Genomic DNA, 108,988 nt, shown 5'->3' on the forward strand with positions numbered 1-108,988 from the left:
GAAGTCGGTCAGCGTGAGACCGGCGTCGGACGCGACCTTGGCGACGGACAGCTTGTTGTCCTTCGCGTAGTCCTGGTCGAGCAGCGAGACCTGCTTGAAGAACGCGTTGACGCGTCCCTCGACGATCTTCGGCAGGGCGGCCTCGGGCTTGCCCTCGTTGCGCGAGATCTCGGTGACGATCTCGCGCTCCTTCTCGACGTCTGCCTCGGGCACGGCGTCACGGGTGAGGTACGAGGGGTTCGCGAACGAGATGTGCTGCGCGATCGAGCGAGCGGTCTCGGCGTCGTCGCCCGAGTAGGCGAGGACCACGCCGACCTGCGGGGGCAGGTCCTTGCTTGTCTTGTGCAGGTAGACCTCGAACTTGTCGCCCGAGATGGTGCGCACGCGACGGAGCTCGACCTTCTCACCGATGATGGCGGCTTCGTCCGAGATGAGCTGCTCGACGGTCTTGCCGTCGGCGTCGGCGGCCAGGGCGGCCTCGACCGAGTCCGCACCGGCGGCGGCGGCCGCGTCGACGACCTTGTCGGCCAGAGCGATGAAGCGCTCGTTCTTTGCGACGAAGTCGGTCTCGCAGGCGAGTTCGAGCAGGGTCACGGATCCGTCGTTCTCGCGCGCGGCGACGAGGCCCTCGCTGGTCGAACGGTCGGCGCGCTTGGCGTTGCCCTTGGCACCCTTGAGGCGCAGGATCTCGACGGCCTTCTCGACGTCGCCGTCGGCCTCTTCGAGCGCCTTCTTGGTGTCGACCATGCCCGTGCCGAGCTGCTCGCGCAGAGCCTTGATGTCGGCGATCGTGAAGTTTGCCATGGTGTGGCGTCTCCTTGTCGTTTGCGTTCTAGATGTGAGCCCGGCGGGGCCGTGTCGCTCCCCCAAGAGGGAGCCATCACGACCCCGCCGGATCGTAGCCTGTGCGGGTGGCGCACCGATCACGCGAAGGCGAACGGAATGCCTCGCGGCTTACTTGCTGTCGGTGGCCTCGGCGTCAGCAGCCTCGGTCTCGGCGGCCTCGGTCGACTCAGCGGCGGGCGCCTCGGCCGACTCGGCAGCCGGAGCCTCGGTCGACTCGGCGGGCGCCTCGAGGAGCTCGCGCTCCCACTCGGCGAGAGGCTCGGCGGCCTCTTCCTCACCGGCGGGCTGGTGACGCTGGATCAGGCCCTCGGCGGCGGCGTCGGCGATGATGCGCGTGAGCAGGCTCACCGAACGGATCGCGTCGTCGTTGCCGGGGATCGGGTACTGGAACTCGTCGGGGTCGGCGTTCGTGTCGAGGATGCCGATCACGGGGATGCCGAGCTTCTTGGCCTCGTCGACGGCGAGGTGCTCGCGCTTGGCGTCGACGACCCAGATGGCCGACGGGGTCTTCTGCAGGTTGCGGATACCACCGAGCGACTTGTGCAGCTTGTCGAGCTCGCGCTTCTTGAGCAGGAGCTCCTTCTTGGTGAAGCCGCTCTCGGCGGGGTTCTCGTAGTCGAGCTCCTCGAGCTCCTTCATGCGGGCGAGGCGCTTCGACACCGTCTGGAAGTTGGTGAGGAGGCCACCGAGCCAGCGCTGGTTGACGTAGGGCTGGCCCACGCGGGTCGCCTGCTCGGCGAGGACTTCCTGCGCCTGCTTCTTGGTGCCGACGAAGAGGATGGTGCCGCCGTGCGCGACGGTCTCCTTGACGAACTCGTACGCCTTGTCGATGTACCCGAGCGACTGCTGCAGGTCGATGATGTGGATGCCGGAGCGCTCGGTGAGGATGAAGCGCTTCACCTTCGGGTTCCACCGGCGGGTCTGGTGTCCGAAGTGAACGCCGCTGTCGAGCAGCTGGCGGATGGTGACGACGGCCATGGTCGTACTCCTGTTTCTGGGCGCTTTCGCGCCGTGGTTGTGGTTGTTCGCGCCAGACGGTCCGTCTGACGAGCCTGGTGCCCGGCGCACACCCGCCACTCGCCGAAGCGAAGGACCAGGGGGTGTGGATGCCGCGCGGTGCGCTGCCCCGAGAGGCCACGCGGTGCGCTGTGGGCACGCGGAGTCATCCCGACAAGCGAGATGCAAGGTCCAGCATACAGGACCGCTCCTCCCCACCCGCATGCCGGGGTCAACCTCTCCCCGGTTCCGCTCCTTCGCCCGCGGACGAGACGCCCGCGCGCAAGACTTCCCGGATGATCTCGGCATCCCTCCGCTGTGTGAGCCTGATCGCGCTGATCGCGGTGATGCTCGCCGTGACGCGAGCCGACGCCGTGGAAGGCGATCGACTCGCCGATCTCGGATGGGTGTGGCCCGTGACGCCCGTCGAGGTGACACGACCGTTCATCGCGCCCGCGCACGCGTACGGTCCGGGGCACCGGGGCGTCGATCTGCGAGCGGACGCGGTCCGTTCGCCCGCGGACGGACGCGTGGCGTTCGTCGGGATGGTGGCCGGTCGCAGCATCGTCACGATCGACCACGGCGGCGGTCTCGTGACGACGTTGGAGCCCGTCAGCACAGATCTCGCCGCGGGCGACCCGGTCGCCCGCGGTGCGCCGGTCGGCACGGTCTCCGACGAGGGCCACACCGGGCCCGGTACCGTCCACTTCGGCGTGCGGTTACGGGGCGAGTACGTCAACCCGCTGAGGTTGCTGGGCGGCGTGCCACGGGCCGTGCTTCTGCCGTGCTGCTGAGTGGGCTCAACCGATCTGGTTGCCGCGGCCCTCGACGGTCTGCGTCCCGACGCCGCCCGAGGCTCGAACGACGTTGTCCTGCCCGCGGACGGTCACGGAAGACACCGCGCCTTTGGCGTCGACCGTCGAGCGGTCTCCGCTCACGTCGACGCTGCCGATGGCACCCGCGGAACGGACCGAGCCGTCGTTGCCCTGGACGACGAGCGCGTCGATCGCGGCGGCGTCCACACGCGCGCGGTCTCCCGAGATTCGCAGGGTGCCGATGGATGCCGCCGAGGCGTCGACCGTGAGGGCGGAGCCCGAGACCGTGAGTTCGGCACAGGTCCCGACGACTCGGACGGTCTGCTCGGACCCCGACACCGATTGCGTACCGCCGTCACCGCAGGACACGGTGTCACCCGATGCATTCGCGGGGGGACCGCTGGGGGCGCCCGTCAAGACGGGGGCGGGAGAGATGGTCACGACCGACGGGGACGGGACCGCGGCCGAGGACGGAGCGCTCGACGCCGCTCGTTCCGGAGGGAGTCGGGTCTCGACGGGCTCGGGAGTCATGCTGCAGGCGCTGAGCACACCGGCGAGGGCGAGCACGCCGAGAGCGGCAGGCACCGAGCGGTGAAGGTTCACGGCTCCACGCTAGGGCGTCACGCGCAGGTTCGCACGCGTTTCACCGTCGGCACGGCAGGCGGTCATCCGGTCGCGGGGACGCGGGCGCGAAACACCACCCGGCGACCCGTCCGTCAGGCTCTCGGGTGCGCGAGGCGGTAGGCCTCGCGCAGTCGTTCGGCCGAGACGTGCGTGTAGATCTGCGTCGTCCCCAGGCTCGCGTGACCGAGGATCTCCTGGACCGCGCGCAGGTCGGCGCCGCCGTCGAGCAGGTGCGTCGCCGCGGAGTGGCGGAGCGCGTGCGGACCGAGCACCTCCGCGCCGACACTCGGGGCGACGGTCCTCGAGACGAGCTCGTGAACGGCTCGCGGACCGAGCCGGGCTCCTCTCGCGCCGAGGAAGACGGCGCGACCCGCGGCGTCGGTGCGCGCGCGGGCGGCGTGTCGCTCGCCTCGAGCTGGCCCGCTCCCCTCCGAAGGGCTCCCGTTCCTGGCGCTTCCGATCGATACGGTCGCCTCGAGCGCGCGAGCCCGCAATACCGGCCGCGCCCGCACCAGGTACGCCTCCAGCGCCCGCGACGCCGGCAGCCCGAACGGAACGACCCGGTCTTTGTCGCCCTTGCCGCGGAGCAGAAGGGTTCGTCGCTCGTGGTCGACGTCGTCGAGATCCAGACCGCAGATCTCGGAGACGCGCGCGCCCGAACCATAGAGGATCTCGAGCAGGGCGTGATCTCTCACAGCGACCGGATCTCCGCCGTCGGCGCGTTGGGCCGCGGCGGCGAGCACGCCCTCCAATGCTTCCGCAGTCGCCACAGCGGGGAGCGTTCGTCCGCGCTTCGGCGACACCAGTCGCTGCGACGGGTCGGCGACGACGATCTCTTGCTCGACCGCCCATGCGAAGAGTCCTCGCAGCGTCGAGGTTCGACGCGCCGATGTCGCCTTCGACCGACCGGACCGGGCGGCCTGCCACTGCCACTCGCGCAGGTCTTCCACATCGACGTCAGCGAGGGGGCGATCGCCCAGAGCCGAGACGAGGTCGGCGAGATCGGACCGATATGCGCGCACCGTTGCGGCGGACAGCCGACGCACGTCGGCGAGATGGGCGAGGTAGCCCTCCACGGCCTCCGACAGGTGCATTCACCCAGAGTGCCCGCTGATCGCCAACGGAGGCGGGACGACGCGCGACGCCCATGCATTCCCCCGTCACTCTGGTCTCGAATGCATCGCCATCCAGAGACCGTCGTCGTCGCGACGGGCTCTCCCCTCGAGTTCGGCGAACCCGAGGACGGCTCCGGTCTCCGCGACAGACAGGCCGCTCCGGCGTGCGACCTCCGCCGTCGAACGAGGCGACCTCGGGGAAAGGGCATCGCACACCCTCGTCGTGTCGTCTGTGCGATCCGTGAGACGCTCCGGCTCCCGCGCGCCCCTGCCGAGCATCTCGAGGACATCCGCCGCGGAGGTCACGCACGCCCCGCCGTAGTCGCGAAGGATGCGGTGACAGCCCGCGGATGCCGCGCTCGTCACCGGGCCGGGTACTGCCCCGAGCGCTCGGCCGAGGCTCGCGGCATGAGCGGCGGTGTTGAGCGAACCACTGCGCCACCCCGCCTCGACGACCACGACCGCGTCGGCCATCGCGGCGATGAGACGATTACGCGCGAGGAACCTCCATTTGGTGGGCGCCGCGCCGCAGGGCGTCTCGCTCCAGACCGCACCGGTGCTCGCGATCCTCGTGAGCAGGCTCTCGTGCCCGCGGGGGTACGCGCGATCCACACCGCCGGCGAGGAACGCGACCGTCATGCCTCCCGTCGACAGCGCCGCGCGATGAGCCGCCCCGTCGATTCCGTACGCCGCCCCCGAGACGATCACGGCCCCCGACGCCGAGAGATCCGCCGCGAGGTCGGCCGCCACGCCCTCGCCGTAGGCCGTGGACGCCCGCGCGCCCACCAGTGCCACTGTCGGACGATCGCTCGTGACCCCTCCCCCACGTCGCCAGAGAGCTACGGGCGCATGAACGCCGAGATCGTCGAGCCGCTCCGGCCACTGGTCGTCCCCCGGCACGATGAGCGAGGCACTCGCTCGACGCGCGGCGTCGAGCACCGCGTCTATCGCCTCAGGCCGCAGTCGAGGAAGCCAGCGAGCGCGCGCCAGCCGGACCTCCTCGTCCTGAGCCGACGTCGCGACATGCAGGGCCCCGGCCGCCCCGTGCGCGGCGATGAGCTCACCCGCCGCTCCGTCGCCCGGCTCGACGAGAACGCTCCACACCGCCCGGGCATATGCCTCGGCGGCCGCTCCATCGGTCGATCTGAGTCCCTGGAGCGCCCTCCGGGCTTCGTCGCGATCGACGACGAAGCCCGTCATACGCCCGCTCCTCGGCGCAGGTACAGAGCGCGACCGACATCGTCGGAACACAACTCGTCATGCCCGGCGATATCGGCGACCGTCCACGCGACGCGCAGCAACCGGTCGTACCCGCGCAACGTCAGGGCTCCACGACGGAGGGCGGTGTCGAGGGGCCGCACGACCTCGGGGGACGGTGCCGCCGGTCCACGCAGCCAGGTTCCGGGCACGTCGGCGTTTCGGTGCCACGGCGTCGCGGCCCACCTCCGCGTCGCGCGCGCACGCGCCTCGGCGACGATATGCCGTGCCCGTTCCGACGACACCGATCGCGCACCGCCCTCGTGACGCGCTGTCGACACACGCTGCAGCCGCAGATCGATGTCGATGCGATCGAGCAACGGCCCGGACAGGCGTCGCGTATACCGGCGAATCGCCTGCGGAGCGCACTCGCACGAACCGCCCGGTACCCCGTACTGACCGCAGGGACAGGGGTTGGTCGCCACGACGAGCTGGAACCGCGCCGGATACGTCGCCGCGACTCCGGAACGGTGCAGCTGGATGACGCCGTTCTCCAGCGGCTGTCGAAGAGCATCGAGAACGGACGCCGGGAATTCGCCGCCCTCGTCCAGGAACAACACCCCCTCGCTGGCGCGTGCGATGGCACCGGGCCTGACGACGCCGGATCCCCCGCCGATCAGCGCTGCGGCGGTCGCCCCGTGGTGCGGGCTCTCGAACGGAGGCGTACGGGACAGGCGTGTCACGGCCTCGCCCGACAAGGAACGGATAGAGGCGACCGACAATGCCGCCTCGTCATCGAGAGGTGGCAAGATGCCGGGAAGCCGACGGGCCAGCATCGTCTTCCCTGCCCCCGGTGGCCCGCTCATCAAGAGGTGGTGCCCACCCGCTGCTGCCACCACCAACGCGTCGACCGCATCCCCCTGCCCCACGACATCAGCCAGTTCGAGCGGCTCGTCCTCGCCGCCGCCGAGGGCCGGTGCCGCGACCGGCTCGAGGTCTGGAGCATCGCTCGCCCCGCCGTGCCACCGCACCACCTCGGCGAGGCACGAAGCCGCGAACACTTCGATGTCGCCGATGAGCCCCGCCTCCGCGGCGTTCGCTGCCGGGACCACGACGCGCCGATAACCCGCACGCTGGGCCGCGACCACCGCCGGGAGCACTCCGGGCACGGGACGAAGGCGCCCATCGAGCCCCAGCTCGCCGATGTGCACGGTCTGCGCGACGCGGACGGCATCCATCCGTATCGACGTGGCGAGAGCGGCGACGGCGATCGCCACGTCGAAACCCGACCCGCGCTTGGGAAGGCTCGCCGGAGAGAGGTTCACGGTGATCCGCCGCTTCGGCAGGTCGAGCCCGCGGTTGGTGCAAGCGCCGCGTACGCGTCGTCCCGCCTCGCCCAGAGCCTTGTCGGCGAGGCCGATGATCGAGAACTCCGGAGTCTGAGAGGACACATCGGCCTCGACCTCCACCAGGTCGCCGTGGAGGCCCGACAGCGCGACGGCCCAGGTGCGCGCGAGGGTCACAGCGCGTCCTCGAGGTGCTCGAGGCGAGCCCGCGCAGGATCGGGTCCGACCAAACCGATCGCGTCGACGCGAAGCGTTCGCCCGCGCGCCTCGTCAGGGTGGGCTGCGAGCCACGCCATCGCCAGACGCCAGAGCCGCTGCGCCTTGCGCGCGTCGATCGCCTCGAAGGGGTGTCCGTAGTCCTCGCTGCGTCGGGTCTTGACCTCGACCACGACGAGCGTGTCCGCACGGACGGCGACGATGTCGATCTCGCCCTGGGCGCATCGCCAATTACGCGTGAGGATGCGGTAGCCGTCGTCCGTCAGGTACGCGACGGCGCGGTCTTCGCCGGCTCTGCCGAGTTCGTCTTTCGCTGCCATGCCCGAGAGCGTGGCATCCGTCCCACCACGCCCGAGGAACGGAGACCGCTATCCGGGGACAGCGGCGGGAACCGACCGGCTGGGGAGGACCCTCAGTTGTCGAGGGAGAGCTCGTCGGGCAGTTGGAAGTCGTGACGCGAGAGCTCTTCGACGTTGACGTCCTTGAAGGTGAGCACGCGCACGGACTTCACGAACCGGTCGGCGCGATAGATGTCCCACACCCATACGTCGGTCATCGAGATCTCGAAGTAGAAGTCGTGCTCGGTGTCGCGGCGGACGACGTTGACGTCGTTCGCGAGATAGAACCGGCGCTCGGTCTCGATCACGTAGGTGAACTGGCGCACGACATCGCGGTACTCGCGGTACAGGGCCAGCTCGAGTTCGCGGTCGTAGTCCTCGAAGACGTCGTCATCCATGGTTGTTCCATCCTAGGCGCGCGCTGTCGTCCCGGCCGCACGGCAAGACACCTCGGGCGCGTCCGTCCGACTGCGCCCGCGAAAGCTCAGAAAAGGGTCGGTGCGGCCGCGATCGCCCAGGAGTGCCGGTGGTGCACACTCATGCCGTGAGCGCTGATCGCGTCGCGATGGTCGAGGCTCGCGTACCCCTTGTTCCGGGCCCACCCGTAGGCGGGGTGATCGTCGTGCAGACCGGTCATCAGGGTGTCACGAGCCACCTTGGCGATGACGGATGCCGCCGCGGCGCTCGCGCAATCGCGGTCGGCCTTGATGATCGGACGCACGGTCAGCCCGGTCTCCCCCGCGGGGGTGATGTAGTCGTGGTTGCCGTCGAGGATCACGAGTGCCTCTTCCGGCACGACGCCGTGCGCGCGCAGGTCGGCGATGGCGCGGACCGCGGCGAGGCCCAGCGCCCGGATGATGCCGATCTCGTCGACTTCGACCGAGCTGGCCCACCCGACGGCGCTGTGCTGCACGAAGGCGGCCGCTCGCGCGGCGACCTCGGGTCGACGCGCCTCGGGGACCAGCTTGGAGTCCCGGAGCCCCTGGGGCACCCGCTTGCGCGAGCGCGCCGGGTCGATCACCGCCGCACCCACCGCGACCGGACCCGCCAGTGCTCCGCGTCCGACCTCGTCGCACGCGATGACGATCGCGTGCTCTTTCAGCAGGCGACGCTCGAGGGTGAGGGTGGGTTCGATCACTTCGCCGCCGGCGCGGGAACCCCCGCGAACACCTCGTGGTGGAAGTCGATCATCCCGAAGCGCGTGAACGGCCAGGTGATGAGGAAGGCACGACCCACGACGTTGTCGACGGGAACGAAACCCTGCCCCGGCTGATCCTGGTTGAAGCGCGAGTCGCGCGAGCTGTTGCGGTTGTCGCCGAGCACCCACAGCGAGCCGTCGGGCACGGTGATGTCGTACGGGACGGGTTCTGGCGCGGTGGCGCCGGGGGCGAGGCGGACGTAGCTCTCGTCGAGCGGCACGCCGTTGACGGTCGTCTGTCCCAGAGCGTTGCAACAGACGACATGATCGCCCGCCGTGCCGATGACTCGCTTGATCAGGTGGTCGTCGCTGTCGGGCGCCGACAGGCCGAAGAGCGAGAGCACCCAGTCCGCGCCCTCGACGATGGGTGACCGCTGCTCAGAGGGGCTGGGGGGAAGCCACCCACCCGGGTCGCGGAACACGACGACGTCACCGCGCGAGTACTGTCCGAACTTCGGAGTCAATTCGTCGACGAGGATCCGATCCTTGATCATCAACGTGTTCTCCATCGATGCGGACGGAATGTAGAACGACCGGACGACGAACGTCTTCACCACGAACGACACCACGAGCGCGATCAGCACGATCACGAGGAGGTCGCGGAAGAACGCCCCCCATCCGCGTCGACGCCGTCCGGCGGAGCGGGATGCCACGGCATCCGAGGTCGAGGCGGTCTGATCGCTCATATGTTCCTTCACCGGGTTCGACGCACACCGACCGAACCGCACGAACCAGGGTCGCACATCGCGGAGCCGCCCCGTGACCGACCTCGCCGTGAGAACGCCGAACGCCCCGCGGGTGTGACCCACGGGGCGTTCGAGAGAGCGGACTCAGCGGTCGCGCTTCTCCTTGATCTTGGCCTTCTTGCCGCGGAGGCTGCGCAGGTAGTACAGCTTGGCGCGACGCACATCACCGCGGGTGACGACCTCGATGTGGTCGATCACGGGGCTGTGGACCGGGAAGGTGCGCTCGACGCCGACCTGGAAGCTGACCTTGCGGACGCAGAAGGTCTCGCGGACACCGTCGCCCGAGCGGCCGATGACGACGCCCTGGAACACCTGGATACGCGAGCGGTTGCCTTCGGTGATGTTGACGTGCACCTTGACGGTGTCGCCGGGGCCGAAGGCGGGGATGTCGGAGCGGAGCGAAGCCGCGTCGACGGAGTCGAGGATCTGCATGATCATCACTTCCTGCGACCGCCACAGGTCGATCGCACGATAAGAGGGAAAAAGGTGAGGCGTGCCCGCGGCCGCGGATGCGGCATGACTCCCCTGAGGCAGAGCCGGTCAGGGCACAATCGTCTATTCTGCCACGCCCGCACCGACGGGCCAAAACGGTACCGTCGGCGGTATCCGCCCGCGCGGCGTCATCGGGGGCGGGGGGACTCCGAGACGACGATGACCTCGGCATCTACCGGCTGCGTCGGCCGCTCACGGACCGGCGGGATGTAGGCCGTTCCGTCGGTCGCGTGCAGCACGGTCACCGCACCGCGCGCCTCGTTCCAGAGCTGAGCGAGCGTCGACCAGAAAAGGACGAGCGCGCCCGCGATCGACAGCACGAGCAGGGGGAAGAAAACCCGCGAATCGAACAGGCCGAGTACGACGATCACCAGGTGCCAGGCACCGAGACCGAGCAGATCGCGCCAGGACACCGCGCGGTTCTCGCGCACGCTCCCGCGCGCGCGGATGAGCAACGACAGCACGAGCTGGGAGACGAACACGGCGGGCACGGCGACGAAGAGCCACAACAGACCCCAGGCGCTGCCTCCCGAGAACACGATCCACCCGACGAACAACCACAGCGGAAGAACGAAAGCGGCCGGGAACAGCCAGTGGAGGAACAGTCTTCGCAGCGCCATGACCCGATGCTACGGCTCGACCATGTGCTCCGCCTCTGAGAAAGCTATGGCGCCGTTCGGTCGGGCGGTCGCACCGCGGATCGGGGAGAATGGGGGTTCGACGCGAGAGGAACCACCCATGATCGAACTGCGCACCCCGGCCGAGATCGACGCGATGCGCCCCGCCGGACGCTTCGTCGCGGAGGTGCTGGCCACGCTGCGCGCCGAGACGAAGGTGGGGACGAACCTGCTGCAGCTGGACCGACGCGCGCACGAGATGATCCGCTCGGCCGGCGCGGAGTCGTGCTACATCGACTACCACCCCTCGTTCGGTGCGAGCCCGTTCGGCAAGGTGCTCTGCACCTCGATCAACGACGCCGTGCTGCACGGACTCCCCCACGATTACGTGCTGCGCGACGGCGACCTCGTCTCGCTGGACTTCGCGGCATCCGTCGACGGCTGGGTGGCCGACTCAGCCGTCTCGTTCGTCGTCGGCACCCCCCGCGACGAAGATCTCGCGCTCATCGACACGACCCAGCGCGCCCTGGCCGCAGCGATCGAGGCGGCGACCGTCGGCCACAAGATCGGCGACATCTCCGCCGCGATCGCGTCCATCGCCCGCGCGGACGGCCTCCGCATCAACCTCGACTTCGGCGGTCACGGGGTGGGCCGCACCATGCACGGCGACCCGCACGTCGCGAACGACGGCAAGGCCGGGCGCGGCTACCCCCTGCGCGCAGGCCTCGTGCTGGCTCTCGAGCCGTGGTTCCTGCAGACCACCGACGAGCTCGTCACCGACCCCGACGGCTGGACACTCCGCAGCGCCGACGGCTCGCGCGGCGCGCACTCCGAGCACACGGTGGCCATCACCGCCGACGGGCCCATCATTCTGACCGACCGCTCGTTCCTCGGCGTCGACTGAAGACCGGTTCCGGATGCCGCGGCCTCGAGGTCGCGGCATCCTTATGCCGCCGCTCGGTGAGGTGCTCGCCGAACGGGAGGAGGTTTCGCGACGGGAGGACCGCCAGGGGTTCCGGCATCCTCCGCTCCTGGAATCTCCTCCCCGCAGCACGACTTCCCGGCGGCCCGCCTTCGTCGTGAGGCACCGAGGTACCCCCGCCTGCCGAACGCCGGATGCCGTGCGTCAGTCGGCGAGCAGGTCGGGCCGACGCTGGCGCGTACGCTCGAGCTGTTGCTCTCGCCGCCAGGTCGCCACGGCTCCGTGGTTGCCGCTGAGCAGCACGGGCGGGACCTCTCGCTCCCGCCACACCGCGGGCTTGGTGAACGAGGGGTACTCGAGGAGGCCGTCTTCGTGAGACTCCTCGACGAGGCTCTCGGGATTGCCGACCACACCGGGGATCAGGCGGCCGATCGCCTCCACCATCGCCATGACGGCGACTTCGCCGCCGTTCAAGACGTAGTCACCCAGGGAGATCAGGCGCACGTCGCCGAGCTCGGCGGCGTAGTCGAAGACGCGCTCGTCGATGCCCTCGTACCGGCCGCAGCCGAACACGAGGTGCGGGGCGGTGGCGAGCTCGCGGGCCGTCGCCTGCGTGAACCGCTCGCCCGCGGGCGACGGGAAGATGATGACAGGCCGGCTCGCGGCGTCACGCGTGACGTCGTCAAGCGCCTCGCCCCAGGGCTCGGGCTTCATCACCATGCCGGCGCCGCCACCGTAGGGGGTGTCGTCGACCGTGCGGTGACGATCGTGCGTGTAGTCGCGCAGGTCGCGGATGCGAACGTCGAGAAGGCCGCTCTGTCGAGCCCTGCCCAGCAGAGACAACTCGAGAGCGTCGAAGATCGCCGGGAAGATCGAGACGACGTCGATGCGCACGTCAGTCCTCGGGGGCGTCAGTGGTCTCGTCGTCGGAGTCGTCCGACGACGAGGCGGGCTCGGGCTCGTCGTCGGCCTCGGCCGGGAGCTCCTCGAACAGTCCCGCGGGGGGCGTGACGACGACGCGGCCACCGTCGATATCGACCTCGGGCACGATCGCACCCACGAAGGGCACGAGCACCTCGCGGTCCTCACCCGCCATACGCACGATCAGCAGGTCTTGAGCGGGGAAGTGGTCGACGCGGGCGACGCGGCCGATCACTGCTCCGTCGCGCACGACATCCAGGCCCACCAGCTGGTGGTCGTACCAGGCGTCGTCCTCGGCCGGGGCGGCCTCGGAGTCCTGGTCGATCCAGAGGATCGCCTTGACGAGCTCCTCGGCCGCATTACGGTCGTCGACACCCTCGAAGAACGCGACCGGGTGAGAGTTCATCCACCGGAATTCGCGGACCTTCAGCTCGCGGCCGTGCCAGGGAGAGGACTCCGGCACCTGCAGGGTGAAGGTGCTCCCCGGCGTGAAACGCCCGTCGGGATCGTCGGTGTACAGCTCGAGCTTGAACGCGCCCTTCAGGCCGTGGGCCTTGACGAGTCGTCCCACGCGGAGCTGGGTCTTGGCGGGCTGAGCACCCGCGATGTCGCCGTTCGCCATCAGTCGTCGGCGACGTCGACGCGCACGCGGCGGCCGTCGGCCAGAGCCGACACGAGCGTGCGCAGTGCTTTGGCGGTGCGTCCGCCGCGCCCGATCACGCGACCCCGGTCATCGGGGTGCACGCGAACCTCCAACACGTCGCCGCGAGGCGAGGAGCTGGAACGGATGGTCACGGCGCCGGGGTGATCGACGATCCCCTTGACGACGTGTTCGAGCGCGGCAGACAGCACGGGAATTACTCGGCCGAGGTCTCGGCGGCGTCCTCAGCGGGCGCCTCGGCGGGAGCTTCGGCCTTCTTCTCGGCCTTCGGCTTGACGACGGACTTCTTCGAAGCGTCGGCCTCGAACGCGGCCTTGGGCTCGCGGACCTTGACGGTGGAGACGGCGTTCTTGTCGCCCTTGAACTTGCCCCAGTCGCCCGTCAGCTTGAGGATGGCGGCAACCTGCTCGGTGGGCTGGGCGCCCACGGAGAGCCAGTACTGCGCGCGCTCCGAGTCGACCTCGATGAACGAGGGCTCCTCGGTCGGGTGGTACTTGCCGATCTCCTCGATGACACGACCGTCGCGCTTGGTGCGCGAGTCGGCGACGACGATGCGGTAGTAGGGCGCGCGGATCTTTCCGAGGCGCTTGAGACGGATCTTGACAGCCACGATGACTCCAAATGATGAAAATTAACGAACCGAACGCCTGGAGAGTGGGGTGCACACCCGGCGGAAGCTCAAAAGGGTGGACCGACACTGGATAGAGGGTCGAGTGGCGGGTCCAGCCCTCTATTCTGCCAGATACTCAGGCCCCACGCTGACACGCGACGCACCGCGACACGCGGTGTCTCGGAGGGTAGCGGAGGATCCCGGCATCCGACCCCCGTGTCAGACTGAGCCGCATGAGGCTGCCGTTCGCTGCATCGACGCGTTCGTCCGTGGGTCTGGAGTGGGAGCTCATGCTCGCCGACCGCGAGACGGGCGACCTGGTCCCCCGCGCACCGGAGATCCTCGACCAGCTCGAGGAGAAGACGGCTCTCGAGCGCTTCACCGTCACCGGCGAGCTTCTCACCAACACCGTCGAGGTGACCAGCGGCGTGGGTCACACGGTCGCCGAAGCCGTCGACGACATCGCCGACGCCATCTGCGCCCTCCGGGACGAGACCGAGCCGCGCGGCGTGGAGATCCTCTGCGCCGGCAGCCACCCCTTCGCGCAGTGGTTCGACCAGGAGGTCACCGACAAGACGCGATACCACTCGCTCATCGAGCGCACGCAGTGGTGGGGGCGAAACATGATGATCTGGGGCATCCACGTGCACATCGGCGTCGACGACGTCGAGAAGGTCGTGCCGATCGTCAATGCGCTGAACGTGTATCTCCCGCATCTGCAGGCATTGTCGGCATCCAGTCCCTTCTGGGCGGGCGAGCGCACCGGTTACGCCTCCAACCGTGCTCTCGTCTTCCAGCAGCTGCCGACCGCGGGGCTCCCCTGGCAGCTCGACTCCTGGGGCGACTTCGAGAGCTACCTCGACGACATGGTTCGGACGGGGGTGATGGCGGATGCCAGCGAGGTGCGCTGGGACATCCGTCCGGCGCCCAAGTGGGGCACGGTCGAGATCCGCGCCTGCGATGGGATGTCGACCCTCCCGGAGCTGGCCGCCGTCGCCTCCCTCGCGCAGACGCTCGTCGAGCATTTCTCGCGCCTGCTCGACGAGGGGCGCGAGCTTCCCGGCATCCCGGCGTGGTACGCCCGCGAGAACAAGTGGCGCGCCGCGCGCTACGGCCTCGACGCCCGTGTGATCGTCGACCGCGAGGGTACGCAGCGCCCGGTGGTCGATCACCTGCGCGAGACGATGGAAGAGCTCGCCGACGTCGCACTCGAGCTCAAGTGCGCGAAGGAGTTCGCGAGCCTCGAGACGATTCTGGCCACGGGCGGCAGCTCGGCACGTCAGATCGCGGTGGCCGAGGCCGCAGACGGGGATCTGCGCGAGGTCGTTCAGCATCTCATTCGCGAGTTCCGCGGAGGCCCCACGTTGAAAGAGCATCTCGCGGCGCTCCGCGTCTAGGGGTCGAGCTCGGCGCTCGTTCATAGGTGCGCGATCTTAGGATCGCGTCATGACGTTCGGACGCCGTATCAGGGGGGCCTCGATGGTCGCGCTCTCCGCGGGCGTCATCGCGATGGTCGCCGGGTGCGCGTCCGATCCCTCACCGCCCGCAACCGTGCCCACCTTCGCGGCTCCCGTTCTCGAGGCCACACCGTCGCCTTCACCCAGCCCTGGGACACCGCTGCGCGTGGTGACCCTCGGAGACTCGCTCATGTCCGGCTTCGGCCTGGAGCCGCAGCAGGCGTGGCCGACGCTGCTCGCTGGACGTGCGCACCTCTGGCTGACGAACCTCGCCTGTCCGGGCATGGGCTTCGTCGTCCAAGGAGATTGCGGCACGACCTACGCCGGGCTCGTTCCCGCGGTCGCGGCCCTGCAACCTCAGCTGCTCATCGTGGAGTCGTCGAGTAACGACTTCTGGGAGGACGAGGACGAGATCCGCGCCGACACCGAGGACACGGTGGACCAGTTGCGCTCAGCCGCCCCCGACGCGCGGATCATCGGCCTGAGCACCATTTGGAACGACGACCCCGATGTTCCCGGCGACACCAAAGTCACCTCCGACGCGCTGAAGAACGCCGTCGAGAAAGTCGGAGGGTCGTTCATCGACGTCGGTCAGCCGCTCGCGGGCCATCCCGAGTGGATGCAGGAAGACGACGTCCACCCCACTCCGCGGGGTCAGCGCGCGATCGAACAGACGGTCATGTCGGCTCTGCAGGACGCCGACGTCCTGCCCTGACATCGCAACCGGTGCACCCCGGAAGACGGGTCAGCCGCGACCGAGCATCTTCTGCAGTTCGGCGAGGTCGGCCTCGCTCGGCGCCGCCTGACCGCCCAGGCCGAAGCCCGAACCCGTGGCCGGAGCGGAAGCCGCGATGCCGGCGTTCTCGGCCGCCCGCTTGGCCGGGTTGCCCGAGCGCGAGCCCTTCGCCTTCTGCTGCTTGCCGCGCTTCGACGACGCACCGGGCTTGCCACCGACGGGCCCCATGCCGGGGATGTTGGGCACACCTCCGCGAGCGACGGTCTTCATCATCTTCGCGGCCTGCTCGAAGCGCTGCACGAGCTGGTTGACGTCGGTGACGGTCATGCCCGAACCGCGCGCGATACGCAGACGACGGGAGCCGTTCAGCAGCTTGGGGTTCCGACGCTCGGCGACCGTCATCGAGCGGATGATGGCCTCGGTGCGGTCGATCTCGCGCTCGTCGAAGTTCTCGAGCTGTTGCTTCATGTTTCCCATGCCCGGGAGCATCCCGAGCATCTTCTTCATGGAGCCCATCTTCTTCATCTGCTGCATCTGCTCGAGGAAGTCCTCAAGAGTGAAGGTCTCCGTCGCGAGCTTCTCGGCGACCTTCATCGCCTCGGCCTCGTCGAAAGCCGACTGCGCCTGCTCGATCAGGGTCAGGATGTCGCCGAGGTCGAGAATGCGGGATGCCATGCGGTCGGGGTAGAAGGGCTCGACGTCGTCGAGGCCTTCACCTGTCGAGGCGAAGATGATGGGGCGTCCGGTCACCGAGGCGACCGAGAGCGCCGCACCTCCGCGGGCATCGCCGTCGAGCTTCGACAGCACCACGCCGGTGAAATCGACACCGTCCTGGAACGCCTTGGCCGTGTTCACGGCATCCTGACCGATCATCGCGTCGATGACGAACAGCACCTCGTCGGGGTTCGTCGCGTGACGGATGTCGGCGGCCTGCTTCATCAGCTCGGCGTCGACACCCAGACGGCCGGCGGTGTCGATGATGACGATGTCGTGCTGCTGACGCGTGGCGTACGCGACGCCGTCACGGGCGACCTTGACCGGGTCGCCGACGCCATTGCCCGGCTCCGGCGCGTAGATGGTGGCACCGGCGCGCTCGGCGACGACCTGGAGCTGGTTGACGGCGTTCGGGCGCTGGAGGTCGCACGCGACCAGGAGCGGCGTGTGTCCGTCCTTCTCGAGCATCTTGGCGAGCTTGCCGGCGAAAGTGGTCTTACCCGACCCCTGGAGGCCGGCGAGCATGATGACCGTCGGCGGGTTCTTCGCGAACTCCAGACGACGCTGCTGTCCGCCCAGGATTCCGATGAGCTCGTCGTTGACGATCTGCACGACCTGCTGCGCCGGGTTGAGCGCACGGTTGACCTCGTCGCCGAGCGCACGCTCGCGCACGGCAGCCGTGAACTCCTTGACCACGGGCAGGGCGACGTCGGCGTCGAGAAGGGCACGGCGGATCTCGCGCACCGTCCCGTCGACGTCGGCGGGCGTGAGCTGGCCCTTCTTCCGGAGATTGCGGAAGGTCTCTGTGAGCCGGTCGGAGAGGGTGCCGAAAGTCGCCATGATGAATCGAGTTTACGCGGGGCGGGGGTCGTTCGCCGCCCTCGTCGTCGGTGCACGGCCACCCGGCGCGCGCGCGACCTCCGTGATCCGCGTGATCTTCGCCGGAATCGACCGGATGCCAGGTCGCTCGCACCCATCAGGAGGCGAGACGACCCGCCCCACCTGCGTCACGCCAGGGCGAGCGCGGCTTCGAGCACCTCAGCGAGCGGGCGCCCCGTCGCGGTGCGGTCGGCCCATGCCCAGACCGCGGCCAGCACCGCGGCCGAGAGGGCGCCCGCACGGACCTGAGCCACCAGCTCCGGTTCGCCGTCGCGCCCGAACCGCAACGCCAGATCCCGCTGGAGACGGAACTGGCGAACCGCACGATCGCGATCCAGCTCGGCCGCGATACCCATCGCCTCCGCGTTCGTGATCGCCAGAGCGAGAGCGTCGGGGGCGAGACCCGCACCGATGCCCGCGAGGCACTCATCGACGGCCTGTCCCTCGCGCAGCCGCGCGACCGCGGCATCCGCCTGCTCGTCGAACCCGGACCACAGGACGTCGCTCTTCGCCGAGAAGTAGTTGAAGAAGCTCGAGCGACTGACACCCGCGCGGCGGGTGATGTCGGACACGCTCGTAGCGTCGTACCCCTGCTCGAGGAAAAGCTCGCACGCTGCTTCCGAGAGCACTTCGCGCGACGAGGCGCGCGGTCGTCCGCTTCGAGATTCGGGGGTCACGGCCCCAGCCTACGGTTCGCCCTCATGTGTATTGTTGGACGCCATCCAACATTGGAGGCGGTCGATGATCGACATCCATCACATGGGCCTGGCCCCGCACTACGTCCCCTACCTCGACGGGTGGGCGCATCAGCGACGCGTGCACGCCGACGTCGTGTCGGGCGCCCGCGCAGACACCCTGCTGCTGCTCGAGCACGAGGCCGTCTACACGGCCGGCAAGCGCACCGAGGCGCACGAGCGCCCCGACGACGGCACACCGGTGGTCGACGTGGATCGCGGCGGCAAGATCACCTGGCACGGGCCCGGTCAACTCGTGGGTTATCCGATCGTGCGCCTTCCCGAACCGCTCGACGTCGTCGCCCACGTTCGCCGCCTCGAAACCCTTCTCATCACCACCCTCGGCACGCTGGGTGTCGACGGCTTCCGCGTCGAAGGACGCAGCGGCGTGTGGGTGCGCCGTCCGCTCGGCGTCGACAAAGTCGCGGCGATCGGGGTCCGCGTCGAAAAAGGAGTGACCATGCACGGCTTCGCCGTCAACTGCGACAACACCCTCGCCGGTTTCCGGCACATCGTCCCCTGCGGGATCACGGATGCCGGGGTGACCACGATCAGCGAGGTGCTCGGCGCCGACATCTCCCCCGCCGACCTCGTCCCGGCAGTCGAGCGCGTGTTCCGCGCCGAGTACGCGGCGGTCGCCGCGTGACCGCCTGCGGGACCGGCAACGCCGGGGCACCGGCATCCACCGCTCCGAACGGTCGGAAGCTCCTGCGACTCGAGGTGCGCAACGCGGAGACGCCGATCGAGCGCAAGCCCGAGTGGATCAAGACCAAGGCCAAGATGGGCCCGGAGTACACCGCCCTGCAGAACCTCGTCAAGACCGAGGAACTCCACACGGTCTGCCAGGAGGCGGGCTGCCCGAACATCTTCGAGTGCTGGGAGGACCGCGAGGCGACCTTCCTCATCGGCGGCTCGCAGTGCACGCGTCGGTGCGACTTCTGCCAGATTGACACCGGCAAGCCCGCCGACTACGACCGCGACGAGCCGCGCCGCGTGGCCGAGAGCGTCACGCGGATGCAGCTGCGCTACGCCACCGTCACGGGCGTCGCACGCGACGACCTGCCCGACGAGGGCGCGTGGCTGCACGCCGAGACCGTGCGCCGCATCCACGCCGACAACCCGGGTACCGGGGTCGAGATCCTCGCGACCGACTTCTCGGGTAACCCGGCACACCTCGAAGAGGTCTTCTCGTCGCGACCCGAGGTCTTCGCGCACAACGTCGAGACCGTCCCCCGCATCTTCAAGCGCATTCGCCCGGCGTTCCGCTACGAACGCTCCCTCGGCGTGCTCACCGCCGCGCGAGAGGCGGGGCTCATCACCAAGTCCAACCTCATCCTCGGCATGGGCGAAGAGCCCGAAGAGGTCGTCCAGGCCCTCGAAGACCTGCACGCTGCGGGCACCGACATCATCACGATCACGCAGTACCTGCGCCCCACCCCGCGCCACCTCCCCGTGCAGCGCTGGGTGAAGCCGGCCGAGTTCGTGGAGTTCAAGGAAGAGGCCGAGCGCATCGGCTTCCTCGGCGTGCTCGCCGGGCCCCTGGTGCGGTCGTCATACCGCGCCGGACGCCTGTGGGCGCAGTCGATGGTGTCCAAGGGCCGCGAGATTCCGCCGCACCTCGCGCACCTCGCGAAGGACATCGCGTCCGCCGACGCGGGCTTCGCGCAGGCGGTGTGAGCGCGCAGAGCGGAGAGTAGACCTCTCCGCTCCCACGGGATAGGGAACACTTCGTTCACCGCCGAGGTCTACCGTGTCGCCGGGCCAACCGACCCGCTTCCGGTATCACTTCTCGATCGGAGTCGCGGTGGATCTCACCGTCCTCGTCCCCGTCCTTCTCGTCGTCGCCCTCTCGATCTTCTTCGACTTCACCAACGGCTTTCACGACACCGCCAACGCCATGGCGACGTCAGTGGCCACGGGCGCGCTGAAACCCAAAGTCGCGGTGCTCATCTCCGCGATCCTCAACCTCGTCGGCGCGTTCCTGTCGACCGCGGTGGCCAAGACGGTGTCGGAGGGGATTCTCGCCCAGAACGACCAGGGGCTTCCGCAGATCACCGCGCCGATGATCTTCGCGGGGCTCATGGGCGCCGTGGTGTGGAACCTGCTGACCTGGTGGCTCGGGCTGCCCTCCAGCTCCACCCACGCGCTTTTCGGCGGACTGATCGGGGCGGCCGTCATCGGCGTCGGCTTTCAGGCCGTCGAGTGGGGAGGGGTGCTGTCGAAGATCGTCCTGCCCGCTCTGCTCTCGCCCTTCATCGCCGGGATCGTGGCCCTCGCCGCGACCTATCTCGTGTACCGCGTGACGAAGATGGCGACCGTCGCCGGATCGTCCACCGCCTTCCGTCACGGCCAGACGGTCTCGGCCTCGCTCGTCTCGCTCGCGCACGGCACCAACGACGCCCAGAAGACGATGGGCGTCATCACGCTGACCCTCATCGTCGCCGGCTTCCAAGAGGCGGGCACCGGCCCGCAGCTGTGGGTCATCCTGTCCGCGGGGCTCGCGATCGCCCTCGGCACCTACCTGGGCGGCTGGCGCATCATGCGCACGGTCGGCAAGCGCATCACCGACGTGAAACCTCCGCAGGGCTTCGCCGCCGAGACCAGCGCCGCCTCGACCATCCTCATCTCGTCGACCCTCGGCTTCCCGCTCTCGACCACGCAGGTGACCTCCGGCGCCGTGATCGGCTCGGGGCTCGGCAAGCGCCTCGCGTCGGTGCACTGGAACGTCGTCACCCGGATCGCCTTCGCGTGGGTCGTCACGCTGCCCGCGGCCGCCGTCGTCGGCGGAGGCGCCGCATGGGCGGCCTCGTCGGGCATCGCCGGCCTCGTGGTCGTGCTGGTGGGCGGCCTGGCCGTCTGCGTGGGCCTGTTCCTGCTCGCCCGCCGCCGCCCGGTGTCGGCCGAGAACGTCAACGATGAGGCGGTGGATGCCGATCGCATCGGCCAGCGCCAGACCGAAGGAGAACGCGCGTGATCACTCCCCTTGAAAGCGCCGGCGCCTCGGGCTGGCTCGGCACCGAAGCAGGGTCGATTCTGCTCGTCTTCGTGGTGGGCCTGGCCGCCACCCTCATCATCGTGGGGCTGTACGCCCTCGGCATCCGATTCTTCGCCGTCGGCGCCCCCGACGTTCGAGTGCCGGATGGAGACGACCCCGAAGGACCGACCGCGGTGGTCGCGCCGCGCGAGACGCCGCGACCGCTGCCCGCCACCATGGCCGGTCTCGTCTGCTTCGCCGGCGTCGCCGCCGCGGTGGTCTACGGGATCTACCTGGTGATCCCGCTTTTCCACGGAAAGTGAATCAGACCGGCCAGACGTACGGCAGGTCGTCGGGGACGTCCCCGAAACGGGGGATGTAGAACTCGGGGTCCTTGCGCACGAGGTTGGAGCGGTGGGCGAGGTGGAACGCCTCGTCTCCGATCCAGGGCGGGAGGTCGAGCTCGTTCTGCGTGAGGCCGTCGACCTCGGGCGCGAAGACGCGGATCTTCTCTCGGACGGTGTCGGCCCGGCCCTGGGCGATCCACTCGTCCGTCACGACGAGGCCGTACGACACGAGCGCCGGCAGATGTCCGTCCCACATCTGCGCCGCCGGATGATGACGCCAGCCATGGTCGGGCACGGTCAACGCGCGCAACAGCTGGAACGTCTCGACGCGCTGCTTGCCCAAGCGCTTGAGGTCGAGAGCGGCGGCGGATGCCGTGAACGAGGGGTACGGCAGAAAGGTTTGCACGCGCTCAGTCGGCGCTAGTGACCGACTGGACGCTGCCGTCCGAGGCGAGGTTCACCAGGAGTACGTCGTCGGTCGCGTCGGGGTCCAGCGCATACTCGAGGACGGCGAAGGGGTCGGCTCCCCCGTGTTCGTCGGCGAGGATCGTCATGCTCATCAGCTGCAGCGCCTTGATGACGTCGATGTGCGTGTCGCCCGAGACATCCGTCAGCAGGTCTTCGAGCTCCTCGCCCAGGGTGGCCTGCTGCTGCAGGATGTACTCGGTCACCTCACTCGTGCGCGAGTCGAGCTCGTTCACCATCGCGTTCCGCGCGGCGAGGTCGATGGCCTCGAGCGACGAGACCATGGATGCCGCCACGTCCAGGGCCTCGGCCGACACGTCGTCCTGGTCGGGAGCCGTCAGATCGACCGTGACGCTCTGATCGCCGAACTCGACGTTCTCACTCCAGAAGATCGACCCGTCGGGGCCCGACTCGAGGAGTCCGAAGAAGTCGTGCTCGATGGCCATGACTCCATGTAAGCATTCCGCCCGGTGTTCGGGAAGACGACCCGCCCGGGTCGATGCGTGCGAGAGAAGTCAATCGACGAGCGAGGCGGCGAACACGTGCGGGGTGAAGCCCGTGAGGTCGTTGATGCCTTCGCCCTGACCGAGGAGCTTCACCGGGATGCCGGTGCGCTCCTGGACCGCCAGCACGAACCCGCCCTTCGCGGAACCGTCGAGCTTCGTGAGCACGAGGCCCGTCACCCCGGCGCTGTCGAGGAACGCCTGCGCCTGCATGAGGCCGTTCTGGCCGGTGGTGGCATCCAGCACGAGGAGGACCTCGGAGATCGGCGCCTGCTTCTCGATGACGCGCTTGATCTTGCCGAGCTCGTCCATGAGCCCGCCCTTGGTATGAAGTCGACCCGCCGTGTCCACGAGCACGATCTCGGTACCGGTCTCTTTCGCGTGGGCGACGGTCTGGAAGGCCACGGATGCCGGATCCTGGCCCTCGTGCTGGGGGCGCACGATCGTCGCTCCCCCACGCTCGGCCCAGGTCGCGAGCTGGTCGACCGCCGCGGCCCGGAAGGTATCGGCCGCCCCGACCGTGACGGTGCGACCGTAGCGCTGCAGGAACTTCGCGAACTTTCCGATGGTCGTGGTCTTGCCCACACCGTTCACCCCGACGACGAGCACGACCGCCGGACGCTCGGTGAGGCGCAGCGTCGTGTCGAACTTGGCGAAGTGCTCCTCGAGGGTTTCTTTGAGCATGCGCTGCAGATCACGCGGGTCGGTCGTACGAAAGCGCTCGACCTTCTCACGGAGTTCGTCGACCAGACGCTCGGTGACGTCGGGACCGAAATCGGCGGTCAACAGGGCCGTCTCGAGGTCGTCCCACGTGGTCTCGTCGATCGTGGGTTTGACGAACAGTCCGCGAAGAGCGCGGCCCAGCGACCAGGAGTTCTCAGCCATTGCTTCAGCTTACGGGGGCGGCCTCGTCGGGGGCCTTCTCGGCCGGCGCTCGCGACGCACGCACCGTCGCTCGATCGCCGACCCTCTGACCCACCACAGCCGACACACCGTCTTGACGCATGGACACTCCATAGAGCGCGTCGGCGATCTCCATCGTGCGCTTCTGGTGTGTGATGACGATGAGCTGACTGCTCGCTCGGAGCTTCTCGAAGACGCCGAGCAGGCGCCCCAGGTTCGCGTCGTCGAGCGCCGCCTCCACCTCGTCGAGGATGTAGAACGGGCTGGGACGGGCCGTGAAGATCGAGGTGAGGAACGCCACCGCCGCCAGCGACCGCTCGCCGCCCGACAGGAGCGACAGTCGCTCGATTTTCTTGCCGACCGGGCGCACCGAGACCTCGATGCCGGTGGTCAGCGGGTTGTCGGGATCCGTGAGCGAGATGCTGCCCGCCCCACCCGGGAAGAGAATCGGGAAGATCTCGGTGAAAGCCGCACGCGTGTCCTCGAAGGCGGCAACGAAGATCGTCTGCATGCGCTCGTCGAGGTCGGCGATGATCGTCTGAAGATCGGCACGCGTCTGCTGCAGATCGGCGAGCTGCTCGGTGAGGAAAGCATGTCGCTGTTCCAGTGCGGCGAACTCCTCGAGGGCCAGCGGGTTCACGCGACCGAGTTGCGACAGCTTGCGCTCGGCATCCTGGAGCCGACGCTTCTGAGCGGCGCGCTCGAAGGGCACGCCCTCCTCCGCGTTCTCGGTGGGGATCGGCTGGTCGGGGCCGTATTCCGAAACGAGAATGTGCTCGTCCAATGCGAGCTCGGACTGAGCACGCTCGAGAAGTCCGGTCACGTGGAGCTTCTTCTCATGCATCTGCAGCTCGAGCCCGTGGACGCTCTCGGTCAACCGTGCCAGACGCTCCCGGACCAGGGACTCGTCGGCTCGAGCACGAGAGAGCTCCTCCGTGATCGCCGTGCGGGCGGACTCCGCGGCCGCCAGCTCGACGCGCGCCTGACTGACCGACCGATCGACCGAGTCGAGCAGGGTCGGGAGCTGGCCCGCGACCTCAGCCGCGATCTCACGCTGTGCGCGGCGAAGCACAGCACGGCGGGCCGCCTCGGCGGCCGCGGTGCGCTCGCGATCCCGCTGCTGCTCGAGTTGCACGACGCGCGCCTCACCCGCACGGACGCGTTCTTTCAGCGTCTCGATGTCGAGGCGGGCGCGCATCTCGGTCTCGCGCGCGGCGTCGACCTCTGCCGCCATTCCTTCGCGCGCTGAGGCGTCGAGGAGCGGGCGTGGCGCGTCGAGGGCCCGGGCCAGCGCGTCGTCGGCCCGACGTGCCGCGTCCTCCGCCTCGGCGACCGCGCTCTCGGTCTGCGCGAGCCCGGCGACAAGCCGGTCGCACTCGGCGACCGCGGCTTCATGGCGTACGGTCACGCGGTTGACCTTCTCCGCGTGGGCGGCCAGGGCTGCGTCATGCGCGCGAAGGGTCGAAAGAGCGTCTTTCGTGCGCTGGCGCGCATCGACCTGCAGACGCTGTTCGTCGGCGAGGGCTTCTCTCAGCGAATCCACGATCACGACGACCTCGTCGAGCCGTTCCACGGCGGCGTCGCGCTCGGCGGCGAGTTCGAGGCGCGACCGGCCCGAGCCCGAGCCGGCGCGAACGGTCCGTGCGGTCACGACCTCGCCCGCGCGAGTGACGACCGTGAGCCCGTCCGACAGACTCGACTGCGCCGATCTCGCGGCGTCGAGGTCGTCGACGATGAGGACGCGAGCCAGGATGCCGAGCACCCCGGGCGAGGCCGTGACGACATCCGCTGCGAGCACCGCACCGTCGAGAGCGGGCGGGGACTCCCCCGGCCCGGGGGCGTCGGCCAGAGCGATCTCGACCAGACCCAGATCGGCCTCGGCGGCCGTGCGGGCCGCGGTGAACGCCGCTTCCGCGTCGTCGACGAGCAACCCTTCCGCGAGGGTGCCGAGCACCGCGGCCACCGCCGCTTCGTATCCGGCCCTGACCTTCAGATCGTCGCCGACGAGACCCCGGATGCCGGAACCCCCGGCCGAGATCAGATCGGCGGCCGCGTTGCGGACGTCCAGCGCGCGGCCGAGAGCCGTGGTCTGCGCGGTGAGCGCGTCGCGCTCGCGCTCGGCGGCGTGCAAGCGTTCGCGCAGGCCAGACACGCGCGCCTCGACGTCGTTGGCGTCGCGTTGAGCTCGCTCGTAGGCGGCCGCGTGCTCGGCCGTCGAGGCCTCGGGGACCACGTCGGGATCCAGCTCGGCGACGGCTTGCTCGGCTTCCGCCCGTCGGATCAGCGCGGCGTCGAGCGCCCGCTGCTGCCGGTCGACACCGGCGCGCACGGCGGCAAGAGCCGAGCTCGCCGCATCCGCCGCTCCCCGCAGACTCGTGATCTTCATGTCGTGTTCCGACACCAGCGCGCTCTGCGCAGCGATGTCGACGTCGAGCGCGTCGAGGTCGGCGCGGGCACGCGCCACCGCTCGGGACGCCTCTGCCGCGGCATCCTGAGCCTCGCCGAGACCCGCGGCGATGTCGTCGATCTCGGCGCGGACGTCGTCGATCATCGACTGTGTCACCGTCGGGGCGAAGCCCGACCCGTCCGTCTCGTCGTCGCCGAGAAGCGTCAGGCGCTGGCCGGCCAGTGTGTAGAGCCCTCGCAGTCGCTCCTGCACCTGCTCGAGCGCGAAGGCGACACCGCGCGCGCGGTCGACGGCGTCCGAGCGCTGATCCTTCTCGAGGCGCTCCACCCGGCCGCGCAGCCCCTCCGACTGCTCCTGCAGGCCCAGCCGCTCGGTGTGGCGCTCACTCTCGGCTCGAGCGGCGTCAACGAGTTCCGCGCGCAGACGGACGAGCTCATCGGCGTAGAGGCGCGCTTTCGCGTCCCGGACCACCGCGGCGATCGTCGCTGCCTCTCGGGCGATCTCGGCCTGCTTGCCCAGCGGCTTGAGCTGCCGGCGCAGTTCGCCGGCGAGATCGCTCAAGCGAGTGAGGTTCGTCTCCATCGCCTCGAGCTTGCGGACGGTCTTCTCTTTGCGTCGGCGATGCTTGAGGATTCCTGCGGCTTCCTCGATGAACCCGCGACGGTCCTCCGCCGATGCCTGGAGCACGGTGTCGAGGCGGCCCTGCCCGATGATCACGTGCATCTCACGCCCGAGGCCCGAATCGCTCAGCAGCTCCTGCACGTCGAGAAGGCGGCACGTCTGCCCATTGATGGCGTACTCGCTCGCGCCGGTGCGGAACAGCGTGCGACTGATCGTCACCTCGCTGTAGTCGATCGGCAGAGCACCATCGGCGTTGTCGATCGTCAGCTGGACCTCGGCGCGCCCCAGGGGTCCCCGCGTCGAGGTGCCGGCGAAGATGACGTCCTCCATCTTGCCGCCGCGAAGGGTCTTCGCCCCCTGCTCCCCCATCACCCAGGCCAGGGCGTCGACGACATTGGACTTGCCCGACCCGTTCGGTCCGACGATGCATGTCACGCCCGGCTCGAGGGCGAAGGTGGTCGACTGCGCGAAGGACTTGAAGCCCTTGAGCGTCACGCTCTTTAGGTGCATGTCACCCGCCCTCCGCTCGATCGACCCGCGTGTTCACGGTATCCGAGAAACCGCAGGATTCCGCGGCGGCGGGCCGGTGGGCGCGGTTCGACGCGCCCGGCACCCGCCCCAATCTGAGCGGGAGCTTGACATTCGCTGACAGCCTTCGCTAGCGTCTGAGGTCGCAACCGACGTCGAAAGGAGGTTACTTCCATGATTCGCACCACGACTGGCTTCACCGCCATTGGCTTCAACGCCGTCCCCGTGCTCTCCGCATACGCCACGGGAGTGACCACCGCCGTCGGCATGCCCCCTCGTCAGGGCTAGTTCGCCGCGTCGAGACGCCTTGTCGTCTCCGCTTCCCGTGAGCCCGTCTCCTCGACGTCGGCCACCCGGACCCTCTGCGTCCGCCCCCGCGTGAGCTATCTGCTCGACGCGATTCCTCCTCGCCAGATCTTCTTTACGGAGCTTCCGCATGAACGCCCTGTTCACGCGCGCGCCGCAGCACTCCTCGGCCGCGCCTTCCACCCCTCCCACTCCCTCCACGGTCACGTTCGACACGACGGCGTACCGACCTCTCGGCCTCTTCGACCGGCTGTCGCTGCGCCTGGGGCTGTGGCTGCTGAACCGCCATGCCAACCGGGCTCGCGCCCTCGACCACCGCGCGGTCGAAGCCCTGCGAGCTCGCGACGCGGCCGCCGAGCGGGACCGCCGCGAGCGGGCCTGGCAGAGCACCGCAGCATTCAGCCGCCCGCCGTTCTGATCCCGGTGGGGTCGGCCTCTCGGCCGGCCCCACCCCTTCCCCGTCTCATCCGACGAAAGACCTTCGAATGACTTCCTTCCCCGCCGGCCTCGAGCTGCGCCCGCTTCACATCCCCGCCCGCATCGACGATCCGGATGCCGCGGACTTCCGCGAGATGGTCCGCCTCCGCAACCTGGTCTACGCCGAGATCTCGGGGCACGACGATTCGTTCATGCCCGCCGACGAGCTCCTCCCCCTGTACCAACCCCAGCCCGAGATGAAGCGGTACGCGTGGATCGCCGTCTTCCACGGCGAGGTCGTCGGGCGGGTGGGCCTCGACTTCCCGCAGGAAGAAGGCGCCCGCACCGGATTCTGGCTCATCGAACTGCGCCGCTCCGCGTGGGGCCACGGCATCGGACGCGCCGCCTATGCGCTCATCGAGAACACGGCGCGCGAGCACGGACGTACCGTCCTGCAGTCGTGGGCCGAGCATCCCGCCGCGGACGGACCGCGCCTCGACGCGCCGACGGGATTCGGCTCGATCCCGCGGGATCACGCGGCGCGGTTCCTCCTGGCATCCGGCTTCTCGCTCGAACAGATCGTGCGCGTCAGCTCGCTCGATCTCGCCGGGGCACGACCACGTCTTGATCAACTCCTCGCGGACGCCGAACAGGCGGCCTCGGGCTACCGGATCGTGCAGTGGACTCTGCCCACGCCCGACGAGTTCGTCGATGCGTTCGCGTGGATGAAGTCGCGTATGGTGACCGACGCCCCCTCGGCGGACCTCGAGTTCGACGAGGAGGTGTGGGATGCCGGTCGGGTGCGCCGCTACGAAGCCGGCTACATCGACGCCGGACGGCACATGCTCGTCACCGCCGCCCAGCACGTCGACACCGGTGAGCTTGCGGCCTTCAATGAACTCGTCATCGGCAAGGACCGCACCGCTGCCACCAGCCAGGAGGACACCCTCGTCGTCGCGGCCCACCGCGGCCACCGGCTCGGCATGCTCGTGAAGTGCGCGGGACTCCTCGCGTGGCACGACGTCGCACCGGAGTCACCCCGCGTGCTGACCTACAACGCCGAAGAGAACCGCCCCATGCTCTCGATCAACGAAGCCATCGGCTTCGCCCCGATCTCGTACGAGGGAGTGTGGAAGAAGGTGCTGTGACCCGAGAGGGGGACGGGTTTAGCGTCCCGTCCCCCTCTCGCGTCATGACCACAGTGCGGTCACATCTGACTCGGTCTGGGTGAGACGGTCACCGGCGTGCTGCGCCGCTCCCGTCGCATCACCCAGCGCGGAATGCAAGCGACCGATGGAGTCCGCCCATTCTCGGTGAGTACGCTCGTACGCCGCCTTCGCGGCACCCGACCACTGCCCACGCAGTACGGTGACCTCCCGATCGAGGCCGTCCAGCTGATCCTGGATGCCAGCGATCACCCGTCGCAAAGCGGCGATCGTCTCCGCGTGCCGCTGGGGATCGAACCTGAGGGTCATGGGGTCGGCGTGGGGCTGGTGAGTTCGAAGATGTCGCCGGGTACGCAGGCGCTGGTGGCCTGGAAGTAGACAGCGCGATCGCTGACGTCCAGCAGATAGTAGCTGCCATCCGGTTCGGTGCCCGTGAGGTAAGGCGGATCAGAAAGAATCCACCGTGGCGGAGTCAGGTTCGTGTCGCGCTCGACCGTCACGTCGTGTCCTCGCTCCTGCCACACTTTCTGCGCGTTTGCTATGAGATCAGCGGCAGCGCTCGGCAATGGCTCGGAGCGGGACGCGGCAAACGACAACTTCACACGCGGTCCCGCGGAGTCGTCGGCGCAAGCTAGCCACGAGGCGTCATCTACTTTCCAGCCCTCAGCCGCGACCGCGGCTGCGCTCGCCTCGTAGAGATCGAGGATCTGCGCCTTGACATCTTCTGGGGTCACGTCGGGTCCCTTCGAGTTCTGGTCGCCACCGGGTGAGCAAGCGGTGAGCAGGACGACGAGCAGCGCGCTGACTGCGATGTAAGTGCGTCTGTTCATAGTCAACGAATGCCGTTCCACCCGACCGGGTACTCATTCGATCCGCTCGAGTGGTGCGGCCCGATGAGGTCTGATTCTGTCAGCGGTTGGTCGACGATGACCTCGACCCCGCGGCCCGTCGTTGCCAACGCCGTGTTGAACTGCGCGGTCGTGTTCGCATCGAAGTAGCTGAATGTCTCCGAGCCATCGCCGAACGGTCCGTGTTTGTCAACCGCGCGCAGCGTCTCGCCGCCGGGGGCGATGCCCGCTTCCGAGGAGAACTCGCGCGCCCCGAACGATGTCGCTGTCGGGTCGACGCGTCCGTCTAGGACGACGTACGAGGTGATCTGCCCGACAGGCGCCCAGCCGTCGTGACGGGCTTGAGATGCGAACACCTGTCCGGGAGGCACATTCAGGTCCGCGACGTTGTCTACTTGATTGTCTACACCGGCCGAGCCGAGCAGGACGACGTGGTCCGCGTGAGCGTCGGTGAGTGCGAGTGCCGCGACATCGGTGCCATAAGAGTGGGCGATGACCGAAACCGAGGCAGGGATGCCCGATGCTTCGTGAACAGCAGCCATCGACGTGAGGTCTTTCGATAAGGCGGGTGCGCCCGCCTCGGCTTTCCCGTTGAATGCCACGTCCACCGGCATATCGTTCGTCGGGGGGTGGTAGCCCAGCCACGCGATAACGGCGTAGTCGCCGAGCTCTCCGCCGCCTGCACGGCGCTGCGCGTACTGGAGTTGCTTCGCAGCATCGACGTAAGTCGCCATGTCACCCGCCACGTTCGAGTTCATCCCCGGCACGATGAACGACACATTCCTCGCGGCATCCAGGTCGCCGACGGCGACCTGCGCGAGCGGAGGTTCGTCAAGCACAACCGACACCAACGTGTGACTCTGGGCCGACTTCTTCAACGCCTCTAGCGCCGCGATCTGCTCCGACTTGTCGAGGGGGCTGCGCTTGGCATCCGCGATCGCTTGGTCGAGCACGATGCGATTGGCCTCATCACGCGCGCGGTAGGCCACTCCGCCGAGGTTGCCGATGGCGGCGGGGGCAGCGTGGACCAGCGCTTCCTGCTGGCCACCGTCGAGACCCGACCACCAGCTCGCGACATCGGCGGGCGACGCCTGCGAGAGAAGAGCGGCAAGGTCGGGACGCGCCGACAGCAGCGACGTGAGGTCGTCGCCGCGCAACGACTTCAGGACCGACAGCGCCGTCGCCGGCGTCACCGGCCCGCTTCCGAGGGCTGCGCTCGCCGACGCCCACACGGATCCGCTGTCGGCTCGGAGCACCGCGGTCGCAGCAGCCACAGCCGCGGTTGCGGTGCGTGCCGCATCGGCTACCCATGTCCGCCCCTCGGCAAGCCAGCTGTCAGCCGTTGCGAACGCCTCCGCACTCGTGCGCGGCGGAGTCGTGTCGGCGCCCCCGGCGAACACGAGGGGCCACGCGCCGGAGAACGGCTCGACGAAGCCCGGCAACTCCGCACCGGCCGTCTGCTCCGTGCGTTGAAGGGACCGCGCATAATCCCAACCCTCGATCGCGGTCGCAGCTCTCGCCTGTGCCCCCGCCAACGCCGAAGCGTATGCGCGCATCGCGGCGCCGACACGGGCCAGCGCCTCGTCCGCGTCGGACCACGCGGTCGCCACCTGGGTCACGCGGGCGGTGTAGGCGTCGGCGGACTGCCCCACCCAATCGTCGATGTTCTTCTTCCTGCCCACCGTCTCGGCGGCCTGCCGTGCGACACGCGAGCGCCGGGCGCACAGCTCGACGATCGCCTGGACGTCTCCGACCGAGCCCGGCACCAAGGAAATCGGATCGGAGGTCTGCCCCAGTTCCGCCATCAGAAATTATCCGCCTGGCGCACGTCACGAACACCTTCTTCATCGGCTGTTTCATACAACGTCGCCGAGGCCGCCAATGTCTGACACACACCCTCGGTCGCGGACACCCGCTGCATCCACCCACCTGTCAGAGCCTGCATGAACGCCGACAAGGCCGCGGCGAGCTCAGCATCGCCGACACGTGCGGTCGCCGCCGTTGCCGTCTCCGGCTCAGTGATCTGTACGGCGTACCGGACGACCGAAGCCGCGAAACGCAGTCCTTCCGGATCCACCGACCACTCGTTCATCGCCAACACTGTACCGATTACGCAACGTTACCGACGAGCACGACGACAGAAATCACCCGACGAATCAGCCGCTCTGGAGCGCGCGGCCCACGGTCCTTTCAGCGCCGCTTCTGGCAGTGCGGGCAGAAGTGGCTCGACCGGTTCATGAACGACACCCGCACGATCGGTCGCCCGCAACGCGGACACGGCTGGCCGGTGCGCCCATAGGCGTTCAGCGAGTGGGCGAAGTAGCCGGCCTGACCGTTGACGTTCACGTACTGCGCGTCGAAGCTCGTCCCGCCCTCAGCGAGGGCCTTTTCGAGCACCGCCTGGATCTCACCGAGCAGACGGTTGACGGCGCGCGTCGAGAGATCGGATGCTGCGGTCTCGGGGTGGATACGCGCGGCCCACAGCGACTCGTCGGCGTAGATGTTGCCGATACCGCTCGCCACTGTCTGATCCAGCAGCACGCGCTTGATCCCCGAGGAGGTCCGCGCCACTCGCGCGCGGAATCGCGCGGCATCGAACGCAGGGTCGAGGGGATCTCGACCGATGTGCGCAACCTGCGTCGGCACGCGGGCGAGCTCCGAGCCGCGACCGCCCGCGGCTCCATCGGGCGTATCGACGAGCCGGTCAACGGCGAGCGAGCCGAAGGTGCGCTGGTCGGCGAAGACGACCGAAAGCGACCCGTGCACCGGATGCTCCAACTCGATGCGGATGCGCTCGTGCCGCTCCTCCGGCGCCCCGGGGGTACGCAGGAGCATCTGGCCGCTCATTCCGAGATGGGTGACGATGGCCTCATCGTCGGCCATCGGCATCCAGAGGAATTTGCCTCGCCGCACGGCGGACGCGATGCGCCGGCCGGTCAGCTCCGCCTCGAAGTGCGCCGCTCCGCCGGTATGCCGGGTCAGCGCTCGGTCGTCGCGCACGTCGACAGAGGCAACGAGTGCACCGGACACGGCGGGCTCGAGCCCGGCGCGGACGACCTCGACCTCGGGAAGCTCAGGCACGTGCGTCGAGCTCGCGCCACGCGGTCAGCGCCGCTGCCATCTCGGCGTGCTTCTTGCTCGAGCCGACGCCCGTGGTGACGACGTCGCCCGTCGTGACGGTGGCGGTGAACCGCCGGTCGTGGTCGGGGCCGGTGGCCTCGACCACGTACGCGGGTGCCGCCAGTCCCAGGCGGGCAGCGATCTCTTGCAGGCTCGTCTTCGGGTCCATCGCCGCGCCGTAGCGCTCCGGGTCAGCGAGAAGCGGTTCGACCAGGCGAAGCACCATCCCGGTCGCCGCATCGGGGCCGGCCGACAAGAACGTCGCCCCGATGAGGGCTTCCATGGTGTCGGCGAGGATCGAATCCTTGTCGCGCCCACCGGTGAGGATCTCGCCCCGACCCAGTCGCACGTGGTCGCCGAGACCGATCGTGCGCGCGACCTCGGCCAACGCCACCGTCGACACGACGCTCGCGCGACGTTTCGCGAGGCTTCCTTCGTCGAGGTCGGGATGCCGTGTGAACAGCCGGACCGTGACGGCCTGGCCGAGCACGGAGTCGCCGAGGAACTCGAGACGCTCGTTGTGCGGGATGCCGCCGTTCTCGTAGGCGAACGAGCGGTGCGTCAAAGCAAGAGAAAGAAGCTCGGGGTCGATCTCGACCCCGAGCTTCTCGGTGAGCGCTGTGCGCTCGACGTTGTTACGCGTCACGAATCGCCGATCAGACGTCGGCGACCTTGCGGCCCTTGTACTCGAGGAAGAGCTCGGTGCCCTGCGAGTCGGTGACGACCTTCGCCTGGTGGGGACGGCTGTAGACGACCTTGCCGTTCTCGATGGTCTTGACCAGCGCGGGGGCTTCAGCCTTCCACTGCGCACGACGCGAGCGGGTGTTCGAGCGGGAGACCTTCCGCTTCGGGGGGTTACCTGCCATGACTAGCTCTTCTCTGTCTTAGGGGCGGCGCGGAGCGCATCGCCGTCGTCTGGGGTGTACTGCTGGAGCGCAGCCCATCGAGGATCGACAGGCTCCTGCTCCGTGGTGCCGGGGCTTTCCGTCAGCCTCTCGCCCGTGTTCGGGTCGAGCCCGGGGCAGTCCGGCTGACACACCGGCTGGAACGGAAGCGACAGGACAATGGCATCCCGGACCAGATTTTCAAGATCCACGTGGTCGTCTTGAACGTCGAAGTCACTCGCTTCGTCCCCAGGATACGCGAAAAGTTCCTGGAACTCGACTTCGACAGGCTCGACGATGTCGATGAGGCAGCGTCCGCACACCCCCGTGGCGCTGGTGTCGACCGTGCCCGACACGAGGATCCCCTCGTGGACGGACTCGAGACGCACATCGAGTTCGAGCATCTCGGCCTCGGGGACGGAGAGCAGGCCCTCCCCCCATTTCTCGGGGGTCGGGATGTCGAGGGTGTGTTCGCGCATCTCGCCCGGGTGGCGCTCGATGTCGCGTACGGGGAGCTGGAAGGGTCCGGGTCGGCGAGTTCTCACGGTGGTCAATGCTACCCGTGCGCCCCTGAGCAAGGGCCGGGCGGACGCGCCGGTGCCGCACTCGCAGAGCCCACATCACGCATAAACGCTCTCAGCGCTCGCAAACGCGAGGAGCGCGCGTTTCCGAGCGCGGATCGCGTTTATGCGTGGGGGGACGGCGCGCGTCAGATGCCGCGGGCGCCGGTATCGAGGAAGCGCGCGACGGCGGGCGGGACGTAGGGCGACACGTCGCCGCCGAGCCCGGCCACCTGACGTACGAGCGAGCTCGAGACGAGCGCGTGCGAGGGGTCGGGCAGCAGGAACACCGTCTCGACGTGCGCGAGGTCGCGGTTCACGATCGCCATCGGCGTCTCGTAGGCCACGTCGACCTGAGAACGGATGCCCTTCACCAGCACCTTCGCCCCCACCTCGGTGCAGTAATCGACGAGCAAGCCCATGCTCCACGCGGCGACGATGACGTCGCCCTCGACGCCGGCCTCGGCGATCGACCGCTCGAGCAGGCTCTGCCGCTGCGCGATCGGGAGCATCGCCTCTTTGCCCGGGTTGTGGACCACGAGCACGTGCAGCTGGTCGAAGAGCCCGGCCGCGCGGCGGATGACGTCGAGGTGGCCGAGGGTGGGCGGGTCGAATGAGCCGGGAACGACGGCGATCCGGGGGTCCATGCGGCCAGCCTACCGATGCGACCCTCGGAACGACCCGACGGTCAGGACTTCGCCAGAGCGGCGCGCTCCTCGACACCCACGCGCCGTTCGAGTGCTGCGGCGAGGCCGGGATGCCGAAGCAGAGCCGGATCGTCGGCGAGAAGCCTCTCACCCTCGGCGCGGGCCTCGGTGATGAGATCGGCGTCGGTGACGACGCGCAACAGACGCAGCGACGAACGGGCCCCCGACTGCGCGCCGCCGAGCACGTCTCCCTCTCCGCGCAGCTCGAGGTCGACCTCGGCGAGGGCGAACCCGTCGAGCGTCGCAGCCACGGCTTCGACGCGAGAGCGCGCCGACGTACCCGGCGCGGCCTCGGTCACCAGCAGGCACAGGCCCGGGAGGCCGCCCCGGCCGACGCGCCCGCGCAGCTGATGCAGCTGCGAGACGCCGAAGCGGTCAGCCTCGAGGATGACCATGGTCGACGCGTTCGGCACATCGACGCCGACCTCGATCACGGTGGTGGCGACCAGCACGTCGATGTCGCCGCGCGCGAAGGCCTGCATGACGGAGTCTTTCTCGTCGGAGGGCATCTTGCCGTGCAGGATCTGCACGCGGATGCCGTCGAACGTGGGCAACCGTGACAGAAGCGCCTCGACCTGAACGACACCCCACCGGGTGCGCGCTCCCTCGGCCGCGGCAGCGGGCACATCGGCGGGTTCGTCGGTCTTCTCGTCGGCGGTGAGCTGGTCGGAGTCGATGGCGGCGCACACGACGAAGGCCTGGCGGCCCAACGCGACCTCTTCGGCGACGCGATCCCACACACGGGCGAACCACGCGGGTTTCTCGGCCAGCGGCGCGACGAAGGACTGGATGCCGGCACGCCCGGCCGGCATGGTGCGAATGGTCGAGACGTCGAGGTCACCGAACACCGTCATCGCCACCGTGCGCGGAATCGGAGTGGCCGTCAGCACGAGCGTGTGCGGGGAGCTTCCCTTGGAGCGCAGCGCCTCGCGCTGGTCGACCCCGAATCGGTGCTGCTCGTCGACGACGACGAAGCCGAGGTCCGCGAAGGTGGTGCTCGCACTCAGCAGCGCGTGGGTCCCCACGACGATCCGCGCCTGACCCGACGCGACGCGCAGAGCCGCCTTGCGTCGTTCGGCGGCGGGCATCTGCCCGGTGAGCAGCGTCGGCATGATCTCGGGCGCGAGCTCGGGGCCGAGCATGCGGGCGATCGAGCGCAAGTGTTGACCGGCCAGCACCTCGGTGGGGGCGATGAGGGCGGACTGCCCGCCGGACTCGGCGACCTGCAGCATCGCGCGAAGCGCCACGAGCGTCTTGCCCGAACCCACCTCACCCTGAACGAGACGGTTCATGGGCCAATCGGCCACGAGGTCGGCCTCGAGCTGAGCTCCCACGCTCTGCTGGTCGGCGGTCAATTCGAACGGAAGGATGGCATCGAACCGCTCGAGCAGACCGCCGGCCTCCGCCGGCCGCTTCGTCGCCGACAGAGCCCGCACGAACTGCCGCTGCTGGAGCAGGGCTGTCTGCAGAACGAAAGCCTCATGCATGCGCAGGGTCGCGACCGCGGGAGGGATGTCGTCGTCGGTCTCGGGGCGATGGATCTGCTCGAGCGCCGCGCGCGCTGGGAGGAGACCGCGGCGGGCTCGCAGGTCGTCGGGCAGAGGGTCTTCGACCTCTCCGAGTCCGTCGAGCACGAGGGAGATGGTCTTCTGCACGAGCGTGCTCGGGATCGAGCTCGTCGCGGGATAGATCGGGATGGGCCGCTTCGCCGTCACCTCGGCCTCGGCACGAGCCTCGGCGATGTCGTCGAACAGCTCATAGTCGGGGTTCGTCAGCTGCGTCTGGCGGCGGTACTCGCCGACCTTGCCCGAGAAGATGCCGCGGCGCCCCGGAGTGAGGTCTTTCAAGCGCCAGGGCTGATTGAAGAAGGTCAGCGACATGCGCCCGTCTCCGTCGCTGATGACGACTTCGAGCAGGGAGCCGCGGCGGTTCTGCATGCGACGCTCGTTCGCGCTGACCACCTCGGCGACGATCGTGACCGGCTCCCCGAGCGGGAGGGAATCGATGGGCGTGAGCTCACCCCGACGGGCATAGCGCCGGGGGTAGTGCTCGAGCAGCTCGCCCACCGTCTTCACGCCGAACGCCTTCTCGAATGCCGTCGCGGTCTTGCCGCCGATGGCGCCGTCCAGGCGCGACGCGAGCGAGAATCCGGGCATGCTCCGAGTCTAGGCAGGCCCTCGGACATCGCCGTTCGCGTGCGCGCACGGGACCGCCGCGCCGGGGACCCTAGGCTGGAGAGGTGACGCGCATCATCTCGGGCCGGGCCGGAGGCACGGTCCTCGACGTCCCACCCAAGGGCACCCGTCCCACGAGCGACCGCGTCCGCGAGTCGCTCTTCGGAGCTCTCGAATCCGCGGGCCTACTCGACGACGCGCGCGTGGCCGATCTCTTCGCGGGCTCCGGCGCCCTGGGGCTCGAGAGCCTCAGTCGCGGCGCCGCCTCTGCGGACCTCGTCGAACTGTCGGCGCCCGCCGCGGCCCTCATCCGCAAGAACGTCGAACGGGTGAAGACGGCCGGCGTCACCGCCCCCGCGCGCGTGCACAAGGCGAACGTCACGACGTTCCTCTCGGCATCCGTCCTCGAATGGGACCTCGTCTTCCTCGATCCGCCCTACGACCTCGCCGACGACGAGCTCACGAAAGCGCTCGTCGCGCTCGCGCCGCGCCTGCACCCCGACGCCACGGTGATCGTCGAGCGGGCGAAACGATCCGCCGCTCCCGAGTGGGCCGCCGCGGGACTCGAGGCCGAGCGCGACCGCGCCTACGGCGACACCACGATGTGGTGGGGACGACCGCAGAGCGTCTGATCCCTCAGCCGCGGCCGGCGTCCCAGTCGCGGTACGGATCCCAACCGCCCCGGCCCGACCAGCGCCGATCGTCGACGGTGACGGCTTCGCTCCTGCGTGCCACGACCGTTCCCACGCGACGGCCCAGCGGGCGCGCCTCGGCGGCGAACGTCACGAGGAACCCGTGGTCCTCTCCCCCGCCGAGCGCCCGGTCGGGGTCGTCGCCGAGGGTCGCGGAGTCGAGGGCGATCGTGACCCCCGAGGCATCGGCCATGCGTGTTGCGTCGAGGACGAGACCATCGGAGATGTCCATCATCGCGGTGGCCCCCGCGTCCGCGGCGCGCAACGCCTCCGCGATCGGCGGTCGCGGCGTGAGCTGGCGAGCCAGCCCGCGCGCGTCGTCGGCACCGAGCGCCGCCCGGGCCTCGGGCGTGATCACGAGGGGAGTGCCGTCGGCATCCCGGAACCGCCCGAACAGCACCTCGAGTCCCCTCGCGGCTTCGCCGAGCTCGCCGATCACGTAGACGCCGTCTCCGACGCGGGCACCGGAGCGACGCACGGGCTCGCGCCCGTCGAGGCTCCCCAGGGCCGTCACGGCGATCGTCAGGGTGTCCGAGACGGTGAGATCGCCGCCCTCGACCGCGCAGTCGGGGGCGAGCTCCGCGCAGGCGGCGGCGAGACCGTCGGCGAACCCGCGGACGAAGGAGATCGGCGTGTCGTCGGGCATCGCGAGCGCGACGAGCAGAGCGATCGGGCGCGCACCCATGGCGGCGACATCGGCGAGGTTCACCGCCGCGGACTTGAAGCCGAGATCGAACGGCGACGACCACGCCAGCCGGAAGTCGGGCCCGTGCACGAGCGTGTCGGTCGTCGCCACGACCCGCCCGTCCGGGACAGACAGCACAGCGGCATCGTCACCGGGCCCGACCGGGGCGGTCGACGGCGGAAGACGGTCCAGGATGCCGCGCAGGATCTGCCCCTCGCTCAGGTCGCCCACAGTGGTTGCACGGGTGGTCTCGGCGTCGGTCACTCCCCCACGCTATTAGCCTGGAGGGGTGCCCCGCTCCTCCCGCCTCCTCGCGCTCCTCGCCGCCGCCACCCTCCTCCCCGGGCTCGCGGCGTGCAGCACCACGGTCGCGATGCAGCCGGCCAAGAACGCGAACGACCCGGCGTGCGCCGAGATCACCTCGCGACTGCCCCAGACGATCTCGGGGCAGAACCGTCGCTGGACCGATGCGCAGTCGACCGGTGCGTGGGGAGATCCCACCGCGATCCTCATGACGTGCGGGCTCGAGACCCCCGGCCCGTCCACCCTGCCGTGTCGCCCGTTCAACGGCGTGGACTGGCTTGTCGACGAGTCGCAGGCAGCCGAGAACCGGTACACGCTGACGACGTTCGGGCGCAGCCCCGCGGTCCAGGTCTACCTGGATTACAAGGAGGCCAGCAGCGCCGATGTGGCGCAGGCCCTCGGACCGCTGATCAGTCAATACCTGCCGTCGACGGGCGCCGTGTGCACCTCGGCATCCGACGCCACGCCCTCGCCGAGTCCGACGCCGTAGCGCGCGCCGCGTCCGACCCCCGCGTGCACAGCCGCGGGACGATCCCCGACGCACCGGCGTCACCGGCCCCGGCCACGGCGCGCCGCGGACCCGGCCCGCCGGTGTGCACGACGGACCGAGCCGTGACTCAGGTCTTCGCGAGCCCCGCGTCGAGCAGGTCGGTGATGAGGTCGGGATACGACAGCCCCGAGGCGATCCAGCAGGTGGGGAACATCGAGATCGGGGTGAACCCGGGCATCGTGTTGACTTCGTTCACATAGAACTCGGTGCCGGTGTAGAAGAAGTCCACGCGAGCAAGGCCCTGACCGCCGATCGCTTCGAACGCCTGGGCGGCGATGCGCTGCATCTCCCCCAGCTCGCCCTCGCGCAGGTCGGCGGGACACACGAGGTCGACGCCCGCGGCTCCCAGGTACTTGGCCTCGAAGTCGTAGAACTCGCGGCCCGTCACCACGATCTCGCCGGCCACGCTCACGCGCACCGGTCCGCCGTCACGCCCGGGAAGCACGCCGCACTCGACCTCGCGTCCGACGATCGCCTTTTCGATCAGCACCAGGCCGTCTTCGGCGAAAGCGGTGTCCAAAGCGGCATCCAGGTCTTCCCAGCGCGACACCTTCGTGACGCCCACGCTCGATCCGGCCTCGTTCGGCTTCACAAACACCGGCAGGTCGAGCGCGCGGATACGCCGCTCCCACAGCTCGCGGTCGCGGGCGAGGTCGGCGCGGGTGACCGCCACCCACGGCACGACCGGCACGTTCGCCGCGCGGAGCACCTGCTTGGTCACGTGCTTGTTCATGCCGATCGCCGACATGAGCACACCGCCGCCGGCGTACGGGATGCCGAACAGCTCGAGCAGACCCTGCACCGTCCCGTCCTCGCCGAAACGCCCGTGCAGGATCGGCAGCACGACGTCGACGTCTCCGAGGGAGCGCGTGCCCTCGCCGTCGGTCACGGTCCACTCGCGCGAGAGCGTCGAATCGGGCAGCCGTACGCGCGTTCCGTTGTCGCGCACCTCGGGCAGCGCATCGGGGATGAGCGCGAACTTGTCGGGGTCGTCGTCTTCGAGGACGAAGGCGCCGTCGCGGGTGATGCCGACAGGGATCACCCGGAAGCGGTCACGGTCGATCGCTCGCAGCACCCCGCCCGCCGTGGCGGAACTGATCGAATGCTCGCTGGAGCGCCCGCCGAAGAGCACCACCACCACCGGTTTGGTCATTCTGCGTCCTCTCGCCCTGCGGCTGGTCGTCGTCTGTCGTCAGGTGCGGTGCGATGTCGCGCGGGTCCATCGTCCCGTCGAGCACCATCTTCACCTGCTGCACGATCGGCATGTCGACGCCGACCTGCTTCGCGAGCTGAAGAACGGGAGCCACGGATGCCAGCCCCTCGGCGGTCTGCTGCATCTGAGCGACGACCTCCTTGTAGCCGTAGCCCTGTCCGAGCAGGCGCCCCGCGGTGTTGTTGCGGCTGAGCGGCGACTGGCACGTCGCGATGAGATCGCCGAGTCCCGCGAGGCCCTGGAGCGTCTCGGGCTGCGCGCCCTGCGCGACCGCGAAGTCGGTCATCTCGACGAGGCCACGGGTGATGATCGAGGCCTTCGTGTTCTCGCCGTACCCGACGCCGTCGACGATGCCGATGGCCACCGCGATGAGGTTCTTCAGCACTCCACCGAACTCGGTGCCGATCACGTCGGTGTTCACGAACGAGCGGAAGTACCGGTTGCGCGCGCGACGGGCCACGGCCTCGGCGGTCTCGGGGCTGAGCGAGCTGATGACGGCTGCGGTCGGCTGCTCGCGCGCGATCTCGAGGGCGAGGTTCGGGCCGGATGCCACCGCGATGCGCGCAGGATCGCACTGCAGCACCTGCTCGATGACCTGGCTCATGCGCAGGCCCGTCGACTTCTCGACGCCTTTCATGAGCGACACGATCGGCACGTCGGTGCGCTCGACGAGCGGCTTGATGGCGGCGAGGTTCTCTCGGAGAGACTGGCTCGGCACCGAGAGGTAGATCTGCTCCGCACCGTTCAGCGCCTGGGCCAGATCCGTCGTCGCGGTCATCGTGCGTGGGAGGTTGATACCCGAGAGGTACCGGCTGTTGCGCTTGGACTCGGTGATCTCGGCCGCGAGCTCCGGGCGGCGCGCCCACATGACGACCGACGCACCGCCGTCGGCCAGGATCTTGCCGAAGGTCGTCCCCCAGCTTCCGGCGCCGACGACGGCGACTCTGGGGCCCGCGACGGGCAGGGCGCTCTTACGGCTCAAGGCGGCCCGTCTCGTTCTGCCCGTGCTGCGACGGGTTCCAGCGCTCCGCGGGGGCAGGAAGGCCCCGGATGCCGGAGAGCATCGCCGTGACCTCGTTCATCATCGCGTCGGTCGCTTTCGTCAGTGTGGCCGGTTGCGTGGGCGTCGCCGCGTAGGCGCTCATGTCCATCGCGGGGCCGAACTCGACGATCACGTGCGAGCGGCGGGGGAACCTCAGCTTCCCGTAGCGCGGCAGGATCTGCTGGACGCCCCACTGCGCCATGGGGATGAGCGGCAGGTCTGCGGCCAGGGCCAGGCGCACCGCGCCCGTCTTGCCGCGCATCGGCCAGAGCTCGGGGTCGCGTGTGAGGGTGCCCTCGGCATAGACGATGACGCCGCGCCCGTCGCGCGCGATCTGCTCGGCGGCCTTCATCGACTGGTTCGCGCTCGTCGAGGCTCGGGGTACCGGAACCATTCCGGTCGCGCGGAGCGCGGCCCCGAGCACGGGAACCTTGAACAGGCTCTCCTTCGCCATGAACCGGGGGGCGCGGCCCAGCCGCCAGACGGCGACCGCGACGATCACCGGATCGAACTCCGAGTTGTGGTTCGGCGCCAGCACGTACGCTCCCTCGCGCGGGAGGTTCTCGGCGCCGCGGATCTCGATCCGGGCGAAGAGTCCCGTGAGGGGGACGATGATCGCCGCGAGCGGCCAGAAGGCGCTCGGGCGGCTCTTCTCGGGATTCGAGACCACCGGCGTCAGCCCACGACGTCGAAGTCGGCGTCGAGAGCGGTGAGCTTCTCGAGGAACTTCTCGTACCCGCGACGGATGATGCCGATGTTGCGCACCGTCGATTCGCCCTCGGCCGCGAGAGCCGCGATCACGTAGCTGTAGCCGCCGCGGAGGTCGGGCACTTCGACGTCCGCGCCGTGCAGCGGCGTCGGTCCGTTGATGACGGCAGCCTGCTCGAGGTCGCGTCGAGGAACGCGGCGGTCGGGGCTCGAGATGCCCTTCGGGTGCACGACGATGTCGGCCCCCATCTTGTTCAACGCCTCGGTGAAGCCCAGGCGGTTCTCGTACACGGTCTCGTGCACGGTCGAGGTGCCGGGAGCCTGCGTGAGAGCGACGATGAGCGGCTGCTGCCAGTCGGTCATGAAGCCCGGGTGCACGTCCGTCTCGACCATCACGGGCTTGAGGGCCTCACCGCGACGGAACAGGATGCCGTCCTCTCGGACGTCGAACCATCCGCCGGCCTTCCGGAACACGTTGAGGAAGGTCAGCATGTCCTGCTGACGGGCGCCCTTGGCGAAGATCTCGCCGTCGGTGGCCAGGGCCGCGCACGCCCAGGAGGCGGCCTCGTTGCGGTCGAAGATCGCGCGGTGGTCGTAGCCGACGAGCTTGTCGACGCCCTCGATGAAGATGACGCGGTTCGGCTCGTACGAGATGATCGCGCCCATCTTCTGCAGCACCGCGATGAGGTCCATGATCTCGGGCTCGATCGCGGCGTTGCGCAGCTCGGTGACGCCCTTCGCGCGCACAGCGGTGAGCAGCACCTGCTCGGTCGCACCGACGCTCGGATACGGCAGCGTGATGTTGGCGCCGTGCAGGCCGTTGGGGGCCGTGATGCGAATGCCCTCGTAGCTCTTGTCGACGACGGCGCCGAACGCGCGCAGCGCGTCCATGTGGAAGTTGATCGGGCGGTCGCCGATGCGGCATCCGCCCAGGTCGGGGATGAGCGCCTCGCCCAGCAGGTGCAGCAGCGGCCCGCAGAACAGGATCGGGATGCGCGACGCGCCGGCGTGCGCGTCGATCTCTTCGAAGTGCGCGGCGACCGCGCCCGAGGGGTCGAGGTGGAGCGTGCCTTCCTCGTCGCCCTCGGTCACGGTGACGCCGTGCACCTCGAGGAGCGAGCGAACGACCTTCACATCGCTGATCATCGGTACGTCGCGCAGCGTGCTCGTGGTCTCGCCCAGGAGCGCCGCCACCATGGCCTTGGTCACCAGGTTCTTGGCGCCCTTGACCTCGACGGTCCCTCGGAGGGGCCGACCGCCGCGAATCGCGAGGGTCTCTGCCGCCTCCCAATCGGGCTGTCCGGGGTTCTGGTCTCCGGAGTCGGTGACGAGTGTGCTCATGGGGGGTGGACCTCACTTCGTGGACGAGGGGCGGCAGATCGACCCGATCGGGTCGATCGGGCTCAGCGGACCGGAAGGGTCTGCGGCCGCCATGCCTCGCGGCGCGCCTCGAACTGCGTGATCTTGTCTTCGTCACGCAGCGTGAGCCCGATGTCGTCGAGCCCTTCGAGAAGCCGCCACCTAGTGTAATCGTCGATCTCGAACGAGACCTGGAGGTCGCCCACCGTGGCGGTCTTCGCGGTAAGGTCCACGGTCATCTCGATGCCCGGATTCGCCTCGATCACCGCCCAGATCTGCTCGACCTGGTCTTCGGTGATCACGCCCGTGACCAGGCCCTGCTTGCCGGAGTTGCCGCGGAAGATGTCGGCGAACTTGGGGCTCAGCACCACCTGGAAGCCGTAGTCGCGCAGCGCCCACACGGCGTGCTCGCGGCTCGACCCCGTTCCGAAGTCGGGACCGGCGACGAGGACGGATGCCGAGCGGTAGGCGTCCTGGTTCAAGACGAAGTCCGGATCCTGGCGCCAGTTGGCGAACAGCGCGTCGTCGAAACCGGTCTTGGTGACGCGCTTGAGATAGACGGCCGGGATGATCTGATCGGTGTCGACCGCCGAGCGCTTCAAGGGCGCGGCGACACCGGTGTGCGTCGTGAACTTCTCCATGTCAGGCCTCCGCCCCGGTCGAAACGGACTCTGCGGGGACAGGGCCGAGGTCGGCCGGACTCGAGAGCGTCCCCCGCACGGCGGTGGCCGCGGCGACGAGAGGCGACACGAGGTGCGTGCGTCCGCCCTTGCCCTGGCGCCCTTCGAAGTTGCGGTTCGAGGTCGAGGCGCAGCGCTCTCCCGGAGCCAGCTGGTCGGGGTTCATCCCCAGGCACATCGAGCAGCCGGCGAATCGCCACTCCGCGCCGAAGTCGGTGAAGACCTTGTCGAGGCCCTCGGCCTCGGCCTCGAGCCGGACGCGCGCCGAACCGGGAACGACCATGACCCGCACGTTCTCGGCCTTGGTGCGGCCCTGGATGACCGAGGCGAAGGCGCGGAGGTCTTCGATGCGACTGTTCGTGCACGAGCCCATGAAGACGGCATCCACGGGGATGTCCTTCATCGGCGTACCGGCCTGGAGGTCCATGTACTCGAGTGCGCGTTCGGCGGCGGCGCGCTCGTTGGGGTCGGCGATCTCGGCCGGGGTCGGAACGACGTCGGACAGCGAGACGCCCTGTCCGGGGTTCGTGCCCCAGGTGACGAAGGGCTCGAGCTCGGCGGCATCCAGGAACACCTCGGCGTCGTAGACGGCGCCCTCGTCGCTGGGCAGCGTGCGCCAGTAGGCGACCGCGTCGTCCCAGTCCTGGCCCTGCGGGGCGTGCGGCTTGTCTTTGACGTACGCGAAGGTGGTCTCGTCGGGGGCGATCATCCCGGCTCGGGCGCCCGCCTCGATCGACATGTTGCACATCGTCATGCGCCCCTCCATCGAGAGGGAGCGGATCGCGCTGCCGCGGAACTCGAGCACGTAGCCCTGTCCGCCGTTCGCGCCGATCTTGGCGATGATCGCCAGGATGATGTCCTTCGCGGTGACGCCGGGCTTGAGGTCTCCCTCGACCGTGATCGCCATCGTCTTGAAGGGCTTGAGCGGCAGAGTCTGCGTGGCGAGCACGTGCTCGACCTCGCTCGTGCCGATACCGAAAGCCATCGCACCGAACGCACCGTGGGTCGAGGTGTGCGAGTCTCCGCACACCACCGTGATCCCCGGCATGGTGAGTCCGAGCTGCGGGCCCACGACGTGGACGATGCCCTGCTCCTTATCGCCGAGTGAGTGGATGCGCACGCCGAACTCCTCGGCGTTGCGGCGCAGGGTGTCGATCTGCGTGCGGCTGGTCAGATCGGCGATCGGCTTGTCGATGTCGAGCGTGGGGGTGTTGTGATCTTCGGTGGCGATCGTCAGATCGAGTCGCCGCACGGGGCGCCCCTCGGCGCGAAGGCCGTCGAAGGCCTGGGGGCTGGTGACCTCGTGCACGAGGTGCAGGTCGATGTAGATGAGATCGGGCTGACCGTTGTCACCCTTGACCACGAGGTGGTCGTCCCAGACCTTCTCGGCCAGGGTGCGCGGACGGTCCGGGATCCGGATGCCGTCGATCGGGGTGGTGCTCATGTTTGCGTTTCTCCTCGGAAGGGGTGTGAGGCCCGCGACGAACTCCGCGACGAGAAAGGCCTAGGACAAGGTCTCGTCGCGGCCGCTAAGGAGGAGGCGAGCGATCCGCACCCGGTCACGATACCACCGGGCACGCCCGTGCCAGCCGCGCCACGGCGTCCGCGACGCGGGTGCCGCCCGTAACAGAGCGCCGCACATTTCGTCGTCGACGACTCCCCCGTGCGAGCCTGGCCCGATCCCGAACACCCCTCGGACCGGGCCCGCGCCCCGCGAGCCCGCCCCGCCCCCGCGAAACGGAGCGTGACCCATGGCCGCGAACGCCGACACCGGATTCTCCACCCGCCAGGTACATGCGGGCTCGGCCACCGCGCACGCCTCGCCGCGGGCCATGCCCATCTACCTCACGGCGGGTTTCACCTTCGACGACCTCGACGCCTCGGCAGCGCATTTCGGCACCGGCGCCGGTTTCGGCTACACCCGAACGGGCAACCCCACGATCCAGGCCGTCGAAGAGCGTCTCGCCTCTCTCGAGGGCGGCGACCAGGCCGTCCTCGTGTCGAGCGGCCAGGCCGCCGTGACCGTGGCTCTGCTGGCCCTCGCCGGGGCGGGTGACCACGTCGTCGTCTCGGAGCACATCTACGAGGGCACGCGCGGCCTGCTCCTCGACAACCTCGCGCGGCTCGGCATCGAGGCCACCTTCGTGCCCACGGGGGATCTCGACGCCTGGAGGGATGCCATCACCCCGCGCACCCGTGCCCTGTTCGCCGAGACGCTCTCGAACGCCCGCAACGACGTCCTCGACATCGCCGCCGTCTCGGCGATCGGCAGAGAGCGAGGGATTCCTCTCGTCGTCGACAGCACCTTCACCACGCCCTACCTGCTTCGCCCGATCGAGCACGGTGCCGCCGTCGTCGTGCACTCGGCGAGCAAGTTCCTCGCGGGGCAGGGGGCAGTGCTCGGCGGGGTGATAGTGGACGACGGTCGCTTCGACGCCGCGGCATCCGGTCATCTCTTCCCGCATCTCGTGCAGACCGACCGTCTGGGCGGGGCGAGCTACGCCGAGAAGCACGGGCCGCGCGCCCGCGGGGCGTACATCCGCGAAAGCGTCGCGCCGCGGTTCGGCCCGTCGCCGTCGCCCCTGAACGCCTTTCTCATCGGTCAGGGCATCGAGACGCTGAGCCTTCGTGTGGAACGCCAGTCGCAGAACGCCCTCACCGTCGCTCGGTGGCTCGAACAGCGCCCCGAGGTCGAGCGCGTCGACCACGTGGGTCTCGAGTCGCACCCGGACTTCGACCTCGGGCGGCGGTACCTCACGCGCGGCACCGGGTCGGTGTTCACCGTGACCCTGCGCGGCGGCCTCGAGGCGGCGCGCCACGTCGTGCAGTCGGTCGAGGTGATCACGCACATGACCCACCTCGGCGATGTGCGTTCGCTCGTGCTTCACCCGCAGAGCACCTCGCATTCCGCGCGGACCGTCGACGAGCGCGAGAGGGCGGGGGTGTTCCCCGGCACGATCCGGCTGTCGATCGGGATCGAGGACATCGACGATCTGCTCGCCGACCTCGAGCAGGCGCTCGTGGGCGTCCCCGTCGTCGAGCGCGAGACGGTCGTGCTGTGAGCCGTCTGCAGCACTTCGGCTGGTTCCTCGCGCGCGGCTTCGGTCCGCACGGATGGGGGCACCCCTACCTGCGCTGGAACCACCGCTGGACCGAGCCGGGGCTCTATCAGGACTCGGCGCGGACGCTCGAGCAGGCCGGCTTCGACCTGCTGATCATCGAGGACGCGCCCTCGCTCGGCAGCGCCGACACGATCGACCTGCGGGTGCGTCACGCCTTCGGCGGGCCCAAGCACGACCCGCTGCTGCTCGCGCCGTACCTGTTCGCGGCGACGCAGCACCTGGGCGTGGTGCCGACGGTCAACCCGGCCGCCTACCTGCCGTACACGGCGGCCCGGCAGTTCGCGACGCTGCAGCACCTGAGCGGCTCCCGTCTCGGCCTGAACGTCGTGACCGACACCGGCAGCGCGCGCCACTTCTCGACCGCGCCGCAGCTCGGGCACGACGCGGCCTACGACCGGGCCGAGGAGTGGCTCGACGGCATCCGGAAGCTCTGGGACAGCTGGGGCGAGGGCGCCCTCGTCGCCGACGAAGAGACGGGGATCTACGCCGACGGGACGAAGCTCGAGGCGGTACAGCACCGGGGTGAGCACTTCGGCTTCGACGGGCCGCTGAACGCGGTCCCCTTCACCGACGGCGCGCCCGCGATCGTCTCCCCCGGCGGATCCGGTCGCGGCCTGTCGTTCGCGGGACACAACTCCGACGTGCAGTTGGCCCTCGCGCCTCTCGACGAGCAGAGCATCCGGGCCTATCGCGCCCGCATCCACGCGGCAGCCGAGGCCGCGGGACGCGCCGCGTCCGACATCAAGATCCTCTTCGCGATCCAGCCCGTGCTCGTGTCTTCCCCGGAAGAAGCCGATCGCCTGGTCGCGGCATCCGTCACCCCCTCCGAGGACGCGCTCGTCGCCATCGCCCGCAAGCAGTCGAGCGATCTCGAGACCGATCTCACCGGCCTCGACCTCGACAAGCCTCTCGACCGGTCGATCTTCGGCGAGCACGTGTCGGAGGGCAGCATCAACCGCCTCGTCGGAAAGCACGACGCCGACACTCCGCTACGGACGCTTCTGGGCGCGCACGCGCGCTTGGGGCGCCTCCGCGACGGCTCGGGCTTCGTCGGCACGGCGGACGAGTTCGCCGACCGCATCGAGGAACTGGGCGAGTGGGGCAACGACGGCGTCCTTCTGTGGGGAGACCTGCACCCTGTCACCGTGCACCGCGTGCTCGACGACCTCGTGCCGATTCTCCGCCGACGCGGCATCCTCCGCGAGGAGTTCGTCGACGGCGGCCTGCAGGCGAACCTGCGCGCGTTCTAGGTCCCGGATGCCGGGGCCGGCGCAGACGGCTCGACGCCGGATCACCCCCATGTCCCAATCGTGGTTGTCTCGGGGCTGCTCGGGCAACCACTTCTGGGACACGCAGCGCATCCACCGGGACAAGCGGAGTGTGCTGCGACGCGTCAGTCGCCCTTCGGCTGATCGACCGTGCGCGGCGTCCCCTTCTCGTCGGCGACATCGGCCGCGGCATCCTGGGGGCCCTCGACGGACGCGGGCTCCCGGCGCGCGGCGATGAGGCTCGCGATCGTCGCGACCGCCATCGACAGCACGATCACGGCGAGCGACACCCACGTCGAGATCTCGGGAGCCCACTCGATCGGCTCGCCGCCGTTGATGAACGACAACTCGTTGACGTGCATCGCGTGCAGGATCAGCTTCACGCCGATGAAGGCGAGGATGAAGGCGATCCCGTAGTGCAGGAACTTCAAGCGGTCGAGCAGGTCGCCCAGCAGGAAATACAGCTGACGCAGACCCATGAGCGCGAACAGGTTCGCCGTGAAGACGATGAACGGGCTCTGCGTGATGCCGAAGATCGCGGGAATCGAGTCGATCGCGAACAGCAGGTCGGTCACACCGATCGCGACGAACACGATGATCATCGGGGTGAAGAGCTTCTTCCCGCCGATTCGCGTGATGACCTTCTTGCCGTCGTACGCATCGCTCATCGGCAGCACCCGACGCAGTGTCCGCACGATGAGGTTCTCTTTCTGCGAATCGTCGTCGTGGTCGTCGCCCGGGAACGCCTGGCGGATCGCCGTGTAGACGAGGAACGCGCCGAAGAGGTAGAAGATCGGACTGAAGTTCTCGATGATGGTCGCGCCGACCAGGATGAAAGCGCCGCGCAGGATGAGCGCGATGATGATGCCCACCATCAACACCTCCTGCTGATACCGGCGCGGCACCGCGAACTGCCCCATGATCAGCACGAACACGAAGAGGTTGTCGATCGACAGGCTGTACTCGGTCAGCCAGCCCGCGACGAACTGCCCGGCGACCTCTCCCCCGGCGACGATCCACAGCACACCCGCGAAGATCAACGCCAGCGTCACGTAGAACACGACCCAGAGCGTCGACTCCCTCGCCGCAGGGATGTGCGGGCGCTTGAGGATGATCAGCAGGTCGGCGACCAGGATCAGCACGAGCACGACGAGCGTGATCGTCTGGAAAAGGGGGTCGAGCTGCAGCTCCATCGCGGGGCCTTTCATCGGGGGAAACGCTCGAGTTTATCCGTCGGCCCCGTTCGCACAGGGGCTTGTGCACGTAGAGCTCATTGCGTGCGTACATCCGCGAGACGATCCGGCGCGCCCGGACACCCCTGAGTGAGAGAGTGCTTTTCCGGGGCTCACCCGGAAGGCGGAACGGATGCCATGACCCACGGAGTCATCGACGACAGGGCCCTCGTGGCGCGCGCCGCCGGCGGGTCGGAGGTCGCGTATCGCGAGCTGTATCGGGCGTACGCGCGGCCGGTCTACTGGATCGCCTTCGGTCTGGTCGGCAATCCCGCGGATGCCGAGGACGTGGTGCAGGAGACCTTCGTGGTCGCGTGGCGGAAGATCCCGTCGCTGCGGCTCGAGGGCGAGTCCCTGCTGCCCTGGCTCGCGACCGTCTGCCGTCTGCAGGCGCAGAACCGTCTGCGCGCTCGCCGCCGTCACAGCTCGCACGCCGCGCTGAGCGATGAGATCCCGTCAGCCGTCGACGTCGAAGCCCAGGTCGTGCAGGCGCACACGGTGTCGGCGATCCTCGCCGAGGTCGACCGGCTGAGCGACCTCGACCGCGAGATCTTCCGCCTGTGCGCCGCCGAGGGCTACGGATACGAAGCGGCCGCCGTCTCGCTGGGCGTCTCGCACGGCACCGTCCGCAACCGGCTCTCGCGCATCCGCTCCCGGGTGCGCGCCACAGCGATCGAGACGGAGACCCCATGACCGCGCCCGCTCTTCCCCCTCTCCCCGCCGATCGGATGGATGCCATCGAGGCCGCGGTCTTCGGAAGGATCGCCGACGAGCGCGAGCGTACGCGCCGCCGTCGTCGCGGGATCTGGACGGGCGCCGGGGCCGCGGCCGCCGTGGTCGCGGTCGCCGCGTTTGTGGGCCCCTCGCTGGCCGCCACCTCGGGGTCCAGCGGATCGAGCGCCATCGTCGGGGCCAGCGAGCAGCACTCGAGCGGAGCCGCCCAGAACCCACCCCTCGTACCGGTGGACCCGGGTCAGGATGCCGGGGGGTCAGCCTCGTCTTCCGAGGCCGCTGCGGGTGATGCAGCGGCGCGCGACACGGCGACCCGAGACATCGTCGCCACCGCGTCGAGCACCGTCGAGGTGGACGACATCGCTGCGGCGATCGCCGCGATCGGCGCCTCCGCGACCGAGGCGGGTGGATACGTCGAGTCTTCGCAGCTGGGCGGCGCGGTCGGCGCGGTGCCGTACGAGGGCGCGGCGACGGGCCCCACGGCATCCTCGGGATGGATCACCGTGCGCGTTCCGGCGGCCGCCCTCACGAGCACGATGGACGACCTGCGCCAGGTCGGTGAGGTCACCGCCACGACGGTCAGCCGCTCCGACGTGACCGAGCAGACGGTCGACCTGCGCGCTCGCGTCGCGGCCGGCGAGGCCTCGGTGGCGCGCTTGACGCAGCTGTTGGCGCAGGCCGGGTCGGTGTCGGACCTGATCACCGCCGAGTCCGCTCTCGCCGAGCGGCAGGCGCAGCTCGACTCCGACCGCCAGGTGCTGCAGTCGGTCGAGTCGCAGGTCGCGATGTCGTCTCTGAGCGTGCAACTCGTCGAGCGCTCCCCCGCGGTCGCCGCCGACCCCGCCGGTTTCGCCGACGGGCTCGGCGCCGGCTGGAACGGACTGGTGGCCACGCTGAACGGGATCGTGATCGGCCTCGGGTTCCTGCTGCCGTGGCTCGCGGTGGCGGGCGTTGTCCTGGCGGTGGTGTGGGGGGTGCGCCTCCTGGTGCGGCGCCGCCGAGCCGAACGCGAAAGCTGAGCCGCGCCTCTTCCGCACCGGATTCGGATCGGAGCAACGGAATCGGATGCGGGGAGCCTCGGCATCCGAATCCGTTCGACGTATCCGAACCTGTCGCGGTGCGCGTCCACCCCGAGAAGCTCGTAAACGCTTTTCTCCCGGTTCCGCGAGTGCCCGCAGGAGCCATTTGCGGTGACGGGTGCTCGCTCGGATCCCTTGCCGTAATGACCCGCATGGGAGGCGCACAGCGCCTCCCGGTTACCTTTCTGGGGCGACTGCACGTGTGTACCCTGGCCGCATGGAAATTCGGGCTGATTTTCAGGCGCTCGTTTCGGAGACGACGCGTCTCGATGAGGCTTCGGACGACCTATCCGCTCGAGTCCGGCACGTGCGCGAACACGTCGAAGACCTCCTCGCTGTCGGGTGGACAGGGGATGCGGCCTCCGCGTTCCGGCCGCTCTTCGACGCGTGGTTCACAGCAGCAACGGGAAGTACGGAGGAACTCTCCCGCCTGACCGCCGCGTTGCGAGGCGCAACCGCTGACATTGCCGCCGCTGAGCAGGCCAGCCGCGATGCCGCCCGCACCCTGGGATCGAATCTGCCGGCGGGCGGTCAGCGATGAGGCACTCGGTCCATCTCGCTCAGCTTTCGGAGTTCGTCGAGGAGCTGACAAGCATCACCCGCAGCGTCACGCAGGCTCTCGAAGACGCGAACGCAGCCTCTCATCGCCTTCACGGGACGTGGGACGGTGAAGCGTCGGACGCCCACACGCTCGCCCACACCGCCTGGGCCGACGACTCTCGCGAGATGGCGGAGGCTCTGGCCGGGATGCGCCGACTGCTCGACGGCGCACGAGCGAACTACGACGCGGCGGTGGATGCCAACTCACGGATGTGGGGGTGACCAGTGCTCATCACCGTTGACCCCGACGCCTGGTACGCGGCGTCGACGAAGTTCGGCGCCAACGTCGCCCGGACGCTCAGCGACGCTGAATCTGCCCTCGGCGCTACCCTCGCTGACTCAGGACGCATCGCGGGCAATGACCCCTCGGGGGCAGCGTGGGCGCAGGCGTACGACCAGACCGCTCCCGCCGTCGCTCAGGCCATCAACGACGCGGTGGCCGCCGCGCTCACGGTGAGCGGGTTGCTCAGGCAGACGGGCTTGAATCACGCGTCCGCGGATGCGGACTCGAACGCGCTCGGCGCTATGCTCCAGGCGCCGATCGCCGTCGATGCACCGGCGTTCGGTGTCTGCGTCTCCGTTCCCAGCGTCGCGGGTGGCTCGCTCGGCCCACCAAATGGCTGGCTGGACATTCAGAAGTATGTAGCGGTCATTTGGCCGGACGGCGACCCTACGAAACTGCGCGCCCTCGCGCTCGCCTGGAGAGACTGCGCCACCACGCTCGAAAGCGCCTGGCCCTCGATATCGTCTGCCCTCACCGCGCTTGCGGATGAGGAGTCGCCGGAGGTGGATTCCGCCCGAGGTGTCTGCATCACGGTGGGCGATTCGCTGACCGACATCGCCGCGCAGGCACGAGCCATCGCGGACTCTGCCGAGACGCTTGCTCAGCACATCGACGATGCGCAGAACGAACTGCGCAAGCAAGTCGCCCTCCTCCTCGCAGAGACCGCAGCCATCGAAGCAATCGCCCTAGCTGCTGGCGCGGCTACGGAGGGAGCAGGCCTTCTCGTTGGACACGGCGTCGCCGTCTTCAACGCATCGAAGTACACAGCCCGTTTCATCGAAATCATCGTGCGCCTGGTCGAAGGCGCGAAGACCGCCACTGCCGGTCTTGCCTGGCGCTCCCTCGATGCAACGAGCGATGGACTACGAGCTGTTGCTGCGCGCACCCCGTCCGTCGCAGCCACGGCCAGCGTGACCGGTGCAGCAGAGAGGCTCACGGCACTCGCGAACAAGCTCGCCCACTCCCCCTGGCTTTACGGTCCCTCCCCTCGGGGGTTCGCCATCGAGGCCCGCCTGGGAGGAAACCTCCCCGCATCCTTCCCCACCATCGACCGATTCGACCGCCTCACGGGCGTCGCGACGAGTATCAAGAGCGTTGACCTTGGCGCCGCGACGTACCAGTCGGACAAAGCTCTGACGAGGTTGCTTACGGGCTACATCGACAAGACCGCAGGGTTCACGGGCGCGTCGTGGGGCGGTGAAAGAATCATCGCTCGCGATGTCACTGAACGCGTTCTCCAGGTGGCGGTCCCTCGGGGTGCGACGGACGCGCAGTCCGCGGTGCTGGCCTCTATGGCTCAGTACGCTGAGCAGAACGGTGTCAAGCTGATTGTGGAGGTCGTCCGGTGAGTGACCGTTTGGTGAGTGTGGAGCAGCAGCGAGACGGACGCGTGTTCGTGGTGACCTATTCGAAGACCGTGGACGGGCATCGGCTCATAGACGGCACGCCTGTGGTGGTTTCTGATGCCTCCGACGCGGCGCCGCTCGGTGAAGCCGTCGTAACGGGGTTGCAACGCTCCTCCGAAGGCAAGCTCCCTGCACGCGATACCGGCGCGTTTCCCCCTGACGCCGATTTTCTCGCATGGGTGGGCGCGCCCTCGTTCGCCCACTATTCGAAGGGTGTGCGAAGCGTCAGCGTCTGGGCGGCGAATGGTCAGGGTGAAGACCTGACCTCGGTGGAGGTCACCCCGGAGGCCAACGGTGGCCCCCGGAAAGGCTTTACGCCCATGGACGGCGAACTAGAGACGCTGCAATCGCCGAGCGCCATGGAGCTTGGTCAAGCGGTCCAAGCCGCTCTAAGAACCGCCACTGCATGACGCGGGACCCGTCATGCCTCTCGGTGCCCAACTCCGAGGTCACTGTGGAGGTCGTCCGGTGAGGGACCGGTTGGTAAGTGTAGAGAAGCAGCGCGACGGACGCGTCTTCGTGGTGACCTACTCGAAATCTGTTGATGGGCGTCGAATCATCGACGGCAGGCCTCTGGTCGTCGCTGACGCCGCTGATGTGTTGTCACTCGGCGAAGCAGTCGTGACGGGCTTGCAGCGTTCCACCGAAGGAAAGCTGCCCGCGCGCGATACCCGCGAGTCCCCGCCTGATGCCGTTCTTCTCGCATGCGTGGGCGCGCCCACATTTGCTCATTACGCGAAGGGCGTGCGAAGCGTCAGCGTCTGGGCGGCGAATGGTGAGGGCGAGGACATCACTTTGGTAGATGTCGCCCCGGAGGCCAATGGTGGTCCACAGAAGGGCTTCACCCCCATGGACGGCAAAGAGGAGACACTGCTATCGCCGGGCACCGTGGAGCTCGGACAGGCAGTCCAGCGAGCCCTCACCGTCGCCACGCCCTAGGCGTATTGACCGAACACGCCCAGACGACCCCAACGGTACCGAGCAGCCCGCCATCTACGACACCGCCCTCAGCGTCGAGAAAAACTCTCGACCCGCACCGGATGGGCCGGAAGAGCCTGACACGCACGAGCCATCCGCACGTTCTTGCCCACACGCCAACCCTCTCCCTCGGCCACACCCGCCAACACGACGAAGAGCTCCGACCAATTCGGTCGAAGCTCTTCGTCGTGTTGGTGACCCCAGCGGGATTCGAACCCGCGTTACCGCCGTGAGAGGGCGGCGTACTAGGCCGCTATACGATGGGGCCGCGTCGTCAACCATTCAAGTATGCATGACAGTTGACGCCCACGCAAAATCGAGGCCGAGGCGTCGACTTCTCGGGCGTGTCCGGCCACGGTACCGCGAGATGGCCTCGCGCGGAAGAGCCGTTAGACGCTGTTCACCCACCGCGCCAGCGCTTGCTCCACTCCGGCGTGCAGGAGTTGACTCGTCTCATGCGCCTCACGAAGCACGAACACGCCGCCCTCGTCCTCGCCGAATCCGGTCACTCGCTCGTGATCGACCCGGGCAGCTTCACCTCGCCCCTCGAAGAGCTGACGAACCTCGACGGCATCGTCATCACCCACGAGCACGCCGACCACTGGACGCCCGAGCACCTCACCCGCCTGCAGAAGGCCCACCCCGGCGTGCCGATCTACGGCCCCGAAGGGGTGCGCGACGCCGCGGCCGGTTTCGACGTCACCGTGGTGCACCCGGGCGACACCCTCGACCTCGGGCCCTTCCACCTGGAGTTCTTCGGCGGGAAGCACGAGGTCATCCACTCCTCCATCCCCGTGGTCGACAACCTCGGCGTTCTCGTCAACGACGCGGTGTACTACCCGGGCGATTCGTTCGCGGTCCCCAAGCACAAGAAGGTCGAGCTGCTCGCCGCCCCCGTCGGCGCCCCGTGGCTCAAGGTCGGCGACGCCATCGACTACGTGCTCGCGGTCAAGCCCGAACGCGTCTTCGCTACCCACGACATGACCCTCTCGGTCGCCGGAAAGCAGATGGGCGACGCGCGCCTCACCTGGGCCGTGGAGCAGAACGGCGGCTCGTTCGTCGACCTGAAGCCGGGCGACTCCGTCGAGGTCTGACGGCCCCAGCGTGCCAAACTCCTGAGAAGTTCACGGGCGTGCGTCCCGAACCGCCGAACATCAACATCCGTCGTTGACTTCTCAGGAGTTTCGTACGCCTCGATCTCGCAGAAACACCGGATGCCACGAGCCCTGGGGCCGTGGCATCCGGTGTTCTGTGAAGAGGTGCGTTACTGCGCGTCGAGATCGGTCTCGAGAAGGGCGACGAGCTCGTCGAGCGCCTGCTCGGCGCCGTCGCCCTCGGCCTTCAGCGTCACGACGGTGCCGTGACCGGCGCCGAGGCCCATGAGCGAGAGGATGCTGCCGGCGTTGAGGTCGGCACCGCCCTCGGCGGCGATCGTGACAGGGATCTTCTTCTCCTGCACAGCCTGCACGAAGAGCTTCGCGGGGCGTGCGTGGAGGCCCGAGGCGCTCGCGATGGTGGCCTGACGTTCTGCCATGGTGAATCCTTCCGATTCGACGGGGTGTTACGCAGCGACCGTGGCTACGGGAGCAGCCTCGGCGACGGCGGCGTCCTGCGTGCTGCGGCCGATGCCCTTGAGGGCGACGACGATCAGCGCAGTCACGACGGTACCCGCCACGATTGCGAGGGCGAAACCCCAGAAGGGGTTGATCGCGAAGAACACGAAGATGCCGCCGTGGGGGGCGAACGACTGCACCGACAGCAGCATGCTCAGACCACCCGTGATCGCGCCGCCCACCATCGAGGCGGGGATGACGCGCAGCGGGTCGGCAGCGGCGAACGGAATCGCGCCCTCGGAGATGAACGAGGCGCCGAGCAGCCACGCGGCGGCGCCGTTCTCGCGCTCGACCGGGGTGAACTTCTTGCGGGCGAGCAGCGTCGAGGCGAGGGCCATCGCGAGCGGCGGGACCATACCGGCGGCCATGACCGCGGCCATGATGAGGTACGGCGTCGTGTTCGTCTGGGTCGCGGCGGCCAGGCCGGTCGTGGCGAAGACGTAGGCAACCTTGTTGACGGGGCCACCGAGGTCGAAGCACATCATGAGGCCGAGGATGACACCGAGCACGATGGCGCCGGCGCCGCTGGCGGCGAGCGAGGTCAGGCCGTCGGTGAGGGCGGCCATGAGAGCGGCGATCGGGCGGCCGAGGAACAGGATCATCAGGCCCGAGGCGAAGATCGATCCCAGGAACGGCACGATCACGACAGGCATGAGGCCGCGCAGCCACCGCGGGGCGTCGAAGCGACCCAGCCACCAGGCGATGAAGCCCGCGAGCAGACCGCCGATGATGCCGCCGATGAAGCCGGCGTTCATGAGCACGGCCACGGCGCCGGCGACGAAGCCGGGGGCGATACCGGGGCGGTCGGCGATCGCGTAGGCGATGAAGCCGGCCAGCACGGCCACGATGAAGCCCATCGAGGTCGCACCGATCATGAAGGCGACCGAACCCAGGTACTGCCCGACGGGGCCGAACGACGAGGTGATGTTCTCGGTCGGGAGATCCCACAGGGAGTTCTGGATGATGACGTTCGAGGCGTTCTTGGTGACCTCGTAGCCGCCGAGCAGGAAGCCCAGGGCGATGAGCAGACCACCGCCGGCGACGAACGGGATCATGTAGCTGACACCGGTGAGCAGCCACCGCTGGATGCGACGGCCCACCGACTGCTGCGCCACGGGAGCATCGGACGCGGATGCCGCGGCGGCACCGCCCTGCACGCGTGCGGCGTTCGGGTTGTCGCTCGCGGCGAGGGCCTCGGCGATGAGCTGCTTCGGCTGCTCGATGCCGCGCTTGACGCCGGCGCGGACGACGGGCTTGCCGGCGAAGCGCTGGGGCTCGCGCACGTCGACGTCGACCGCGAAGATCACGGCGTCGGCGTCGTCGATGACGCTCTGCGGAAGCGCCTTGTAGCCGCTCGAGCCCTGGGGCTCGACGACGAGCTCGACCCCCTCGGTCTCGGCGCCGGCGGCGGTGAGTGCGTCAGCGGCCATGAAGGTGTGGGCGATACCGGTGGCGCAGGCGGTGACGGCGACGATCTTCTTCGTCTTCACGGCCGTGCGGGCCTCGGCGCGCGTCGCGGCCGGGGCCGCTGAGGCGGGCGCTGCGGCCGCGACCGGCGTCTCGGCCGGGCTGATGGCATCCGTGATGATCCGGACGGCCTCGGCGGGCGTCTGCGCCGAACGCAGGCCCGACATGAAGTCGTTGTTCATGAGGCTGCGCGCGAGCTGCGACAGCACCGACAGGTGGGCCTCGTCGGCACCTTCGGGGGCCGCGATGAGGAACACGATGTCGGCGGGGCCGTCGGGGGCGCCGAAGTCGACGCCCGGGGTCAACCGCGCGAAGGCGAGGGTGGGCTCGGTGACCGAGGCGCTGCGCGCGTGCGGGATGCCGATGCCGCCGGGCAGGCCGGTCTCGTCCTTCTGCTCGCGGGCCCAGGCGTCGTCGAACAGCTCTTGCGCACTGCGCGCGCGGCCCTGCGCGACGACGCGCTCGGCCAGAGCGCGGATCACCGACTGCTTGTCGGTGCCCAGGGGCACGTCGAGGGTGACGAGCTCCGGAGTGATGATGTCGGACATTGTCAGTGACCTCCGTGGTCAGGATGTTGCGATGGGGGTGGGGAATTCGGTGACGGCGATCGCACCCGCGGGCAGATCGTCGGGAGTCGGCGCCTGCGTGCCCGGAAGAGTGGCGGCGGCCGCTCCGTAGGCGATGCTGCGCGCGAGACGGTCGGGGGCCGAGGCCCCTTCGAGGTCGGCCAGCAGGTAGCCGGCGAGCGAGCTGTCGCCCGCGCCGACGGTGCTGGCGACCTGGATCTTGGGGGCGCGTCCGCGCCAGGTTCCCTGGGCCGTGAACAGCAGGGCGCCGTCGGCGCCGAGGGTCACGAGGGCGGATGCCACACGGTCCGGCACCAGGGACTGGGCGCGGCGCGAAGCCGTCGCGAGGAGGTCGTCGTCGGACGCAGGATCGTCTCCGACGAGTTCCGCCAGCTCTTCGTGGTTCGGCTTGATGAGGTCGGGCCGGGCGGTCTCGACGACCGCGGCAAGAGCGGGACCGGAGGCGTCGACCGCGATGAGCGGGGCCGCGCTCCCCCACTTCGCACGAACGGCGGCGATGAGATCTGCGTAGAACGTGAACGGGACGCCGGGAGGCAGCGACCCCGCGAGGACGAGCCACGTGGCGCCCTCCGAGGCGGCGACGACGCCGGCGACGAGCGCTTCGGCCTCGGTGACCGAGAGCTCCGCGCCGGGCAGGTTGAGCTTGGTGGTCTCACCCGCGGGGTCGGTGATCGTGAGGTTGGCGCGGGCACGGCCGGCCACCTCGATCACGTCGAGCTCGATACCGGTGTCTTCGAGGAGCATGCGGTACGGGTCATGGGCGTTGACCGGCACCACCGCGCGGGCTGGGGCACCGGCCGCCGAGACGACGCGGGCGACGTTCACGCCCTTGCCGCCGGCATCTTCGCGCGAGGACACAGCGCGCTGAACCTCCCCGGGCTGGAGGGCCTCGGACAGCACGACGGCCCGGTCGGCGGAGGGGTTGGCGGTCAGTGTGACGATCATGCGACGCGCACCTCGATGTCGGCGGCCTCGAGGGCCTCGGAAAGCGCCGCGGGAGGAGCGGCGTCGGTGACGAGCACGTCGAGCTCGTCGAGTCGGGCGAAGCGCACGAGCAGCTCCTCGCCGAACTTGGCCGCGTCGGCGACGAGAACGACGCGACGGGCGGACTGGATGATCGCCGCCTTGACAGCGGCCTCATCGGGGTCGGGGGTGCTCAGGCCGAACTCCGCGCTCAGGCCGTTCGTCCCCACGAACGCGATGTCGGGACGGAGCTGGCCGATGGTGCGCACCGTGTGGGCGCCGACCGCGGCCGCGGTGACACCTCGGACGCGCCCGCCGATCGTGGTGAGCGACAGGCGTTCTTCGCCGGCGAGCAGGTGCGCAGCCTCGAGCGAATGCGTCACGACCTCGACTGCGCTGATACCCCCACCGAGAGCGGACGGCAGAAGCGAGGCGACAGCTGCGGGCGTGGTGCCGGCGTCGAGGAAGATCGAACCGCGGAAATCGGAGCCGAGCAGGGCCACGGCCTCGGCGGCGATGGCACGCTTCGCGTCTCGGTGACGCTCTCGACGCTCGGTGAGCGGGGACTCCGCCGTACTGGCACGGCCGATATCGACCGCGCCGCCGTGGACACGACGGAGAGAACCGAGCCCCTCGAGCCGGTCGAGGTCGCGACGAACGGTCTCCGTCGTGACGTCGAAGCGACGGGCCAGATCGACGACGCTGACGCGTCCGATCTCGCGCAGTTCGCGCTCGATGAGCTGCTGGCGCTCCATTGCGTACACGGGGATCCCCTTCGAAGATTCCCACACGATACAACACGAAACCACACACGGCAACAGATTCGCGACACCCCGCACGACGCCGCGGGCGACGGCACTCCCACACGAACGAAGAGACCGGTCCGGCGCGCGCAGCGAGTGAGGCTATCCTTACCCGTGGTCCGCCGTCGGGCCGCTCGTTCCACGATCCCTACGGAGTTCCCGGATGCCACGCGCCCGCGCCCTCGCCTTCCCGCTCGTCCTCGTGACCGCCGCCGCCCTGCTCGCCGGGTGCGGCGCCTCGGAGGTCGTCCCCGAAGCTTCGGCCTCCTCGACCGGAGAGGGCGCCACCGCCTACCCGCTGACGCTTCAGAACTGCGGGCGCGAGATCACGGTCGACAAGGCGCCCAGCCGGGTCGTCTCGCTCGACCAGGACTCCACCGAGATCCTGTTGTCGCTGGGCCTGCAGGACCGGATGGTCGGCACGGCATCCTGGACCGATCCGGTTCTCGACACGCTCGCCGACGCGAACGCCGCGGTCCCGCGCCTGTCGGACAACGCTCCCTCGTACGAGGTCGTTCTCGGCACCGACCCCGACTTCGTGACCGCCTCGTTCGGTCGCCACTTCGCCCAGGGCGGCGTCGCGACCCGTGACCGCTTCGCCGAGACCGGCGTCGCGTCGTACCTCTCTCCCACCGATTGCGACGGCGACGCGAGCTTCAACGCGGGCGGCAAGCGCACCTCACCCCTCACGGTCGACACGCTCTACGGCGAGATCCGCGACCTCGCGCGCATCTTCGACGTGTCAGATCGTGGCGAGACGCTGGTCCAGTCGCTGCAGCAGCGTGCCGCGGCCGCGACCGAGGGCATCGACTTCGAGGGCCACACCGTGGCCTTCTGGTTCGCCGACACCAAGACCCCGTACGTCGCCGGAGGCTTCTCGAACGCGGCTCTGTTGGCATCCACCACCAAGATGACCAATGTGTTCGCGTCGCAGACGGACGACTGGCCCGCGGTGGGCTGGGAGAGCCTGGTGTCGGCCGACCCGGACGTGCTCGTGCTGGGCGACCTGCAGCGCGACCGTTTCCCCGGCGACCGGCTCGCCGACAAGATCGCCTTCCTCGAGAGCGATCCGCTGACCAGCACCATGACCGCTGTGAAGAACAAGCGCTACATCGCGCTGCACGGCGCCGAGCTCAACCCGTCGATCCGCTTCGTCGACGCGCTCGACAAGATCCGCGCCTGGTGGGATGAGAACGGGAGCACGCTCTGAGTACGGGGCTCGTCTCGCGCGCGCGGCTCGGACGGGGCTCAGCGGGTCTCGGCGTCGTGCTCGCCCTCGTCGGGCTCGTGGTGCTGGTGGTCTCCGTCGGCGTCGCCGTCACGTTGGGACCAGCCGACGTCTCCCTGGTGAACGTTCGTGACGTGCTGCTGAATCACCTCGGACTCGCCGACATCCCGGTCAAAGCCGCGAAGAACGCGATCGTGTGGGAGGAGCGCCTCCCCCGCGCCCTCGTCGCGGCGTGCGCCGGGGCCGGGCTCGCCCTCTGCGGCGTGGTCATGCAGTCGCTCCTGCGCAACCCCCTCGCAGAGCCGTTCGTGCTCGGCGTGTCGTCGGGAGCGTCGACCGGCGCCGTCGTGATCGGCGTGCTCGGAATCGGCGGCGGAGTGCTCGGCCTCTCGGGCGGGGCCTTCGTCGGCGCGCTCGTGGCCTTCGGCCTCGTGCTGCTGCTCTCTCGCTTCACCTCGGGTGGCACCTCCGGCGTGATCCTGGCCGGTGTCGCCAGCACCCAATTCTTCTCGGCACTGACCTCGCTCGTGGTGTTCGCCGTGGCCGACAGCGACGAGACGCGCGGGGTGATGTTCTGGCTCCTCGGCTCGCTCGAGGGCATGCGGTGGGACAAGGTCGCGCTCTGCGCCGTGGTGGTCGTCGTCGGCGGCGCCGTGTGCCTGTTCGCCGCGCGCGCCCTCGATGCCTTCACGTTCGGCGACGATGTGGCCGCCTCCCTCGGCATCCCGGTCGCTCGCACGCGCATCGGCCTGCTCATCGTGACAGCGCTCATGACCGCCGCCCTCGTCAGCGTCGTCGGCGCGGTCGGCTTCGTCGGGCTCGTCGTGCCGCACGCAGTCCGCCTGATGGTCGGCCAACGTCACGCGCGCGTCGTTCCGCTCGCAGCGGTCGTCGGCGCCGTCTTCATGGTGTGGGTGGATGCCGTGACCCGCACCCTCTTCGCGCCCACGCCCCTGCCTGTCGGTGTAGGAACGGCGCTGGTGGGCGTCCCGGTCTTCGTCGCCCTGCTCGTTCGACGCAAGGGGCGCGCATGACGCTCGAAGCCCGCGAGGTGCGCTGGACACGCGGGGGAACCCTCGTCGTCGACGGCGTCTCGCTGCATCCCGAGCCCGGGACCACCGTGGGCCTGCTCGGGCCAAACGGATCGGGCAAATCTTCGCTGCTGCGCCTGTTGCAGGGCGCGGCGCGACCGGACTCCGGCGACGTCCTGCTCGACGAGCGGCCCCTGACGCAGTGGCGCCGCCGCGATCTCGCCCGCACGGTCGCGGTGGTCACGCAGCACGCCGAGACCGACGCCGACATCGTCGTGCGCGATGTCGTGCGCCTCGGTCGCACGCCGTACCGCCCGGTGTGGGGCGGGTCGACCAGCGGCGACGAGGAGGCGATCGACGCGGCGCTCGAGCGGGTCGCCCTGACGGACAAGGCCGATCGCCTCTGGCACACCCTGTCCGGCGGAGAGCGTCAGCGTGCGCAGATCGCCCGCGCTCTCGCGCAGGAGCCCCGCGAGCTGCTGCTCGACGAGCCGACGAACCACCTCGACATCCGCCATCAGCTCGACGTCCTCGCCCTCGTCGCCGCCCTCCCCGTGACGAGCATCATCGCGCTGCACGACCTCAATCTCGCCGCGACCTACTGCGACAGCGTGCTCGTGCTCCGCGCCGGCAGTGTCGTGGCGGCGGGGGCTCCCGCCCAGGTGCTCACGCCGGCGCTCATCGCCGACGTCTACGAGGTGAAGGCACGAGTGATCCCGGATGCCGAGACGGGGCGCTCCACGATCCTGTTCGACGGGCCGCTGGCGTCCTGATCCCTGTTCTGCGGCCTCAGGGTGCCACCACGGACAGGGTGAAGCGGATCGTCTTGCCGTCGGGGCCCGTGAGGGTGGCGGCGGTCTTACCGACAGCGTGCGGCAGGAAGCCGGGGCGGAACACCGAGCCCTCGGACGGTCCCCCCGGCGAGAAGTCGGCGATCGCCACATCGGCCGTCGACCCGGTCCATTCGGCTTCGGTGCCGTCGGGGACGGCGAGCACGAGCGAGGTGCCGATCTTGACGGTGGCGTCTTTGCCGTCGAGGTCCTCGGGAGAGACGACCGTGGGCGCGAAGGCCTGGTCGTCCGCCGATGCGGAAGGACTCGGCGCTTGCGCCGCGGGTGCGACGGGAGTGTCGGATGCGGCGGGCGCGCAGCCCGCGAGCAGAACGCCGGCCGTCACGACCAGGGCGAGCCGAAGAGCGAGGGAGCGCTTCACGAGGACCTTCTTCCGCGAGGAGGGGGACGGCCCGCGTCCCCGCTCGGATGCTAACCCGCGAAGTCTTTGATCGCGCCGAGCGCGCGCCGGGTTCAGTCGCCGAGAGGGATCTCTACCGAGGTCACCGACGAACCACCGAGGTCGAGCAGCCCGGGCACGGCCGCAGGCTGCTCGTCGTCGGGCAGGAGTTCGGCCCGGGTCTTCGGCCGCGCGGGTTCGCCGGGGAGCCCGGCCCACTCGCTCGGTTCCTCGGGTCGCTGTACGAAGAGTCCCATGGAGCTATCCTCCCCCCGATCCGCGGCTCACGGCAGAGGGTGGGCTGTGAAGAACGTTTCGATCAGGGTCGTCGCCGAGATCGCCGTCTCGCCCGAGCCCGCCGCTCCCGGCCACACGTGCCCTCCCCCGTCGATCCGGTAGTGCACCAGGGCACCGCGGTCGTGGCATCCGGTCCACGTCTGCCTCTCGACTCCCGTCGCGACCGATTCCGAGCGCGGATCGGTGGCGCAGCCGTTGCGCGTCGCCACCTGCGACAACCAGAGCGACACCGGGGCGACGGTCGCGTCGTGCCGGATGCCGCCGTCGTAGGGGATGACGTCGTCGGCGGTGCCGTGGAACTCGACCACCGGCACCGGGGAGCCACTCGCGCACGGCGGATTGGTCGCGGGGTAGATCGCCCCGGAGACGACGGCGAAAGCGGCGATGCGTTCGGGGAGGGCGCACGACAGCAGCGACACGAACCCGCCGCCGTTCGAGATCCCGGCGGCGAACACGCGTTTCGGGTCGATGCAGAGACGCGACTCCACGTCGTCGAGGAGGGCGGTGGTGAAGGCCACGTCGTCTGCGCCCGACGAGTACGGCGCCCCCTGCCAGCCGACGCCCGCCGCGGTGCTCGCCGCCTGCGGGTAGACGACGATCGCGCCGCTGCCGTCGAGGCCGCTGAGCTGCTCGAGCTGCCCGGGCGGCATGCGGTATCCGGCGAAGGCGAGGATGAGCGGCGTCGGAATCTGCGCCGTCATCGTCGCCGGGACGTGCACGGTGTATCCACGGGCCGCGCCGTCGACCGTCACCGCGAGCGGGATGCTCATGCCCGGCTCCAGGGACGGATTCGCGTCGCAGCCGGATGCCGTGGGGGGCTCGCTCGTGCCCGCCCCGCATCCCGCCAGCACCGTGCCCGCCACGACCAGGGCGGCGAGGGCGACGAGCGGGCGGAGGCGCATCGCGTCATCCTACGGTTCGCCCGCAACGGCGCGGAGAAGCCTCACCCATGCGGCCACCTGCGGCAGCCCCCATGGCACGCGAAAGGCCCGGGATCTTTCGATCACCGGGCCTTTTCGCAAAGCTGGGGTACCTGGACTCGAACCAAGAACAACGGAACCAGAAACCGCCGTGTTGCCAATTACACCATACCCCAATGGCTTCGAGCCGTAACTCGTGCCGAGGATCAAGCTTACGTGACGCGGAGCCATGCGCCAAACCGGGGCCCCGCCCCGCGCGTCCCGGGCGCGTCCAGGGCGGCCCGTATGGAGGGCGCCGACTTCAGAGAACCGCGCGAAGATCGGACCTCCGACGGGAGATCTTCGATCCGCGTCGCATGCTCCGAGTTCCGCTCCCCCGCGCGCCGGAAACCAGCGATCCCCGCGACAGCGAAGTCGCGGGGATCGCTGGGGCGTCTCAGCCCAGGTGCGCCACCAGCGCCTCGAGGCGACGGATCGACTCGGCCTTGCCGAGCAGTTCCATCGACTCGAACAGCGGCGGCGAGATGCGACGTCCGGTGAGGGCGACGCGGGGCGGACCGTAGGCCACGCGAGGCTTGAGCCCCAGGTCGTCGACGAGCGCACCCGACAGCGCCTCCTGGACGGCAGCGGCGCTGAAGTCGTCGACCCCCTCAAGAGCGCGGACGGATGCCGCGAGCACCTCGGCCGCGTTCGCAGGAAGGCCCTTGAGCGCGTCCTCGGCGTAATCGACGTCGGAGACGAAGAGGAAGCCGAGCATGCCGGGGACCTCCCCCAGCAGCTGCACGCGCTCCTGCACGAGCGGCGCCGCCTGGGCGATGATCGCGCGGTGCTCGTCGCTCGGCTGCTCGGCGATGTATCCCGCACCCGCGAGATAGGGGACGATGCGGGCGGCGAAGTCCTCGGCATCCAGCATCCGGATGTGGTCACCGTTGATGGCTTCGGCCTTCTTCTGGTCGAAGCGTGCGGGGTTGGGGTTCACGTCGGCGATGTCGAAGGCGGCGATCATCTCGTCGAGCGAGAAGACGTCGCGGTCGGCGGACAGCGACCAGCCGAGCAGCGAGAGGTAGTTCAGCAGCCCCTCGTGGATGAAGCCCTTCTCGCGCTGCAGGAACAGGTCGGCCTGCGGGTCGCGCTTGGAGAGCTTCTTGTTGCCGGTCTCGCCGAGCACGAGCGGCATGTGCCCGAACCGGGGCAGGTAATCGGTCACGCCGGCGTCGAGGAGGGCGCGGTACAGCGCGAGCTGACGGGCCGTGGACGGCATGAGGTCCTCCCCGCGGATGACGTGGGTGATCCCCATGAGCGCGTCGTCGACCGGGTTCACGAAGGTGTAGAGCGGGATGCCGCCGGCGCGAACGATCACGAAGTCGGGGAACGAGCCCGCGGGGAAGGTCACCTCGCCGCGGATGAGGTCGACGAAGGTGAGGTCTTCGTCGGGAACGCGCACGCGCCACGCGGGCTCGCGCCCCTCGGCACGGAAGGCGGCCTTCTGCTCGTCGGTGAGGTCGCGGTCGTAGTTGTCGTAGCCGAGCTGCTTGGCGCGGCCGTTGGCCTCGTTGCGCGCGTCGATCTCTTCGGCGGTGGAGTAACTCTCGTACACCGCCCCCGCGGCGATGAGCTTGTCGAGCACGCCGCGGTAGATCTCGTGGCGCTGCGACTGGCGGTACGGCGCGTGCGGGCCGCCGACCTCGACGCCCTCGTCCCAATCGATGTTCATCCACCGCAGCGCCTCGAGGAGCTGCTGGTAGCTCTCTTCGCTGTCTCGCGCGGCGTCGGTGTCTTCGATACGGAAGACCAGCTTGCCGCCGTTGTGCCGGGCATAGGCCCAGTTGAACAGGACGGTGCGGATGAGACCGACGTGCGGCAACCCCGTGGGTGAGGGGCAGAAGCGGACGCGAACGTCGGCGCCGGTGGCGGTCGTGGTGCGGGGATCGGGCGTGGCAGACATCCCCTCGATCCTATCGGCGGGCGCTGTCGCTTCCCGAGTGCCGCAGATGATCGGCCAGGATCTCGCCCACGACCTCGAGTGCGGCTCCGACCGCGGGCACGTGCTCGGCTCCCCGAGCGGTGATCACGTGCAGGGTCCGCGCTTCGGCGGCGGGCAGCCGGGGAGCAGCGATCCCCGACAGCATCGGGAGCGATGCCACGGCCATCCGCGGCAGGATCGCCATGCCCACCCCCTGGGCGACGAGGTTCTCGACGGCGATGAAGTTGTCGGTCTCGAACGCGATATCGGGCGTGAATCCGGCACGGCCGCACGCCTCGAGCAGGTGCCCGCGGCACTGCGGGCACCCCGCGATCCACCGCTCCCCCGCGAGTTGCGAGAGGTCGATGGGGTCGTGGGCGGCCGCGGGGTGGTCCGTGGGCACGACCACCACCGTGTCGTCGTCCCCGATGAGTCGGGACGAGAGTCCGGATGCCGCCGACTCCAGGTGTTCGCGTCGATCGCCCGGATAGCTGTAGATGAGCGCGATGTCGGCGCGATTCTCGCGCACGGCGGCGATGGCCTCGGGCGGCTCGGCCTCGACGAAGCTGATGGACACACCCGGCCGGCGAGCGGTCACGGCGGCGATGACGCGCGGAACGACCGTCGACGACGCCGACGGGAAGGCGGCGATCCGTACGCGACCGGCCCGCAGACCACGCAGCTCGGCCAGGTCTCCGGCGGCGGCGTCGAGCGCCGTGGTGACGGCGGCCGCGTGACGGGCGAGAATCGACCCCGCCTCGGTGAGACGCACGCCTCGACCGACACGCTCGACGATCGGCATCCCGGCGCGCCTTTCGAGGCGGCGAAGCTGCTGGCTCACCGCGGGTTGACTGTAACCGAGCGCTCGGGCAGCGGCGGTGATCGAACCGGTGTCGGCGATGGCCTTGACCACCCGCAGGGCGTTCGCGTCGAGGGAGTCGTCGATCTCGGCCATTCCCACACATAAGCAGAGGTGATGGTTCTCATGCAACACCTGTTCTAGTGCAATGTCAGGCGCGAGGCGATCCTGGTTTCATGAGCAGCCTCGCCTCGCACTTCGCCGGTGGCCGCGACTACCTCGCGGCCTGCACCCTCGGCCTGCCCTCGCGCGCCACGGTGGCCGCGGTCCGCGCCGACCTCGAGTCCGCGGCATCCGGACGCCCCGATGTCGTCGCCGCGTCGCAGGCCGTCGAAGAGGCGCGGGCCTCGTTCGCGCACCTCGTGAGCTCCCCGGTCGGTGACGTCGCGATCGGCTCGCAGACGTCGGTGCAGGTCGCACTCCTCGCCGCCGCCGCACCCGACGGCGCCGAGGTGCTGTGCGCCGAGGGCGACTTCTCGTCTCTCATCGCCCCCTTCGCTCACGCGGGCCGGGGCGTACGCCTGCGCACCGCTCCCCTGCACGAGCTCGCCGCCGCGATCTCACCCGACACCTGGCTCGTGGCATTCTCGCTCGTGCAGTCGGCGACCGGAGATGTCGCGGACGCCGCGGGCATCGCCGCCGCAGCGGCTCGTAGCGGCGCCCGCACGCTGTGCGACCTGACACAGGCCGCCGGATGGCTCCCGGTCGACGCGACGATGTTCGACGCGACCGTCTGCCACGCCTACAAGTGGCTCTGCTGCCCGCGCGGGGTGTCGTTCCTCACCCTCGCGCCCGCCTTCGCGAGCGAGATCCGCCCCGTGCAGGCCGGGTGGTACTCGGGCGACGACCCGTGGGCGTCGTGCTACGGCACCGGCGGCCCGCTCGCCCCCGACGCTCGTCGATTCGACGTCTCGCCCGCATGGCAGGCGTTCGTCGGAGCGGCGCCGGCCCTGGCCCTGTTCGCCAACGCCGACATCACCGCGACCTACGCCCACGTCACGAGCCTGGCCGCCCGCTTTCGCGACGGATTGGGCCTGGAGCAGCCCGAGCGTCCCTCGGCGATCGTGACCTGGCCGGATGCCACGGGCGAAGCGCTCGCGCAGCTCACGGCCCACGGGATCACGGCGTCGGGCCGCGCGGGCCGCGCCCGCGTGGCGTTCCACGTCTTCAACGACGAACTCGACGTCGATCGCGCGCTGCACGCGCTCGGCGTGCGTGGCGCCGAGGACCTGTCGCCGTTCGACGGTCTGGTCTACGCGATCTGAAGGGCGCGTCTCACAGCTCGGACGCCTCGACCGTCGCCGCCACGACTCACGCGACGCCCGAGGACTGGCGCGAGCGGACGACGACCGCGCCCACGCAGACGGCGGCGACCGGCACCAGCGCCCAGAGCGCGAGACCGTCGTAGCCGACCGCCCCGAGGACCAGGCCGGCCAGTACCGAGCCCGCGGCCGCACAAGCCGTCATGAGCGTGTCGCTCCGGCCCTGACGGCGCGGGCGAAGCGAGAGAGGCGACGCTTCGGTCAACAGGGCCGAACCCGAGACGGTGGCCGCGCTCCAGCCGAGACCGAGCAGCACGAGAGCCACGAGCACCCCGGCCTGCGAGTCGGGCAGTAGCGCCGCGACAGCCAGCGACGCCGCGAGCAGTACCTGGCCGAGGACGATGACGCCGACGCGCCCGACGCGGTCGGCGAGAACACCGAAGACGGGCGAGAGCCCGTACATTCCGAACACGTGCGCGGAGATCGTGATGCCGACGGCGAGGGTCACGGCATCCGGAGCGACGATGTGCGAGAGGTGGACCGGAGTCATCGCCATGACCGAGGCCATGGTCACGTGCGACGCCGCGACGGCCAGCATCGCGAATCGCGCGACACCCGGTCGGTCGGCCTGGGGAGCGGGAGCGGTGACGGATGCCGAGGCCTCCCGCTCGACGCGTTGGGCCAACAGCAACGGGTCGGGTCGCAGCACGAGCACGTACAGCGCGAACGCGCAGACCTGGGCCGCGAACGAGAAGAGGTAGGCGCCGGTCAGGCGCGGCATCCCGATGCTGGCCCCGATGAGCTCGCCGGGCGCGAGCAGGAGCGGGCCGACGACCCCGCCGACGGTCGTCGCCCAGACGACCGTCGCCAGGTCGCGCCCGCGGCGGGCGGTACTCGCGAGGTCGGTGGCGGCGAAACGCGACTGCAGGGTCGCAGCGTTCCCCGCGCCGATGAGGGCGATTCCGACGAGCAGCAGCGGGAACAGGCGGAGTGCGGCGGCCGCGATGACCACGGCGATGCCGATCAGGGCCGCGACGTTTCCCGTGGTGAGCGCCACACGCCGACCACGACGACCGGCCAGGCGAGCCAGCGGGATCGCGGTGAGAGCCGCGCCAAGGGTGACCGAGGCCGTGGCGAGGCCCGACAGGGCCTCCTGCCCCGATAGGTCAGCGGCGAGCAGTGCCCCGAGCGAGAGGGTCGCCCCGAAAGCGACGCCCGTGAGCACCTGGCCCGCGGCGAGCACCCGGACCGTCCGGCGCTGGGTGACGGCGAGGTCGCGCTCGGTGAGCGCGGCGCCCGCCGCCACAGGGGAGTCAGGCATCGCGCGCCGTGTTGCGCAGGATGCCGATGCCACTCACCTCGACCTCGACGGTGTCGCCGGCCTCGAACGGACCGACGCCGGCCGGCGTGCCCGTGAGGATGAGGTCGCCGGGGAGGAGAGTGAACACCGCGGAGGCGTACGCGACGAGCGCGCCGATGCCGTGGATCATGTCGGAGACCGGGCCCTGCTGACGCACCTCGCCGTTGACGCGCGTGGTGATCGCCGCGGAGTCGAGGTCGAGATCGGTCTCGATGACGGGCCCGACGGGGCAGAAGGTGTCGAATCCCTTGGCGCGCGACCACTGACCGTCGGTGCGTTGCAGGTCGCGAGCCGTGATGTCGTTGGCGACGGTGTAGCCGAAGATGTAGTCACTGGCGCGCTCGGCGGGAACGTTCTTCGCGATACGGCCGATCACGACGGCGAGCTCGCCCTCGTAGTCGGTGTGCGAGCTCAGGCTCGTGGGGCGCACGATCACGTCGTTCGGCCCGATGACCGACGTGTTCGGCTTGAGGAACATAAGCGGTTCGGCCGGTGCCTCGCCGCCCATCTCCGCGGCGTGGTCGTGGTAGTTCTTGCCGATGCAGACGACCTTCGAACGCGGGATCACCGGCGCGAGCAGGGCCGCATCGGCGAGCGGGACGCGCTCCCCCGTCGTCTCGAACCCGGCGAACATCGGGTCTCCGGCGAGGACCACGAGTTCGCCGTCGTCGACGATCCCGTAGCGAAGGGCATCCTGGTAGCTGAATCGAGCGATCTTCACGGAGCCAGCCTATCCGCGGCCCCCGACATCCCCCGGGTCCGCCGAGGCCTCACCCACGCTCAACCACCCGCACGTGCGCCCGACGTGGCGCCGCTCCCCCACGCATAAACGCGATCCGCGCTCATAAACACGCGCACCACGCGTTTTTCGCCGCAGATCGCGTTTATGCGTGGAACCCGCTGCCGCTCCCCCACCGCCGCCGCGCTCGACACACGACAGCCGCGCCGGGCGCCGCTACCCCGGGCGTCACGCCGCACGCCGCCACCCCAGGCGCCGCCACCCCACGCATAAACGCGATCCGCGCTCATAAACACGCGCGCCACGCGTTTATGAGCGCAGATCGCGTTTATACACGCTCGTCGGGCCAGGACCCCACCGCACGCCGTCGCGGACGGTGAGCGGATACGACGGAGGGACCCCCGGCATCCGGGAGCCCCTCCGTGTGCGCGACGCTCAGGCGTCGAGGCGGTACAACCAGCCGTGCTTGTCTTCGGCGCGGCCGTACTGGATGTTCGTGAGCTCCTCGCGCAGTTCGAGCGCGAGAGTGCCGGTGGGCTGCTCGTCGATGAAGTCACGGCCCTTGAGCACACCGATCGGGGTGACGACCGCGGCGGTGCCGCACGCGAACACCTCGACGATGTCTCCGGATGCCACTCCCTGGCGCCACTCGTCCAGCGAGACGTTGCGGCCCACGACGTGGTGACCGCGGTCGCGAGCGAGCTGCAGGAGCGAGTCGCGCGTGATCCCCTCGAGGATCGAGTCGGACTGCGGGGTCACGATCGTGCCGTCCTTGTAGACGAACACGACGTTCATACCGCCGAGCTCCTCGACATTGCGGTCTTGGTCGAGGAAGACGACCTGATCGCACTCGTTCTCGTAGGCCTCCGACTGCGGCAGCAGGCTGGCGGCGTAGTTGCCGCCGGTCTTGGCCGCGCCCGTGCCGCCCTTGCCGGCGCGCGAGTAGTCCTCGCTGAGCCAGATCGAGACGGGCTTCACGCCACCCTTGAAGTACGCGCCCGCGGGGCTGGCGATCAGGTAGTAGGCGACCTTGTGCGCGGGGCGGACCCCGAGGAACGCCTCTTTCGCGAACATGAACGGACGCAGGTACAGGCTCTGGTCCTCACCCGAGGGAACCCACGCGCCGTCGACGGCGATGAGCTCCTTCAGCGACTGCAGGAAGTACGGCACCGGCAGCTCGGGAAGGGCGAGTCGTCGCGCAGAGCGCTGCAGGCGGCGACCGTTCTGGTCGGGGCGGAAGGTATGCACCGAGCCGTCGGCGTGGCGATAAGCCTTGATGCCCTCGAAGATCTCCTGGCCGTAGTGCAGGACCGCGGCGGCCGGGTCGAGTGAGATCGGGCCGTAGGGCGAGACGCGCGGGCGGTGCCAGCCGCCGCGGACCGACCAGCAGATGTCGACCATATGGTCGGTGAAGCTCTGCCCGAAGCCGGGATTGGCGAGGACCGCGTCGCGGTCGGTCGTGCTCTTGGCCGCGAGGTTGCGCGTGACGGAGAACTCGAGCGGTTCGAGTCCGGTGTCGGGATCGGTGTCGATGGTGGTCATTCGTTGTCCAAAGCTTCTCGAGTGCCGGAGGCGATGCTCGCCGATCGGTCCAGGTTACGCCTGGACGCGTTCGGCGATGGCGTCGCCGATCTGGGCGGTGGTGCGGACCCCGTCGCGGCTGGCGATGTCGTCCTCGACCGCGCGGGTCACGCGGGCGGCCTCGTCGGTCAGCCCGAGGTGATCGAGCAGGAGGGCGACGGAGAGGATCGCGGCCGTGGGGTCGGCCTTCTGGCTTCCCGCGATGTCGGGCGCCGAACCGTGCACGGGCTCGAACATCGAGGGGAACGCGCCGTCGGGGTTGATGTTGCCCGAAGCGGCGAGGCCGATGCCACCGGTGACGGCGCCGGCCAGGTCGGTCAGGATGTCGCCGAAAAGGTTGTCGGTGACGATCACGTCGAAGCGGCTCGGGTTCGTGACCAGGAAGATGGTTGCCGCGTCGACGTGCAAGTAGTCTACGGCGACACCGGGGAACTCGGATGCCACGGCGTCGACGATCCGCTTCCACATACCGCCCGCGTGCACGAGCACGTTGGTCTTGTGCACGAGCGTGAGCTTCTGCCGGCGACGCTCCGCGAGGGCGAAGGCGTAGCGGACCACGCGCTCGACGCCGTAAGCGGTGTTGACGGAGGTCTCGTTCGCGACCTCGTGCGCCGTCCCGCGGCGGATCGAGCCGCCGTTGCCGACGTAGGGCCCCTCGGTACCCTCGCGCACCACGACGAAGTCGATCTCGCCCGGCTCGGCGAGCGGCCCGGTGGCGCCCGGGTAGAGCTTCGACGGGCGGAGATTGACGTAGTGGTCGAGCTCGAAACGAAGCTTCAACAGCAGGCCGCGCTCGATGTTCGCATCTTTGAGTCGGGGGTCGCCGGGCACTCCCCCGACGGCGCCGAGCAGGATCGCGTCGTGCGCGGCGATCGCGGCAAGGTCGTCGTCGGTGAGCGTGTCGCCCGTCTCGAGGAAGCGACCTGCGCCGAGGGAGAACGGCGTCTTCTCGAACGAGACGTCCGATGCCGCGGTGGCGGCGTCGAGCACCTTCACGGCCTCGGCGACGACCTCGGGACCGATGCCGTCACCGGGGATGACGGCCAGCTTCACGACACGCGACATCGCTCTCCTCAGAGCTCGGGCACGTCACTGCTTCGACGTGCTGCGGGATCCTCCCAGGGTAGTGGCAGCGATGACCGCGGCCACGACGATCAGCGCCGCGCCGATCAGCGCGGTGACGACGACGCCGGAGTCGAAAGCGTGTGCAGCGGCGGTGCGCAGGGCATCGGCCAGGGCGACGTCGTCGAGGGTGTTCGAGACGGCCACCGCGCCGGCGAGGGTCTCTCGGGCGGCGTGGGCCGCGGCATCCGGAAGCCCGGCGGGCAGGACGAGCTGCGCCCGGTAGAACGCGGCGAGGATGCCTCCGAGCACAGCTGTGCCCAGGACGGCACCCACCTCGTAGGCGGTCTCGGAGACCGCGCTGGCCGCGCCGGCCTTCGCAGAAGGGGCACTGGAGAGGATCAGTTCGTTCGAGACCGTCTCGGCGGCGCCGATTCCGATACCCAGCAGGGCGAACGCGACGATCAGCAGCGTCAGGTCGCCCGTGGAGACCGCGACCATGATGTACGCGACGACCGAGAACGACAGGGCGACGGGCACGACGATCTGCGACGGGAATCGCTTCGCCACGGGCACGACCGCGAGCCCCGAGATGATCATGAGAACGAGCCCCGGCAGGAGAGCGAACCCCGCGACCATCGGGGAGAGACCGACCACCAGCTGCAGGTGCTGAGCGACGAAGTACAAGAAGCCGACGAGTCCGACGACGCTCAGCAGGTTCACCAGGATCGCGCCGGAGAACGTGCCCTGGCGGAACAGTGTCATGTCGAGCATGGGCGTCGTCAAGCGGCGCTGACGCCGGACGAACAGCCACCCGAACACCACCCCGACGACGAACAGCACCGGAGCGAGCGACATCGGGCCGTCGACGGCGAGCTTCTTGATGCCGTAGACGATCGGCACCATGGTCGCGAGCGAGAGGAGAACACTGAGGGGGTCGAACCGGCCCGGCTGGGGGTCGCGGCTCTCGGGCACGAAGAACGGCGCGAGAACGACGAGCGGCACGAGCACGGGCACGGCCATCAGGAAAACCGAGCCCCAGGTGAAGTGCTCGAGCAGGAACCCGCCGACGATCGGACCGAGTGCGGCCCCCGCAGAGAATCCGGAGGCCCACACGGCGATCGCGATCCGGCGCTGGTCGCGGTCGCGGAAGATGCTGCGCAGCAGAGACAGGGTGGACGGCATGAGCATGGCGCCGAAGACGCCCATGAGCGCGCGCCCGGTGATCAACAGGGCCGCGGTGGGGGCGAACGCCGACAGCGCCGACACCGCCGCGAAACCGGTCGCACCGATGAGCAGCATGCGGCGGCGACCGAAACGATCGCCCAGCGTGCCCATCGTCACGAGGAGTCCGGCGAGGACGAGCGGGTAGACGTCGATGATCCACAGCTGTTCGATGCTCGAGGGCTGGAGCGACAGCGCGATCTCAGGCAGCGCGAAGCTCAGCACCGTGTTGTCGACCGAGACGAGCAGCACGGGCAGCATGAGCACCGCCAGCGCGAACCATCCCCGCCAACCGGCGCGGGTCACGGAGATTTCCGAGGTGGGCAGCGAGGTGAGCATGAGGGAGTCCGTTTCTAAACCGTCCAGCCGGTATAGTAACAGAGCACGCCACCCCGCCGCCAGTACGATCGAGGAGTCATGAGCCGCCCCCCTCTCGCCCGCGAAGCCGTCCTCGACGCCTTCAGCCGCATCCTCGTCGACGAGGGCGAGCGCGCCGCCACGATGGATGCCACCGCGCGCAGCGCCGGGGTGTCGAAAGGTGGACTGCTCTACCACTTCAGCTCGAAGAGCGCTCTCGAGGCGGCGCTCGTCGAACGGCTCGAGCGGCTCGCCGACGAAGACGTCGCCGAGATCGAAAGGTCGGACGAGGGGGTCGTCGCGGCACACCTGCGCTCCTCGCAGAACACCGGGTCGCCGCTTGACGTCACCATCCTCGCCGTGTCCCGCCTCGCCCAGAACGGCAGCGACGCCGCCTCGGCATCGCTCCGCCGTGTCCGCGAGCTGTGGGAGGAGAGCCTGCGCGCGCACACCCGCGACGAGACGGCGCTGCAGATGGTGTTGCTGGTCAGCGACGGGCTGTACTTCAACGCCGTTCTCGATCTGAACGCACTGCCCGGGCCGACTCTCGAGGGTGCCGACCTCGATGCGCTCATCGCCCGCGTCGTCGCCGCGACCACGTAAAGCGCGGCCGAGGGCCCGGGTCAGTCTCGCTGCCGCTCCGCCCGCCGTTCGCGGCGCTCGCGCCGAAGGTCCATGACCACGCCGAGCAGGATCAACACTCCCCCGATCACGCCGAGGAGGCCCCAGGGGGTGCGGCGCACGACATCGGCCACCCCCGCGACGAGGAAGAGGATGCCGAGACAGGCGGAGACGACGCGAAGGACCAGGGCCACTCGCGCAGTGTGAACCCCTCGATTTTGCGCGGGCCCTGAATCTCCGACGCGCCGGCCCAGAACAACGGAAGAGGGGGCCGCCGCAGCGACCCCCTCCCCCTGACGACCGGGCCTCAGCCCTCGACGATGTCGATCTGCCGAAACAGGTCGGCGCCGACGGCCTCGCGCATGGCGCCGAGGATCTCGTCGGGAACGGGCGAGTCCACCGTCAGCACCGAGAGCGCACGACCCGTGGCATCCGGTGCCGCCACCTGGAGGCCCGCGATGTTGATGCCCGCCTCCCCCAGCTTCTGGCCGTAGATCGCGACGATGCCCGGACGGTCGGCGTAGCGCATGACGACGTGGTGCTGTTCGATGGGCACCTCGATCTCGTAGCCGTTGATCGAGACGACCTTCGGGACCATCCGTGTGCCGGCGAGCGTGCCCGCGACCTCGAGCGTGGACCCGTCGGCCAGGGTGCCGCGGAGGATGGTGATGTTGCGGTAGAGCGGGCTCTCGGCCTCGACGACCAGACGCGCCTCGACACCGCGCTGTTCGGCGAACAGCGGGGCGTTGACGTACGAGACGCTCTCGCTGACGATCCGGCTGAAATAGCCCTTGAGCGCGGCCAGGCGGTAGACGCTGACGTCGTACTGCGCGAGCTCTCCGCGCACCTCGATGTCCAGGCTCGTGAGCGCGCTGTCCGCGAGACCGCTGAAGAACTGGCCGAGCATTTCAACGAGGGCGATACCGGGGCGCACGAAGGGATCGATCGCACCGCCCGCGACGTTCACGGCATCCGGGACGAGGTCTCCCTCGAGCGCCAGCTTGACCGAGCGCGCGACCGAGACGCCGGCCTTCTCTTGCGCCTCCTCGGTGCTCGCGCCGAGGTGGGGCGTGACGACGACGTTCGGCAGGTCGAGGAGCTTGCGAGCGGGGCCGCCCTCGACCGGGGGCTCGGTCGTGAAGACATCGAGTCCGGCGCCCGCGATCTCACCGGCCGTGAGCGCGTCGAAGAGCGCCTCTTCGTCGATGAGACCACCGCGAGCGACGTTGACGACATAGGCGGTCTTCTTCATGCGACGCAGCTGCTCGGCGCCGATCATGCCCGTCGTCTCGGGAGTCTTCGGCATGTGGATCGTGACGAAGTCGCTCTGCTCGAGCAGTTCGTCGAGAGAGACAAGCTGCACGCCGAGCTGCTGCGCGCGAGCCGCGGTGACGTACGGGTCGTACGCGATGACGCGCATGTCGAAACCCTGCAGACGTGCGGCGATGAGCGCGCCGATACGACCGAGACCGATGATGCCGATCGTCTTCTCGAACAGCTCGGTGCCGGTGAACGAGCTGCGCTTCCACAGGCCCTGCGCGAGCGAGGCGTGCGCCGCCGGGATGCGGCGCGCGAGGCTCAGGACGTGCCCGACCGTCAGCTCGGCAGCCGAGATGATGTTGGAGGTCGGCGCGTTGACGACCATGACACCGGCCGCGGTCGCCGACTTGATGTCGACGTTGTCGAGGCCGACACCGGCGCGGGCCACCACCTTCAGCGACGGCGCGGCCGCGAGGGCCTCGGCGTCGATCTGAGTGGCCGAGCGCACGAGCACCGCGTGCGCCTCGGCCAGAGCCGAGAGCAGTGCGGGGCGGTCGGTCCCGTCGACGTTGCGCACGTCGAAGTCGGGGCCGAGCGCGTCGATCGTGGCGGGAGAGAGTTCTTCGGCGATGAGCACGACGGGCTTCGTCACGGATGCGTCCTTCGAAACGGTGCTGGGGGCTGCCGCGCACCGTCGCACACCACCGGCGCGAACCGGGCGCGCGACCCGTGCGGGCCGTCTGCCAGCCTAGCGCGGGGGCGACGCCGCACCCGACCGTGTGACGGCGGACGACAGGGCAGCGGGCGGACGCTCAGCATCGCGAGACGGCATCTCGCTGACGAACCCGCGTCAGAATGACGCCCACCTGTCAGCGGGGTGCAGTCTCCCGGCCATGGGCGCCACACCGGGCAGAAGGAGGTCCCGGATGCCGGAAACCCGCCGCGTCAGCCGCCGTACAGACCGTACGACGTGGTGCCGTAGCCGACGATCGCGAGCCAGAACGCGGCGGAGAGCGTCAAGCCAGCGAGCAGAACGACCGCGAGTTCGCCCGCCTTGCGGCGCTGGCCGATCGCGAAGGCGACGCCGAACGCGAGGAGGGGGAACACGATCGGCAGGATGTAGACGAACCAGCCCAGGCCGTTGAGCCCGAGCGGGCCGTTGACCTGCTGGATGAGCAGAGCGACCGAGCTCCAGACGACGTAGGCGTAGAAGAGTCCGAACAGGCTCGAGATCGTGACGAGGAGCCAGGTCGGCAGGTGGCGGGTGCGGGCGGGGGTGCTCATGCGAAAGCTCCCAACGACAGGAAGGGCCAGGGAACGAGCAGCACGATTCCCACGATCAGCAACAGGAACCGCTGCCAGGTGCGCCACTTACGGGTCAGTGCGAGCACCGCGACGAACCACACGACGGGCGCGAGGGCGGCACCGATCGTGAGCGCGATGACGGTCACCGACGGGATGGGAAGCCCCAGCCCGTTCAGGCGGAGTCCCGCGAGCAGCCACCCGATCGCGAAGAGAAGGAAGGTCGCCGCGACCATGCCGATGCCGACGAGGCCGACGTTTCCGAGGGGCGCCGCGTGGCCGACATCCAGCTCCTCGCCATCGGTCACCGCGACGGCGGTCGGCTCGGAAGCGGCAGGCTCAGGATGCCGGGCGACCGGCGCTGCGGCGGGCGCTTCGGGCTGCAGGGGCTCGAGGGGCTCGGCTTCGACCCGCGGCTCGGTCTCGGCGGAACGCGTCGGCGCAGGCTTGTCGCCGACGTCGAGGGTGGGGTCGTCGTCACCGCCCCAGGACAGGGCGTCGTCATCGCGCGGAGTGCTCACGGGACCACGCTAGCGGCGCTCCCCCGCGCCCGGGTCGCGCCCCGCCGATCGCCGGGGTCCACGGCATCCGGACCCGAACGACGCCGCGGAGAACGCGAACGCCCCGGAACCGCGGGGTCCCGGGGCGTTCGCGTCGGACGGATCAGCGCGCGGCCGAACCCTCGACGTAGTCGGTGTCCTGCTGCTTCCACGCGAAGAGGCCGCGGAGCTCCTTGCCGGTCGCCTCGATGGGGTGACCCTGCTCCTTCTCGCGGAGCTCGAGGAACTCGGGGGCGCCCTTGTCCTGGTCGGCGATGAAGCGCTCGGCGAAGGCACCCGACTGGATGTCGCTGAGGACGGCCTTCATGCTGGCCTTGACGTCGGACGAGATGACGCGGGGGCCCGAGACGTAGTCGCCGTACTCGGCCGTGTCGGAGATCGACCACCGCTGCTTGGCGATGCCGCCCTCCCACATGAGGTCGACGATGAGCTTGAGCTCGTGCAGCACCTCGAAGTAAGCGATCTGGGGCTGGTAGCCCGCCTCGACGAGGGTCTCGAAGCCGGCCTGCACGAGGTGGCTCATGCCACCGCAGAGCACGGCCTGCTCACCGAACAGGTCGGTCTCGGTCTCTTCGGTGAACGTCGTCTTGATGACGCCGGCGCGGGTGCCGCCGATGGCCTTCGCATACGAGAGGGCGGTGTCCCAGGCCGAGCCCGAGGCGTCGCGCTCGACGGCGATGATGTCGGGGATGCCGCGGCCCGCGACGTACTCGCGACGCACGGTGTGACCGGGAGCCTTGGGGGCGACGAGGATCACGTCGACACCCTCGGGGGCGTCGATGTAGCCGAAGCGGATGTTGAAGCCGTGCGCGAAGGCGAGCGTCTTGCCCTCGGTGAGCTTGTCCTTGATCGAGTCGGCGAAGATCGAGCGCTGGTGCTGGTCGGGCGCCAGGATCATGATCAGGTCGGCCCACTCGGCGGCGTCCGCGACGTTCTTGACCTCGAAGCCGTCTTCCTGCGCCTTGGCGGCAGACTTGGAGCCGTCCTTGAGCGCGATGACGACCTCGACACCGGAGTCGCGGAGGTTCTGCGCGTGCGCGTGACCCTGCGAGCCGTAGCCGACGATCGCGACCTTCTTGCCCTGGATGATCGAGAGGTCGGCGTCGTCGTCGTAGAAGATCTCTGCCATGAGGATGTTTCTCCTTGAATCGTGGCCCCCGCTCAGGGGCCGCTGGTGAGTGGAAGTTGAGGAATTCAGCCGCGCAGGACGCGCTCGGTGATGCTCTTGCCGCCGCGACCGACGGCGAGCAGGCCCGACTGCGCGAGTTCTTTCACGCCGAACGGCTCGATCGCCTTGAGGAAGGCGGCGACCTTGCCCGAGTCGCCGGTGATCTCGATCACGATGGCGTCAGGGGCGTAGTCGACGACCGACGCGCGGAAGAGATTGACGACCTCGAGCACGTTGGAGCGGCTGGCGTTGTCGGCGCGCACCTTGACGAGCACGTGTTCGCGCTGCACGGAGCTGGCCGGGTCGAGCTCGACGATCTTGATGACGTTGATGAGCTTGTTGAGCTGCTTGGTCACCTGTTCGAGCGGCAGACCCTCGACGTCGACGACGACCGTGATGCGCGAGAGACCCGGCACCTCGGTGACACCCACGGCGAGCGACTCGATGTTGAAGCCGCGACGGGCGAAGAGGCCCGCGACGCGCGTGAGCAGACCGGGCTTGTCCTCGACGAGGAGGCTCAGAACGTGGCGGGACATCTCAGTCCTCCTGCTCGTTGAAGGTGGGCGAGTGATCGCGCGCGTACTGGACGTAGCTGTTGCTGACGCCCTGCGGGACCATCGGCCACACCATCGCGTCGGCGCTCACGACGAAGTCGATGACGACCGGGCGGTCGTTCGTGTCGAGCGCGAGCTGGATGGCCGCATCGATCTCGTCTTCCTTCTCGACGCGGATCGCCAGGCACCCGTACGCCTCGGCCAGCTTGACGAAGTCGGGGACGCGGCGCGTGCCGTGACCCGTGTTCAGGTCGGTGTTGGAGTGGCGTCCGTCGAAGAACAGCGTCTGCCACTGGCGCACCATGCCGAGCGAGGAGTTGTTGATGATCGCGACCTTGATCGGGATGTCGTTGATGACGCAGGTCGCGAGCTCCTGGTTGGTCATCTGGAAGCAGCCGTCGCCGTCGATCGCCCACACGGCACGCTCGGGCTGGGCCACCTTGGCGCCCATGGCCGCGGGCACGGCGTACCCCATGGTGCCTGCGCCGCCGGAGTTCAGCCACGCGTTGGGGCGCTCGTACTTGATGAACTGCGCGGCCCACATCTGGTGCTGGCCCACGCCCGAGGCGAAGACGCCCTCGGGTCCGGTCATCTCGCCGATGCGCTGGATGACGTATTGCGGCGAGAGCAGACCATCGGTGGTGGGCGTGTACCCGAGCGGGAATTCCTCGCGGAGGCCGTTCAGGTAGGTCCACCACTCGGTGTAGTCATGCGGGTTCTCGGCGTCGGCGGCCCGGAAGGCGGCGTCGAGGTCGACGAGCACCTCTTTCAGATCGCCCACGATCGGCACGTCCGCCGTGCGGATCTTGGAGATCTCGGCGGGGTCGATGTCGACGTGCACCACCTGGGCGTGGGGGGCGAACAGCGCCGCCTTGCCGGTCACCCGGTCGTCGAAGCGGGCACCCAGCGAGACGATGAGGTCGCTCTCCTGCAGCGCGAGCACCGCGGGAACGGTGCCGTGCATACCGGGCATGCCGAGGTGCTGCTCGTGCGAGTCGGGGAACGCACCGCGCGCCATGAGAGTCGTGACCACCGGTGCACCGGTCGCCTCGGCCAGCACCTTCAGCTCGGCCGACGCGTTCGCTCGAATGGTGCCGCCGCCGACGTAGAGCACGGGCTTCTTGGCGGTGGCGAGCAGCTGGGCCGCGGCCTGGATCTGCTTGCCGTGGGCCTTGGTGACGGGCCGGTAGCCGGGGAGCTCGACCTTGGGGGGCCAGACGAACGGCGCCTCGGCCTGCTGCGCGTCCTTCGTGATGTCGACGAGCACGGGACCGGGGCGACCGGTCGAGGCGATCTCGAACGCCGCGGCGATCGCGCCGGGGATCTCGTCGGCCGACTTCACCAGGAAGGAGTGCTTGGTGATCGGCATGGTGATGCCGACGATGTCGGCCTCCTGGAAGGCATCCGTTCCCATGAGCGTCGAGAACACCTGGCCGGTGATGCACACGAGCGGCACCGAGTCCATGTAGGCGTCGGCGATCGCAGTGACGAGATTGGTCGCGCCGGGGCCCGACGTCGCGATGGCGACGCCGACCTTGCCGGAGGCGGCGGCGTAGCCCTCGGCCGCGTGGCCGGCGCCCTGCTCGTGACGCACGAGGATGTGGCGCACGTGCTCGTCGTCCATGAGCGGGTCGTAGACGGGCATGATCGCCCCGCCCGGCAGACCGAAGACATCGGTGACGCCGAGCAGGTCGAGCGATCGGACGACCGCCTGCGCGCCGGTCATCACGGGCGCCGGAGCGGTGCGGGCGGGCGGCCGCGGCACGGCCGTCGTTGAGGAATCGATGGACATGGGAGTACCTCGAGAACCGGGAGAAGGTGAGAAGGGGGACGGCCGTCAGCCCGTGACCGCGCCCTCCGCGGCGGAGTGCACGAGCTTGGAGTACTTGGCCAGAACGCCACGGGTATAGCGCGGGGGAAGCGGTTCCCAGCCTTCGCGGCGGGAACTCAGCTCGGCGTCATCGACGATCAAGTCGAGAGTGCGAGCGGCGATATCGACCCGTATCAGATCACCATCGCGCACGAAGGCGATAGGACCTGCGTCCACCGCTTCGGGAGCTATGTGGCCGATGCACAGGCCGGTTGTGCCGCCTGAGAATCGTCCGTCCGTCAACAGTAGTACATCTTTTCCGAGCCCCGCGCCCTTGATGGCGGCGGTGATCGCGAGCATCTCGCGCATACCGGGACCGCCCTTGGGGCCCTCGTAGCGGATGACCACGACGTCGCCGGCGGTGATCTCGCCCGCCTCGAGGGCGTCCATCGCGCCGCGCTCGCGCTCGAACACGCGAGCGGGACCCTCGAAGACGTTGCCGTCGAAGCCCGCCGACTTCACCACGGCACCCTCGGGGGCCATCGAGCCGTGCAGGATCGTGATGCCGCCGGTGGCGTGGATCGGGTCGTCGAACGAGTGGATGACCTTGCCGTCGACCGGGTCGGGGTTCAGGTCGGCGAGGTTCTCGGCGAGCGTCTTGCCCGTGACGGTGAGCGCGTCGCCGTGGAGCAGACCCTCGTCGAGCATGGCCTTCATGATGACCGGGATGCCGCCGTGCCGGTCGACGTCGTTCATCACGTACTGACCGAAGGGCTTCATGTCGGCCACGTGCGGCGTGCGGTCGCCGATGCGGTTGAAGTCGTGCAGGTTCAGCTCGACCTCGGCCTCGTTCGCGATGGCGAGCAGGTGCAGCACGACGTTGGTCGAGCCGCCGAGCGCCATGGCGAGGGCGATGGCGTTCTCGAACGCCTCTTTGGTGAGGATGTCGCGCGTGGTGATGCCCTGACGCAGCAGGTTGACGACGGCCTCTCCCGAGCGGTGGGCGAAGTAGTCGCGACGGCGGTCGGCGGAGGGCGGCGCGGCCGAACCCGGGAGGCTGAGACCGAGCGCCTCGGCGACCGATGCCATGGTGTTGGCGGTGTACATGCCACCGCACGCGCCCTCACCGGGCGCGATCGCGCACTCGATGCGCTTGAGGTCGGCCTCGCTCATCTTGCCCGCGAGACACGCGCCGACGGCCTCGAACGAGTCGATGATCGTGACGTCCTTCTCGGTTCCGTCGCTGAGCTTGACCCAGCCGGGAGCGATCGAACCCGCGTAGAGGAAGACGCTCGAGAGATCGAGTCGAGCGGATGCCATGAGCATGCCCGGAATCGACTTGTCGCAGCCCGCGAGCAGCACCGAACCGTCGAGGCGCTCGGCCATCATGACGGTCTCGACGCTGTCGGCGATGACCTCGCGCGACACGAGCGAGAAGTGCATGCCCTCGTGGCCCATCGAGATGCCGTCGGAGACGGAGATGGTGCCGAACTGGAGCGGGTAGCCGCCGCCGGCGTGCACCCCCTCTTTCGCGCCCTGCGCGAGGCGATCGAGGCTGAGGTTGCAGGGGGTGATCTCGTTCCAGCTCGACGCGATGCCGATCTGGGGCTTGTCCCAGTCCTCGTCGCCCATCCCGACCGCGCGGAGCATTCCGCGGGAGGTGGTGGCTTCGATGCCGTCGGTGACGACGCGACTGCGGGGCTTGATGTCGAACTCGCCGGTGTTCGGATTCTGCGGTGCGGGCATTGTCGAAGTCTATTGCGCGCGCCGACGACGTGACGCGAACGGGGCGGGTCGAACCGGCGTCGATTCAGTGGATGTGCGCTCGGCGCAGGCGTGCGACGTCATCCAGCACCGCCACGAAGGCGTCGATGTCCTCCACGCGCAGCGTCGCCGCGGTGTCTCCCCCGCCCACGCGCACGCCGAGGTCACCGGCATCCAGGGAGCTCAGAGCATCTTCATCGGTGACGTCGTCGCCGGCGAAGAGCACGGCCGTCGCCCCGACGCGCTCGCGCAACCGTGCCACGGCGGAATCCTTGCCCTCGTGGCGGAACGAGAACTCGAGGATGTCGTGTCCGGTGCGTCGACGCCACGACGGCGCCTCGTCGGCGAGCAGCTGATCGACGAGCGAGCGCGCGGCGTCGGCGGTGTCGGCATCCGCGGTGCGCGTGTGCACGCCGAGGCCGTACTCTTTCGGCTCGATCCAGACCCCCTGCATGTCGGCGGTGCGGTCCGTGACCTCTTTCTGCAGGCGGTCACGCAAGGCGATGTCGGTCTCGTCGTCGCCGGCAGCCTGGGCACCCGCCCCGGGAATCCAGAACTGCGCGCCATGCGAGCCCGCGAGCCAGATGGGCGAGGAATCGTCGTGCTCGGAGATCTCGCGCAGGTGTCCGAGCGAGCGCCCCGAGACCAGCGCGACGACCGTGCGCGGAAGCATCGCGAGGGCGTCGACCGCGGCCCGGGCACCCGGGGTCATCCGCGCCGACATCGGCTCGTCGACGAGCGGCGACAGCGTGCCGTCGAAGTCGAGGGCGACGAGGAGCGTGTCGGTGGTGGCGACGGCCTCGACGGTCGCGTCTGCTGCGGTCACTCGGCATCCACCCCTCTCGTGACGCCCGGAGCGGTCACGTCGAACGTCACGTCGGCGGCGGTCATTCGGCATCCGTTTCGTCGATGGGCTCGCGTTCGGGGACCGAACCGTCGTCGCCCTCGCCGACCTCGGCCGCCGCGGCGGCGCTCGACGATTTCTCGTGGAAGACCGACAGCGCGTCGAGGAACTCACGCGACCAGTCCTCGACGTCGTGGTCGCGCACGCGCTTTCGCAGGGCGCGCATGCGGCGGCCCTGCTCGGCGGCGGGCATGTCGATCGCCCGCAGGATCTGGTCTTTCAGGCCGTCGATGTCGTGAGGGTTGACGAGCAGCGCGCTGCCCATCTCGTCGGCGGCCCCCGCGAACTCGCTCAGCACCAGCACGCCGCGGTTGTCGATGCGGCTGGCGACGTACTCCTTCGCGACGAGGTTCATCCCGTCGCGGAGCGCCGTCACGAGCATGACGTCGGCGGCGAGGAACAGGGCGACCATCTCTTCGCGCGGGTACGACTGGTGCAGGTAGCGAATGGCCGTGTGGGTGGTGGTGTCGTAGTCGCCGTTGATGCGCCCGACGGTCATCTCGATCTCGTCGCGCAACTGCACGTAGGCATCGACCCTCTCGCGGCTCGGGCTCGCCACCTGCACGAGGGTCGCGTCCTCGACGGTGGCCCGACCGTCTTCGAGCAGTTCGCCCCACGCCTTCAGACGGTGGCGAATGCCCTTGGTGTAGTCCAGGCGGTCGACGCCCAGGAGGATCTTGCGGGGGTTGCCGAGACCCTCGCGGATCTCCTTCGCGCGCTGCTGGATCTCGGGCTTCTGCGCGAGCTCGATGTAGGAGTCGGCGTCGATCGAGATGGGGAACGCCTTCGCGAGAGCCACGCGCGTGCCGCCCGCGGAGTCGGGGACCAGGATGCCGCTGGCTTTGGTCTCGTATCGCAGCTGACGCCGCACGGCCCGGGCGAAATTGCCGGCATCCGCCACGCGCTGGAAGCCGATGACATCGGCGCCGAGCAGCCCCTCGAGCACCTGTTTGCGCCAGGGCAGCTGCGAGTACAGGCCGTAGGCGGGGAACGGGATGTGGTGGAAGTAGCCGATCGTCAGGTCGGGGCGGAGTTCGCGCAGCAGTTTGGGAACGAGCTGGAGCTGGTAGTCCTGCACCCAGACGATCCCGCCTTCGGCGGTGACGTCGGCGGCGGCACGGGCGAAGCGCTCGTTCACCTTGACGTAGGCGTCCCACCACGCGCGCTTGTACGTGGGCGCGGCGATGACGTCGTGGTAGAGCGGCCAGATGGTGTCGTTCGAGAAGCCCTCGTAGTACAGCTGCACGTCTGCGGCCGACAGGGGCACCGGAACGAGGTGCGTGCCCTCGAAGTCGAAGGGCTCGACGGTCACATCGGCTTGTCCCGCCCACCCGACCCACGCGCCCTCGGCGCTGCGCATCACCGGTTCTAGAGCGGTGACGAGACCGCCGGGTGAGCGTCTCCACCCCTCTCCGTCGGGGGTGCGATCGACGGGCAGTCGGTTGGCGACGACGACGAAATCGGCCTGGGGCACAGGTCCTCCTCGGGGATCTTCCTCAGGCTAACAGCGGGTGCGATCGCGTCGAGGGGGTGGACGGATTGCGCGAGGTCGTTCCGGGAATCGACCCGCTCCTGTCAAGGTCCGACGCCGGAGCGCCCCGCTCGATAGGTTGGGCGCATGCGGCAGTACATCTTCGGAACCGGTCTTCTCAGCGCCATCACCGGCGGCATCACCCTCTTGAGGGGCCTCAAGAACGACGAGCCGTTCACCTGGCGCACGGCGCTGGCATGGCTCAGCTGGGGCATCACGCTGGCTCTCGCGATCGGCGCGGTCGTCGACACGCGTCGCGCGCGCCGGGGGCGCGTGATCGCGGGCGACTCCCCCGTCTCCAAGAAGCAGGACAAGCTCTTCAAGAAGCGCCTCGCACGCTGACTTCACGACGGCCGGAGGGATGCCGTGGCCTCGAGGTCGCGGCATCCCTCCGCCGTGGGTGCGGGTGACGTCAGCGGGTCAGGATCAGCGCGTCGCCCTGACCCCCACCGCCGCAGAGCGCGACCGCGGCCGTACCGCTGCCCCGCCGCACCAGCTCGTGCACGGCGTGCACGACGAGGCGGTTGCCCGACGCGCCGATCGGGTGACCGATCGCGATGCCGCCGCCGTGCGGGTTGACGACCTCGTCGGAAAGGCCGAGCTCGGCCTGCGAACGGGCGACGACCGCGCCGAAGGCTTCGTTGATCTCGACGAGATCGAGCTCGGAGGCCGAGATCTGCTGCTTCTCGAGCGCCCGGGCGATCGCGCGGGCGGGCTGGTCGTGCAGGGAGTTGTCGGGGCCGGCGACCTGACCTGAGGCGCCGACGACGGCCAGCACGTCCCACCCGCGCTCGGCGGCGATCGCTCGGGTGGTGACGACCACCGCCGACGCGCCGTCGGAGATCTGCGAGGCGTTGCCCGCGGTGATCGAGCCTCCCTCGGTGAAGGCGGGGCGCAGCTTCGCGAGCGTCTCGACCGTCGTGTCGGCGCGGATGCCCTCGTCGGCGGTGACCACGACCGGGTCGCCCTTCCGCTGCGGGATCGACACCGGCACGATCTCGGCGTCGAAGATCCCCTCCGCTTGCGCGGCGGCGGCGCGCTGGTGGGAGCGCGCGGCCACGGCATCCTGAGCTTCGCGCGTGACCTCGTACCGGGCGTTCGCGCGCTCGGTCGACGCGCCCATGCTCTCGCGGTCGTAGGCGTCGGTGAGGCCGTCGAACGCCAGGTGGTCGAGCACCTCGACCGAGCCGTACGCGTAGCCGTCGCGCGAGTTCATCAACAGGTGCGGGGCGCGGGTCATGGACTCCATACCCGCGGCGACGACGACGGTGGCGTCGCCGAGGCGCAGCATGCGCGCGGCGTCGATGATCGCCGTGAGGCCCGAGAGGCAGACCTTGTTGATCGTGGCGCTGTGCACGTCCCATCCGATACCCGCGGCGATCGCGGCCTGTCGCGCGGCGTTCTGCCCGGCCCCGGCCTGCAGCACCTGGCCGACGAGCACCGCATCGACAGTGTCGGCCGGGATGCCGCCGCGCTCGAGCGCCCCGCGGATCGCGGTGGCGCCGAGCTGCACCGCGGTGAGCGGGGCGAGCTGGCCCTTCAAGCGCCCCTGCGGGGTCCGGGCGGCGGCGACGATGACGACGTCGTTCTCGGTGGTCATGCGATCTCCTCGGTGAGTCTCACGGTCAGTGCGGGCTCGGTGGCGGCCCGCACCTCGTCGACGCTCACCCCGGGGGCGAGCTCGACGAGCACGAGTCCATCCTCCGTCACATCGAGGACGGCGAGGTCGGTGATGATGCGATCGACGACGCCGCGGCCGGTGAGCGGCAGCGAGCACTCTTCGACGATCTTCGGCGAGCCGTCGCGGGCGACGTGCTCCATCAGCACGATCACGCGGGCGGCGCCGTGGACGAGGTCCATCGCTCCGCCCGGGCCCTTCACCATCTTGCCCGGGATCATCCAGTTGGCCAGGTCTCCGGATGCCGACACCTGCATCGCCCCGAGGATCGCGGCGTCGATCTTGCCGCCGCGGATCATTCCGAAGCTCAGCGCCGAGTCGAAGAACGCCGACCCCGGGAGGGTGGTCACGGTCTCTTTGCCGGCGTTGATGAGGTCGGCATCCACGGCATCTTCGGTCGGGTAGGGACCGACGCCGAGGATGCCGTTCTCTGACTGGAGCACGACCGTCACACCGTCGGGCACGTAGTTGGGCACGAGGGTGGGCAGGCCGATGCCGAGGTTGACGTAGGAGCCGTCCGCGAGCTCGCGAGCGGCGCGGGCGGCCATTCCGGTGCGGGAGAGAACCATCAGCGGGTCTGCTCACTCACGGTGCGCTTCTCGATGCGCTTGGGGATGTCGGGGCCGACCTCGACGATGCGGTGCACGTAGACACCGGGGAGGTGCACGGCATCCGGATCCAGCTCGCGGGGTTCGACGAGGTGCTCGACCTGAACGATGCAGGTGCGGCCGGCCATCGCGGCGAGGGGGTTGAAGGCGCGCGCGGCCTTGCGGAAGACGAGGTTGCCGTGACGATCGGCCTTGTAGGCGTGCACGAGCGAGAAATCGGTGGTGATGGCCTCTTCGAGCACGAACTCGCGTTGCTCGCCGTTCACCTCGAACGTGCGCACGTCCTTGACCGGCGACGCCACCGCGATGCCGCCTGCCCCGTCGTAGCGACGCGGCAGGCCGCCCTCGGCGACCTGGGTGCCCACGCCGGTCTGCGTGTAGAAGGCCGCGATCCCCGACCCGCCGGCCCGGAGCTTCTCGGCGAGGGTGCCCTGCGGGGTGAGCTCGAGCTCGAGTTCGCCCGAGAGGAACTGCCGTTCGAACTCCTTGTTCTCGCCGACGTACGACGAGGTCATCTTGCTGATGCGGCCGGCCCCGAGCAGGACACCGAGCCCCCAGTCGTCGACGCCGCAGTTGTTCGACACGACCGACAGGTCGCGGGTCCCCTGGGCGAGCAGAGCCTCGATGAGAGCGACGGGGTTGCCCGAGAGTCCGAACCCTCCGACGGCGAGCGACGCTCCGTCGGGGATGTCGGCGACGGCCTCGGCGGCCGAGGCGACGGTCTTGTCGATCACGCGAACTCCTTCGTTTCGTGCTCCTACGCTGCGCCGGGTGGGCCTGCGGAGTCGACCGCGCTCTTGTCATGTGGATGACGTGGGGCATAGCGTCCACATCGTGGACACTGCATCGCGATCCGTTCCCGGCGCCCAGGCCATCTCGCGTGCCGCTCGACTCCTGCGCCTCGTCACGGCCGCGGGCGAGACCGGCGCGCCGGTCGGCGACCTCGCGCGCGACGCCGATCTGACGCGACCGACCGCGTATCGCCTCCTCAGCGCCCTCCGCGCCGAGGGGCTCGTCGACCGCGACGAGCCGACCGGGCACTGGCTGCCGGGGCCGGAGCTCTACCTGATGGGGAGTGTCGCGGCATCCCGGTTCGACATCACCTCGACCGCGCGCGACATCGTGCGCTCCCTGGCGGTGCGAACCGAGGAGAGCGCCTTCCTGTCGGTGCGGCGCGGCGACGAGACGGTGTGCCTGGTGCGCGAGGACGGGAGCTTCCCGATCCGCTCGTTCGTGCTGTCGGAGGGGGTGCGCTTTCCGCTCGGGGTGGCCTCGGCGGGGTTGGCGATCCTCGCATTCCTGCCGTCGAGCGAGGTGGATGCCTATCTCGAGCGACATCCGGAGCTCCCCGAGAAGTGGGGGGTGTCGCACTCCCCCGGGCGTCTGCGCGCGCGGATCCGTGACACGCAGGCGCGCGGATACGCGGTGAACCCTGGGCTGATCGTCGAGGGGAGCTACGGCCTCGGCGCGGCCGTGTTCACCCGCGCGGGCGACCCGCAGTGGGCTCTCAGCCTGACGGGGGTGGAGTTCCGCTTCGGCGGCGAGCGCCTCGCGGAGCTCGGACGCATCCTTCTCGCGCACGCACATCAGTTGTCTACGCGCATCGCCGCCCGGTGATCCCGTCCGATTAGATACCCAAGGTATATACCGGGGGTATACTTCTTGATATGACCCGCCACGACGACCTGCAGACCCTTCTGCTCGCGGTGCACGCCCTCACCCGCGTCGCGGCTCTCGACACCCAGACCGACGCCCCCGCCGCGCAGTGGCGCACGCTGACGCTCCTGCGCGACCACGGTCCTCAGCGCCTGGGCGATCTCGCGACACTCAGTCGCGTGACGCAGCCCGGCATGACCCGCCTCGTTCACCAGATGGACGAGGCGGGACTCGTCGAGCGCCGCCGCCTGCCCGACGACTCGCGCGTCAGCGTGATCGCCGCGACGGCGAAGGGCCTCGACGCGCTGGCCGGGTGGTACGAGCAGTTCCGCGCGGCCCTCGCGCCGCACGTGGCCGACCTCTCCGAGAGGGAGTGGGATGCCGTGGGCGTCGCCGCCGCCGCGCTCTCGCTCCGCGTGGGGATGGCGCCGACGTCCGCGGGTCGAAACGAAACCACCGACGACGAAGACGACGCCGATCCGACCGAAGATCGCGGAGCCCCCACGGGATCCGCAGAAGAACAGGAGGTGGTCCGGTGAGTGCCGGTACCGCAGCAGTCAGCAAGGCGCCCAGCGTCTGGAAACAGCCCGCGCAGGTCTGGGCCGTCGCCTTCGCATGCGTCGTCGCGTTCATGGGCATCGGTCTCGTCGACCCGATCCTTCCCGCGATCGCGGACTCCCTGAAGGCCACCCCGGTCGAGACGGAACTGCTGTTCACCAGCTACCTCGTCGTGACCGGTCTGGCGATGCTCATCACCAGCTGGATCTCGAGCCGCATCGGCGCCAAGGCGACCCTGCTCGTCGGTCTCGGGTTGATCGTCGTGTTCGCGTTCTTCTGCGCCATCAGCGGCAGCGTCGACGCGGTGATCGGCTTCCGCGCCGGATGGGGTCTGGGTAACGCCCTGTTCATCTCGACCGCGCTGGCGACGATCGTGGGCGCCGCATCCGGCGGGAGCTCCGCCGCGATCATCCTCTACGAAGCCGCGCTGGGCCTCGGCATCGCCGTGGGACCGCTGCTCGGCGGCATCCTGGGTGAAGTCAGCTGGCGTGGGCCGTTCTTCGGCGTCGTCGTTCTGATGGCGATCGCGTTCCTCGCGGTGGCGGTCCTGCTGCGCGGCCCCAAGCCCGTGCGCACCCCCCTCCCCTTCAGCGCGCCGTTCCGCGCCCTGGGCCGCCCGGCGCTGGCGATCCTCGCGGCGACCGCGCTGTTCTACAACATCGGCTTCTTCACGCTGCTCGCGTTCTCGCCGTTCCCCCTCGGGTTCGGGGCGATGGGCATCGGCCTGACCTTCTTCGGTTGGGGCGTGGGCCTGGCGATCACGAGCGTCTGGGTCGCTCCCCTGCTGCTGCGTCGCCTGCGACTGACGACGGTCCTGCTGATCGCCCTGCCGCTGCTGGCCCTCGACCTGCTCGTCGCCGCGTTCATCGTGTCGTCGGCCGTCGCTCTGGTCGTGTGCATCATCGTGGGCGGCCTGGTGCTGGGTGTCGTGAACACCGCGCTCACCGAAGCGGTCATGGAAGCCACCGACCTTCCCCGCTCGGTCGCGTCGTCGGCCTACTCCGCCGTGCGCTTCCTGGGCGGTGCGGTCGCTCCCCCGCTCGCCGCTCTGCTGTGGCACGCCTACGGCGCCGGAGTGCCCTACGTGATGGCCGCCGTGTCGGTCGTGATCGCGAGCGCGTGCATCCTCTTCGGGCGGCGTCTTCTCGCCCACGTCGACGGATCGCACGCGGATGCCGCTGACGAGGGCGCCGCCGTTCTCATCGGGGACGCGGCCTGACGCCAGGGAGCAACGCCCGACACGGAGGGGCCGACCGAAAGGTGCGGCCCCTCCCTGCATGCCGGACGTGACCTCGACGATCCTGGGCGATGCCGTGTCGGGCCGGATCAGCAACGCCCTCACCTCTCCGAACCTTCTGGTGCAGGTGCCGTAGGCGCCACGACCCGCCAGTGCGGAGACCACCCGTCCCGCACACGAACATCCCCTCCGTCCGGCGAATCGCCGCGGAGGGGATGCTTCGTGGGCGTGCCGGGGAAGGGGGCGGTTCTAGGCGCCGTCGACGCGGTCGCGCATCTCTGCGACCCGTTGCTCCAGCGTCTCCCACAGCTGATCGAACCGGGCGTTCCACGGCGTCGCGAACACACCGTCCTGCCACCGCTGGTGCACGACGTCGAGGGTGACCCACTCGGCATCCTGAACCTCCTCCGGGTCGGGCACGGGCACCGGCTCGCCCTCGATGCGAGCCACCCACAGGTCGAACAGGGCGCTCTCTTCCACGACGCGTCCGACGAGCACGAGATCGTCCGGAGTCAGCACCATCCCGGTCTCTTCGGCGAGCTCGCGCACCGCGCCCGTACGGCTGGTCTCTCCGCGTAGGGCACTGCCGGCGGGAAACTCCCACGCCAACGGGTAATCCTTGCCCGCGGCCCGCAGGCTCATCAAGACCCGCCCACTCGACGACACCAGGCACACGGATGCCACGATGTGGAACGACCCCGTCGGCACGGGACCATCGCCGCGTCGGTGCAGAGTTCCCGTCGGGGTGCCCTGGATGTCGGTGACATCCCACATCTCGTCGTCGGCCATGGGAACCTCCCGGGTTCGTCGTGCGCCGCGTGCGGCGCGTCGTTCCATCCTGCCGGGCACCGGAACCCCGCGCAGGAGGATTGCGCAGGGTAGCCGCGGCGATTTGAAAGGCGCGGGATCCCCCAGTAGCGTTCCGAGCCGGGGGTCACGGGGAATCATGCTGCTGTTGTCGGTGGGGATCGTCATCGTCTCTGTCGCTGTCGCCATCGTCGTCGCTGCGTACTCCTTCGCCCGACCCCTCCCCCTGGATCCCCGCGCCGCCGCGTTGAGAATCGCCGCCGCGGCCGCGGCGCTCTCCGTCGGGTCGGCCGTCATGCGTCTCATCGGAGACCGCGATGTGAACGTCGTCTCCGTCACCTTCCCCGCCGACACCACGTTCGTTGTGTCCATCGGCCTCATGTGCGTCGCGATGACCATGGTGCGGCAGCGTCTCGCACGCTTCGCAGCGGGCGCGACACTCCTCGCGGGGCTGACGGTCGCCACGAGTTCGGTGTTGCTTCCACCTGACGCAGCGCGCATCGTGCTCCTCTGCACGCTGGCCCTCGCCGGCGGCGCCTGCGCGACACTGGCACTGCACAACACGGTCTTACCCCGGCCACCCCGCATCGTCATCGCCGTCGCAACGGCCTTCTACGCCCTCCACTGCGCCACGCGCGCGCTGGCTTTTCTGACGAACGGGTCGGACGCCGTCTTCGGCGCCGCGCCATTCGGCGTGAGCTCCTTGGCTGCGGCGCTCCTCGCCAACGCACTCGTCGCCGCCGCGATCGTCATGCTTTTCCTGCCCGTCGCCCGAGAGACCACAGCCGTCTCACGAGCGTGGACGACCTTGACCATCGCGGACTGGCGTCTCGTGGTCGACGCCTACGGAATCCTGCGCGCTCGAGAACTCGTCTCCGAGCTTCAGATCGCCGTACGCGATCGAGACCCCGACGCGGTGACAGTGCGCCATGGAATCTCCACGACCCTCCTGTCACCGATGCAGATCCTCACGACGTACCTGCCCTACGAGTACGGATGGCAGCCGCACGAAGTCGCGCTCATCGATGAACGGACGGAGCAACGCGCCGCCTGAGACATCGGACACATGACAATGCGTCAACGCCTCGGGAGAGATCGGGATATGACAGGGACCCGGCTCCGTGTGAACGCGAAGAAGCCCCGTAATCGAACTGATTACGAGGCTTCTTCAGGTGGTGCACCCCCTGGGACTTGAACCCAGAACCCACTGTTCGATTAGACGCGATATCTAGCGTTAGGCGGCGTTACCGAGCGCGTGGGGAAGACTGTGGAAAACCCCGGTCAGAGAGAGATTGATCGAGAGTCAGCCGTAACGGTGGATCACTTCGCATCTCCGGAGCATCCTGACCAGATCCTGACTATGGTCTAGACCTTCTAAAGATCGAACGGTGGTGTCCAACCCTCTGCTCTACACAACTCTGCAAGCGGCTGCTCCAAGGCGCGCTTCATCTCGGGATGCTCGGGCAAGTCGTTGATGCGCATACCGATGACGTGGAGGCCAGTGATCTCCGTAGCGGGCCAGGCAATGTCCCTCCGTACCGCGATGAGGAAGTCGGCCATGAGGCGCATCGTGATGAGCGTCGGTGGGGACGACGCCGACGCCACCCTGAAACGGTAGAAGGTCTCGACTGCTTCATCTGAGCCCCAGATCGCAACGAACGAGGAGAAGTCCGCCATCACGTCCTCTAGGCGCTCCGTCGCGGCGTCGTTGCGGAAGGGAGTCAGCATGTCCCCGAGCGTCTGCAAGAACGGTTGATAGAGCTCGTACTTGCGCTCAGCCACTCGGTCTTCCAGGGCTCGCAAACGTGCAGCTTCGTGCTCAGCCTTCTGAGCCCGCCGCGCCGATCTGGTCGCCCAAAGAGCCGAGAAGATGCTCACCGCAGCAGGCACCGCCAGAGCGACTATCTGAACCCATAACGGAAGTCCCATGCGCGGAGTCTGGCAGCGCGGTCACCAAGACTCGGAGACGACACGCGTTTGGACGATGGCGAGATCGCGAATGGAGCCCGCCCGTTAGCGCGTGACGCACGATAAATCCCAGGTTAGCGCGTACATTCAAGAATGCCGTATGCTGATCGGAGGCCCCGCTCCGACCCAGTGGCCTCGACTCGTCCTCGAACCCCTGGAGCGGGGCCTTCGCCATGCCACGATCTAGAGGGTTAGCGCGTGACGCGCGATAATTAGCATGCTTGCATGCGGAACGCAAGACGCGTACGGTACTGCGTGACGAGTCCGAGGCCCCCACGGGTCCTCTCTCGTCGCTGTCGGCACTCAAACACCCTCAGCGGAAGTCGACACCGCGCCGTCGTCTAGAAGGCGGTCCCCCAGGGTCACACGTCGTTCGCCTCCATCCAGGTGGCGGGCTATTCGTCGTGGCCTTCCTCCGGACATGTTTAGCCGGTAACGGGCAGAAATCTGGCGCGCCCGTTCTGGAGTCCGAAGGGCTCCCACCGTGGCTAATGCCTTCCTGGAGGTCACCATGTTCGACACCGACGACGACTGGAACACGGCGTTCGCCGACTTGGCCGCGCAGAAGGCCGAGGCCGACAAGGCCAACGCCGCCCTCATGGCCCGTCGCCTCACTATCGAGCGTGAGCACCGAGCCCGTGGGCACGCCATCGACGAGCGCGAACGGCTCCGCCAGCAGGCCCTGCGGCTGGCACGCCGTGCAGGCGTCCGTGGCCTCGCACGAGATGCCTTCAGCGACCACACCACGAACCAACTCCGCAACATCATCAACGAGGCGCGAGCGGCCCTGGATGCTCGGATCGCGAACTAGCCGTTAGCGCGTGACGCGCACTCTCCCGCACCCCGCCATGGGTGAGCGCGTACCCACCACAGACGCCCCGACCAGCGCGTCGGATAAGCGCATCCGTCATGCCCCTGGGCCGGGTTCGACACCGAGAACGGGTTCGATGTCGAAGCGGTCGATACTCCTGGCATGACCACCTCGACCGCATCACCCGCACGTCGCGTAGGACGCCCGTGCGCGGTGTGCACCCTCCCTGCACCGCAGCGTGAGCGCGTCGAGGTTGCTCTAGCTGAAGGCACGAGCATTTCCCGCATTGCCAAGCAGCACGGGGCCCCTGGACGCGAGAGCATCACCCACCACATCAAGGCGGGGCACGTGCGTGCGGACCTCGACGAGAAGATCGCCCGGGCCCAGGGCATGGACTGGACGAGCGTCGTCGCCCGCGTGGCCGAGATCGCGCAGCGTGCACGACAGACCGCCCTGGAGGCCCGCGAGGCAGGCGACCGTGCGGGTGTCCTCCGTGCGGGAGACAGCGAGCTACGCGCCCTGAGCGTGCTGGCCACCAACGGGGCCGACGGCGAGGTCGATATCGCGCGGCAGGCCTGGACGCAGGACGTATCCGTCGCCGTGGTGCGCCTCGCCCGCCGCGGGCACCACACCGTGGATGCCGTGGCCGACGAACTCGACGCCCTGCACCGACCCGAGATTGCAGACGAGATCCGCGCCCTGATTCCCGAACCAACCACGACCGCCCTGGAGGCCTGACCCCATGAGCACCGACAACATCAAGACCGACGACCTGGCCGTCGACCCCGGCAAGGCCGAGCCCATCGGCGTGCAGCGCCTCCGCCTCGCCCGTGAGCGCGCCGCCGCCCTCCGTGCCGCCCAGCCTGTCGGGGACGCTCCCGATCATCAGGTGAAGATCGGCGACTACGTGCACGCACTGGGCCCGATCAACCTCGCCCGCAACACGTCGATCTGGGGCGGCACTCCGCCGCTCTCGTTGAAGCGCGGCGACACTTTCACCGTGACCGCCGAGTTGCTGTCCGCGGACGTGAACAAGCATGGCCACCCCGTCTGGAGCGCCATCGTCGACGACGAAGACGCGCAGTTCGCGAAGTGGGGCAAGCGCCTGCTGGCTCCGGGTGAGTTCCCCGCCAACCTCCAGCCCTGGATTCCTGGAGACGCCGACTGGAAGCAGGCCCGCGACGCCGCGCGCGAAGCCGCCTTCCGTCAGCCCACCGAGGAGGCGCAGCATGCCGCCCTGGCCGAGGTCAACAAGACGTACGGGCCCCCGCGATGAGCGCCGCCCTTGGGAACCGGAATCGCCGCACGCACCGCGCCGTGGTGGATCTGGCGCGTGAGTACATCTCGGGTGAGGGCGTGCCCGTCGCGAGCTACCCTCGCCCACAGCGCCTGATGGACATCGGCGAGGAGATCCACCCGGACCTCGACGTGGCAGGCGTCGCGCTCTCCGTGACCTCCCGCCGCTCCCTCCGCCTGTCCGACGACCTCGACGCGGCGGTCGGCGTGGCCAACCTGTCGGGCTCGCCCGTAGGTGCGGTACTCCAGTGGCGCAGTGATCGCCCCATCGCCGAGAGCTACGCCGTCCTGCGCTTGGTCGATCTCATCGCGCTCGTGCGGACGGCTCGCGCCACCGCCCCCTAACTCCACACAGACCCCCGTGGGTGCTCCGTATAACGGGCACGGGACGCCCACGGCCCCGCTCGGGACGCGACCTCGGAAGCGCGCCCTGAGCACCCCGGCCCTGGACCCCCACAAGATCAGCCCCTTCGGCTGGGGGTCCAGGGCCCCCCTTCCCCACGAGAGAGACGAGCGAGACCATGCCAGCGAAGAGACACGCCGCCCGCGTGATTCATCCGTTCCGCACGAGCGGCGTCAACTCGCCCGGCTACTCCCAGCGACCGCAGCAGGCCCCTGTCGCCCGACAGCGCCATGAGGACGACTGGGACTACGACGCACCCATGACAGTCGACCTGGGCACCCCAAACGCCCGCAGCCTGTCGCACTTCCTCGCCGCGCAGGCCACCGCCGCGCGGTGGGCCCCCGTTCCATCGGTCTCGAATGGCCAGCCCTCCGTGCGTGTGCGCGTGGGCGGCGTCCCCGTCGTCCTCCCCGCGTGGGAGATCTTCATCGGACGATCCACGACCGGCGTCGAGACCGCCTACGGCCTGGACGACAGCGGCGTCCTGCACCTCGTGATGCTCCGCGGCAATGGCGAGCCTGCCGAGATGGTCGACGTACCCGACCACGTGCTCGACCACCTCCGTGACTGGGCCTTCCCCGGGAGCACGTCATGAACAACATCAGGGTTGTTGGCGTGGGCTTCACCGACGCCACCGTCGCGCTGGACTCGCTGGCCGAGGTGCGCGTCTATCCCCACGAGACCATCGTCCTGGAGAGCACGGGCGTGCGCAGGCTTACCGTCGTGGACGGCGACATCCGCGACGCGAAGGTGACCGACCCTCGCGAGCGCGAACGCCTGACGCGCCTCTTCAACGAGGACGGCTGAGGGGTGCACCATGGCCCCATGGATATTCGTGAATGGTGGCCCCGACTCGACGACTCGACCCGGCAATGGCTGATCGACCACAACGGCGAGGCTCTATCAGCCGACGCGCTGGTGGCCATCTCTGCCGCGGGAGGCGTGGTCACGTCTGATGCTTGGTGGGTGGGTCAAGGGGGCCCCACGGGGTTCTACCTTTCCGACGCCGCGGTCGACTGGATCGAAGAGCGCGCCAACGACGAGTAGATCCATTTTCGGAAGTACGGAAACGATGATTTTCGGACACTCGGTCCCCAGGCCTCGACACGCCGTCAGATCGCGTCCGTAACTCGTGTACGGAATCTACGTCCGATTCCCTCCGTTTTCGTATGTACGTTTTCCACCGTTTGCGTTACAGTCGAAGCATGACGAGTCAGCGCATCGGCTACAGCCGGGTTTCCACCACCGACCAGAACATCGACGGACAGGCCGACGCCCTGGAGCGCGCGGGCGTGGATCAGATCCACATCGAGAAGTACACCGGCACCAAGGCCAGCCGCCCTGTGTGGGATGAGGTGCGCCGCATCCTCCGCAAGGGTGACACCCTCGTCATCACCCGACTCGACCGTCTGGGCCGCAGCAGCCGAGACCTGATCGAGATCGCGAAGTGGCTCGACGACAACGGGATCGCCCTCCAGGCGACCGAGCAGCCCATCGACACGTCGACCCCCGAGGGCCGGATGTTCTACACGATCCTGTCGGCGTTCGCGCAGTTCGAGCGCGAGATGATCGTCGCCCGCACGGTCGACGGACTCGCCGCCGCCCGAGCCCGTGGGCGCACCGGGGGCCGGAAGTCGTCCCTCTCGGCGGCGCAGGTCGAGCGCATCCGCAAGGCCCACGCCAGCGGCACTACGGTGAGCGTCCTGGCCGAGGACTACAAGGTCAGCCGCCCGACGATCTACCGCGCCTTGGCCGAGACTCGCTGAGACTGCGGGTACCGGGCTCCGGCACGGGTAGCCGGTAGGGTCTCGGCAAGGTGGACGACGCACTTGGGGGACGAACGCCATGCCACGACTCAGCCCGATTTCGGTGAGTGACCTACTTCTCGATCAGAAGAACGCCCGCCTGGGTGACGAGCAGTCGAGCCAGCAGGCCACGATCCACGCCCTCGCACAGCAGCAGGGCAAGAGGCTCGTGAAACTCGCTGAGAGCATAGTGGATCACGGACTTGATGTCGCCCAGCCGTTCACGGTCGTGGCCACGGGCGACAAGAAGCGCGGCTACACCGTGCTGGAGGGCAACCGCCGAACCCTCGCCTTGAAGGCGCTGGAGACGCCGACCATCGTGCAGTCCGCGCTGACCCCCGGCGACTTCAAGAAGCTCAACGCCCTCTCCCTTCGGTTCGCCGACAACCGCATCGAAGAGGTGCAGTGCGCTCTGTACGAGCCGAACGAGGAAGAACAGGCAATCGCCTTCGTCATCAGTCGTCACGGAGGCGCTCAGGAAGGCGCTGGACTCGTCGAGTGGGACTCCGACGAAAAAGACCGGTTCCTCGCTCGTCACGGTGCGACCGCTCGACGTTCCTACTCCGGCCAGGTGCTGGAGTTCATCGACGAGGTGGACGGACCGAGCACGTCGAAGACGCGGATCACGACGACCCTCCAGAGGCTCCTGAAGTCGTCGAAGATCCGGGACAAGCTCGGTCTGGATGTCGTGGACGGCGAACTCGTGTCGCGCTACCCCAAGGCCGAGGTCGCGAAGGGCCTCCGGAAGATCGTCGACGATCTCCGTTCTCAGCGGAAGCGCGTGCCCGACCTCTACGACGACGACCAGCGTCAGGCCTACATCGCCGAGTTCACCGCCGACGAGTTGCCCGACCCCAGCACCAAGCTCGACGGACCGGCCCGCCTCTCTGACTTGCCGAAGGGGCAGACGACTCCTGTCGCACCCAAGCCCAAGCCGAAGAAGACGACTAAGACCAAGGCACCGCGCACGTCCGTGGCCGCGAGTGACGCGAAGATCAATCCGACTCCGCAGCGGCTGAACACCATCTACAACGAGTTGGTGACGCTGAACGCGGACCAGTACCCGAACGCGGGCTCCGTGTTGTTCCGTGTCTTCGTCGAACTCTCCGTGGACGACTACATCATCAGGCACTCGCTCATGACCGAGAACGACCGGCGCAACCAGCCGCTGGCCAAACGGATGAAGAAGGCGAACGACCATCTCCTCGCCTCGTCGGCCATCGCGAAGCAACTTCACACCGTCGTGGAGCAGGTTGCGAACAGCACGCACGGTCTGGCGGCTGGGCTGAGTACGCTGAACCAGTACGTCCACAACAGCTACTCCTTCCCCAAGCCGAGCGAACTCCGTCTCTCGTGGGACGAGTTGCAGCCATTCTTGGAAGCGATCTGGAAGTGACCCAGCTATCCCGCTACCCCTCCCCCCTCCGCTACCCCGGCGGGAAGGGCAAGCTGACGAACTTCGTCAAGCTCCTGATGATCGAGAACGATCTCGTTGGCCATGACTACGTCGAGCCGTACGCGGGCGGGGCCTCCGTCGCCCTCTCCCTCCTCTACGAGGGGTATGCCGACCGCGCGTTCATCAACGACCTGAACCCAGGCATTCACGCCTTTTGGTCGAGCGCCCTGACCCAGACAGACGCGCTGTGTGCGCTGATCGAGAAGACGCCCGTCACCATGGATGTCTGGCACGAGCAACGGCAGATCATCAACTCCCCCGAAGCGCAGGGCCTCGAACTCGGCTTCGCCACCTTCTTCCTCAACCGCACGAACCGATCCGGCATCATCGGCGGCGGCGTCATCGGGGGCCTCGACCAGACTGGCCCATGGAAGATCGACGCCCGCTACAACAAAGACGGGCTGATCGAGCGCATTCGGAAGCTTGGTCGACACCGCGGCCGCGTCGTGCTGAGCAACGAGGATGCGGTCGAGTACGTGGCCGCGTGGAACGATTCCGCCGCCGATCCCGCGTTCCTGTACCTGGACCCGCCCTACTTCGAGAAGGGCGAAGGGCTCTACGACAACTTCTACGACGCCGCGGACCACGCCCAGATCGCGGAGTCGGTGTCGACCCTCGCCCACCCCTGGATCGTTTCCTACGACGCGCGACCCGAGATCACGGCCCTGTACCCCGATGCGACGACAATCCGGTACGGCCTCACCTACTCCGCGGCCACCAAGAGGTCGAAGGGTGCCGAGATCATGTTCTTCTCGGACGGGCTCGCCGTCCCCGAGCCGATGCCCGGCGACGTGACGACCAAGCAAGTGGACACGGCCAAGCGCCTTCTGTTGGCCTGATCCCGGATCAGTCACGAGGAGCGCCGTGCGTGCCGCGTGAGCGCCGCTCTCGGCCCACCTGGACCCATGGGTTCGCGCCCTCGATTTCGGCGGCGAGCGCGGCGCACAGCGTGATCGTCTCCGGCGATTCGTACCAGCCCGCGCAGGTCCCGGCCACCTGGGCCAGTAGATCGTGATCGTCTCCTGCTATCTGCCGTAGCTCATCCAGGACGGGCCCTGGATCGTTCGTCAGCAAGTTGCGCGTGACCGCCGCCGAGAGGGCGACATCCAGCGCCGTACGCGGGCTCAGGCGGCGCGAGGGCATGGGCAGACGCTACGCGGCACCGCCGACATCGCCCTGTCGCTTCGCCTTCGCGCGCTCGTTCTTCGCCCTGTGGAAGGCCTTGCGCTCCTCGGGGCTCATCGCGGCCATCTGCGCGGCGTATCGTTCCCGCGCCTCCGCGCGAGAGCGCTCCGTCCTCGGGCCGTTCTTCGCCCGGTGCCAGGCTCTGCGCTCGTCCTCCGTCATCGCGCCCATCTTCTCGGCGTAGGCCTGTCGAGCCTGGGCCCGCGAACGCTCGCGCCGCGCCTCGTCGGAGGTCGCCACCACGGCGTCGACCTTCATGTCGACCATCTCGACGGGCTTGCTCTTGACGGGCACCGTCTCGACGGGCTTGCTCTTGACGGGCACCGTCTCGACGACCCTCACCGCCACCTGGGCCGCAGCTTCTCGACGCGCCCGTCGCGCCATGCGCTGGGCGTAGACCTTCACCGACTCCTCCGCCATGTCGATGACATACGCGTCGTCGGTACGGAACGCGGCGTCGGCCTCCGCCCATAGCGCCTGGAGCCGGGGAAAGATGGCAGGGTCGATCACGTCGCGTCCCGCTCACCATGAGTCAGCCATGCGTCGACATCGCTCTGTCGATAGCGCACGCGCCCACCAGCATGGATGAAGCGCGGCCCCGTTCCTCGGTATCGAAGCTGTGACAGGGCAGGCACGGAGCGGCCTAGCCACTCGGCCACCTCTGTGGGCGTGAGCAACCGTGACTCGTTGTTAAGGTTCGTCATGTCCGTGATACGCCGAGATGGTGCGTCAAAGAAACCATCCAGGGAGATTCGATGTCGAAGGCGTGGATTGTCGACCAATGGAAGGGTGCACGAACGGGCACAGGCCGGAGGTGGCGGGTAGTGCACATCAACCCCGACACCCGAAGAGAGGTGTCGAAGTCATTCGAGAAGAAGCCCGACGCAGAGGCCTACCGAACCAAGATCGAGAACTCCCTCCGCGAAGACACCTACATCTCGGCCGAGACCGCCGCCCTCACCGTCGCCGACGCCGTCACCGCGTGGATGAACTCTAAGAAAGAGCCGGGCGACGCGTCCATGGCTAAGTACGACGACGCGGTGAAAAACTACGTCCTCCCCCGATGGGGAACCACCCGCCTCAGCGCGGTCAAGCGCACGGACATCGATCAGTGGGTTTCCGCGCTTCAGGGCGGCTCAGCGCCCCGCAGGGAGGGTATGAGGGCGCACACCGGCGGCCTCGCGCCCGCGACGATCAAGACCATCCTCGTGCCCTTCAACGCGGGGCTGAGGTTCGCGGTCACCGAGGGATGGATCAGGCGAAGCCCGTCCAAGGGCGTCGAGACGCCGCGCGTCGAGTCGGACCCCGTGATCTTCCTCACGCACGTGCAGCTTGATCACCTCGTCTCCACCGCGAGCGATACGGCCACCCCCGCCGACGCGCTCATGATCGCCGTCATGGGGAACATCGGCCTTCGCATCGGCGAGGTGGGCGCTTTGACCGTGGGCGCAGTCGACCTAGAACGGCGTCGTATCACCGTAACGGCGACCTTCACCACGGACAGGAACCACCGCCCGGTTGTGGGACGACGGGCGAAGACCACCGCGGGCACGCGAGACGTTCCGATCCCACCGCACCTCATCGATGACCTCCGCGCCCAGGTACGTGGCCGCGCCGCCAACGTTCCCCTCTTCCCGTCATCAACCGGCACCCACCTGAGCGTGTCGAACTGGAGAAACAGGGTGTGGTCCAAGGTGACCGCTGAGGCCGGGACGCCGGACGGCCTGACTCCAAAGGGCCTCCGACACACAGCGGCGTCTCTCGCAATCGCGGCGGGCGCGGACGTTCTCATGGTGCAACGGATGCTCGGGCACGCCGACGCGAAGGAAACGCTGAACACGTACGCGAAGCTCTTCCCCGATCGCATGGACGAGGTCACGGAACGCATGTCGAAAGCTCGCGAGAAGGCCCTCCGAAAGCGGACAGCCAGTCAGGGCAAATCCTGACCAGCTCGGGCGCATCCTGACTACATCCTGACTCGGCTACCCAAGCGAAAACCGCCCCTCACCGGTAATTACCTGGTGAGAGGCGGTTTCTTGGTGCACCCCCTGGGACTCGAACCCAGAACCCACTGATTAAGAGTCAGTTGCTCTGCCGATTGAGCTAGAGGTGCGTTCCGTTCGGCCGGAGTTTCGCTCTCCGCGCCGAGGAATGACACTACCAGTCGTGACTCGAGCACACCAAATCGAGCCAGGAGTGCCGGTTATCCTTGAGCCGTGTCCTCCTTCGAAGAGCCCGCCGCGCCCCTCGCGGACCTGACCGACGATCTCGCGCTCGCCCTTCGTCTGGCCGATGCCGCCGACGCGGTCGCCATGGAGCGCTTCGATTCCGCAGACCTCCGGATCGACACGAAGCCCGACCGCACGCACGTCACCGAGGCCGACCTCGCCACCGAGCGCGCGATCCGTCAGATCCTGGATGCCGAGCGCCCCGGCGACTCCGTCCTCGGTGAGGAATACGGCACCTCGGGCGACACATCCCGCCGCTGGGTCATCGACCCCATCGACGGCACCCACAACTACATGCGGGGAATTCCCGTCTGGGCGACGCTCATCGCCCTGACCGTCGACGGCGTCCCCCGGGTCGGTGTCGTCAGTCAGCCCGCGATCGGCCGACGCTGGTGGGCCGCTGACGGCCACGGCGCGTGGACCACCACAACCGCCGGCGACACCCGACGCATCTCCGTCTCCGCGATCGATGAGGTCTCGGCATCCAGCATCAGCTTCCAGAGCATCGAGCAGTGGGACGACGTCGACCTCGTCCCCACCCTCGAGAAGCTCGCACGGGCCGTGTGGCGCGACCGCGCGTACGGCGACGCTCTCCCGTACATGTGGCTCGCCGAGGGCCGCCTCGAACTCGTCGCCGAGTTCGGTGTGAAGGAGTACGACATCGCGGCGATCGCCCCGATCGTCCGTGAGGCCGGCGGACGCTTCACGGCGTTCGACGGAACCGACCGTCTCGACGCCGGGTCATCTCTCGCGACGAACGGCGTTCTGCACGACGACTTCTTCGCCCTGCTGCACGAGGAGGGCCCCCGATGATGCGCGCACGCACACCCCTGCTGATCACCACCGGTCTGCTCGCGGCGCTCGTGCTCGCGGGCTGCACCTCGACGCCCGACGCCGCTCCGAGCGTCGCAGCCAGCGCGACCGCGACCGACCTTCCCGCACCTGACACCGACACCAGCGCGACGCCGACGACGGCTCCGATCGATCCGACCTGCGAGAACATCATCCCGAAGTCCACCGTCGACGACTTCAAGAGCCTCGGGTGGACCTCGCAGGAAGAGCCGTTCCGCATCGGCGCGACCGCCCTCGACGACGGCATCCAGTGCAAGTGGGGCGACGCGAAGGTCGCCTCCGACCGCGTGCAGATCTTCGGTTGGGCCCCCATCGACGACGCGACCGCGCAGCAGGCGGAGAAAGACCTCGTCGCCTCCGGCTGGAAGCTGGAGCGCGACGCCACCGGCGATTACGTCACCGAGAACCCCGACTGGCTCGGCGGTCGCGGTGCCGACGGCTACGGCCTGACCTATCTCTTCGGTGACGGCTGGGTGAAGTTCGCCGACACCCGCCAGAGTCTCCTCCTCGTCGAGACGCCTCAGTAGCACGCGCGTCCCGCCGGCTCACCGGTACGGGTTCGCCGCTGCCACGTCCTGAGCCGCTGCGAATCCCTCGTCCCACGCGTCTCCGCGCGCCTCGAGGCCTCGCCAGAGTTCGTCGGCCTGCAGGATGCGTTGTGCGAACGCGACCCAGTCGCTCCACCCGCCCTCGACCGGGGCGTCGCCGCCTCGCCCTTCGGCCCGCCACCGCGCCGAATCGGGAACGGCGTCGAGGTGGAAGGGACCGACATCGATGCGGGTGTGACGCGGATCGGGCATTCCCCGACGCTAGCTGGTTCACTGGGACGCATGGGATTCCTGGATCGCCTGTTCGGCAAGAACGTCCCCGCCCCGCAGGCCGCTCCCCCCGCGTCCGACGCTGCCCTCGCGGAGCTCAGACGGACAGCTCAGGATGCCATCATCCCCGGCTTCCGCGACTTCGATGAGGTCGTGCAGCAGGTGCAGGACGTCCACGAGCTCGACGATGCCGCAACGGCCGAGGCCGTGGTGCGCGAGGTCTGGGCCGAGCGCCGCCGCGTGGAGGAGGGGTGGCCGTCCGTCACGGAGGGCGACCGCCTGCGCACGGCGTTCGCGATCCTCGAGGCGCGTGGTTTCGTCGCCCGCGCCGACTTCACCTGCTGCAATACATGCGGAACCGCTGAGATCGACGACGAGCGCACGCCCGCGCCGAACGACGAGACGGGTGCACCGCAGTTCCGCGAGTGGGCCTACACCTTCTTCCACCAGCAAGACGCCGAGCGACTCGCCGAGGAGCCCGCGCACCTGTTCCTCACTTTCAGCGCCTTCGCGCCCCTGCGCGATCTCGACCCCGGGCTTCTCGCGGCGGCCGACGTCGGTGACGAGGCCGCGCGCAGCGAGGTCTGGCGACAGACCGATGCCCGCGTCGGGCGGATCGTCGCCGACGCTCTCGCCGAGGCCGGCCTGCCGGTCGAGTGGGACGGCGATCCCGCCCACCGCATCGTGATCCCCCTCCCCCAGTGGCGCAACCGCCTTCCCGGCACCGCCCCCGCGACCGCGTAGGCACGGCGCGGCGGGCACGGCACAGCGGGCACGGCACAGCGGGCACGGCTCAGCCCGCACGACAACGTAGGCTCGACCCTCGTGGCTATCGGCTCGACCATTCACCAGTTCACCGTGCAGCTCTCCGACGTCGATCGCGGCGTCTACGACGAGCTGGCGTTACGCGTCGCTCGGCACCCGTCGGAGACCGCTCCGTACATGCTGACGCGCGTGCTCGCCTACTGCCTCGAGTACGAGGAGGGCATCGGCTTCAGCGAGGGCGTCGCCGCGACCGACGAGCCGGCCGTGATGATCCGCGACCTCACGGGCGCCCTGGTGGCGTGGGTCGAGGTCGGGGCTCCGGATGCCGCGCGCCTGCACACCGGCAGCATGAAGGCCGAGCGCGTCGCGATCTACACGCACCGCGATCCCGACAAGGTCGCCGCCCCATGGGCGGGAAAGCGCATCCACCGCGCCGAGGAGGTGCTCTTGCACAGCTTCGAGCCCGGCTTCGTCGAGAAGCTCGCGGATGCCATCGAGCGACGCAACACCGCGACTCTGACGCGCACCGAGGGGCGCATCTACCTGGAGCTGAACGGCGTTGCCGGCGAGAGCGACATCCACACGCGCTCCGCGGGCTGATCCCGGAACCAAGAAAGCCCCCACCCCCGCCGAAACGGGCGAAGATGGGGGCTTTCTCACGTGACGATGGTTCGTGGAGCTGGGGGGAATCGAACCCCCGTCCAACGCTGGGTCTCCGCGTTTTCTCCGGGCGCAGTCTGTGCAGACGTTCTGCTCGGCTCCGACCTTTGTCACAGACACCTAAGTCGACAAGCCCAGCCTGGGAAAAGTCCCGCGTGACGTCCAGACGCCGTCACACAGCAAGACCCCTAAATGACGCCAGATTCCGTGGCGGGGTCACACACGGTCTGACGGACTATCGGGCTCGCTTACGCAGCGAGGGCGAAGTCAGTGCGCTTAGCATTGGCACTTATTGTTTTGCAGGGAGCGTTTACGAGATAACCCCACATCCTCGGCCCGCTTCTCGCGGGTTCGCAGGCGCTGTCGAAACCGATCAGCCCCGGGAACTCCGTGAAGGAGCGACCATCGTCACGCTGTTGAGTTACCACCTCGGGAGCCGTAAGCACCCGAGCATCACAGTCTACAACGGTTCGAAGCGCGCGATGATTCCCACCCGAAGCCGGTGAGCTGCGTCCCGTAGGCTCACCGCATGAGCGACGTCGTCATCACCGTCCGGGGCGAGAGCAACGCCCGCGTCCGCGCTGAAGAGGCCGCCGTCCGGGTCACGGTCTCGACCGACGGACCGGCTCGCGGTCCGGTCGTCGAACGGGCGCAGGAGCGCGCGGCGAGCGTTCAGGACGGCTTGGTCGCGCATCTCCGCTCCGGTGAGGTGTCCGAGTGGTCGAGCGCCCGCGTGTCGGTCTGGTCCGATCGCCCGTGGAACAACGAGGGCGCGCAACTCCCCCTCGTCCACCATGCAGCCGTGGAGCTGTCCGCCACCTTCACCGACGCCGGGGCCCTGTCGTGGTGGCTCGGCGACGTCGCGGAGTCCGATGACGTGCAGGTCACCGCGGTGGAGTGGCGCCTGTCCCCCACCACCCGCGCCCTTGTCGAGCGCGAGGTGGCCGCCGACGCCGTCCACGTGGCCGTGGAACGCGCGACCGCGTATGCGGACGCTCTCGGGCTGGCATCCGTCTCCGCCGTCGAGATCGCGGATGCCGGCTTGCTCGCCGCCCACCCCGAGACTCCGGCACCGCTGGGCGCACGCATGATGGCCGCGTCCGCCGGCGGACCGTCGTTCAGCCTGCAGCCTCCC

121 protein-coding genes, 3 tRNA genes and 1 other RNA gene (2 of these 125 only partly in view) are annotated in these 108,988 nt (G+C 69.1%); 48 read left to right on the forward strand and 77 right to left on the reverse strand.

The features are described 5' to 3' along the window. Window positions 1-804: the 5' portion of a translation elongation factor Ts gene (gene tsf, locus DEU35_RS14405; RefSeq protein ID WP_103208967.1), read on the reverse strand. Its footprint begins 24 nt before the window's first position; 804 of the gene's 828 nt are visible here — the first part of the coding sequence; its start codon is at window positions 802-804; its stop codon lies off the left edge, out of view. A gap of 150 nt (window positions 805-954) precedes the next feature. Then, a complete protein-coding gene (gene rpsB, locus DEU35_RS14410) occupies window positions 955-1,824 on the reverse strand; it encodes a 30S ribosomal protein S2 (RefSeq protein WP_103208964.1) in 870 nt (289 codons plus the stop codon). Between the two features lie 314 nt (window positions 1,825-2,138). On the opposite strand from rpsB, the gene DEU35_RS14415 reads away from it, so the two are divergent. Then, complete coding sequence (locus DEU35_RS14415; protein WP_181904659.1) at window positions 2,139-2,636, forward strand: murein hydrolase activator EnvC; 498 nt, start codon at window positions 2,139-2,141, stop codon at window positions 2,634-2,636. Between the two features lie 6 nt (window positions 2,637-2,642). On the opposite strand, the gene DEU35_RS14420 is transcribed toward DEU35_RS14415, so the two are convergent. From DEU35_RS14420 to DEU35_RS14465, 10 genes are all read right to left on the reverse strand, one after another. Next, the gene (locus DEU35_RS14420; protein WP_116239907.1) at window positions 2,643-3,260 is read right to left on the reverse strand and encodes a DUF3060 domain-containing protein; all 618 of its coding nucleotides are present in this window, start codon (window positions 3,258-3,260) and stop codon (window positions 2,643-2,645) included. Window positions 3,261-3,373: 113 nt separating this feature from the next. Then, window positions 3,374-4,375, reverse strand: a complete 1,002-nt coding sequence (locus tag DEU35_RS14425; protein ID WP_116239908.1) for a tyrosine recombinase XerC — start codon at window positions 4,373-4,375, stop codon at window positions 3,374-3,376. A 66-nt stretch (window positions 4,376-4,441) separates the two neighbouring features. Continuing rightward, on the reverse strand, window positions 4,442-5,596 hold the full coding sequence (dprA, locus tag DEU35_RS14430) for a DNA-processing protein DprA (protein WP_116239909.1): 1,155 nt from the start codon (window positions 5,594-5,596) through the stop codon (window positions 4,442-4,444). Further along, on the reverse strand, window positions 5,593-7,116 hold the full coding sequence (locus DEU35_RS14435) for a YifB family Mg chelatase-like AAA ATPase (protein WP_116239910.1): 1,524 nt from the start codon (window positions 7,114-7,116) through the stop codon (window positions 5,593-5,595). The genes dprA and DEU35_RS14435 overlap by 4 nt, the downstream gene beginning before the upstream one ends. Beyond that, window positions 7,113-7,475: a YraN family protein gene (locus DEU35_RS14440; protein WP_103208951.1), complete on the reverse strand. Its 363-nt coding sequence runs from the start codon at window positions 7,473-7,475 to the stop codon at window positions 7,113-7,115. Before DEU35_RS14440 ends, DEU35_RS14435 begins: the two co-directional genes overlap by 4 nt. 92 nt (window positions 7,476-7,567) lie before the next feature. Then, on the reverse strand, window positions 7,568-7,891 hold the full coding sequence (locus DEU35_RS14445) for a DUF2469 family protein (protein WP_055836674.1): 324 nt from the start codon (window positions 7,889-7,891) through the stop codon (window positions 7,568-7,570). A gap of 86 nt (window positions 7,892-7,977) precedes the next feature. Beyond that, complete coding sequence (locus DEU35_RS14450; protein WP_116239911.1) at window positions 7,978-8,631, reverse strand: ribonuclease HII; 654 nt, start codon at window positions 8,629-8,631, stop codon at window positions 7,978-7,980. Then, a complete protein-coding gene (lepB, locus tag DEU35_RS14455; protein WP_103209919.1) occupies window positions 8,628-9,377 on the reverse strand; it encodes a signal peptidase I in 750 nt (249 codons plus the stop codon). The genes DEU35_RS14450 and lepB overlap by 4 nt, the downstream gene beginning before the upstream one ends. Window positions 9,378-9,521: 144 nt before the next feature. Next, on the reverse strand, window positions 9,522-9,869 hold the full coding sequence (rplS, locus tag DEU35_RS14460) for a 50S ribosomal protein L19 (protein WP_103209916.1): 348 nt from the start codon (window positions 9,867-9,869) through the stop codon (window positions 9,522-9,524). A 188-nt stretch (window positions 9,870-10,057) separates the two neighbouring features. Then, complete coding sequence (locus tag DEU35_RS14465) at window positions 10,058-10,549, reverse strand: MFS transporter permease (RefSeq protein ID WP_258027936.1); 492 nt, start codon at window positions 10,547-10,549, stop codon at window positions 10,058-10,060. A gap of 118 nt (window positions 10,550-10,667) precedes the next feature. On the opposite strand from DEU35_RS14465, the gene map reads away from it, so the two are divergent. Beyond that, window positions 10,668-11,450, forward strand: coding sequence for a type I methionyl aminopeptidase (gene map / locus DEU35_RS14470; protein WP_103208945.1), 783 nt, complete (start codon window positions 10,668-10,670; stop codon window positions 11,448-11,450). A 222-nt stretch (window positions 11,451-11,672) separates the two neighbouring features. Here map and trmD read toward each other — a convergent pair whose 3' ends face one another. From trmD to rpsP, 4 genes are read right to left on the reverse strand one after another with little or no spacing between them, the layout of a single operon-like run. Beyond that, window positions 11,673-12,362 carry a tRNA (guanosine(37)-N1)-methyltransferase TrmD gene (trmD, locus tag DEU35_RS14475; protein WP_116239912.1) on the reverse strand — a complete coding sequence of 230 codons (690 nt, stop codon included), beginning with the start codon at window positions 12,360-12,362 and terminating at the stop codon, window positions 11,673-11,675. 1 nt (window position 12,363) lies between these two features. Continuing rightward, the gene (rimM, locus tag DEU35_RS14480) at window positions 12,364-13,011 is read right to left on the reverse strand and encodes a ribosome maturation factor RimM (RefSeq protein ID WP_116239913.1); all 648 of its coding nucleotides are present in this window, start codon (window positions 13,009-13,011) and stop codon (window positions 12,364-12,366) included. Then, window positions 13,011-13,241, reverse strand: a complete 231-nt coding sequence (locus DEU35_RS14485) for an RNA-binding protein (RefSeq protein ID WP_116239914.1) — start codon at window positions 13,239-13,241, stop codon at window positions 13,011-13,013. The genes rimM and DEU35_RS14485 overlap by 1 nt, the downstream gene beginning before the upstream one ends. A 5-nt stretch (window positions 13,242-13,246) precedes the next feature. Continuing rightward, window positions 13,247-13,660: a 30S ribosomal protein S16 gene (gene rpsP / locus DEU35_RS14490; protein ID WP_056230889.1), complete on the reverse strand. Its 414-nt coding sequence runs from the start codon at window positions 13,658-13,660 to the stop codon at window positions 13,247-13,249. A gap of 233 nt (window positions 13,661-13,893) precedes the next feature. Here rpsP and DEU35_RS14495 point away from each other — a divergent pair, with 233 nt between their 5' ends. Both DEU35_RS14495 and DEU35_RS14500 read left to right on the forward strand, forming a co-directional pair. After that, entirely contained in the window at window positions 13,894-15,057 is a 1,164-nt protein-coding gene (locus tag DEU35_RS14495) for a glutamate--cysteine ligase (RefSeq protein ID WP_116239915.1), read from the forward strand. A gap of 49 nt (window positions 15,058-15,106) precedes the next feature. Continuing rightward, a complete protein-coding gene (locus DEU35_RS14500; RefSeq protein ID WP_116239916.1) occupies window positions 15,107-15,832 on the forward strand; it encodes an SGNH/GDSL hydrolase family protein in 726 nt (241 codons plus the stop codon). Window positions 15,833-15,862: 30 nt separating this feature from the next. Here the strand turns inward: DEU35_RS14500 and ffh are convergent, their stop codons facing one another. After that, window positions 15,863-17,407, reverse strand: a complete 1,545-nt coding sequence (gene ffh / locus DEU35_RS14505) for a signal recognition particle protein (protein ID WP_103208932.1) — start codon at window positions 17,405-17,407, stop codon at window positions 15,863-15,865. A gap of 167 nt (window positions 17,408-17,574) precedes the next feature. Continuing rightward, complete coding sequence (locus tag DEU35_RS14510) at window positions 17,575-18,123, reverse strand: TetR/AcrR family transcriptional regulator (RefSeq protein WP_116239917.1); 549 nt, start codon at window positions 18,121-18,123, stop codon at window positions 17,575-17,577. A 64-nt stretch (window positions 18,124-18,187) separates the two neighbouring features. Between DEU35_RS14510 and lipB the strand changes: the two genes are divergently transcribed. The 4 genes from lipB to DEU35_RS14530 all read left to right on the forward strand — a co-directional run bounded on the left by lipB (window position 18,188) and on the right by DEU35_RS14530 (window position 21,477). After that, window positions 18,188-18,826 (forward strand): lipoyl(octanoyl) transferase LipB, encoded by a 639-nt coding sequence (lipB, locus tag DEU35_RS14515; RefSeq protein ID WP_116239918.1) that lies wholly within the window; start codon window positions 18,188-18,190, stop codon window positions 18,824-18,826. Continuing rightward, window positions 18,823-19,857 carry a lipoyl synthase gene (gene lipA / locus DEU35_RS14520; protein ID WP_181904660.1) on the forward strand — a complete coding sequence of 345 codons (1,035 nt, stop codon included), beginning with the start codon at window positions 18,823-18,825 and terminating at the stop codon, window positions 19,855-19,857. Before lipB ends, lipA begins: the two co-directional genes overlap by 4 nt. A 127-nt stretch (window positions 19,858-19,984) precedes the next feature. Beyond that, window positions 19,985-21,154 (forward strand): inorganic phosphate transporter, encoded by a 1,170-nt coding sequence (locus DEU35_RS14525; protein ID WP_103209911.1) that lies wholly within the window; start codon window positions 19,985-19,987, stop codon window positions 21,152-21,154. After that, window positions 21,151-21,477, forward strand: a complete 327-nt coding sequence (locus DEU35_RS14530) for a hypothetical protein (protein WP_056230874.1) — start codon at window positions 21,151-21,153, stop codon at window positions 21,475-21,477. Before DEU35_RS14525 ends, DEU35_RS14530 begins: the two co-directional genes overlap by 4 nt. A 1-nt stretch (window position 21,478) precedes the next feature. On the opposite strand, the gene DEU35_RS14535 is transcribed toward DEU35_RS14530, so the two are convergent. The 4 genes from DEU35_RS14535 to smc all read right to left on the reverse strand — a co-directional run bounded on the left by DEU35_RS14535 (window position 21,479) and on the right by smc (window position 26,910). Further along, complete coding sequence (locus tag DEU35_RS14535) at window positions 21,479-21,907, reverse strand: MSMEG_6728 family protein (protein ID WP_116239919.1); 429 nt, start codon at window positions 21,905-21,907, stop codon at window positions 21,479-21,481. Window positions 21,908-21,911: 4 nt separating this feature from the next. After that, the gene (locus DEU35_RS14540; RefSeq protein WP_103208919.1) at window positions 21,912-22,412 is read right to left on the reverse strand and encodes a DUF2004 domain-containing protein; all 501 of its coding nucleotides are present in this window, start codon (window positions 22,410-22,412) and stop codon (window positions 21,912-21,914) included. 69 nt (window positions 22,413-22,481) lie between these two features. Beyond that, window positions 22,482-23,354 carry a signal recognition particle-docking protein FtsY gene (ftsY, locus tag DEU35_RS14545; protein ID WP_103208917.1) on the reverse strand — a complete coding sequence of 291 codons (873 nt, stop codon included), beginning with the start codon at window positions 23,352-23,354 and terminating at the stop codon, window positions 22,482-22,484. A gap of 4 nt (window positions 23,355-23,358) precedes the next feature. Then, on the reverse strand, window positions 23,359-26,910 hold the full coding sequence (smc, locus tag DEU35_RS14550; RefSeq protein WP_116239920.1) for a chromosome segregation protein SMC: 3,552 nt from the start codon (window positions 26,908-26,910) through the stop codon (window positions 23,359-23,361). 454 nt (window positions 26,911-27,364) lie between these two features. Between smc and DEU35_RS14555 the strand changes: the two genes are divergently transcribed. Next, a complete protein-coding gene (locus DEU35_RS14555; RefSeq protein ID WP_103208911.1) occupies window positions 27,365-27,652 on the forward strand; it encodes a hypothetical protein in 288 nt (95 codons plus the stop codon). Between the two features lie 67 nt (window positions 27,653-27,719). Next, window positions 27,720-28,799 (forward strand): GNAT family N-acetyltransferase, encoded by a 1,080-nt coding sequence (locus DEU35_RS14560; protein ID WP_103208909.1) that lies wholly within the window; start codon window positions 27,720-27,722, stop codon window positions 28,797-28,799. Between the two features lie 42 nt (window positions 28,800-28,841). Here DEU35_RS14560 and DEU35_RS14565 read toward each other — a convergent pair whose 3' ends face one another. The 10 genes from DEU35_RS14565 to DEU35_RS14610 form a co-directional block, all read right to left on the reverse strand. After that, window positions 28,842-29,126, reverse strand: a complete 285-nt coding sequence (locus DEU35_RS14565) for a WXG100 family type VII secretion target (RefSeq protein WP_116239921.1) — start codon at window positions 29,124-29,126, stop codon at window positions 28,842-28,844. After that, window positions 29,123-29,647: a hypothetical protein gene (locus DEU35_RS14570; protein ID WP_116239922.1), complete on the reverse strand. Its 525-nt coding sequence runs from the start codon at window positions 29,645-29,647 to the stop codon at window positions 29,123-29,125. Before DEU35_RS14570 ends, DEU35_RS14565 begins: the two co-directional genes overlap by 4 nt. Window positions 29,648-29,649: 2 nt before the next feature. Further along, entirely contained in the window at window positions 29,650-31,470 is a 1,821-nt protein-coding gene (locus DEU35_RS14575) for an alpha/beta hydrolase (RefSeq protein ID WP_116239923.1), read from the reverse strand. Beyond that, entirely contained in the window at window positions 31,470-31,757 is a 288-nt protein-coding gene (locus DEU35_RS14580) for a hypothetical protein (protein ID WP_141378302.1), read from the reverse strand. Before DEU35_RS14580 ends, DEU35_RS14575 begins: the two co-directional genes overlap by 1 nt. 98 nt (window positions 31,758-31,855) lie before the next feature. Next, a complete protein-coding gene (gene mutM, locus DEU35_RS14585) occupies window positions 31,856-32,746 on the reverse strand; it encodes a bifunctional DNA-formamidopyrimidine glycosylase/DNA-(apurinic or apyrimidinic site) lyase (protein ID WP_116239925.1) in 891 nt (296 codons plus the stop codon). Next, on the reverse strand, window positions 32,739-33,431 hold the full coding sequence (rnc, locus tag DEU35_RS14590; RefSeq protein ID WP_116239926.1) for a ribonuclease III: 693 nt from the start codon (window positions 33,429-33,431) through the stop codon (window positions 32,739-32,741). Before rnc ends, mutM begins: the two co-directional genes overlap by 8 nt. A gap of 10 nt (window positions 33,432-33,441) precedes the next feature. Further along, complete coding sequence (gene rpmF / locus DEU35_RS14595) at window positions 33,442-33,651, reverse strand: 50S ribosomal protein L32 (protein WP_013586329.1); 210 nt, start codon at window positions 33,649-33,651, stop codon at window positions 33,442-33,444. 2 nt (window positions 33,652-33,653) lie between these two features. After that, window positions 33,654-34,148: a DUF177 domain-containing protein gene (locus DEU35_RS14600; protein ID WP_103208886.1), complete on the reverse strand. Its 495-nt coding sequence runs from the start codon at window positions 34,146-34,148 to the stop codon at window positions 33,654-33,656. 230 nt (window positions 34,149-34,378) lie between these two features. Continuing rightward, the gene (coaD, locus tag DEU35_RS14605; RefSeq protein ID WP_103208883.1) at window positions 34,379-34,876 is read right to left on the reverse strand and encodes a pantetheine-phosphate adenylyltransferase; all 498 of its coding nucleotides are present in this window, start codon (window positions 34,874-34,876) and stop codon (window positions 34,379-34,381) included. Window positions 34,877-34,917: 41 nt separating this feature from the next. Continuing rightward, complete coding sequence (locus DEU35_RS14610) at window positions 34,918-37,092, reverse strand: ATP-dependent DNA helicase RecG (protein WP_103208880.1); 2,175 nt, start codon at window positions 37,090-37,092, stop codon at window positions 34,918-34,920. A gap of 83 nt (window positions 37,093-37,175) precedes the next feature. On the opposite strand from DEU35_RS14610, the gene rsmD reads away from it, so the two are divergent. Then, complete coding sequence (gene rsmD / locus DEU35_RS14615) at window positions 37,176-37,742, forward strand: 16S rRNA (guanine(966)-N(2))-methyltransferase RsmD (RefSeq protein ID WP_103208879.1); 567 nt, start codon at window positions 37,176-37,178, stop codon at window positions 37,740-37,742. A 4-nt stretch (window positions 37,743-37,746) separates the two neighbouring features. On the opposite strand, the gene thiL is transcribed toward rsmD, so the two are convergent. Further along, entirely contained in the window at window positions 37,747-38,751 is a 1,005-nt protein-coding gene (thiL, locus tag DEU35_RS14620; RefSeq protein ID WP_103208877.1) for a thiamine-phosphate kinase, read from the reverse strand. Window positions 38,752-38,776: 25 nt separating this feature from the next. On the opposite strand from thiL, the gene DEU35_RS14625 reads away from it, so the two are divergent. Then, window positions 38,777-39,280, forward strand: a complete 504-nt coding sequence (locus tag DEU35_RS14625; protein WP_103208875.1) for a DUF3515 family protein — start codon at window positions 38,777-38,779, stop codon at window positions 39,278-39,280. A gap of 127 nt (window positions 39,281-39,407) precedes the next feature. On the opposite strand, the gene DEU35_RS14630 is transcribed toward DEU35_RS14625, so the two are convergent. The 6 genes from DEU35_RS14630 to leuC form a co-directional block, all read right to left on the reverse strand. Next, window positions 39,408-40,493 (reverse strand): D-alanine--D-alanine ligase family protein, encoded by a 1,086-nt coding sequence (locus DEU35_RS14630; RefSeq protein ID WP_116239927.1) that lies wholly within the window; start codon window positions 40,491-40,493, stop codon window positions 39,408-39,410. Further along, the gene (locus DEU35_RS14635; protein WP_103208871.1) at window positions 40,393-41,535 is read right to left on the reverse strand and encodes an NAD(P)H-dependent glycerol-3-phosphate dehydrogenase; all 1,143 of its coding nucleotides are present in this window, start codon (window positions 41,533-41,535) and stop codon (window positions 40,393-40,395) included. Before DEU35_RS14635 ends, DEU35_RS14630 begins: the two co-directional genes overlap by 101 nt. Further along, a complete protein-coding gene (locus tag DEU35_RS14640; RefSeq protein WP_116239928.1) occupies window positions 41,525-42,265 on the reverse strand; it encodes a 1-acyl-sn-glycerol-3-phosphate acyltransferase in 741 nt (246 codons plus the stop codon). Before DEU35_RS14640 ends, DEU35_RS14635 begins: the two co-directional genes overlap by 11 nt. Window positions 42,266-42,270: 5 nt before the next feature. Then, window positions 42,271-43,644, reverse strand: a complete 1,374-nt coding sequence (gene murA, locus DEU35_RS14645) for a UDP-N-acetylglucosamine 1-carboxyvinyltransferase (protein ID WP_103208867.1) — start codon at window positions 43,642-43,644, stop codon at window positions 42,271-42,273. Window positions 43,645-43,706: 62 nt separating this feature from the next. Continuing rightward, window positions 43,707-44,303 carry a 3-isopropylmalate dehydratase small subunit gene (gene leuD, locus DEU35_RS14650; protein WP_103208865.1) on the reverse strand — a complete coding sequence of 199 codons (597 nt, stop codon included), beginning with the start codon at window positions 44,301-44,303 and terminating at the stop codon, window positions 43,707-43,709. Window position 44,304: 1 nt separating this feature from the next. Then, complete coding sequence (leuC, locus tag DEU35_RS14655; RefSeq protein WP_103208862.1) at window positions 44,305-45,786, reverse strand: 3-isopropylmalate dehydratase large subunit; 1,482 nt, start codon at window positions 45,784-45,786, stop codon at window positions 44,305-44,307. 307 nt (window positions 45,787-46,093) lie between these two features. Here leuC and DEU35_RS14660 point away from each other — a divergent pair, with 307 nt between their 5' ends. Both DEU35_RS14660 and DEU35_RS14665 read left to right on the forward strand, forming a co-directional pair. Next, complete coding sequence (locus DEU35_RS14660) at window positions 46,094-47,404, forward strand: O-acetylhomoserine aminocarboxypropyltransferase/cysteine synthase family protein (protein WP_103208860.1); 1,311 nt, start codon at window positions 46,094-46,096, stop codon at window positions 47,402-47,404. Beyond that, window positions 47,401-48,714: an LLM class flavin-dependent oxidoreductase gene (locus DEU35_RS14665; protein ID WP_116239929.1), complete on the forward strand. Its 1,314-nt coding sequence runs from the start codon at window positions 47,401-47,403 to the stop codon at window positions 48,712-48,714. The genes DEU35_RS14660 and DEU35_RS14665 overlap by 4 nt, the downstream gene beginning before the upstream one ends. Window positions 48,715-48,857: 143 nt before the next feature. On the opposite strand, the gene DEU35_RS14670 is transcribed toward DEU35_RS14665, so the two are convergent. Next, window positions 48,858-49,925 carry a TerC family protein gene (locus tag DEU35_RS14670; protein WP_116239930.1) on the reverse strand — a complete coding sequence of 356 codons (1,068 nt, stop codon included), beginning with the start codon at window positions 49,923-49,925 and terminating at the stop codon, window positions 48,858-48,860. 177 nt (window positions 49,926-50,102) lie between these two features. Between DEU35_RS14670 and DEU35_RS14675 the strand changes: the two genes are divergently transcribed. From DEU35_RS14675 to DEU35_RS14700, 7 genes are all read left to right on the forward strand, one after another. Then, window positions 50,103-50,657 carry an RNA polymerase sigma factor gene (locus DEU35_RS14675; protein ID WP_116239931.1) on the forward strand — a complete coding sequence of 185 codons (555 nt, stop codon included), beginning with the start codon at window positions 50,103-50,105 and terminating at the stop codon, window positions 50,655-50,657. Next, window positions 50,654-51,715 carry a DUF4349 domain-containing protein gene (locus DEU35_RS14680; RefSeq protein WP_116239932.1) on the forward strand — a complete coding sequence of 354 codons (1,062 nt, stop codon included), beginning with the start codon at window positions 50,654-50,656 and terminating at the stop codon, window positions 51,713-51,715. Before DEU35_RS14675 ends, DEU35_RS14680 begins: the two co-directional genes overlap by 4 nt. 277 nt (window positions 51,716-51,992) lie before the next feature. Next, window positions 51,993-52,316, forward strand: a complete 324-nt coding sequence (locus DEU35_RS14685; RefSeq protein ID WP_116239933.1) for a WXG100 family type VII secretion target — start codon at window positions 51,993-51,995, stop codon at window positions 52,314-52,316. Continuing rightward, entirely contained in the window at window positions 52,313-52,597 is a 285-nt protein-coding gene (locus DEU35_RS14690; RefSeq protein ID WP_103208846.1) for a WXG100 family type VII secretion target, read from the forward strand. Before DEU35_RS14685 ends, DEU35_RS14690 begins: the two co-directional genes overlap by 4 nt. A gap of 3 nt (window positions 52,598-52,600) precedes the next feature. Next, window positions 52,601-54,007, forward strand: coding sequence for a hypothetical protein (locus tag DEU35_RS14695; protein WP_116239934.1), 1,407 nt, complete (start codon window positions 52,601-52,603; stop codon window positions 54,005-54,007). Window positions 54,008-54,048: 41 nt separating this feature from the next. After that, a complete protein-coding gene (locus tag DEU35_RS16885; RefSeq protein ID WP_147301883.1) occupies window positions 54,049-54,474 on the forward strand; it encodes a hypothetical protein in 426 nt (141 codons plus the stop codon). Window positions 54,475-54,583: 109 nt separating this feature from the next. Continuing rightward, entirely contained in the window at window positions 54,584-55,003 is a 420-nt protein-coding gene (locus tag DEU35_RS14700; RefSeq protein WP_147301884.1) for a hypothetical protein, read from the forward strand. A 231-nt stretch (window positions 55,004-55,234) separates the two neighbouring features. Here the strand turns inward: DEU35_RS14700 and DEU35_RS14705 are convergent. Then, a tRNA-Glu gene (locus DEU35_RS14705) sits at window positions 55,235-55,310 on the reverse strand. A gap of 187 nt (window positions 55,311-55,497) precedes the next feature. On the opposite strand from DEU35_RS14705, the gene DEU35_RS14710 reads away from it, so the two are divergent. Then, window positions 55,498-56,136, forward strand: coding sequence for an MBL fold metallo-hydrolase (locus DEU35_RS14710; RefSeq protein WP_116239936.1), 639 nt, complete (start codon window positions 55,498-55,500; stop codon window positions 56,134-56,136). A gap of 170 nt (window positions 56,137-56,306) precedes the next feature. On the opposite strand, the gene DEU35_RS14715 is transcribed toward DEU35_RS14710, so the two are convergent. From DEU35_RS14715 to DEU35_RS14730, 4 genes are read right to left on the reverse strand one after another with little or no spacing between them, the layout of a single operon-like run. After that, on the reverse strand, window positions 56,307-56,576 hold the full coding sequence (locus DEU35_RS14715) for an HPr family phosphocarrier protein (RefSeq protein ID WP_055836516.1): 270 nt from the start codon (window positions 56,574-56,576) through the stop codon (window positions 56,307-56,309). Window positions 56,577-56,603: 27 nt separating this feature from the next. Further along, a complete protein-coding gene (locus DEU35_RS14720; protein WP_116239937.1) occupies window positions 56,604-58,670 on the reverse strand; it encodes a fructose-specific PTS transporter subunit EIIC in 2,067 nt (688 codons plus the stop codon). A gap of 18 nt (window positions 58,671-58,688) precedes the next feature. Then, window positions 58,689-59,654 carry a 1-phosphofructokinase family hexose kinase gene (locus DEU35_RS14725; RefSeq protein WP_103208837.1) on the reverse strand — a complete coding sequence of 322 codons (966 nt, stop codon included), beginning with the start codon at window positions 59,652-59,654 and terminating at the stop codon, window positions 58,689-58,691. Continuing rightward, on the reverse strand, window positions 59,651-60,436 hold the full coding sequence (locus DEU35_RS14730) for a DeoR/GlpR family DNA-binding transcription regulator (protein WP_180993451.1): 786 nt from the start codon (window positions 60,434-60,436) through the stop codon (window positions 59,651-59,653). Before DEU35_RS14730 ends, DEU35_RS14725 begins: the two co-directional genes overlap by 4 nt. A 202-nt stretch (window positions 60,437-60,638) precedes the next feature. Here DEU35_RS14730 and DEU35_RS14735 point away from each other — a divergent pair, with 202 nt between their 5' ends. The 3 genes from DEU35_RS14735 to DEU35_RS14745 are packed head-to-tail and all read left to right on the forward strand — an operon-like array spanning window position 60,639 to window position 63,507. After that, window positions 60,639-61,685 carry an ABC transporter substrate-binding protein gene (locus DEU35_RS14735; protein ID WP_116239938.1) on the forward strand — a complete coding sequence of 349 codons (1,047 nt, stop codon included), beginning with the start codon at window positions 60,639-60,641 and terminating at the stop codon, window positions 61,683-61,685. Window positions 61,686-61,741: 56 nt separating this feature from the next. Then, a complete protein-coding gene (locus DEU35_RS14740; RefSeq protein ID WP_258873570.1) occupies window positions 61,742-62,737 on the forward strand; it encodes an iron ABC transporter permease in 996 nt (331 codons plus the stop codon). Further along, window positions 62,734-63,507, forward strand: coding sequence for an ABC transporter ATP-binding protein (locus DEU35_RS14745; RefSeq protein WP_116239939.1), 774 nt, complete (start codon window positions 62,734-62,736; stop codon window positions 63,505-63,507). The genes DEU35_RS14740 and DEU35_RS14745 overlap by 4 nt, the downstream gene beginning before the upstream one ends. A gap of 16 nt (window positions 63,508-63,523) precedes the next feature. On the opposite strand, the gene DEU35_RS14750 is transcribed toward DEU35_RS14745, so the two are convergent. The 6 genes from DEU35_RS14750 to DEU35_RS14775 all read right to left on the reverse strand — a co-directional run bounded on the left by DEU35_RS14750 (window position 63,524) and on the right by DEU35_RS14775 (window position 68,099). Next, a complete protein-coding gene (locus DEU35_RS14750; RefSeq protein ID WP_116239940.1) occupies window positions 63,524-63,946 on the reverse strand; it encodes a hypothetical protein in 423 nt (140 codons plus the stop codon). A gap of 92 nt (window positions 63,947-64,038) precedes the next feature. Next, window positions 64,039-64,221 carry a hypothetical protein gene (locus tag DEU35_RS14755; protein ID WP_116239941.1) on the reverse strand — a complete coding sequence of 61 codons (183 nt, stop codon included), beginning with the start codon at window positions 64,219-64,221 and terminating at the stop codon, window positions 64,039-64,041. A gap of 27 nt (window positions 64,222-64,248) precedes the next feature. Continuing rightward, window positions 64,249-65,163 carry a PHB depolymerase family esterase gene (locus DEU35_RS14760; protein WP_116239942.1) on the reverse strand — a complete coding sequence of 305 codons (915 nt, stop codon included), beginning with the start codon at window positions 65,161-65,163 and terminating at the stop codon, window positions 64,249-64,251. 122 nt (window positions 65,164-65,285) lie between these two features. Further along, a tRNA-Gln gene (locus DEU35_RS14765) sits at window positions 65,286-65,357 on the reverse strand. Window positions 65,358-65,617: 260 nt separating this feature from the next. After that, window positions 65,618-67,126 carry a glutamate--tRNA ligase gene (gltX, locus tag DEU35_RS14770; RefSeq protein ID WP_103208824.1) on the reverse strand — a complete coding sequence of 503 codons (1,509 nt, stop codon included), beginning with the start codon at window positions 67,124-67,126 and terminating at the stop codon, window positions 65,618-65,620. Window positions 67,127-67,136: 10 nt separating this feature from the next. Beyond that, a complete protein-coding gene (locus tag DEU35_RS14775; protein WP_116239943.1) occupies window positions 67,137-68,099 on the reverse strand; it encodes a LysR family transcriptional regulator in 963 nt (320 codons plus the stop codon). 80 nt (window positions 68,100-68,179) lie between these two features. Between DEU35_RS14775 and DEU35_RS14780 the strand changes: the two genes are divergently transcribed. Beyond that, window positions 68,180-69,268 carry an aminotransferase class V-fold PLP-dependent enzyme gene (locus tag DEU35_RS14780; RefSeq protein WP_116239944.1) on the forward strand — a complete coding sequence of 363 codons (1,089 nt, stop codon included), beginning with the start codon at window positions 68,180-68,182 and terminating at the stop codon, window positions 69,266-69,268. Between the two features lie 46 nt (window positions 69,269-69,314). Here DEU35_RS14780 and DEU35_RS14785 read toward each other — a convergent pair whose 3' ends face one another. The 5 genes from DEU35_RS14785 to DEU35_RS14805 all read right to left on the reverse strand — a co-directional run bounded on the left by DEU35_RS14785 (window position 69,315) and on the right by DEU35_RS14805 (window position 75,570). Then, window positions 69,315-70,586, reverse strand: a complete 1,272-nt coding sequence (locus tag DEU35_RS14785) for an MFS transporter (protein WP_116239945.1) — start codon at window positions 70,584-70,586, stop codon at window positions 69,315-69,317. Then, window positions 70,579-71,346 carry a fumarylacetoacetate hydrolase family protein gene (locus DEU35_RS14790; protein ID WP_103208816.1) on the reverse strand — a complete coding sequence of 256 codons (768 nt, stop codon included), beginning with the start codon at window positions 71,344-71,346 and terminating at the stop codon, window positions 70,579-70,581. Before DEU35_RS14790 ends, DEU35_RS14785 begins: the two co-directional genes overlap by 8 nt. Before the next feature lie 453 nt (window positions 71,347-71,799). Beyond that, window positions 71,800-72,906 carry a branched-chain amino acid aminotransferase gene (locus DEU35_RS14795; RefSeq protein WP_103208814.1) on the reverse strand — a complete coding sequence of 369 codons (1,107 nt, stop codon included), beginning with the start codon at window positions 72,904-72,906 and terminating at the stop codon, window positions 71,800-71,802. Between the two features lie 54 nt (window positions 72,907-72,960). Beyond that, window positions 72,961-74,010, reverse strand: coding sequence for a 3-isopropylmalate dehydrogenase (locus DEU35_RS14800; RefSeq protein WP_103208812.1), 1,050 nt, complete (start codon window positions 74,008-74,010; stop codon window positions 72,961-72,963). Window positions 74,011-74,034: 24 nt separating this feature from the next. Continuing rightward, window positions 74,035-75,570 (reverse strand): MFS transporter, encoded by a 1,536-nt coding sequence (locus DEU35_RS14805; RefSeq protein ID WP_103208809.1) that lies wholly within the window; start codon window positions 75,568-75,570, stop codon window positions 74,035-74,037. A 78-nt stretch (window positions 75,571-75,648) separates the two neighbouring features. Between DEU35_RS14805 and DEU35_RS14810 the strand changes: the two genes are divergently transcribed. After that, window positions 75,649-76,191: a TetR/AcrR family transcriptional regulator gene (locus tag DEU35_RS14810; protein WP_116239946.1), complete on the forward strand. Its 543-nt coding sequence runs from the start codon at window positions 75,649-75,651 to the stop codon at window positions 76,189-76,191. Window positions 76,192-76,211: 20 nt separating this feature from the next. On the opposite strand, the gene DEU35_RS14815 is transcribed toward DEU35_RS14810, so the two are convergent. The 10 genes from DEU35_RS14815 to DEU35_RS14860 form a co-directional block, all read right to left on the reverse strand. After that, window positions 76,212-76,403, reverse strand: a complete 192-nt coding sequence (locus DEU35_RS14815) for a hypothetical protein (protein ID WP_103208805.1) — start codon at window positions 76,401-76,403, stop codon at window positions 76,212-76,214. Between the two features lie 113 nt (window positions 76,404-76,516). After that, the gene (gene serA / locus DEU35_RS14820) at window positions 76,517-78,121 is read right to left on the reverse strand and encodes a phosphoglycerate dehydrogenase (RefSeq protein WP_103208803.1); all 1,605 of its coding nucleotides are present in this window, start codon (window positions 78,119-78,121) and stop codon (window positions 76,517-76,519) included. Window positions 78,122-78,414: 293 nt separating this feature from the next. Further along, window positions 78,415-78,753: a bacitracin resistance protein gene (locus DEU35_RS14825; RefSeq protein WP_116239947.1), complete on the reverse strand. Its 339-nt coding sequence runs from the start codon at window positions 78,751-78,753 to the stop codon at window positions 78,415-78,417. Further along, window positions 78,750-79,292, reverse strand: coding sequence for a DNA polymerase III subunit gamma/tau (locus DEU35_RS14830; RefSeq protein WP_116239948.1), 543 nt, complete (start codon window positions 79,290-79,292; stop codon window positions 78,750-78,752). Before DEU35_RS14830 ends, DEU35_RS14825 begins: the two co-directional genes overlap by 4 nt. Before the next feature lie 142 nt (window positions 79,293-79,434). Further along, window positions 79,435-80,460 carry a ketol-acid reductoisomerase gene (gene ilvC / locus DEU35_RS14835; protein WP_056230637.1) on the reverse strand — a complete coding sequence of 342 codons (1,026 nt, stop codon included), beginning with the start codon at window positions 80,458-80,460 and terminating at the stop codon, window positions 79,435-79,437. 65 nt (window positions 80,461-80,525) lie between these two features. Further along, window positions 80,526-81,035, reverse strand: a complete 510-nt coding sequence (ilvN, locus tag DEU35_RS14840) for an acetolactate synthase small subunit (RefSeq protein WP_056230635.1) — start codon at window positions 81,033-81,035, stop codon at window positions 80,526-80,528. A 1-nt stretch (window position 81,036) separates the two neighbouring features. Further along, window positions 81,037-82,845: an acetolactate synthase large subunit gene (locus DEU35_RS14845; RefSeq protein ID WP_116239949.1), complete on the reverse strand. Its 1,809-nt coding sequence runs from the start codon at window positions 82,843-82,845 to the stop codon at window positions 81,037-81,039. 45 nt (window positions 82,846-82,890) lie between these two features. Then, complete coding sequence (gene ilvD / locus DEU35_RS14850; protein WP_115917888.1) at window positions 82,891-84,609, reverse strand: dihydroxy-acid dehydratase; 1,719 nt, start codon at window positions 84,607-84,609, stop codon at window positions 82,891-82,893. Between the two features lie 64 nt (window positions 84,610-84,673). Continuing rightward, complete coding sequence (gene otsB, locus DEU35_RS14855) at window positions 84,674-85,453, reverse strand: trehalose-phosphatase (RefSeq protein ID WP_258873571.1); 780 nt, start codon at window positions 85,451-85,453, stop codon at window positions 84,674-84,676. A gap of 61 nt (window positions 85,454-85,514) precedes the next feature. Continuing rightward, a complete protein-coding gene (locus tag DEU35_RS14860) occupies window positions 85,515-87,005 on the reverse strand; it encodes a trehalose-6-phosphate synthase (protein WP_116239951.1) in 1,491 nt (496 codons plus the stop codon). Between the two features lie 144 nt (window positions 87,006-87,149). Between DEU35_RS14860 and DEU35_RS14865 the strand changes: the two genes are divergently transcribed. After that, entirely contained in the window at window positions 87,150-87,404 is a 255-nt protein-coding gene (locus DEU35_RS14865) for a hypothetical protein (RefSeq protein ID WP_116239952.1), read from the forward strand. A 70-nt stretch (window positions 87,405-87,474) separates the two neighbouring features. On the opposite strand, the gene DEU35_RS14870 is transcribed toward DEU35_RS14865, so the two are convergent. Genes DEU35_RS14870 through DEU35_RS14880 form a run of 3 tightly spaced genes read right to left on the reverse strand, consistent with a single transcriptional unit; the run spans window position 87,475 to window position 90,082 of the window. Next, window positions 87,475-88,662, reverse strand: a complete 1,188-nt coding sequence (locus DEU35_RS14870; protein WP_103208785.1) for an acetyl-CoA C-acetyltransferase — start codon at window positions 88,660-88,662, stop codon at window positions 87,475-87,477. Then, a complete protein-coding gene (locus tag DEU35_RS14875) occupies window positions 88,659-89,309 on the reverse strand; it encodes a CoA transferase subunit B (RefSeq protein WP_180993450.1) in 651 nt (216 codons plus the stop codon). Before DEU35_RS14875 ends, DEU35_RS14870 begins: the two co-directional genes overlap by 4 nt. Beyond that, window positions 89,309-90,082, reverse strand: coding sequence for a CoA transferase subunit A (locus tag DEU35_RS14880; protein WP_116239953.1), 774 nt, complete (start codon window positions 90,080-90,082; stop codon window positions 89,309-89,311). Before DEU35_RS14880 ends, DEU35_RS14875 begins: the two co-directional genes overlap by 1 nt. 100 nt (window positions 90,083-90,182) lie before the next feature. Here DEU35_RS14880 and DEU35_RS14885 point away from each other — a divergent pair, with 100 nt between their 5' ends. From DEU35_RS14885 to DEU35_RS14895, 3 genes are read left to right on the forward strand one after another with little or no spacing between them, the layout of a single operon-like run. Beyond that, a complete protein-coding gene (locus DEU35_RS14885) occupies window positions 90,183-90,965 on the forward strand; it encodes an IclR family transcriptional regulator (protein ID WP_103208781.1) in 783 nt (260 codons plus the stop codon). A 50-nt stretch (window positions 90,966-91,015) separates the two neighbouring features. Beyond that, window positions 91,016-91,543, forward strand: coding sequence for a MarR family winged helix-turn-helix transcriptional regulator (locus tag DEU35_RS14890; RefSeq protein WP_103208778.1), 528 nt, complete (start codon window positions 91,016-91,018; stop codon window positions 91,541-91,543). Beyond that, window positions 91,540-92,781, forward strand: coding sequence for an MFS transporter (locus DEU35_RS14895; protein ID WP_103208776.1), 1,242 nt, complete (start codon window positions 91,540-91,542; stop codon window positions 92,779-92,781). The genes DEU35_RS14890 and DEU35_RS14895 overlap by 4 nt, the downstream gene beginning before the upstream one ends. A gap of 267 nt (window positions 92,782-93,048) precedes the next feature. Here DEU35_RS14895 and DEU35_RS17245 read toward each other — a convergent pair whose 3' ends face one another. Beyond that, the gene (locus tag DEU35_RS17245; RefSeq protein ID WP_181904662.1) at window positions 93,049-93,588 is read right to left on the reverse strand and encodes an NUDIX domain-containing protein; all 540 of its coding nucleotides are present in this window, start codon (window positions 93,586-93,588) and stop codon (window positions 93,049-93,051) included. Window positions 93,589-93,745: 157 nt separating this feature from the next. Here DEU35_RS17245 and DEU35_RS17250 point away from each other — a divergent pair, with 157 nt between their 5' ends. After that, a complete protein-coding gene (locus DEU35_RS17250) occupies window positions 93,746-94,660 on the forward strand; it encodes a hypothetical protein (protein ID WP_181904663.1) in 915 nt (304 codons plus the stop codon). A 320-nt stretch (window positions 94,661-94,980) separates the two neighbouring features. Here DEU35_RS17250 and DEU35_RS14910 read toward each other — a convergent pair whose 3' ends face one another. After that, the gene (locus tag DEU35_RS14910) at window positions 94,981-95,388 is read right to left on the reverse strand and encodes a hypothetical protein (RefSeq protein ID WP_116239955.1); all 408 of its coding nucleotides are present in this window, start codon (window positions 95,386-95,388) and stop codon (window positions 94,981-94,983) included. A gap of 670 nt (window positions 95,389-96,058) precedes the next feature. Here DEU35_RS14910 and DEU35_RS14915 point away from each other — a divergent pair. The 10 genes from DEU35_RS14915 (at window position 96,059) to DEU35_RS14960 (ending at window position 102,184) form a co-directional block, all read left to right on the forward strand. Further along, window positions 96,059-96,385, forward strand: a complete 327-nt coding sequence (locus tag DEU35_RS14915) for a hypothetical protein (RefSeq protein WP_147301886.1) — start codon at window positions 96,059-96,061, stop codon at window positions 96,383-96,385. Between the two features lie 348 nt (window positions 96,386-96,733). Further along, window positions 96,734-97,123, forward strand: a complete 390-nt coding sequence (locus DEU35_RS14920; protein ID WP_116239957.1) for a hypothetical protein — start codon at window positions 96,734-96,736, stop codon at window positions 97,121-97,123. A gap of 4 nt (window positions 97,124-97,127) precedes the next feature. After that, window positions 97,128-97,661, forward strand: coding sequence for a hypothetical protein (locus tag DEU35_RS14925; protein WP_116239958.1), 534 nt, complete (start codon window positions 97,128-97,130; stop codon window positions 97,659-97,661). Next, window positions 97,658-98,026 (forward strand): hypothetical protein, encoded by a 369-nt coding sequence (locus DEU35_RS14930; RefSeq protein ID WP_147301887.1) that lies wholly within the window; start codon window positions 97,658-97,660, stop codon window positions 98,024-98,026. The genes DEU35_RS14925 and DEU35_RS14930 overlap by 4 nt, the downstream gene beginning before the upstream one ends. A gap of 176 nt (window positions 98,027-98,202) precedes the next feature. Then, window positions 98,203-98,679 carry a hypothetical protein gene (locus tag DEU35_RS14935; RefSeq protein WP_147301888.1) on the forward strand — a complete coding sequence of 159 codons (477 nt, stop codon included), beginning with the start codon at window positions 98,203-98,205 and terminating at the stop codon, window positions 98,677-98,679. A 20-nt stretch (window positions 98,680-98,699) separates the two neighbouring features. Further along, a complete protein-coding gene (locus DEU35_RS14940) occupies window positions 98,700-98,891 on the forward strand; it encodes a hypothetical protein (protein WP_116239961.1) in 192 nt (63 codons plus the stop codon). An 18-nt stretch (window positions 98,892-98,909) separates the two neighbouring features. After that, the gene (locus DEU35_RS14945) at window positions 98,910-99,131 is read left to right on the forward strand and encodes a hypothetical protein (protein ID WP_116239962.1); all 222 of its coding nucleotides are present in this window, start codon (window positions 98,910-98,912) and stop codon (window positions 99,129-99,131) included. Between the two features lie 158 nt (window positions 99,132-99,289). Continuing rightward, window positions 99,290-99,850 carry a recombinase family protein gene (locus tag DEU35_RS14950; RefSeq protein ID WP_116239963.1) on the forward strand — a complete coding sequence of 187 codons (561 nt, stop codon included), beginning with the start codon at window positions 99,290-99,292 and terminating at the stop codon, window positions 99,848-99,850. Between the two features lie 103 nt (window positions 99,851-99,953). Further along, window positions 99,954-101,285, forward strand: a complete 1,332-nt coding sequence (locus tag DEU35_RS14955; RefSeq protein ID WP_147301889.1) for a hypothetical protein — start codon at window positions 99,954-99,956, stop codon at window positions 101,283-101,285. Further along, window positions 101,282-102,184 (forward strand): DNA adenine methylase, encoded by a 903-nt coding sequence (locus DEU35_RS14960; protein WP_220340858.1) that lies wholly within the window; start codon window positions 101,282-101,284, stop codon window positions 102,182-102,184. Before DEU35_RS14955 ends, DEU35_RS14960 begins: the two co-directional genes overlap by 4 nt. A 7-nt stretch (window positions 102,185-102,191) precedes the next feature. On the opposite strand, the gene DEU35_RS14965 is transcribed toward DEU35_RS14960, so the two are convergent. Genes DEU35_RS14965 through DEU35_RS14975 form a run of 3 tightly spaced genes read right to left on the reverse strand, consistent with a single transcriptional unit; the run spans window position 102,192 to window position 103,234 of the window. Next, window positions 102,192-102,488, reverse strand: coding sequence for a hypothetical protein (locus DEU35_RS14965; protein ID WP_116239965.1), 297 nt, complete (start codon window positions 102,486-102,488; stop codon window positions 102,192-102,194). 9 nt (window positions 102,489-102,497) lie between these two features. Next, the gene (locus DEU35_RS14970) at window positions 102,498-103,040 is read right to left on the reverse strand and encodes a hypothetical protein (RefSeq protein ID WP_116239966.1); all 543 of its coding nucleotides are present in this window, start codon (window positions 103,038-103,040) and stop codon (window positions 102,498-102,500) included. Further along, window positions 103,037-103,234: an AlpA family transcriptional regulator gene (locus DEU35_RS14975; protein ID WP_116239967.1), complete on the reverse strand. Its 198-nt coding sequence runs from the start codon at window positions 103,232-103,234 to the stop codon at window positions 103,037-103,039. Before DEU35_RS14975 ends, DEU35_RS14970 begins: the two co-directional genes overlap by 4 nt. 51 nt (window positions 103,235-103,285) lie before the next feature. Between DEU35_RS14975 and DEU35_RS14980 the strand changes: the two genes are divergently transcribed. Next, window positions 103,286-104,476 (forward strand): site-specific integrase, encoded by a 1,191-nt coding sequence (locus DEU35_RS14980; protein WP_181904664.1) that lies wholly within the window; start codon window positions 103,286-103,288, stop codon window positions 104,474-104,476. Window positions 104,477-104,567: 91 nt separating this feature from the next. On the opposite strand, the gene DEU35_RS14985 is transcribed toward DEU35_RS14980, so the two are convergent. Then, a tRNA-Lys gene (locus DEU35_RS14985) sits at window positions 104,568-104,643 on the reverse strand. Window positions 104,644-104,746: 103 nt separating this feature from the next. On the opposite strand from DEU35_RS14985, the gene DEU35_RS14990 reads away from it, so the two are divergent. Further along, window positions 104,747-105,571 (forward strand): inositol monophosphatase family protein, encoded by an 825-nt coding sequence (locus DEU35_RS14990; RefSeq protein WP_116239968.1) that lies wholly within the window; start codon window positions 104,747-104,749, stop codon window positions 105,569-105,571. Beyond that, window positions 105,568-106,137: a hypothetical protein gene (locus DEU35_RS14995; RefSeq protein WP_103208767.1), complete on the forward strand. Its 570-nt coding sequence runs from the start codon at window positions 105,568-105,570 to the stop codon at window positions 106,135-106,137. Before DEU35_RS14990 ends, DEU35_RS14995 begins: the two co-directional genes overlap by 4 nt. Before the next feature lie 18 nt (window positions 106,138-106,155). Here the strand turns inward: DEU35_RS14995 and DEU35_RS15000 are convergent, their stop codons facing one another. After that, window positions 106,156-106,410, reverse strand: a complete 255-nt coding sequence (locus DEU35_RS15000) for a hypothetical protein (protein WP_103208765.1) — start codon at window positions 106,408-106,410, stop codon at window positions 106,156-106,158. Window positions 106,411-106,440: 30 nt separating this feature from the next. Between DEU35_RS15000 and DEU35_RS15005 the strand changes: the two genes are divergently transcribed. Further along, window positions 106,441-107,172 carry a DUF6891 domain-containing protein gene (locus DEU35_RS15005; protein ID WP_181904665.1) on the forward strand — a complete coding sequence of 244 codons (732 nt, stop codon included), beginning with the start codon at window positions 106,441-106,443 and terminating at the stop codon, window positions 107,170-107,172. Between the two features lie 81 nt (window positions 107,173-107,253). After that, the gene (locus DEU35_RS15010) at window positions 107,254-107,793 is read left to right on the forward strand and encodes a YaeQ family protein (protein ID WP_103208762.1); all 540 of its coding nucleotides are present in this window, start codon (window positions 107,254-107,256) and stop codon (window positions 107,791-107,793) included. Between the two features lie 71 nt (window positions 107,794-107,864). On the opposite strand, the gene ssrA is transcribed toward DEU35_RS15010, so the two are convergent. Then, window positions 107,865-108,234, reverse strand: a transfer-messenger RNA (tmRNA) gene (ssrA, locus tag DEU35_RS15015). A gap of 148 nt (window positions 108,235-108,382) precedes the next feature. Here ssrA and DEU35_RS15020 point away from each other — a divergent pair. Next, window positions 108,383-108,988 carry the 5' portion of an SIMPL domain-containing protein gene (locus tag DEU35_RS15020; RefSeq protein WP_116239969.1) on the forward strand. Its footprint extends 48 nt past the window's final position, so only the first 606 of its 654 coding nucleotides appear in the window; the start codon lies at window positions 108,383-108,385; the stop codon falls past the right edge of the window.

Origin of the sequence: Microbacterium sp. AG157 (genome assembly GCF_003385695.1) — a bacterium.
In the GTDB taxonomy this organism is placed as follows: Bacteria; Actinomycetota; Actinomycetes; order Actinomycetales; family Microbacteriaceae; genus Microbacterium; species Microbacterium testaceum.

What these genes read in the sequence shown, in the direction of transcription:
- rpsB (WP_103208964.1), bottom strand. Translation starts at nt 1,824, where the DNA reads ATGGCCGTCGTCACCATCCGCCAGCTGCTCGACAGCGGCGTTCACTTC.
- DEU35_RS14415 (WP_181904659.1), top strand. Translation starts at nt 2,139, where the DNA reads ATGATCTCGGCATCCCTCCGCTGTGTGAGCCTGATCGCGCTGATCGCG.
- DEU35_RS14425 (WP_116239908.1), bottom strand. Translation starts at nt 4,375, where the DNA reads ATGCACCTGTCGGAGGCCGTGGAGGGCTACCTCGCCCATCTCGCCGAC.
- dprA (WP_116239909.1), bottom strand. Translation starts at nt 5,596, where the DNA reads ATGACGGGCTTCGTCGTCGATCGCGACGAAGCCCGGAGGGCGCTCCAG.
- DEU35_RS14440 (WP_103208951.1), bottom strand. Translation starts at nt 7,475, where the DNA reads ATGGCAGCGAAAGACGAACTCGGCAGAGCCGGCGAAGACCGCGCCGTC.
- DEU35_RS14445 (WP_055836674.1), bottom strand. Translation starts at nt 7,891, where the DNA reads ATGGATGACGACGTCTTCGAGGACTACGACCGCGAACTCGAGCTGGCC.
- lepB (WP_103209919.1), bottom strand. Translation starts at nt 9,377, where the DNA reads ATGAGCGATCAGACCGCCTCGACCTCGGATGCCGTGGCATCCCGCTCC.
- rplS (WP_103209916.1), bottom strand. Translation starts at nt 9,869, where the DNA reads ATGCAGATCCTCGACTCCGTCGACGCGGCTTCGCTCCGCTCCGACATC.
- DEU35_RS14465 (WP_258027936.1), bottom strand. Translation starts at nt 10,549, where the DNA reads ATGGCGCTGCGAAGACTGTTCCTCCACTGGCTGTTCCCGGCCGCTTTC.
- map (WP_103208945.1), top strand. Translation starts at nt 10,668, where the DNA reads ATGATCGAACTGCGCACCCCGGCCGAGATCGACGCGATGCGCCCCGCC.
- rimM (WP_116239913.1), bottom strand. Translation starts at nt 13,011, where the DNA reads ATGGCGAACGGCGACATCGCGGGTGCTCAGCCCGCCAAGACCCAGCTC.
- DEU35_RS14495 (WP_116239915.1), top strand. Translation starts at nt 13,894, where the DNA reads ATGAGGCTGCCGTTCGCTGCATCGACGCGTTCGTCCGTGGGTCTGGAG.
- DEU35_RS14500 (WP_116239916.1), top strand. Translation starts at nt 15,107, where the DNA reads ATGACGTTCGGACGCCGTATCAGGGGGGCCTCGATGGTCGCGCTCTCC.
- ffh (WP_103208932.1), bottom strand. Translation starts at nt 17,407, where the DNA reads ATGGCGACTTTCGGCACCCTCTCCGACCGGCTCACAGAGACCTTCCGC.
- lipB (WP_116239918.1), top strand. Translation starts at nt 18,188, where the DNA reads ATGATCGACATCCATCACATGGGCCTGGCCCCGCACTACGTCCCCTAC.
- DEU35_RS14540 (WP_103208919.1), bottom strand. Translation starts at nt 22,412, where the DNA reads ATGGCCATCGAGCACGACTTCTTCGGACTCCTCGAGTCGGGCCCCGAC.
- ftsY (WP_103208917.1), bottom strand. Translation starts at nt 23,354, where the DNA reads ATGGCTGAGAACTCCTGGTCGCTGGGCCGCGCTCTTCGCGGACTGTTC.
- smc (WP_116239920.1), bottom strand. Translation starts at nt 26,910, where the DNA reads ATGCACCTAAAGAGCGTGACGCTCAAGGGCTTCAAGTCCTTCGCGCAG.
- DEU35_RS14555 (WP_103208911.1), top strand. Translation starts at nt 27,365, where the DNA reads ATGAACGCCCTGTTCACGCGCGCGCCGCAGCACTCCTCGGCCGCGCCT.
- DEU35_RS14560 (WP_103208909.1), top strand. Translation starts at nt 27,720, where the DNA reads ATGACTTCCTTCCCCGCCGGCCTCGAGCTGCGCCCGCTTCACATCCCC.
- DEU35_RS14565 (WP_116239921.1), bottom strand. Translation starts at nt 29,126, where the DNA reads ATGACCCTCAGGTTCGATCCCCAGCGGCACGCGGAGACGATCGCCGCT.
- DEU35_RS14570 (WP_116239922.1), bottom strand. Translation starts at nt 29,647, where the DNA reads ATGAACAGACGCACTTACATCGCAGTCAGCGCGCTGCTCGTCGTCCTG.
- DEU35_RS14575 (WP_116239923.1), bottom strand. Translation starts at nt 31,470, where the DNA reads ATGGCGGAACTGGGGCAGACCTCCGATCCGATTTCCTTGGTGCCGGGC.
- DEU35_RS14580 (WP_141378302.1), bottom strand. Translation starts at nt 31,757, where the DNA reads ATGAACGAGTGGTCGGTGGATCCGGAAGGACTGCGTTTCGCGGCTTCG.
- rpmF (WP_013586329.1), bottom strand. Translation starts at nt 33,651, where the DNA reads ATGGCAGGTAACCCCCCGAAGCGGAAGGTCTCCCGCTCGAACACCCGC.
- DEU35_RS14600 (WP_103208886.1), bottom strand. Translation starts at nt 34,148, where the DNA reads ATGCGCGAACACACCCTCGACATCCCGACCCCCGAGAAATGGGGGGAG.
- coaD (WP_103208883.1), bottom strand. Translation starts at nt 34,876, where the DNA reads ATGGACCCCCGGATCGCCGTCGTTCCCGGCTCATTCGACCCGCCCACC.
- DEU35_RS14610 (WP_103208880.1), bottom strand. Translation starts at nt 37,092, where the DNA reads ATGCCCGGATTCTCGCTCGCGTCGCGCCTGGACGGCGCCATCGGCGGC.
- DEU35_RS14630 (WP_116239927.1), bottom strand. Translation starts at nt 40,493, where the DNA reads ATGACCAAACCGGTGGTGGTGGTGCTCTTCGGCGGGCGCTCCAGCGAG.
- murA (WP_103208867.1), bottom strand. Translation starts at nt 43,644, where the DNA reads ATGAGCACACTCGTCACCGACTCCGGAGACCAGAACCCCGGACAGCCC.
- leuD (WP_103208865.1), bottom strand. Translation starts at nt 44,303, where the DNA reads ATGGAGAAGTTCACGACGCACACCGGTGTCGCCGCGCCCTTGAAGCGC.
- leuC (WP_103208862.1), bottom strand. Translation starts at nt 45,786, where the DNA reads ATGAGCACCACCCCGATCGACGGCATCCGGATCCCGGACCGTCCGCGC.
- DEU35_RS14660 (WP_103208860.1), top strand. Translation starts at nt 46,094, where the DNA reads ATGGCCGCGAACGCCGACACCGGATTCTCCACCCGCCAGGTACATGCG.
- DEU35_RS14670 (WP_116239930.1), bottom strand. Translation starts at nt 49,925, where the DNA reads ATGGAGCTGCAGCTCGACCCCCTTTTCCAGACGATCACGCTCGTCGTG.
- DEU35_RS14675 (WP_116239931.1), top strand. Translation starts at nt 50,103, where the DNA reads ATGACCCACGGAGTCATCGACGACAGGGCCCTCGTGGCGCGCGCCGCC.
- DEU35_RS14680 (WP_116239932.1), top strand. Translation starts at nt 50,654, where the DNA reads ATGACCGCGCCCGCTCTTCCCCCTCTCCCCGCCGATCGGATGGATGCC.
- DEU35_RS14685 (WP_116239933.1), top strand. Translation starts at nt 51,993, where the DNA reads ATGGAAATTCGGGCTGATTTTCAGGCGCTCGTTTCGGAGACGACGCGT.
- DEU35_RS14690 (WP_103208846.1), top strand. Translation starts at nt 52,313, where the DNA reads ATGAGGCACTCGGTCCATCTCGCTCAGCTTTCGGAGTTCGTCGAGGAG.
- DEU35_RS14710 (WP_116239936.1), top strand. Translation starts at nt 55,498, where the DNA reads ATGCGCCTCACGAAGCACGAACACGCCGCCCTCGTCCTCGCCGAATCC.
- DEU35_RS14715 (WP_055836516.1), bottom strand. Translation starts at nt 56,576, where the DNA reads ATGGCAGAACGTCAGGCCACCATCGCGAGCGCCTCGGGCCTCCACGCA.
- DEU35_RS14720 (WP_116239937.1), bottom strand. Translation starts at nt 58,670, where the DNA reads ATGTCCGACATCATCACTCCGGAGCTCGTCACCCTCGACGTGCCCCTG.
- DEU35_RS14725 (WP_103208837.1), bottom strand. Translation starts at nt 59,654, where the DNA reads ATGATCGTCACACTGACCGCCAACCCCTCCGCCGACCGGGCCGTCGTG.
- DEU35_RS14735 (WP_116239938.1), top strand. Translation starts at nt 60,639, where the DNA reads ATGCCACGCGCCCGCGCCCTCGCCTTCCCGCTCGTCCTCGTGACCGCC.
- DEU35_RS14745 (WP_116239939.1), top strand. Translation starts at nt 62,734, where the DNA reads ATGACGCTCGAAGCCCGCGAGGTGCGCTGGACACGCGGGGGAACCCTC.
- DEU35_RS14755 (WP_116239941.1), bottom strand. Translation starts at nt 64,221, where the DNA reads ATGGGACTCTTCGTACAGCGACCCGAGGAACCGAGCGAGTGGGCCGGG.
- DEU35_RS14760 (WP_116239942.1), bottom strand. Translation starts at nt 65,163, where the DNA reads ATGCGCCTCCGCCCGCTCGTCGCCCTCGCCGCCCTGGTCGTGGCGGGC.
- gltX (WP_103208824.1), bottom strand. Translation starts at nt 67,126, where the DNA reads ATGTCTGCCACGCCCGATCCCCGCACCACGACCGCCACCGGCGCCGAC.
- DEU35_RS14775 (WP_116239943.1), bottom strand. Translation starts at nt 68,099, where the DNA reads ATGGCCGAGATCGACGACTCCCTCGACGCGAACGCCCTGCGGGTGGTC.
- DEU35_RS14780 (WP_116239944.1), top strand. Translation starts at nt 68,180, where the DNA reads ATGAGCAGCCTCGCCTCGCACTTCGCCGGTGGCCGCGACTACCTCGCG.
- DEU35_RS14785 (WP_116239945.1), bottom strand. Translation starts at nt 70,586, where the DNA reads ATGCCTGACTCCCCTGTGGCGGCGGGCGCCGCGCTCACCGAGCGCGAC.
- DEU35_RS14795 (WP_103208814.1), bottom strand. Translation starts at nt 72,906, where the DNA reads ATGACCACCATCGACACCGATCCCGACACCGGACTCGAACCGCTCGAG.
- DEU35_RS14800 (WP_103208812.1), bottom strand. Translation starts at nt 74,010, where the DNA reads ATGTCGCGTGTCGTGAAGCTGGCCGTCATCCCCGGTGACGGCATCGGT.
- DEU35_RS14805 (WP_103208809.1), bottom strand. Translation starts at nt 75,570, where the DNA reads ATGCTCACCTCGCTGCCCACCTCGGAAATCTCCGTGACCCGCGCCGGT.
- DEU35_RS14810 (WP_116239946.1), top strand. Translation starts at nt 75,649, where the DNA reads ATGAGCCGCCCCCCTCTCGCCCGCGAAGCCGTCCTCGACGCCTTCAGC.
- DEU35_RS14825 (WP_116239947.1), bottom strand. Translation starts at nt 78,753, where the DNA reads ATGAGCACCCCCGCCCGCACCCGCCACCTGCCGACCTGGCTCCTCGTC.
- ilvC (WP_056230637.1), bottom strand. Translation starts at nt 80,460, where the DNA reads ATGGCAGAGATCTTCTACGACGACGACGCCGACCTCTCGATCATCCAG.
- ilvN (WP_056230635.1), bottom strand. Translation starts at nt 81,035, where the DNA reads ATGTCCCGCCACGTTCTGAGCCTCCTCGTCGAGGACAAGCCCGGTCTG.
- DEU35_RS14845 (WP_116239949.1), bottom strand. Translation starts at nt 82,845, where the DNA reads ATGTCCATCGATTCCTCAACGACGGCCGTGCCGCGGCCGCCCGCCCGC.
- ilvD (WP_115917888.1), bottom strand. Translation starts at nt 84,609, where the DNA reads ATGCCCGCACCGCAGAATCCGAACACCGGCGAGTTCGACATCAAGCCC.
- DEU35_RS14865 (WP_116239952.1), top strand. Translation starts at nt 87,150, where the DNA reads ATGCGGCAGTACATCTTCGGAACCGGTCTTCTCAGCGCCATCACCGGC.
- DEU35_RS14870 (WP_103208785.1), bottom strand. Translation starts at nt 88,662, where the DNA reads ATGACCACCGAGAACGACGTCGTCATCGTCGCCGCCGCCCGGACCCCG.
- DEU35_RS14875 (WP_180993450.1), bottom strand. Translation starts at nt 89,309, where the DNA reads ATGGTTCTCTCCCGCACCGGAATGGCCGCCCGCGCCGCTCGCGAGCTC.
- DEU35_RS14890 (WP_103208778.1), top strand. Translation starts at nt 91,016, where the DNA reads ATGACCCGCCACGACGACCTGCAGACCCTTCTGCTCGCGGTGCACGCC.
- DEU35_RS17245 (WP_181904662.1), bottom strand. Translation starts at nt 93,588, where the DNA reads ATGGCCGACGACGAGATGTGGGATGTCACCGACATCCAGGGCACCCCG.
- DEU35_RS17250 (WP_181904663.1), top strand. Translation starts at nt 93,746, where the DNA reads ATGCTGCTGTTGTCGGTGGGGATCGTCATCGTCTCTGTCGCTGTCGCC.
- DEU35_RS14925 (WP_116239958.1), top strand. Translation starts at nt 97,128, where the DNA reads ATGAGCACCGACAACATCAAGACCGACGACCTGGCCGTCGACCCCGGC.
- DEU35_RS14930 (WP_147301887.1), top strand. Translation starts at nt 97,658, where the DNA reads ATGAGCGCCGCCCTTGGGAACCGGAATCGCCGCACGCACCGCGCCGTG.
- DEU35_RS14935 (WP_147301888.1), top strand. Translation starts at nt 98,203, where the DNA reads ATGCCAGCGAAGAGACACGCCGCCCGCGTGATTCATCCGTTCCGCACG.
- DEU35_RS14945 (WP_116239962.1), top strand. Translation starts at nt 98,910, where the DNA reads ATGGATATTCGTGAATGGTGGCCCCGACTCGACGACTCGACCCGGCAA.
- DEU35_RS14950 (WP_116239963.1), top strand. Translation starts at nt 99,290, where the DNA reads ATGACGAGTCAGCGCATCGGCTACAGCCGGGTTTCCACCACCGACCAG.
- DEU35_RS14965 (WP_116239965.1), bottom strand. Translation starts at nt 102,488, where the DNA reads ATGCCCTCGCGCCGCCTGAGCCCGCGTACGGCGCTGGATGTCGCCCTC.
- DEU35_RS14975 (WP_116239967.1), bottom strand. Translation starts at nt 103,234, where the DNA reads ATGACGAACCTTAACAACGAGTCACGGTTGCTCACGCCCACAGAGGTG.
- DEU35_RS14980 (WP_181904664.1), top strand. Translation starts at nt 103,286, where the DNA reads ATGTCGAAGGCGTGGATTGTCGACCAATGGAAGGGTGCACGAACGGGC.
- DEU35_RS14995 (WP_103208767.1), top strand. Translation starts at nt 105,568, where the DNA reads ATGATGCGCGCACGCACACCCCTGCTGATCACCACCGGTCTGCTCGCG.
- DEU35_RS15000 (WP_103208765.1), bottom strand. Translation starts at nt 106,410, where the DNA reads ATGCCCGATCCGCGTCACACCCGCATCGATGTCGGTCCCTTCCACCTC.
- DEU35_RS15005 (WP_181904665.1), top strand. Translation starts at nt 106,441, where the DNA reads ATGGGATTCCTGGATCGCCTGTTCGGCAAGAACGTCCCCGCCCCGCAG.